The 110,983-nt window shown below is 65.6% G+C and carries 87 protein-coding genes and 4 tRNA genes (1 of these 91 running past the window's edge); 75 read left to right on the plus strand and 16 right to left on the minus strand.

Annotated elements, in window-relative coordinates:
* The 10 genes from rpmH to FS885_RS03595 all read left to right on the plus strand — a co-directional run.
* A protein-coding gene (gene rpmH / locus FS885_RS03550; RefSeq protein WP_019127408.1) for a 50S ribosomal protein L34 crosses the window boundary here: on the plus strand, positions 1-8 show its 3' portion. 127 nt of this gene lie to the left of the window's left edge; the window shows 8 of its 135 coding nt (coding positions 128-135); its start codon lies beyond the left edge, outside the window; the stop codon is at positions 6-8.
* 18 nt (positions 9-26) lie between these two features.
* Positions 27-356, plus strand: coding sequence for a ribonuclease P protein component (gene rnpA / locus FS885_RS03555; RefSeq protein ID WP_144743635.1), 330 nt, complete (start codon positions 27-29; stop codon positions 354-356).
* Positions 349-579: a membrane protein insertion efficiency factor YidD gene (gene yidD, locus FS885_RS03560; protein ID WP_144743636.1), complete on the plus strand. Its 231-nt coding sequence runs from the start codon at positions 349-351 to the stop codon at positions 577-579. The genes rnpA and yidD overlap by 8 nt, the downstream gene beginning before the upstream one ends.
* Positions 580-603: 24 nt before the next feature.
* Positions 604-1,374: a YidC/Oxa1 family membrane protein insertase gene (locus FS885_RS03565; RefSeq protein WP_144743637.1), complete on the plus strand. Its 771-nt coding sequence runs from the start codon at positions 604-606 to the stop codon at positions 1,372-1,374.
* Between the two features lie 45 nt (positions 1,375-1,419).
* A complete protein-coding gene (locus FS885_RS03570; RefSeq protein ID WP_144743638.1) occupies positions 1,420-2,010 on the plus strand; it encodes a Jag family protein in 591 nt (196 codons plus the stop codon).
* A gap of 95 nt (positions 2,011-2,105) precedes the next feature.
* Complete coding sequence (rsmG, locus tag FS885_RS03575) at positions 2,106-2,849, plus strand: 16S rRNA (guanine(527)-N(7))-methyltransferase RsmG (protein WP_144743639.1); 744 nt, start codon at positions 2,106-2,108, stop codon at positions 2,847-2,849.
* A gap of 162 nt (positions 2,850-3,011) precedes the next feature.
* A complete protein-coding gene (locus FS885_RS03580) occupies positions 3,012-3,800 on the plus strand; it encodes a ParA family protein (RefSeq protein ID WP_144743640.1) in 789 nt (262 codons plus the stop codon).
* A gap of 43 nt (positions 3,801-3,843) precedes the next feature.
* On the plus strand, positions 3,844-4,656 hold the full coding sequence (locus FS885_RS03585) for a ParB/RepB/Spo0J family partition protein (RefSeq protein WP_144743708.1): 813 nt from the start codon (positions 3,844-3,846) through the stop codon (positions 4,654-4,656).
* A gap of 3 nt (positions 4,657-4,659) precedes the next feature.
* Positions 4,660-4,920: a hypothetical protein gene (locus FS885_RS03590; protein ID WP_144743641.1), complete on the plus strand. Its 261-nt coding sequence runs from the start codon at positions 4,660-4,662 to the stop codon at positions 4,918-4,920.
* Between the two features lie 142 nt (positions 4,921-5,062).
* Positions 5,063-5,377, plus strand: coding sequence for a hypothetical protein (locus FS885_RS03595; RefSeq protein ID WP_144743642.1), 315 nt, complete (start codon positions 5,063-5,065; stop codon positions 5,375-5,377).
* A gap of 80 nt (positions 5,378-5,457) precedes the next feature.
* Here FS885_RS03595 and rlmN read toward each other — a convergent pair whose 3' ends face one another.
* Positions 5,458-6,507 (minus strand): dual-specificity RNA methyltransferase RlmN, encoded by a 1,050-nt coding sequence (rlmN, locus tag FS885_RS03600; RefSeq protein ID WP_144743643.1) that lies wholly within the window; start codon positions 6,505-6,507, stop codon positions 5,458-5,460.
* 112 nt (positions 6,508-6,619) lie between these two features.
* Between rlmN and FS885_RS03605 the strand changes: the two genes are divergently transcribed.
* The gene (locus FS885_RS03605; RefSeq protein WP_144743644.1) at positions 6,620-7,573 is read left to right on the plus strand and encodes a D-alanine--D-alanine ligase family protein; all 954 of its coding nucleotides are present in this window, start codon (positions 6,620-6,622) and stop codon (positions 7,571-7,573) included.
* On the plus strand, positions 7,574-10,492 hold the full coding sequence (locus FS885_RS03610; protein WP_144743645.1) for a helicase C-terminal domain-containing protein: 2,919 nt from the start codon (positions 7,574-7,576) through the stop codon (positions 10,490-10,492).
* Here the strand turns inward: FS885_RS03610 and FS885_RS03615 are convergent.
* On the minus strand, positions 10,474-11,409 hold the full coding sequence (locus FS885_RS03615) for a helix-turn-helix transcriptional regulator (protein ID WP_144743646.1): 936 nt from the start codon (positions 11,407-11,409) through the stop codon (positions 10,474-10,476). The genes FS885_RS03610 and FS885_RS03615 overlap by 19 nt on opposite strands.
* Positions 11,399-12,409: a helix-turn-helix transcriptional regulator gene (locus FS885_RS03620; protein ID WP_144743647.1), complete on the minus strand. Its 1,011-nt coding sequence runs from the start codon at positions 12,407-12,409 to the stop codon at positions 11,399-11,401. The genes FS885_RS03615 and FS885_RS03620 overlap by 11 nt, the downstream gene beginning before the upstream one ends.
* Positions 12,410-12,683: 274 nt before the next feature.
* Between FS885_RS03620 and FS885_RS03625 the strand changes: the two genes are divergently transcribed.
* Positions 12,684-15,818: a M28 family peptidase gene (locus tag FS885_RS03625; protein ID WP_144743648.1), complete on the plus strand. Its 3,135-nt coding sequence runs from the start codon at positions 12,684-12,686 to the stop codon at positions 15,816-15,818.
* Between the two features lie 10 nt (positions 15,819-15,828).
* Positions 15,829-15,978 carry a hypothetical protein gene (locus FS885_RS09905; RefSeq protein ID WP_186365767.1) on the plus strand — a complete coding sequence of 50 codons (150 nt, stop codon included), beginning with the start codon at positions 15,829-15,831 and terminating at the stop codon, positions 15,976-15,978.
* Here the strand turns inward: FS885_RS09905 and FS885_RS03630 are convergent.
* Both FS885_RS03630 and FS885_RS03635 read right to left on the minus strand, forming a co-directional pair.
* A complete protein-coding gene (locus FS885_RS03630; RefSeq protein WP_144743649.1) occupies positions 15,927-16,745 on the minus strand; it encodes a class B sortase in 819 nt (272 codons plus the stop codon). The genes FS885_RS09905 and FS885_RS03630 overlap by 52 nt on opposite strands.
* Positions 16,733-20,614 carry a SpaA isopeptide-forming pilin-related protein gene (locus FS885_RS03635; RefSeq protein WP_144743650.1) on the minus strand — a complete coding sequence of 1,294 codons (3,882 nt, stop codon included), beginning with the start codon at positions 20,612-20,614 and terminating at the stop codon, positions 16,733-16,735. Before FS885_RS03635 ends, FS885_RS03630 begins: the two co-directional genes overlap by 13 nt.
* Positions 20,615-20,890: 276 nt before the next feature.
* On the opposite strand from FS885_RS03635, the gene FS885_RS03640 reads away from it, so the two are divergent.
* The 6 genes from FS885_RS03640 to FS885_RS03665 all read left to right on the plus strand — a co-directional run bounded on the left by FS885_RS03640 (position 20,891) and on the right by FS885_RS03665 (position 25,115).
* Positions 20,891-20,967, plus strand: a tRNA-Ile gene (locus FS885_RS03640).
* 62 nt (positions 20,968-21,029) lie between these two features.
* Positions 21,030-21,105 (plus strand) — tRNA-Ala (locus FS885_RS03645).
* 85 nt (positions 21,106-21,190) lie between these two features.
* Positions 21,191-21,661, plus strand: a complete 471-nt coding sequence (locus tag FS885_RS03650) for a PTS sugar transporter subunit IIA (RefSeq protein WP_144743651.1) — start codon at positions 21,191-21,193, stop codon at positions 21,659-21,661.
* A gap of 138 nt (positions 21,662-21,799) precedes the next feature.
* Positions 21,800-22,270 carry a 5-(carboxyamino)imidazole ribonucleotide mutase gene (gene purE / locus FS885_RS03655; RefSeq protein ID WP_144743652.1) on the plus strand — a complete coding sequence of 157 codons (471 nt, stop codon included), beginning with the start codon at positions 21,800-21,802 and terminating at the stop codon, positions 22,268-22,270.
* Positions 22,271-22,334: 64 nt separating this feature from the next.
* Positions 22,335-23,705, plus strand: coding sequence for a class B sortase (locus tag FS885_RS03660; RefSeq protein WP_246060752.1), 1,371 nt, complete (start codon positions 22,335-22,337; stop codon positions 23,703-23,705).
* A 111-nt stretch (positions 23,706-23,816) separates the two neighbouring features.
* Positions 23,817-25,115 (plus strand): putative ABC transporter permease, encoded by a 1,299-nt coding sequence (locus tag FS885_RS03665; RefSeq protein WP_144743653.1) that lies wholly within the window; start codon positions 23,817-23,819, stop codon positions 25,113-25,115.
* Positions 25,116-25,148: 33 nt separating this feature from the next.
* On the opposite strand, the gene FS885_RS03670 is transcribed toward FS885_RS03665, so the two are convergent.
* Positions 25,149-25,223 (minus strand) — tRNA-Gly (locus FS885_RS03670).
* Between the two features lie 478 nt (positions 25,224-25,701).
* On the opposite strand from FS885_RS03670, the gene FS885_RS03675 reads away from it, so the two are divergent.
* The 9 genes from FS885_RS03675 (at position 25,702) to FS885_RS03715 (ending at position 37,945) form a co-directional block, all read left to right on the plus strand.
* Positions 25,702-27,165 (plus strand): DUF2252 domain-containing protein, encoded by a 1,464-nt coding sequence (locus FS885_RS03675; RefSeq protein WP_144743654.1) that lies wholly within the window; start codon positions 25,702-25,704, stop codon positions 27,163-27,165.
* Between the two features lie 56 nt (positions 27,166-27,221).
* Positions 27,222-28,568 (plus strand): adenylosuccinate lyase, encoded by a 1,347-nt coding sequence (purB, locus tag FS885_RS03680; protein WP_144743655.1) that lies wholly within the window; start codon positions 27,222-27,224, stop codon positions 28,566-28,568.
* Between the two features lie 136 nt (positions 28,569-28,704).
* A complete protein-coding gene (locus FS885_RS03685; protein WP_144743656.1) occupies positions 28,705-31,146 on the plus strand; it encodes an InlB B-repeat-containing protein in 2,442 nt (813 codons plus the stop codon).
* A 282-nt stretch (positions 31,147-31,428) separates the two neighbouring features.
* A complete protein-coding gene (locus FS885_RS03690) occupies positions 31,429-31,695 on the plus strand; it encodes a TIGR03905 family TSCPD domain-containing protein (protein WP_144743657.1) in 267 nt (88 codons plus the stop codon).
* 559 nt (positions 31,696-32,254) lie between these two features.
* Positions 32,255-32,956 (plus strand): RraA family protein, encoded by a 702-nt coding sequence (locus tag FS885_RS03695; RefSeq protein WP_144743658.1) that lies wholly within the window; start codon positions 32,255-32,257, stop codon positions 32,954-32,956.
* Between the two features lie 57 nt (positions 32,957-33,013).
* Entirely contained in the window at positions 33,014-34,264 is a 1,251-nt protein-coding gene (locus FS885_RS03700) for a dicarboxylate/amino acid:cation symporter (protein ID WP_144743659.1), read from the plus strand.
* A 69-nt stretch (positions 34,265-34,333) separates the two neighbouring features.
* Positions 34,334-35,527 (plus strand): pyridoxal phosphate-dependent aminotransferase, encoded by a 1,194-nt coding sequence (locus tag FS885_RS03705; RefSeq protein ID WP_144743660.1) that lies wholly within the window; start codon positions 34,334-34,336, stop codon positions 35,525-35,527.
* Between the two features lie 272 nt (positions 35,528-35,799).
* Complete coding sequence (locus tag FS885_RS03710; protein WP_186365768.1) at positions 35,800-36,669, plus strand: MurR/RpiR family transcriptional regulator; 870 nt, start codon at positions 35,800-35,802, stop codon at positions 36,667-36,669.
* A gap of 19 nt (positions 36,670-36,688) precedes the next feature.
* A complete protein-coding gene (locus FS885_RS03715) occupies positions 36,689-37,945 on the plus strand; it encodes a hypothetical protein (protein ID WP_246060754.1) in 1,257 nt (418 codons plus the stop codon).
* 2 nt (positions 37,946-37,947) lie between these two features.
* Here the strand turns inward: FS885_RS03715 and FS885_RS03720 are convergent, their stop codons facing one another.
* Positions 37,948-38,595 (minus strand): GNAT family N-acetyltransferase, encoded by a 648-nt coding sequence (locus FS885_RS03720; RefSeq protein ID WP_144743662.1) that lies wholly within the window; start codon positions 38,593-38,595, stop codon positions 37,948-37,950.
* 158 nt (positions 38,596-38,753) lie between these two features.
* Here FS885_RS03720 and FS885_RS03725 point away from each other — a divergent pair, with 158 nt between their 5' ends.
* From FS885_RS03725 to FS885_RS03745, 5 genes are all read left to right on the plus strand, one after another.
* Positions 38,754-39,482: a response regulator transcription factor gene (locus FS885_RS03725; protein WP_144743663.1), complete on the plus strand. Its 729-nt coding sequence runs from the start codon at positions 38,754-38,756 to the stop codon at positions 39,480-39,482.
* Between the two features lie 11 nt (positions 39,483-39,493).
* Complete coding sequence (locus FS885_RS03730) at positions 39,494-41,188, plus strand: sensor histidine kinase (RefSeq protein WP_144743664.1); 1,695 nt, start codon at positions 39,494-39,496, stop codon at positions 41,186-41,188.
* A gap of 94 nt (positions 41,189-41,282) precedes the next feature.
* On the plus strand, positions 41,283-42,161 hold the full coding sequence (locus FS885_RS03735) for a phosphoribosylaminoimidazolesuccinocarboxamide synthase (RefSeq protein ID WP_144743711.1): 879 nt from the start codon (positions 41,283-41,285) through the stop codon (positions 42,159-42,161).
* The gene (locus tag FS885_RS03740; RefSeq protein WP_186365770.1) at positions 42,162-42,818 is read left to right on the plus strand and encodes a hypothetical protein; all 657 of its coding nucleotides are present in this window, start codon (positions 42,162-42,164) and stop codon (positions 42,816-42,818) included.
* Between the two features lie 9 nt (positions 42,819-42,827).
* Entirely contained in the window at positions 42,828-44,108 is a 1,281-nt protein-coding gene (locus tag FS885_RS03745; protein ID WP_144743665.1) for an aminopeptidase, read from the plus strand.
* A 113-nt stretch (positions 44,109-44,221) separates the two neighbouring features.
* Here FS885_RS03745 and FS885_RS03750 read toward each other — a convergent pair.
* Both FS885_RS03750 and FS885_RS03755 read right to left on the minus strand, forming a co-directional pair.
* Positions 44,222-44,294: transfer RNA gene (locus FS885_RS03750), tRNA-Lys, on the minus strand.
* A 117-nt stretch (positions 44,295-44,411) separates the two neighbouring features.
* Positions 44,412-45,611, minus strand: a complete 1,200-nt coding sequence (locus tag FS885_RS03755) for a PucR family transcriptional regulator (protein ID WP_186365771.1) — start codon at positions 45,609-45,611, stop codon at positions 44,412-44,414.
* Between the two features lie 145 nt (positions 45,612-45,756).
* On the opposite strand from FS885_RS03755, the gene FS885_RS03760 reads away from it, so the two are divergent.
* The 5 genes from FS885_RS03760 to FS885_RS03780 all read left to right on the plus strand — a co-directional run bounded on the left by FS885_RS03760 (position 45,757) and on the right by FS885_RS03780 (position 51,030).
* Complete coding sequence (locus tag FS885_RS03760; RefSeq protein ID WP_144743667.1) at positions 45,757-46,821, plus strand: SIS domain-containing protein; 1,065 nt, start codon at positions 45,757-45,759, stop codon at positions 46,819-46,821.
* Positions 46,822-46,901: 80 nt separating this feature from the next.
* Positions 46,902-47,390, plus strand: coding sequence for a PTS sugar transporter subunit IIB (locus FS885_RS03765; RefSeq protein WP_144743668.1), 489 nt, complete (start codon positions 46,902-46,904; stop codon positions 47,388-47,390).
* A gap of 27 nt (positions 47,391-47,417) precedes the next feature.
* Positions 47,418-48,197 carry a PTS mannose/fructose/sorbose/N-acetylgalactosamine transporter subunit IIC gene (locus FS885_RS03770; RefSeq protein WP_144743669.1) on the plus strand — a complete coding sequence of 260 codons (780 nt, stop codon included), beginning with the start codon at positions 47,418-47,420 and terminating at the stop codon, positions 48,195-48,197.
* Positions 48,190-49,011, plus strand: coding sequence for a PTS system mannose/fructose/sorbose family transporter subunit IID (locus tag FS885_RS03775; RefSeq protein ID WP_144743670.1), 822 nt, complete (start codon positions 48,190-48,192; stop codon positions 49,009-49,011). The genes FS885_RS03770 and FS885_RS03775 overlap by 8 nt, the downstream gene beginning before the upstream one ends.
* 324 nt (positions 49,012-49,335) lie before the next feature.
* On the plus strand, positions 49,336-51,030 hold the full coding sequence (locus FS885_RS03780) for a phospho-sugar mutase (protein ID WP_144743671.1): 1,695 nt from the start codon (positions 49,336-49,338) through the stop codon (positions 51,028-51,030).
* A gap of 79 nt (positions 51,031-51,109) precedes the next feature.
* Here the strand turns inward: FS885_RS03780 and FS885_RS03785 are convergent, their stop codons facing one another.
* The 3 genes from FS885_RS03785 to FS885_RS03795 all read right to left on the minus strand — a co-directional run bounded on the left by FS885_RS03785 (position 51,110) and on the right by FS885_RS03795 (position 53,328).
* On the minus strand, positions 51,110-51,988 hold the full coding sequence (locus tag FS885_RS03785; RefSeq protein ID WP_144743672.1) for an SDR family oxidoreductase: 879 nt from the start codon (positions 51,986-51,988) through the stop codon (positions 51,110-51,112).
* Between the two features lie 12 nt (positions 51,989-52,000).
* The gene (deoC, locus tag FS885_RS03790) at positions 52,001-52,732 is read right to left on the minus strand and encodes a deoxyribose-phosphate aldolase (protein ID WP_144743673.1); all 732 of its coding nucleotides are present in this window, start codon (positions 52,730-52,732) and stop codon (positions 52,001-52,003) included.
* A gap of 134 nt (positions 52,733-52,866) precedes the next feature.
* The gene (locus tag FS885_RS03795; RefSeq protein WP_144743674.1) at positions 52,867-53,328 is read right to left on the minus strand and encodes a hypothetical protein; all 462 of its coding nucleotides are present in this window, start codon (positions 53,326-53,328) and stop codon (positions 52,867-52,869) included.
* 335 nt (positions 53,329-53,663) lie between these two features.
* Here FS885_RS03795 and FS885_RS03800 point away from each other — a divergent pair, with 335 nt between their 5' ends.
* Positions 53,664-54,095 carry an Hsp20/alpha crystallin family protein gene (locus FS885_RS03800; protein ID WP_144743675.1) on the plus strand — a complete coding sequence of 144 codons (432 nt, stop codon included), beginning with the start codon at positions 53,664-53,666 and terminating at the stop codon, positions 54,093-54,095.
* Positions 54,096-54,226: 131 nt separating this feature from the next.
* Here the strand turns inward: FS885_RS03800 and FS885_RS03805 are convergent, their stop codons facing one another.
* On the minus strand, positions 54,227-55,075 hold the full coding sequence (locus tag FS885_RS03805; RefSeq protein WP_144743712.1) for an MBL fold metallo-hydrolase: 849 nt from the start codon (positions 55,073-55,075) through the stop codon (positions 54,227-54,229).
* 57 nt (positions 55,076-55,132) lie between these two features.
* On the opposite strand from FS885_RS03805, the gene tilS reads away from it, so the two are divergent.
* From tilS to FS885_RS03840, 7 genes are all read left to right on the plus strand, one after another.
* Positions 55,133-56,680: a tRNA lysidine(34) synthetase TilS gene (gene tilS / locus FS885_RS03810; protein ID WP_246060757.1), complete on the plus strand. Its 1,548-nt coding sequence runs from the start codon at positions 55,133-55,135 to the stop codon at positions 56,678-56,680.
* A gap of 48 nt (positions 56,681-56,728) precedes the next feature.
* Positions 56,729-57,286, plus strand: coding sequence for a hypoxanthine phosphoribosyltransferase (hpt, locus tag FS885_RS03815; RefSeq protein WP_144743676.1), 558 nt, complete (start codon positions 56,729-56,731; stop codon positions 57,284-57,286).
* A 288-nt stretch (positions 57,287-57,574) separates the two neighbouring features.
* Positions 57,575-59,599 (plus strand): ATP-dependent zinc metalloprotease FtsH, encoded by a 2,025-nt coding sequence (gene ftsH / locus FS885_RS03820; RefSeq protein ID WP_144743714.1) that lies wholly within the window; start codon positions 57,575-57,577, stop codon positions 59,597-59,599.
* The gene (locus tag FS885_RS03825; protein WP_144743677.1) at positions 59,596-60,795 is read left to right on the plus strand and encodes a pyridoxal phosphate-dependent aminotransferase; all 1,200 of its coding nucleotides are present in this window, start codon (positions 59,596-59,598) and stop codon (positions 60,793-60,795) included. Before ftsH ends, FS885_RS03825 begins: the two co-directional genes overlap by 4 nt.
* Positions 60,795-61,631 (plus strand): PHP domain-containing protein, encoded by an 837-nt coding sequence (locus FS885_RS03830; protein ID WP_144743678.1) that lies wholly within the window; start codon positions 60,795-60,797, stop codon positions 61,629-61,631. The genes FS885_RS03825 and FS885_RS03830 overlap by 1 nt, the downstream gene beginning before the upstream one ends.
* A gap of 45 nt (positions 61,632-61,676) precedes the next feature.
* Positions 61,677-62,495, plus strand: coding sequence for a hypothetical protein (locus FS885_RS03835; RefSeq protein WP_144743679.1), 819 nt, complete (start codon positions 61,677-61,679; stop codon positions 62,493-62,495).
* 120 nt (positions 62,496-62,615) lie between these two features.
* The gene (locus FS885_RS03840) at positions 62,616-63,200 is read left to right on the plus strand and encodes a lipase family protein (RefSeq protein WP_144743680.1); all 585 of its coding nucleotides are present in this window, start codon (positions 62,616-62,618) and stop codon (positions 63,198-63,200) included.
* Here FS885_RS03840 and rlmD read toward each other — a convergent pair.
* Positions 63,197-64,501: a 23S rRNA (uracil(1939)-C(5))-methyltransferase RlmD gene (gene rlmD / locus FS885_RS03845; RefSeq protein WP_144743681.1), complete on the minus strand. Its 1,305-nt coding sequence runs from the start codon at positions 64,499-64,501 to the stop codon at positions 63,197-63,199. The two genes, FS885_RS03840 and rlmD, sit on opposite strands and share 4 nt — an antisense overlap.
* 630 nt (positions 64,502-65,131) lie before the next feature.
* Between rlmD and FS885_RS03850 the strand changes: the two genes are divergently transcribed.
* From FS885_RS03850 to FS885_RS03990, 28 genes are all read left to right on the plus strand, one after another.
* Entirely contained in the window at positions 65,132-72,979 is a 7,848-nt protein-coding gene (locus tag FS885_RS03850) for a Cna B-type domain-containing protein (protein ID WP_144743682.1), read from the plus strand.
* A gap of 21 nt (positions 72,980-73,000) precedes the next feature.
* Positions 73,001-77,152 carry a SpaA isopeptide-forming pilin-related protein gene (locus FS885_RS03855; protein ID WP_144743683.1) on the plus strand — a complete coding sequence of 1,384 codons (4,152 nt, stop codon included), beginning with the start codon at positions 73,001-73,003 and terminating at the stop codon, positions 77,150-77,152.
* Between the two features lie 903 nt (positions 77,153-78,055).
* Entirely contained in the window at positions 78,056-78,565 is a 510-nt protein-coding gene (locus tag FS885_RS09910; RefSeq protein ID WP_186365772.1) for an HTH domain-containing protein, read from the plus strand.
* A 173-nt stretch (positions 78,566-78,738) separates the two neighbouring features.
* The gene (locus FS885_RS03865; RefSeq protein WP_144743684.1) at positions 78,739-81,411 is read left to right on the plus strand and encodes an ABC transporter ATP-binding protein/permease; all 2,673 of its coding nucleotides are present in this window, start codon (positions 78,739-78,741) and stop codon (positions 81,409-81,411) included.
* A 271-nt stretch (positions 81,412-81,682) separates the two neighbouring features.
* On the plus strand, positions 81,683-83,749 hold the full coding sequence (locus FS885_RS03870; RefSeq protein ID WP_144743685.1) for an elongation factor G: 2,067 nt from the start codon (positions 81,683-81,685) through the stop codon (positions 83,747-83,749).
* Between the two features lie 480 nt (positions 83,750-84,229).
* Positions 84,230-85,549: a VanZ family protein gene (locus FS885_RS03875; RefSeq protein ID WP_144743686.1), complete on the plus strand. Its 1,320-nt coding sequence runs from the start codon at positions 84,230-84,232 to the stop codon at positions 85,547-85,549.
* Positions 85,550-85,665: 116 nt separating this feature from the next.
* Complete coding sequence (purF, locus tag FS885_RS03880; protein WP_425458922.1) at positions 85,666-87,324, plus strand: amidophosphoribosyltransferase; 1,659 nt, start codon at positions 85,666-85,668, stop codon at positions 87,322-87,324.
* Between the two features lie 117 nt (positions 87,325-87,441).
* A complete protein-coding gene (locus FS885_RS03885; RefSeq protein WP_144743687.1) occupies positions 87,442-88,209 on the plus strand; it encodes a GntR family transcriptional regulator in 768 nt (255 codons plus the stop codon).
* On the plus strand, positions 88,194-88,955 hold the full coding sequence (locus FS885_RS03890) for a GntR family transcriptional regulator (protein ID WP_144743688.1): 762 nt from the start codon (positions 88,194-88,196) through the stop codon (positions 88,953-88,955). The genes FS885_RS03885 and FS885_RS03890 overlap by 16 nt, the downstream gene beginning before the upstream one ends.
* Positions 88,956-89,187: 232 nt before the next feature.
* Complete coding sequence (locus FS885_RS03895) at positions 89,188-90,249, plus strand: SIS domain-containing protein (RefSeq protein WP_144743689.1); 1,062 nt, start codon at positions 89,188-89,190, stop codon at positions 90,247-90,249.
* Between the two features lie 9 nt (positions 90,250-90,258).
* A complete protein-coding gene (locus tag FS885_RS03900; RefSeq protein ID WP_144743690.1) occupies positions 90,259-90,732 on the plus strand; it encodes a PTS sugar transporter subunit IIB in 474 nt (157 codons plus the stop codon).
* 11 nt (positions 90,733-90,743) lie between these two features.
* Positions 90,744-91,517 (plus strand): PTS mannose/fructose/sorbose/N-acetylgalactosamine transporter subunit IIC, encoded by a 774-nt coding sequence (locus FS885_RS03905; RefSeq protein WP_144743691.1) that lies wholly within the window; start codon positions 90,744-90,746, stop codon positions 91,515-91,517.
* Positions 91,507-92,334 (plus strand): PTS system mannose/fructose/sorbose family transporter subunit IID, encoded by an 828-nt coding sequence (locus FS885_RS03910; protein ID WP_144743692.1) that lies wholly within the window; start codon positions 91,507-91,509, stop codon positions 92,332-92,334. Before FS885_RS03905 ends, FS885_RS03910 begins: the two co-directional genes overlap by 11 nt.
* Positions 92,335-92,533: 199 nt before the next feature.
* On the plus strand, positions 92,534-93,394 hold the full coding sequence (locus tag FS885_RS03915) for an amidohydrolase family protein (RefSeq protein ID WP_222419872.1): 861 nt from the start codon (positions 92,534-92,536) through the stop codon (positions 93,392-93,394).
* A complete protein-coding gene (locus tag FS885_RS03920; protein WP_144743693.1) occupies positions 93,387-93,815 on the plus strand; it encodes a secondary thiamine-phosphate synthase enzyme YjbQ in 429 nt (142 codons plus the stop codon). The genes FS885_RS03915 and FS885_RS03920 overlap by 8 nt, the downstream gene beginning before the upstream one ends.
* 243 nt (positions 93,816-94,058) lie before the next feature.
* A complete protein-coding gene (gene purM, locus FS885_RS03925) occupies positions 94,059-95,162 on the plus strand; it encodes a phosphoribosylformylglycinamidine cyclo-ligase (RefSeq protein WP_144743694.1) in 1,104 nt (367 codons plus the stop codon).
* Positions 95,152-95,973, plus strand: a complete 822-nt coding sequence (gene purN / locus FS885_RS03930; protein ID WP_425458923.1) for a phosphoribosylglycinamide formyltransferase — start codon at positions 95,152-95,154, stop codon at positions 95,971-95,973. Before purM ends, purN begins: the two co-directional genes overlap by 11 nt.
* Positions 95,974-96,809: 836 nt before the next feature.
* On the plus strand, positions 96,810-97,544 hold the full coding sequence (locus tag FS885_RS03935) for a hypothetical protein (protein WP_144743695.1): 735 nt from the start codon (positions 96,810-96,812) through the stop codon (positions 97,542-97,544).
* A 141-nt stretch (positions 97,545-97,685) separates the two neighbouring features.
* The gene (locus tag FS885_RS03940; protein ID WP_144743696.1) at positions 97,686-98,963 is read left to right on the plus strand and encodes a peptidylprolyl isomerase; all 1,278 of its coding nucleotides are present in this window, start codon (positions 97,686-97,688) and stop codon (positions 98,961-98,963) included.
* 87 nt (positions 98,964-99,050) lie between these two features.
* The gene (locus tag FS885_RS03945) at positions 99,051-99,494 is read left to right on the plus strand and encodes a GatB/YqeY domain-containing protein (protein WP_102372959.1); all 444 of its coding nucleotides are present in this window, start codon (positions 99,051-99,053) and stop codon (positions 99,492-99,494) included.
* A 194-nt stretch (positions 99,495-99,688) separates the two neighbouring features.
* Positions 99,689-100,342: a recombinase family protein gene (locus tag FS885_RS03950; RefSeq protein ID WP_222419873.1), complete on the plus strand. Its 654-nt coding sequence runs from the start codon at positions 99,689-99,691 to the stop codon at positions 100,340-100,342.
* A gap of 272 nt (positions 100,343-100,614) precedes the next feature.
* On the plus strand, positions 100,615-103,380 hold the full coding sequence (locus tag FS885_RS03955) for a right-handed parallel beta-helix repeat-containing protein (RefSeq protein ID WP_144743697.1): 2,766 nt from the start codon (positions 100,615-100,617) through the stop codon (positions 103,378-103,380).
* A gap of 3 nt (positions 103,381-103,383) precedes the next feature.
* Positions 103,384-103,737, plus strand: coding sequence for a MarR family transcriptional regulator (locus FS885_RS03960; RefSeq protein ID WP_245859639.1), 354 nt, complete (start codon positions 103,384-103,386; stop codon positions 103,735-103,737).
* Positions 103,738-104,187: 450 nt separating this feature from the next.
* Complete coding sequence (locus tag FS885_RS03970) at positions 104,188-104,919, plus strand: amino acid ABC transporter ATP-binding protein (protein ID WP_144743698.1); 732 nt, start codon at positions 104,188-104,190, stop codon at positions 104,917-104,919.
* A gap of 74 nt (positions 104,920-104,993) precedes the next feature.
* Entirely contained in the window at positions 104,994-105,848 is an 855-nt protein-coding gene (locus tag FS885_RS03975) for a transporter substrate-binding domain-containing protein (protein WP_144743699.1), read from the plus strand.
* A gap of 169 nt (positions 105,849-106,017) precedes the next feature.
* Positions 106,018-106,764, plus strand: a complete 747-nt coding sequence (locus FS885_RS03980; RefSeq protein ID WP_144743700.1) for an amino acid ABC transporter permease — start codon at positions 106,018-106,020, stop codon at positions 106,762-106,764.
* 4 nt (positions 106,765-106,768) lie between these two features.
* Complete coding sequence (locus FS885_RS03985; protein ID WP_144743701.1) at positions 106,769-107,416, plus strand: amino acid ABC transporter permease; 648 nt, start codon at positions 106,769-106,771, stop codon at positions 107,414-107,416.
* A gap of 13 nt (positions 107,417-107,429) precedes the next feature.
* A complete protein-coding gene (locus FS885_RS03990; RefSeq protein ID WP_144743702.1) occupies positions 107,430-108,182 on the plus strand; it encodes a cytidylate kinase-like family protein in 753 nt (250 codons plus the stop codon).
* 250 nt (positions 108,183-108,432) lie between these two features.
* Here the strand turns inward: FS885_RS03990 and gltA are convergent, their stop codons facing one another.
* Together gltA and FS885_RS04000 are read right to left on the minus strand one after the other, a co-directional pair.
* Positions 108,433-109,842, minus strand: coding sequence for an NADPH-dependent glutamate synthase (gene gltA / locus FS885_RS03995; protein WP_144743703.1), 1,410 nt, complete (start codon positions 109,840-109,842; stop codon positions 108,433-108,435).
* Positions 109,830-110,666 (minus strand): sulfide/dihydroorotate dehydrogenase-like FAD/NAD-binding protein, encoded by an 837-nt coding sequence (locus FS885_RS04000; protein WP_144743704.1) that lies wholly within the window; start codon positions 110,664-110,666, stop codon positions 109,830-109,832. Before FS885_RS04000 ends, gltA begins: the two co-directional genes overlap by 13 nt.
* Between the last annotated feature and the right edge of the window lie 317 nt (positions 110,667-110,983).

The following is a 110,983-nucleotide window of genomic DNA, read 5'->3' on the forward strand; positions in this document are numbered from 1 at the left end:
CCGTCTAGGATTTTTGTGCCCCGCGCATGAGAACCCTAAAATCCCGGTCGGATTTCGAGCGTGTCTTCACGCAGGGGAAGCGCTACAACCATCCCCTGATCCGCTTGGTAATATGTGATGCAGAGAGCGAAGGCGATCCTGGTCGGGTCGCCTTCGCTGCACCTAAGCGGCTCGGCAACGCCGTCGTCCGCAACAGGTCCAAGCGGGTATTGCGTGAAGCCGCCCGCGCCTGCGCGATTCCGTATCCCGGGAAAGACCTGATCCTCTTCGCCACGGCCGCCACGCGCACCGCCTCTCCCGTCGAGATGCGCACCGCGCTCATGGGGCTCTGCAAGCGGGCTGGTCTCGATGGGTAGCCTGCGCGGAATCGTGCGACGGGTTCTCGTCGCACCCATCAGGTTCTACCAGCGCTGCATTTCGCCCTTGCTTCCCGCTGCATGCATCTACCGGCCCACCTGCTCGCAATATGCCATCCAGGCGATCGAGCGGTACGGTGCGGTGAAGGGGCTGCTGCTGGCGGCGAGGCGCATTCTGCGTTGTAATCCATTTCATAGCGGCGGGTATGACCCGGTGCCGTAACGACACATACGGAGGACTGTATATATGTGGGATTGGATCGTTAACATTCTCTACCAGATCCTGGCGTTCATCCAGGGATTCGCCGTCGACTGGGGTCTGTCGATCATCATTCTGACGGTGATCGTGCGTCTCGTGCTCACGCCCCTGCTGCTCAAGTCGACTAAGTCGACCGCCCGCATGCAGGTGCTCCAGCCCAAGATGATGGAGATCCAGCAGCGCTATGCGGACGATCCGCAGCGCCAGGCTGAGGAGATGCAGAAGTTCTACTCCGAGAACAAGTTCAACCCGCTCGGTGGCTGCCTGCCGCTCCTCATCCAGATGCCGATCCTTCTGGCGCTCTTCACGCTCCTGCGTACCCTGCCCGAGCGTTTCCCCGGCACGGACTTCATGTTCTACAACATCCTGCCGGACCTCACCACCACGCCCGCCGCTGAGTGGGCCGCGGGTATCGCCACGGCGGTCCCGTATCTCATTTCCCTCGTCCTGTTCGCGGTGCTCACGCTGATCCCGACGCTCTACCAGTCCATGAACCAGACGGGCCAGCAGGCGTCCTCCATGCGCACCATGTCCGTCGTCATGGCGCTCATGATGCTCTGGATCGGTTGGAGCCTGCCCGCCGGCGTGCTGCTCTATTATGATGTGTCCACGCTGTGGCAGGTCATCCAGCAGCTCTTCGTCACGCGCCGCGTGATCGAGAAGGCCAAGGCCGAGGAGGAGGAGCGTCTCGCGAACGCCCCCGTCGAGGTCGACGTCGTCCGCCGCGAGCGCAAGGCTCGCCCGCACAAGAAGAACTAGCGATAGCGCAACTAATTAGGTACCTAAATAATTAGGAGCAAGCCAATGTCTGAGCAGGAACTTTCTGATATGGAGCATGAAGCCGTCGAGGCGGATATCGCTGAGGAGGCTTCCTACGAAGGGCAGTATCCTGAGCTCGCCGCTCACTATAAGTCCGGCGAGGAGCTGACCGACAGCGAGCTCGATACCATCGCTGACATCGCCATCAACGTCCTCAGGGATATCCTTGGCTACTATGGTGTCGACAGCGCGCCTATCGATGAGTATGTCGGTGACGAGGGTGAGCTTATCCTCGATGTCACCGCCGGCGATCTTGCGGTCCTTATCGGCCGCCATGGTAAGACGCTTGAGTCGCTGCAGACGATGTTCTCGCTTATCGTCAGCCGCAAGCTCGGCTTCCGTTATCCTGTCGTCGTCGATATCGAGGGGTACAAGAGCCGCCGCAACGACAAGGTCGTCTCTATGGCCAAGTCCGCTGCATCGCGCGCGGCGCGCCAGCATGGTTCCGTTACGCTTCCTCCTATGACGGCTTATGAGCGCCGTCTTGTTCACATCGCCCTCAGGGATAACGCCTCCGTGGAAACCCACTCCGAAGGTGTCGATCCTGAACGTCGTGTTGTCATCACGGCTCTATAGTCGAAGTGCAACAGGTACTATCAAAGGGCACGGGATTCCGTGCCCTTTTTTGTCAAAAGTTCCCGTCTCGTTAGTTTCTGTCATTAGGACTCAAGATGAACGCTTCCCTTATAGCTGAACTCGATAGAGATTCATGTCTGGATCGGTTGCAGTCATATTGCGATGAGTTCCAGATTAACCTGAGCAATGAGCAGATCGGTCGTTGTCTCGATCACCTCTCTCTTGTCATCCAGGCGAACGAGAAGATGAATCTCACGCGCATCCTCAATGTAGACGATGCCCTGGTTCTGCACATTCTCGATTCGCTCCTGCTCCTTGAACCTCTTGAGGCTTCTCCTGAAGGGAGATTCCTCGATATGGGTACCGGTGCCGGCTTCCCAGGGATTCCGCTTGCTATCGCCTCGGGCAGGCCTGGGATTCTTCTCGATTCTGTTGGCAAGAAGGTCAATGCCGTTCAATCGTTTGTCGACGCTCTTGGTATAGACGGTGTTGATGCGGTTCATGACCGAATCGAGCACTATGCCCTTTCTAATGGCGGATCGTTCTCCTGTGTCGTTGCGCGCGCCTTGGCTTCTCTCCCGGTCCTAGTCGAGTATGCGTCTCCCTATTTGGAACTCGGTGGACTCTTTGTTGTGACCAAAGGGAGACCTGATGAGGATGAGTTGGTCTCAGGTTATTCTGCAGCTGAAGTATGCGGACTGGATCTCATCGACACAATGAGTATCGAGCTCCCCCACGCTCTCGGCCATCGTGAAATTCTGGTGTTCGAGAAGATCGAGAGGCCTCACGTCAAGCTTCCTCGCGCGGTAGGTTTAGCTAAGAAGTCACCTATCAGGTAGTGCCTGCTCGACCCTATGTTTCACGTGAAACATAGGGTCTTTTCAATTCTGCTTGCAACATTGTTTCACGTGAAACATAATAGATTCAGATCGTGATAGGTTTCACGTGAAACAATCGATAGCCACGTAGTCGGAACAGCCCAAACGTACAAAGGAGGCAACGTGGATAATCAAGCGCAAGAATCTCGTAATCCACGCATCATATCGATTATCAACCAAAAGGGCGGAGTCGGTAAGTCGACAACAGCAGTCAATCTGGCCGCGGCACTCGGAAATCTCGGCAAGAATGTTCTCATTGTCGACTTCGATCCTCAGGGGAATAGCACCAGTGGATTTGGAATCGAGAAAGAGGAACTTGAGCAATGTGTATATGATGCATTGCTCAACGATGTTCCGGCGGAAGACTTACTGATTGAGACGAATAGTAAGAATGTATCGGTCATTCCTGCGACGATTCAACTTGCAGGTGCCGAAATCGAACTCGTTTCAGCAATGGCACGCGAGACTCGACTTAAAGAGCTTCTCGAGCCGATTGAGCAGAACTATGATTTCGTATTGATTGACTGCCCGCCGTCTCTCGGGTTGCTGACGATCAATGCATTGACCGCAGCGGACAGCGTGCTGATCCCGATCCAGTGTGAATACTATGCCCTCGAGGGCGTCACTAAGCTACTTGAGTCCATGCGCATGGTGAAAAGCAGGATCAACAAGGGTCTCGATGTCTACGGTGTCCTGCTGACAATGTACGACTCCCGTACCTCGCTCGCGAATCAAGTCGTCGATGAGGTAAAGGGGTACTTCGGCGACAAGGTCTTTGAAACGCTCATCCCACGTACTGTAAAGATTTCGGAAGCGCCTTCGTTCGGTATGCCGGTTATCGACTATGCCCCCCAGAACAAGGGTGCTCAGGCATATATGGAACTCGCAAACGAGGTGATCGATCGTGCCTAGCCAGAAGAAGAGGGCGGGACTTGGAAAAGGTCTCAATGCCTTGATGCAGGAAGCTCAGTACGAAACCGGAAATCACGGATCAGAAACAAAGCTCCCGATCGAAGAGATTCATCCCAATCCGAACCAACCCCGAGTGCATTTCGACGAGAAGGAGCTGAACGAACTTAGCGAGTCAATCAGACAGCACGGCGTCCTGCAGCCCCTTCTCGTAAGGAAAGACGAGAAGGGATATCAGATCATCGCTGGCGAGCGGCGGTATCAAGCTTCGAAGATCGCTGAACTGACTGAGCTACCGGTGATCATCAAAGATGTGAGCGATGAGGAGGTTCTCGCCCTTGCTTTGATCGAGAACCTGCAGAGGTCGGACCTCAATCCGATCGAAGAGGCTAAAGGGTACAGGCAGCTCATCGACCAGAGTGGGATGACCCAGGAGGCACTTGCGAAGGCAGTTTCGAAATCACGTTCCGCAATCACGAATGCCTTAAGGCTTCTCGATCTCCCACAGGAAGTCCAAGAGATGATCTTCAACGGAAGCCTGACTGCGGGACACGCGCGTGCGATTCTTGCAGTCCCCTATGAAGAGGCACGGGTGAAACTTGCACAGAAGGTTGTGGAAGAAGGACTGTCGGTTCGTGCGACAGAAAAGCTCGCCCCGCTGTTTTCTGTCAATGAGCCGGTAAAGACACCGCGCCCCGTCACACCTCAGTCCTATAAGAGGGCGGCTAAGGTGTTGAGGCAGACACTGAACACCAACGTCCGCGTGAAGAACACGAGGGGAAAGAACAAGATCGAGATCGAGTTCAGGGATGAAGAGCAGCTGGCAGATATTCTCAACCACTTCATAGGTGAGGACTAGATTATGAATGCGATGCAGAAGATCACGAGTCTGGTTCTGACAGGTGTCGGAATAGCCGCCGGAGCATATTTCGGTTACAGGATTCTCAGCGATTCGGAACGACGTGATCGGATCGTGAGAAGTGTGACTGATGTTTTCGAGACCTCGCGCAAGAAGGCAAAGGTGATGTCTGAGGATATCGCCTTGAGGACGGCGCAGATGACGAAGAACCCAAAAGTGAACCAGGACTGGGTTGCACAGCAATGGGAAAGCGTGGGATATTAGTCGATTAGGTACCTAACTAACTAGTGTTTCACGTGAATCGTTGGGAAATCACCTGGCTGTGAATGGAAGTTGAAGCTTCCGCGACGCTGAACGCGCAGGTATAGTCAACAGGCGCTGACCGCTTCCTCATGAAAGGACGAACATGGATATCAAGGCGATTATCGATCAGGTGACCGAGCACCTTGGCAACAGCCCTGAGGCTCTCAAGGACTTCATCGCGGACCCCGCGTCGGCGATCGAGGGCATCACCGGTCATCAACTCGAGGGGGACGATCTCTCCGGCGTCGTGGATGGTATCAAGGAGGGCGTCATGGGCGGCGGTTTCCACCTCCCCGAGGGTATCGATCAGGGGGGCCTCGACCTGTCCGGTATCGCCGGCGGTCTGACCGACGCGCTCGGCGACTCGCCGCTCTCCGGCATCGCGGAGGGTCTGGGCGGTCTGTTTGGCAAGAAGTAGTCCCGAGGGCAAAAGAAAACCGGCGCCCCGTGAGAAGGCGCCGGAATAACCGAAAGGGGTGTCGGGTGACCGCGCCCCTTTTATTTGTGGAAGCCGACCTTACGCTGCTTGAGCTGGCCGCATGCGGCGTCGATATCGGCTCCGCGCGAGTTGCGGATGGTCGCCTCGACACCGCGCTGCTGCAGGAGCCGCTGCAGGAGCTCGACCTTCTTCTCAGGTGAGGGCCTGAACGGGCTGTCGGGAATCTCGTTGAGCTGGATGAGGTTGACGTGGCAGAGGGTACCCTCGCAGAAGCTGCAGAGCGCCTCCATCTCAGGGCGCGTGTCGTTGATCCCCTCGATCATAGCGAACTCATAGGTGGGCCTGCGACCGGTCTTCTCGGTATATACCTGCAGCGCCTCATGGAGCCGCGGAAGCGTGTACTTCTTGACGCCGGGCATCAGCTGGTTGCGTGTGCTCTGGATGGCGGAGTGGAGCGAGACCGCCAAGGTGAACTGCTCGGGAAGCTGCGCGAAAGAGCGAATACGGGGGATGATGCCGCAGGTCGAGACCGTCAGGTGCCTGGCGCCGATATTGAGCCCGTCCTCGGAGTTGAGGATGCGCAGTGCACGTACCGTCTCATCGTAGTTGGCGAACGGCTCGCCCTGGCCCATGAACACCACGCTCGTGACGCGCTCGCCGAAATCGCGCGAGACGTGGGACACCTGGTCGACCATCTCCTGGGCGGTAAGTGACCTGGTGAGGCCCGCGATGCCTGTCGCGCAGAAGGCGCATCCCATGTTGCACCCGGCCTGCGTGGAGATGCATACGGCGAGGCGGTTGCGCGAGGGCATACCGACCGTCTCGACTGAGACGCCGTCAGGGAACTGCAACAGATATTTGCGCGAACCGTCCCGAGAGACCTGCTTCACCAGCTCGGTGGGGGTGCCGAAGCTGTACCGCTCGGCAAGGGACTCGCGCAGGGTCTTTGGAACGTTGGTCATCTCATCAAACGAACATATGTTCTTAGAGAAGATCCACTCGTGAACCTGCTTGTAGCGAAACGCGGGTTGACCGAGCTCGGCTATGGTCTCCTGAAGCTCCCGGCTGTCGATGCTTCTGATGTCGGGTAGGCGGCGCGTGGGTTCCATTGCATACCTTTCGTGCGAAATCACGATGATGGACGGCACATATCTATACAATAAGGGAACCTGAATCGGAAACTGGCATGGCGATGAAAAACCACCGCTGAGAGGAGAGGACATGTCGGACGTGCGTCGAGAGGATCTACGTGTCGTAGTGCTCGCCGGAGGCATCTCGGATGAGCGCGAGATTTCCTTCTCATCAGGCAAGAACGTCGTGGAGGCCCTTGAGGAGTCGGGTTACGGCGACGTCGTCATGCTCGACCCCGCATCCGATGGGTTCCTCGCCTCCCTCGAGGCTGGCAACTTCGACATCGCCTTCATCGCGCTCCACGGGCGCGGAGGCGAGGACGGCATGATGCAGAGCATCCTCGAGTTCCTCGGTATCCCCTACACGGGGTCCGGCGTGATCGCGAGCGCGTGCGCCGCCGACAAGGACGTGTCCAAGGCGCTCTACGAGCGCGCCGGGATCCCCGTCGCAAAGGGTATGACGCTCACGAGCGATGACGACATCTGCGTGGCGGACATCGTCGAACGCGTCGGCGAGGAATGCTTCGTCAAGCCGGCGGTCAACGGGTCGAGCTTCGGCGTGACCATGGTGAAGAGCGCCGATGAGCTTCCGCATGCGCTCGAGACGGTGTTCGACCACGATGACAAGGCCCTTATCGAGGAGCGCCTCGTGGGGACCGAGATCACCGTCGGCGTGTTCGGTGACCCGGCCCGCGCGCTGCCGATCGTCGAGATTCTGCCCCAGGAGGGCTCGGATTTCTACGATCTCGACGTCAAGTACATCGACCCGGCCCTCGTCCATCGCATCCCCGCTCAGATTCCGCTCGAGGACTACCGGACGGCGGAGGAGCTCGCCGTCCGCGCCCACGAGGCCCTCGGCTGTACCGGTTTCTCCCGCAGTGACTTCATCGTGACCGACCGCGGCCCGGTGATCCTGGAGACGAACACCATCCCCGGCATGACCTCCACGTCGCTGTTCCCCGACGAGGCGCGCCATGCCGACATCCCGTTCACCAAGGTCTGCGACGAGCTCATCCGCATCGCCCTGAAGCGCCGGGAGCACTAGATGGCCTCCTGCGCTGGCGCTTCCCCTATAGACGAGGCGCTCCTTCCCGCGACGCCGCGCTTCGTCGCGGACGCCTACTACACGCTCGCCGAACGGGCGAAGACGATGCGCTTCGGGCTCATCGAGGAGGACGTGGTCATTCTCGATACCGAGACGACGGGCCTCTCCGTGCAGGACAACGAGCTCATCGAGATCTCCGCGGCGCTGCTTTCAGGCGACAGGATCGTCGAGCGCTTCGACACCTTCGTGCATCCGACGGGGCTCATCCCCGCCGAGATCACGAAGCTCACCGGCATCACGCAGGCGGATGTCGCCCACGCGCCCACGGCGCGCGAGGCGGTGGCCGAGCTCGCCACATTCGTCGGGGGAAGGCCGGTCGTCGCCCATAACGCCACATTCGACCGCTCCTTCATCGAGTCGGTCAAGGGCGGCGTTGAGGTGAGCGACATCTGGATCGACTCTCTCGCGCTCTCGCGTATCGCGCTGCCGCGCCTGAGCTCGCACAAGCTGTCGTTTCTCGCCGAGGTATTCGGCTGCGCGTCGGTCTCGCATCGCGCGACGGACGACGTCGATGCGCTCGCGGGCGTGTGGAGGGTCATCCTCACCGCGCTGTCCGACCTGCCTGGCGGCCTGCTCCGCCTGCTCGCGGACACGCATCCGGATGTCCCATGGGTCTACCGGCCCATCTTCTCCTATCTCGCGCAAGCCCATATGGGGACACCGTTCTCCCTCGCCGAGGAGCGCGATCGGGTCCTCGGCGACGTGCAGGAGGATGAGCGGATTGACGCCGACGAGCTGCTATCGCTCAGGTTGCCCACGGAGGAGGAGATCGTCTCCTGCTTTGGGGAAGGCGGCCTGGTGAGCCGTATGTATCCCGAGTACGAGCCACGTCGCGAGCAGGTCGAGATGGCCTGCGAGGTCCGCGACGCCCTGGCCACCTCCACGCACCGCGCCATCGAGGCCGGCACCGGGGTGGGTAAGTCCATCGCCTATCTGGTGCCCTTCGCCGCCGCGGCCCGGGCGAACCGCATCACCGTGGGTATCGCGACCAAGTCGAACAACCTTGCCGACCAGCTCATGTACCACGAGCTGCCCAAGCTCGCCGATTCGCTCGACGGCGGCCTCACCTACTGCGCCCTCAAGGGCTTCGACCATTACCCCTGCCTGCGCAAGATGGAGCGGCTCGTGCGCAGCACGGCGGAGATCCAGACGAAGAAGGACCCCGCCGACACCCTGACGGCGCTCGCGGTGCTCTACGCCTTCGTGTGCCAAAGCCCCGACGGCGACCTCGACGCGCTCGGCATCAGGTGGAAGAGCGTCAACCGCGCGGAACTCACCACCGGTTCCAGGGAGTGCGCGCGCAGGCTCTGCCCGTTTTTCCCCAACCGCTGTCTCGTCCACGGCGCGCGCCGCCGCGCGGCCCAGGCGGATGTCGTGGTGACCAACCATTCGCTGCTCTTCCGCAACGTCGCCGCCGAGGGGAAGATCCTGCCGCCCATACGCCATTGGGTCATCGACGAGGCCCACGCGATCGAGCGCGAGGCGCGCCGGCAGTGGGCGATCGGCATCACGGCTGAAAACTCCCGTGCCCTGTTCGAGCACCTCGGCGACGGCACGACAGGTGTCTTGGGCGCGCTCTCCCATGCGGCTGCCCCGGCCGAGGCGACGACGCTCTACCAGGGACTCGTCGCCCGCGCCGTGAGCACGGTGAACCGCGCCTCCGCGGCCATGGCCGAGCTGTTCGCGGCCGTGCGGGACGCCGCCGGCCATACGCGCTCTGGTGGATACGACCAGATGACCGTGTGGATCGGGCCCGAGATGCGGCAGAGCGGCGCGTGGGAGGTGCTCGCGCTCACGGGCCAGAGCGCCATCGACGCGCTCGAGCAGGCGGACAAGGCGCTCGCTGCCGTGGTGGAGACCTTCGCCTCCGAGATGCCGGAGCAGATGGCCGAGGTCGCCGACCCTGCGCGCCGCCTCCACGAGACGCTCGCGGGCCTTCGTCTGATCATCGAGGGGACCGATACCGCCTACGTTTACGCCCTGCAGGTGAATAGGCGCCTGCGCGCCGGTGGCGAGGCGCTCACCGCCGAGCGGCTGGACATCGGCGAGGCGCTCGCCGCGGATTGGCTGCCCGAGGTCAAGACGGCGGTTTTCGCGTCGGCGACCATGTCGGTTTCGGGCGGGTTCGAGCATTTCGAGCACGCCATCGGTCTCGACCGCCTGCCCGCGGGCTCGTCGCGTTCGCTCCATCTGGACTCGAGCTACGACTTCGACGCCAACATGGCCGTCGTGGTCGCCTCGGACCTGCCCGATCCGCGGAACCGCCCCGCCTACCTCTCCGCTCTGGAGGACCTGCTGGTGGACATCCATATCGCGATGGGCGGCTCGGTGCTCACGCTCTTCACCAACCGGCGCGACATGGAGGAGCTGTTCGATGCCGTGCAGCCGCGCGTCGCGGCGGCGGGGCTCACGCTCGCCTGCCAGCAGCGCATGAGCTCGACGCGGCGCCTGCGCGACCGCTTCGTGAGCGAGCGCACGTCCTCGCTCTTCGCACTCAAGGCGTTCTGGGAGGGTTTCGACGCCTCGGGGGAGACCCTGCGGTGCGTGGTCATCCCCAAGCTGCCCTTCGCGAGCCCCACGGACCCGCTCTCCTGCGAGCGCGCGCTGCGCGAGGACCGCGCCTGGGCGCGCTACGCGCTGCCCGATGCGGTGCTCGAGGTCAAGCAGGCGGCAGGCAGGCTCATCAGGTCATCGACCGATACGGGCGTGCTCGTGCTGGCGGACTCGCGCCTGGTCAGCAAGGGTTACGGCAAGAAGTTCCTGAACTCGCTGCCCACGACGACCTATCAGCGCATCGAGGCGCATCGTATCGGCCAGTACCTCGAGCTGTGGAGGAAGGCTCACGACCGCCGCTCGTGAGGATCATCTGCGCCGGTGAGCGAGCGGGCATACGCGACGAGTGCTTCCACGCCCGCCGCGGGCTCGACGATGCGCATGGCGCCGCCTGCGGAGAGCACCTGGTCGAAGAGCCAGCGCGGCGAGCTCACGTCGACCTGGACGCGGACCGTGCCGTCATCGTGCCCGTCATCGATCGAGCGCACGCCCGCCCAGGTGAGGCGCTCCGCCTCGTCGCGGGACATCTCGAGCGTCACGCGCTCAGTCCCCCGGGCGAGGCTCTCCGCTATCGATGACGAGGTGCGGGCGTGGGCGACCACGGAATCGTCGGTGAAGGCGACGGACTCGATGCGCTCGAGGCGGTAGCGCCGCTCAGCGTCTTGCTCCACATCCCAGGCGATGAGGTAGGCGGCACCGGGTGCGGTCTCGAGCTCGAGTGGGTCGACCGTGCGCACGCGGGCCTCGAGCTCGTCGTGGGAACGGTAGCCGATCCGGCAGCGCACGCCGTCCGCGATGGCCTCGGAGAGCTTGGGGTACCAGGAGCCGAACGAGACATCGCGGCCGATCAGGTGCTGGCGCGCCGTGTCGTGCAGCAGCTCTGGCACCAGGGCCGCGCGCAGCCGCGCGCACACGTCGTCGTCGAGCTCGAGGGACTCGAGGACGCTCTCCAGGGCGATGCTCTCGCCGAGCGTGAGGCGCAGCGGGCTCATCCGCGCGGCGTCGCCGAGGAGCACCACGTCGTCACCTTCGCGGAAGATCACCGCGCGGCTGCCGCTCTGGCGGTCCGCGAGCATGGAGATGAGGTCGAGGTAGCCGTCGAGTTCGTCCTCGCTGCAGGAGAGCTCGGCGCAGGCGGCGGCCGAGGGGATCCTGTTCTCATCGGTCGCCGAGACCAGCTCGAGCAGATGGATGGAGCACCTCAAGCGCTCGTCATGAGACATGCTCGGCCACCGCCTTCCAGACAAGGGCGTTCCAGTGCGCGACGAGCTCGGCCGGAGCTGCCGGTCTCATGCCGTCGCGTGCGTGGCTGAGGCCGAACGACGCCGCCCGCCCGACATCCTTGACCGTGACGGTCCAGCACCACTCGCCCGTGACCGTGCCATCCGGGGCGCAGAGGGTTCCCCGGCCGAGCGTCAGCGCCTCGAGTTCGTCGGCCGTCCGCGACGGCGGGAAGGAGAACGTGACCTCGGTACCCTCGCCAGACGCGAGGTCGAACGCGAAGAACAGCTGGTCGCGAACATCGAACGACGCGGGTATGGTGTAGCCCCCCTGGGGTCGCCAGGCGCGCTCGACCCGGTCGATGCGGAAGGTCCTGATCGACGAGCTGCGGTCGTCCATGCCGGTGAAGTACGAGGCGCCCTCGCGCGAGAAGATGCCGTAGATGGCGACGGTCCTCTTGGATGCGTCGCCCGAGGCGTTGCGGTAGGTGAAGGTGAGGCGCCGGCGCAGCGCGAAGGCGATCCAGACCGCGTCGAGGAGCGGGTCGCCGAGGGCTTGCGTTCTCACCGCCGTGCGCGGCGTCCCCGCCGCGGCGACCTCGAAGGCCTTCTCCTCGACGGAGCGCAGCGGCCGGGCGAGGGGAGAGGGCCCCTTGCCCAGGTAGCCGTCGATCGCGTCGGCGAGCAGCTGGGCGTCGTCGGCATCGAGTGCGTTGAGGGACGCGAAGGTGAGGCTGCGGTCGAGCCGCCATGAGCTCTCGTCTACCACCGAGCCGCCGGCGGGCTTGATCTCCTCGATGAAGATGCCCTGCTCGGCGAGTTTGGCGCGGTCCCGGCGGAACTTCCTCAAGTCGGAATCGCGCATGTCCGACCCGTATCCCAGGTCGGAATCGCCGACGATCTCCTCGGTCGTGATGGGCCGGGTGGTGGCGTTGAATATAAACAGGAGGTTGAGAAGGCGCGCCGCCGTCGCGTCACGGGCGATTGCCTCGCCTTTCGCCATGCGATCACGCTCCCTCCGGAAAGTGCACCTCGCCTCATTCTACACGAGCTGCGCCGCCGCGGTGCCCGCTCGCCCGGCGCGGCGCGCCCGCGCCGCGCCCGCGGTTGTCCCCGGCTTGTGGAGATTGAAGGCGCAACCCATGCGGATACGCGTGCAACCTGCGGCGATGATGCAGCTTTGCTCAACTAGCGCTATACTTTGCAGGATATGCACATAGTCCCCGGGGCCTGTCCGGGGTAGTTTGAACACGACGATACAGGGACAGGGAGCGCTCATGGCCACCACCCGCAAATACCTTGCCCATCTGCTGCAGAACACCGGCATCACGCCCGCGTGCAGCGAGGAGGAGCACGCCGCCGCCGAGGACCTGGCCGCCATCTTCTCCGACCACGGCTTCGAGCCCGAGATCCAGGAGTTCAACGCGTCCGGGTCCCGCAAGATGGTGCTCGCGGCGCTGGGTATCGTCACGTTCGTCGGCGCGGTCCTTATGGGCATCGGCGGCGCGGTGGGCATCGTCGGGCTGCTGCTGCTCGTCGCCGCGGCCGCGCTCTTCATGCTCGAGCGCCTGGGGAAGGTCTCGTTCACCGGGATCGGCGCCAGCGGTCTCTCGCAGAACGTGATCGCCTACCACAAGGCGTCCGGCCCGCTCGCCTCCCCGCGAAACCGTCCGGTCGTGGTGGTCGCCCATTACGACTCGCCGCGCGCCGACCTGCTCGCGCAGCTCCCCTACAGCACCTATCGCCCGATGCTCGCGAAGTTCCTGCCCGCGGCCATGCTCGCGCCGGCCGTCATCGCGGTCATGCGCCTGCTCCCGCTGCCGGGTGCGGCAAAGCTCGTGCTCTGGCTGCTCGCCATCGTCGTGGCGCTCGTGCCCCTGGCAAACGCCATCGCCACGATCATGAACCGCATGGTTCTGCCCTACACGTCGGGCGCCGTCTGCAACAAGTCCTCGGTCGCCGCGCTGCTCGGGGTCATGGACGCCGTGGCGCCCTGCAAGCGCGAGACCGAGTTCCCGAACGACATCCCCTTCGACGAGTACTTCGCCGAGCAGCAGCGCCTGGCCGAGGAGGCCGAGCTCGCCGCTGCCGTCGCCGCCGGCGACCTTCCCGAGGAGGCGCTCGAGGAAGAGGGCGAGGGCGCCGAGGAGCCGGCCGCCGAGGAGGAGGCCGTCGAGGATGCCGACGCGACCATGGCCGGTACCGCGAGCATCCCCGTCGCGGCGCTCACCGGGGCCACGGCCGCCATGGAGGTCATCGATGGCGCCGCGGGCGCCACGCAGGAGGCCGCGGCGGTCGATCCCGATGCGACCCAGGCCATGCCGCCGCTCACCGATGACGAGGGCGTCCCCGCCGACGAGGCCGATGGGGAAGACGCCGCTCCCGCCGAGGACGAGACCCATGCCGCCGACGATGTGGCCGAGCAGGACGACGCCGATGCGGCTGAGGACGATGTCGATGCCGAGGAAGAGCCGGCCGTCGGCGCCGATGATGGCGCTGTGGAAGATGAGCCCGAGCCCGAGCCGAGCATCATAAACAAGGCCGGCAACTACCGCTACGGTGCCGACGCCATCCATGCCATCGGTATGGTTCCCGAGAGCTGCGTGCTCGTGTACGAGGCCCCGGTCGAGGAGGAGTCCGCTCCCATGACCGAGGCGACGGATGTCGAGCCCGATACGGAGGAGCCCGAGGACGTCGACGTAGAGCAGCGTGCCGACGACGACGAGGCCGCCGTCGAGGAAGAGTCCTATGACGGGGAGTACGACGAGTACGACGAATACGGCGAGTACGACGAGGACTACGACGACTACGCCTACGACGACGGGGCGGATATGCACCCCGCCGCCCGCGCGGCAGGTATCGCCGGGGCGTTCTCCGCTGCCGGCGCCGGCGCGGCGCGCCTGTTCGACGGCGTGCTGAAGCGCGGCAAGAACCTCGTGGAGCAGGCCAAGGAGCGCGCCGCGAACCTCGAGGCCCCGCATGTCGCAGGCGATGCCGACGAGGTTGCCGAGGTCGACGAGGACGTTCAGGCCGATGTCGTCGACGAGGCCTCGGCTGCCGACGGCGCGGCCGATATCTCGCTCGACGCCACCGTCGAGGTGCCGGCGTCCCTCTTCACCGACGCCGACGAGGCCGCTCCCGCCGCCGAGGAGGAGCCCGTCGAGCCTGTGGTCACCGACGAGGCCGCCGATGCCGCCGAGGAGGAGCCCGTCGTCGACGCCGAGGCGACCCAACAGTGGACGCCTGCCGATATGCCCCAGCCTGTGAGCGCCGCCGACCCCGCGGCGACCGTCGCCCAGGAGCCCCTGGACGTGATCGCTCCCGCCGCCGCGCCCGCTCCCGTGCACCCGCAGCCTGAGACCGTCGATTCCCTCATGGCGCAGATTTCGCGCCCCCAGGTCCAGGCCCAGAACCCGCTGCAGGCCTCTGCCCAGCGCTTCAGCGCGGTTCCCGACCCGTCGCTGCCCTCGGTCAACCAGGGCACGACGGTGAACCGCGCCTCGCTCTTCGACCTGCCGGACCCCTCCGCCGCCCCGGTCGACCCCTTCGCGCCGATGCAGCCCGCCGTCCCGGCGGCCCCTGCGGCCCAGGTGCCTGCGGCCCCCGCGGCTCCGGCGTCGAACGGCTTCAGCGTCATCAGCGCACCCGATGCGGCTCCGCAGGCGCCTGCCGCCCCCGTTGCGGGGGAGGGCGCGTTCGAGACCATCTCGGCCTCGGCCCCCGCGCCGGTCGCGCCCCACGCCCCGTCCAAGCGCGGTATCGGCGGGCTCTTCCGTCGCAAGAAGCGCGAGCAGGAGAGCATGAGCGACTGGCTCGGCATCGACGAGGACTTCGATGCCAAGCGCTCCGGCCGCGACATCGGCTCGTGGGACAACTTCGAGGGCGACAACTGGAAGGGCGGCGCCACGGGCGCCGAGGGCGTCACGGAGGAGGAGCTCCGCGATGCCATCACCTCGATGGGCGACGACGAGCTTCTGGGTCACGACATCTGGTTCGTCGCGACCGGAGCCTCCGAGTACGACCACGCCGGCATCCAGGCGTTCCTGAACACGCACCGCGACCGCCTGCGCGGCGTCTTCCTCATCAACCTCGAGAGCGTCGGCGCCGGTGAGCTGTGCACGGTTGCCACCGAGGGCGACACGCGCGTGCTCAAGGGCGACAAGCGCATCAAGAACCTGGTGCACAAGGTGTCCGGTGCGTTCCACCATGAGTTCGGCTCGGTGGAGATGCCCTACGTCTCGACCGACGCGTACGCCGCGATGGACATGAGCCTGCGCGCGCTCACCATCGCCGGCGTCGAGGGCACAGGCTTCGCCTGCTCCCATACCGTGGACGATGTCCCGCACAACGTCGTCGCCAAGAACGTCGACCGCGTCGCCGATGTCGTCACCGAGGTGATCAGGCGCTCCTAGGGAGGGTACCGTGCAGGATCTCATCGAGTTCATCAAGCTGCACCGTAACGTGTACATCGTCATCGCGCTCGTCGCGGTGCTGCTCGGCTTCACCGCGGCGTACGTGGTCTATACCTTCGGGTCCACCCCGCCCGAGGTGGCGGCGGAGGCCGCCGAGTAGCCGGCAGCCTCCTGCGATCGAGGCGCATCCGCATCCCCGTGCACGAACAGGACGAGGGTCCTCGTCCCGCTGTGCCCGTTCCCCTCGGAGCAGGTGACGAGCGTCAGGACCCGCACCGCGCGCTCGATGAGCGCGTCCGCCTGCTCTGAGACCGCGCTCGCCATGAGCGCCATGCTCTCAAGCCAGAAGCCGAGGTCCTCGGCATCCTCGAAGGAGAACCGCTGGATAGGTGCGAAGGAGCCTGGGACGCGCACGGCGAGCAGCGGCGTGAAGCGCACGCTGCCCGCGACCGGGCTCTCCAGCAGGGCGTCGCCGAGCTCGTCGAACGACTCCTGCCGGTAGCGATCCCACAGCCCGCTGAACATCGTGTCTGAATCCCCGATGCGGTGCCCATAGACGATCAGGTGCGTGCCGTCGAGCTCGCAGCGCTCGTCGAGGTATGGGCAGCCCGCGGCGCGCGGCGTGCCGTCGATGTCATGATCGAGGTAGTAGCCCTGAGGGGTGTCGGGCCCGGGGAGGGCGACGGGGTAGTCGATCGGGGTGCCCTCCACGGTGAGCCATGCCGTGCCATCGCCGCCGGCCCGCCTGCCATCCTGGCGCACCTCCCCGGCGCCGTGCTCCCGCGCGAGACGGGTGTAGATCGCCTCGCCCGCCTGCTCGTGTGCGAACAGACTCCCCGCGAGCCCCGAGGACCCGAGCGCGACCCCCAAGAAGGCGCGCCTGGTCAGGAGGAGCCCGCCGCCGCGTGCCCGCTCTACCGTCTCCATGGGAACCTCCTCAGGACCCTTCTGCCCACGAGCAGGTAGCCGGCCGCGCCCACCCCGGCGGTGGCGGTCACCGCGGGCACCAGGGACGTTCCGTCGGTCTGGGCGAGCGGCCGCGCCGGGCGCTCAGACCGGGAGGGCGGCGTGGGCTCCTCCTCCGTCTTGGGCGCCTGGAGCACCTCGTCCCCATCGTGGTCCTCGAGCGGCTCGTCGCCGCCGAGCGCGCCGCCGTTGCGGTACAGGTCGACCGTCGCGCCGTTCACGAGCACCGTCTCGCCGGTGTAGTCGTCCGTCACGCGCAGGTGGAGCACGAGTGGCGCCGTCCCCTCCTCCTCATGGGGCGTCACCACCTCCTCGACGTCGTCATGGGGGTCCTTGATGTCATCCCGGTCCCAGTCTCCCGCGCGCGTGGTGAAACCGGCCTCGACGCGGCCGTACTCGAGCCTGACGGCGATGACCTGCTCGCCTTCCGCGAGGGCGAGGTCGTCGACGGAAAGCGTCGTCGCAGTGGTGCTGTCGACGTCGGCGGCCCAGAGGCGCCAGCCGCTATAGGAGACCACGCGGCCGTCATCCCCCAGCGCCTCGGCGGTCGACTCGTGCGCAAGCCAGGGATTCTCGTGCCCATCGGAAAGGGTCGCGTTCGCGCCCGAGGGATCCTCGAAGTCCGTGGGCGTCATGTTGGTGCGGTACCAGACGTTGAGCCTCCCGTCGAAGTCCCCGATCGCCTCGGGGGTCGTGATGCCCTTAAGCACGGCGAGCCCGCCCGAGACCGCGGTGAGCTCGTCGGTCACGGTGAACTCGTCGACCCAGGTGCTCGAGGTCGACCGTGCGTCGACGCTGTAGCTGTACGACCCGTCCTCGGACAGGTGCACCGGCGCGCGGTTCTCTCCGTCGCCGTTCTCGACGGTACCGGGGGCCGTGGGATCGGCGATCTCTTGGCGTTTGTCGAGCTCGCCCGACACCTCGATCGGCTCGTCGTACATGACGACGCGCTGCACCTCGCCGGTCTCCTCGACGGTGAACTCCACCGCGGTGGCCTGGTCGTAGGTGTGCGGGGCCATCTCCTCGACGAGCGTGTAGCTGCCGGGCGGCAAGGCATCGATGCGGTGGTCCTCCTCGGTCGAGACCCAACTCGCGATCGGGTTCCCCTCGGCATCGAGGATGGTGAGCGTCGCCCCGGGCACCTCGGACTCATCGGTGATGTCGCGCTTGGAGAAGTCGACCTTCGTGTAGTCGTCCTCGGCCTCGATCGCGAATGCGGCAGCCCCATCGATGAGGCCGTGCTCATCCACGGTGAACTCGTGGACGGTGCCGTCGATGAGATAGCCCGCCGGCGCCTCGACCTCCTGGATGCGGTAGATACCCGCATCGAGATGGGAGAGGGTGATGGTGCCCGCCTCATCGGTCTCGAGACGTTGGCGTGTGCCCTCGTCCACCTGCTCCTGGCCCGCCTCGTCGAAGGTGACGCGCCAGATCTCGAAGGCGGCACCGGCCAAGGGCTCGTCCGTGCCCTCGATGCGCTTGTAGAGTACGAGCTCGGTCGGCGCGTCGGCGACCTCGACGGCGCCCTGCACGAGCGCGACCTCGGGCTGCTCGTAGGTGAGGGTGAACTCGCGCGGCGTCGCGTCGAGGGCGTGGCCTTGGGGCGCACGGGTCTCGACGAAGGCGTAGGTGGCGCTGCCGGCTCCCAGGTAGAGCTCACCGGTCATGGCCGTTCCGTCCTCGCCGGTGACCACGTGGTCGACGACCTGGCCCGCCACGGCGCGCACGGTCCCGTCGGGCGAGACGATGTCCTCGCGCGCCACCACGTCGAACTCCGCTCCGGCGAGCAACGTGCCGTCGCCATCGCACCGCTTGGTCACCGTCGCCCGCCCGCGCGCCTGCTCGTCCGGGAACGCGACCACGGTCACGGGCGGCGTCTCGGCGGAGGCGGGGATCTCGAAGGCGACCTCCTCGCCGGGGATCAGGTAGGGAGGCGCGGCCGCGGTCTCGCGCAGGTAGTAGGTCCCGGGGCGCAGCGGCTCGGGCAGCGTCACGCTTCCCGTCGCGTCGGTGGTGAATGATGAGAGCTCGACATGGTTGGGATACCAGGCCTCCTGGCTCACGGGGTTGCGCTCGGCATCGAGCAGCTCAAAGGTGAACCCGGTCAGGGGCACGGTCATGCCGGTCTCGGCATCGGTCTTCACGATCTGGAGCCGGCTCTCGACGAGGTCGTTGTCGACGATGTAGTGGAGGGTGGCCCCATCGGCCATCTGGGAGGCGTCGATGGTCCAGTCGCCCGCCGGCCGGTACCCCTCGGGCACGGTGTCGGCCTTCTCGCGGACGGTGTAGCCCGCACGGTCGTAGGGGAGGGCGCCGCCTACGCCCTCCGGCGCCGTGCCGTAGCCGAACCACGACCCCTCGGTCGTGGCATGGCCGTCCTCGTCGGTCACGATGGTCCCCACGACGTTTCCCGTCGTGTTCGACACGATCTCGAACGAGACCCCCGCGGCGGGCGCCTGCAGGCCGGAGTCCTCGGAACCGGTGTCCGCGTACTTCACGATGTCGATGTTAAAGGCGCGGACGGTCTCGAGCACGGGGTCCTCGGGCGCGACCGCGATGTCCTCGTGTACCTCGCCGCCGCCCAGCTCGAACTCATGCACGGCGGTATCGAGCAGGTAGCCTTCCGGCGGGTCGACCTCGATGAGGGTCGCATGGCCCAAGGGAAGGCCCGTGAAGCTCAAGGCCCCCTCGTCGTCCGAGGTCGCCAGATGGGTGTCGCCGTTAGAATCGGTAAGCTGGTAGGTCGCGCCCACGAGCGTGGCGTCGGGCTGCGCCTCGCCACCGGTCGCGGAGTCCGCCTTGCGGAGGGTGAGGCTCGCCCGCGCCGGGTTGTCCGAGGTGTGCACCTCGGTGGTACCGCTTGCGGTCGTGAAGTAGTGGCGCTCGGTATCCTGCTTGAAGCCGGCCGGTGCCACGGTCTCGATGGCGTAGTAGCGCTCGTTGGGGGCGAGCGCGAACTGCGCCGTGCCCGCACCGTCGGTGGTGACGGTCGCGACGAGGCCATCATCGGAGGCGCGCCTGATCTCGTAGGTCGCGCCGGTGAGGGAGTACGAGCCGTTGCCCGCGGTGAGCTCGACATCGGAGGACGTCTTGCGCAGCGTGACGTCCACCGACCACGACCACGACAGGACCACCTGCGTGGAGGCGCCGGTGCTCATCTGGTACACATGGAAGTCGGCGGGCACCTCCGCGACCCTCCCGTGGATCTGCTGGAGCGGCGCCGCCTCGTTCACGACGCGGCCGCCCTCATCCATGCCGAAGATGTTCTGGAGGAACCACTCACGTCGGTGCTGCCAGCTCCCGTCCACCCCGGTGAGCGCGGTCTGGATCGACCCGGTCCAGGCGTAGGCGGCGAGCAGGTGCGTCTCGGTCCAGATCTTCTGCTGCTCGGTCTGGCCCGAGCTGCCCACGAACGTCGGCCACGAGACGCTGCCCTGACCCGGTCCCTCGGCACCGAAGTAGAGCACCGCGCGCACGAGGTCGTTCCAGCCGCTCGGCGCGGCGAGACCCGATTGCCGGTAGGAGCCCCCGCGGGGCACCGACATGTTCGGTTGAGCGCAGAAGGCGGGGTAGCCGTTCGCGCGCATGAGCCAGGTGGTGTGCCCGCCGTAGGCCACCTCGCGCTCGACGTCGAGCGTCACCTCGCCCGCCTCGGCCTCGGCCGCCCGCGGGAAGAGCATCGCGGCAACCGGCATGAGCAGCACCGCCGTGATCAGCGCCGCGGCGCCCAAGCGCGTGAGAACCCTGCGCAACCTCGAGGGCATGACCGTGCGCCCGCTCGCGCCGCCCCCGCGCCGCCGTCCCTTTTTGGAAGGACCCCTCGCCTCCATATGCCGCTCCCTTCTCTCGATGGTGCGGCAAGCGTATGCGGCGCTTCTGCCCGGAACCTTCCCGATAGCTCGCACCGAACAGACCGAAATCCAACGGCGATGCACCCGCAATCCAACACGGGGCTCCTAGCGGCTCAAACGCCGCGCGGCGATACGTCGCGGTGCGCAAGTTCACGCCGCGCGGCGGCGAATCGACACGGTATCCGCATAATTGGGAATGCCGAAAAAAGTTGTTGACGTGCCGCCGGGGAGCGGGGTATTATCTCCTAGTGCGATGGACCTGTAGCTCAGTTGGTTAGAGCGTCCGGCTGATAACCGGGAGGTCACAAGTTCGAATCTTGTCAGGTCCACCATCTTCTTTCGCAATAAACACCCCAGCGAGAGCGAGTCGCCGCTGGGGTGTTTATTCCTAGATGGGGGTATAGCTCAGCTGGGAGAGCGCGGGCTTTGCAAGCCTGAGGCCAGGGGTTCGAACCCCCTTACCTCCACCAACGATTCCAAGACCCCCGCGCGGGGTCTTTCTTTTGCGCTGCCATCCGCTAGGATGATGGGCGAGAGCCATCAGGGGAGGTAGTCATGACCGCCGTCGACACCGCGCTGTTCAAGCCCGAACTCACCTTCATCGACTTCGAGGCACGCGACCGCTTCGACCTCTTCGCCCGGCTGGGCGAGAGGCTCGCGCCGGCGGGCTACATCCGCGACACCTGGCTCGACGCCATCCTGGAGCGCGAGCGCCGGTACCCGACCGGTCTGGACTGCGGGTCCATCCGGGTGGCCATCCCCCATGTCGAGCCCCAGCACATCGTGCGGCCCTATATCGCCGTCATCAGGCCCGCGCGCCCCATCGAGTTCGAGGGCATGGCCGGCCTCCCCGCCGTGCAGGCTGAGCTCATCGTGAACCTGGGCCTTCAGGGGCACGAGGACAGCCAGGTCAAGGTGCTGCAGGCGCTCATGGGGCTCTTCGCCGATACCGCCGCGGTCCGTGACATCTCCCGCCAGACCACGCCCGACGGCCTACTGAGCGCGCTCTTGCGTCGCATCGGGTAGGCCGCGGCACCCGCCAGGATGAGCTCTTGCTGTGCGCGGGCCATCGCCCGCGCCGCAGCGGCCATCGCGCGGGCGGGGTGGGGTACTATAACAGGATGCCCTAGGCAGCCAATCGGCAATCGAGAGCTTGGAGGAAGCATGGCAGAGCAGGAGCGCACCCCGTTGGTCGGTATCATCATGGGTTCCAAGTCGGACCTCCCGGTCATGGAGGGTTGCACCGCGGAGCTTGAGAAGCTCGGCGTGCCCTATGAGCTCGTGATCGCGAGCGCGCACCGCAACCCGCAGAAGGTCCACGAGTGGGCGGAGTCCGCCGCCGACCGCGGCCTGCGCGTGATCATCGCCGCGGCGGGCAAGGCCGCGCACCTGGGCGGCGTCGTGGCGGCGTTCACCCCGCTGCCGGTGATCGGCGTGCCCATGAAGACGAGCGACCTGGGCGGTCTCGACTCCCTGCTCTCCATGGTCCAGATGCCCTCCGGCGTGCCGGTGGCCTGCGTCGCGATCAACGGCGCCAAGAACGCCGCCATCTTCGCCACGCAGATCCTGGGCGCCGGGATGCCCGAGTACCGTGATGCCATCAAGGACATGAAGCAGGAGATGGCCGAGGCTTAAGCGCCCGCGGGCCTCGTTGCGGGCCGCGCGCAGGGTGCGATGCCCTTCGGCTGAGAGGATAGGTATGACTGAGTATCAGGGGAAGCGCTTCCGCGCGAGCGGGAACGGGCAGGTGGGCCCGCAGCCCCAGTCACGTGCCGACGGGCAGACGGCGGCCGGACGGGCAGGCGCCCACCGCGCAGCTGCGGGCCAGGATCCCGTGGCGAGCGCGGGCTCCCGTCCTCTGGGCAACCACGCCGCCCCTGCCGGCGCGGCGCGCCCCGGAGTGTCCCCGCAGGCACCGAGCCCTCGGGCGCGCGGCAACCACATGCGCGGCCAGCAGGCGCAGCCCGCGACGGGAACGGCCCGCCCAGCTACGGGAGCGGGGCGGCCGTCGGGGGCGGCGGGACAGAGCTCGCCAAGCGCCGGCCGCACCACCCGGCAGCCGGTCTCCGGCGCACGGCCCACGGCAACGTCTCGCGCCGCCGCTACCCCGCGGCCCGCTTCCTCGGCACAAGCCCCCCGCCCCGTCGGAACGAAACCGGCGCAGTCGGCCTCGCCTCACGCCTACCGGCCCTCGTCGTACGGCGCCCGCGCCGGCGCGGCGGGCAACTCCAGCCGTCCGGGCTCGCGCAGACCTGCCGGCTCGCGCAAGGAGACCGACCCGCGCAAGGGTAGCGGGCGCGACATCGTCTCGCGCATCCTCATCGGCGTGGGCATCGTGCTCCTCCTGGTCGCTGCCGGCATCTTCATCTTCGCCCAGCTGGGCTACCGGCAGGCGGCGGACACCTACCGCGACCTTTCGTCCTACGTCACCCTCGACGATTCTGAGGGGCAGGGCATCCCCGAGGTCGACTGGGATGCGCTCGCCCAGGTGAGCGAGGACATCGTCGCGTGGATCTACATCCCCGGCACCGACATCAGCTACCCCGTGGTCCAAGGTGAGACCAACGACCAGTACCTGCGGGCCCTGCCCGACGGAACCTGGAACAACTCCGGCAGCATCATGCTCGACAGCGACCAGACGGCGCCCGGCATGGTGGGCCAGCAGACGACGGTCTACGGGCACCACATGAGCGACGGGTCGATGTTCGACCCGATCGAGGACACGCTCGACCAGGACCTCTTCGACGGCATGCCGACGGTCTACTACCTCACGCCCGAGGTGACCTACCGCCTGTCGCCGCTCTTCACGGCACGCGTCGACGACACCTACGTCGCCGCCCGCCAGGAGACGTTCGGCGATGCGGCGGCGCTCCGCAGCTACCTCGACGCGCTGCGCGAGTACGCCCGCGCCGAGGCGGACGACGTCGACGAACGCCTGGCATCCGTCGACCAGGTGCTGGCGCTGGTGACCTGCAGCGGTGTCGCCCCGGCGAACCACCGCGCGGTCATGATCTGCACGATCGCCGAGGAGATGCCCGCGCAGCAGGCGGGCGATGCCGGCGAATCATAACCTCTCGACACCATCTCAAGAATGGCTTAAGGAGGGCGTTCCCGCACGGCGGCGCCCTCCGTTCGTCTACACTTGAGCCGCTACCGAACGCGACCGATGAGGAGCCTTCCCATGAGCGCACCCGCATCCGAGGCCACCGCGACCTCGATGGTCTCCCCCGGGGACAACGGGCTCGACCCGAAGACGACCACCCCTGAGGAGCAGCGTAAGATCCCGCTCTTCATCAAGGTCTACGGCTTTCTCTGCCTGATCGACGGCGTGGTGACGGCTCCGCTCGTCGCGCTGTTCATCGGCCTTGTCGCCCTCGCGGTCCTGAGCGATCCGGCGTCGTTCGCTGTCGGCGCCGACCCCACGATCCCGGTTGTGGTCACGATCTTGAACATCGTGATCTCCCTCGTAAACGGCATCGGGCTTATCGTGTTCGGTCGTTCCCTCATCCGCAACCGCCGCCGGCACGCGGCCCTCTGGTCGTACGTGCTCATCGGCACGACCTTCATCCAGCTGCTCTGCAACGTGATGCTCCAGGGCATCGGGCCGCACCTCACGAGCGGCACCGTCCAGCTCGTCATCCTGCTCACGCTCTCCGTCACGATCGACCCCTCGCTCCACCAGGAGCGCGAGCTCCAGCGGCGCCTGCGCGACCTCGCCGACCAGGAGGCCGCCGAGGAGGGAATGCTCGGCCGCGACCTCGAGGGCAAGGGGTACATCCAGCTGAACTTCTTCAACCTCTTCTGGGTCTTCTTCGTCTGCAGCATCCTGGGGCTCGCCATCGAGGTCGTCTACCACATGGTCGTCGTGGACCCGGGTGTGTACCAGGACCGCGCAGGGCTCCTCTTCGGGCCCTTCTCGCCGATCTACGGGGTGGGCGCGGCCCTGCTCACCATCGCGCTCAACCGCTTCTATCGCGCGAACCCGCTCGTGATCTTTTTGGTCTCCGCCGTCATCGGCGGCGTGTTCGAGGCGTTCGTCAGCTGGTTCATGCAGACGTCGTTCGGCGCCGTCGCCTGGGACTACACCGGCATGACCATCTTCGGCTTTCCCGACCCGGTGGCGATCCTGTTCCACGGGCGCACGAGCACGCCGTTCATGTGCATGTGGGGCGCCCTCGGCTTCGTGTGGATCAAGGTCTGCCTGCCGTGGCTGCTCAAGCTCATCAACATGATCCCCTGGAAGATCAGGTATTCGCTGACCTCGCTCGTCTCCGTGCTCATGCTGGTCAACGCGGTCATGACGCTGCAGGCGCTCGACTGCTGGTTCGAGCGGGTCTCGGGCACCGCGTCGACGACGCCGGTGGAGGAGTTCTACGCGGAGCACTTCGATAACGCCTACATGGCCGACCGCTTCCAGAGCATGACGATCCACCCGGAGGATACGAGCCGCGTCGACGAGGGCGCGATCGCGGGGCAATGAAAAACGGCACCGTTTCCGGTGCCGTGAACGTTCTGGAGCGGGCAACGGGACTCGAACCCGCGAGTGTCAGCTTGGGAAGCTGATGCCTTACCACTTGGCGATGCCCGCGTATGCGCGCCGCTTCGGCGCAGGGGATAGTATACCGTGCCCGTTTTCGCCGGACAAGGCGTCGATGCGGAAACGGGCACGATCCGCACGAAATCGGCTCAGGTGGCGTCCGCCGCTCGGGCGAGGTGCGGCAGCCTTGGCCCGATAGCCCTGTTGCGGGCAACGAATCGTGAAGCCGCGGCGCAGCGAAAGGTCCATCCGGGGCCCAGCGCACGCTCGTTGCGGAATTCGGTGTGAAGAATCGAGAGCGTGCCAGTAGCGGCGAAAACAGGATTCATCACCAAGCGATGTACCTGCGGTTTCTTTATCTCGCTTGGGACCTTGCGGGAGCAGCGCCCAAAACTCACACCGAATTCCGCAACGAGCGATCCAGAACACGCGAGTCGGCGGGAACTGCTGGATTTCGGGGTTCCCCACGCCCGACAAGGTAGACTGGTATGCGGCACAGCTGGTCTGCACATATTTGGTTGGGGGCATCATGGGTGGAAGCGAATCGGCATACGGGAAGCGGCCGGTCGAGGCGGGCGCGCCTTCCGCCTACGCGTACGACAGGCTGGGGGAGACCCTGCGCGCGGCGGAGCTCCCCTCGGTGGACGAGCGCCGCGCCTTCGGCGAGGCCCTGCGCGACCGGTGCCCGCTCGAGACCCTAGGCACCTGGGAGGTTGCGGAAGGTCGCGGGGAGGTCATCGACCTCATCGAGGAGCAGTCCGCCACGCGCGTGCCCGAGCTCGTGCCGCTTCGCTACGAGCGCATGGGGGTCTCGCCCTTCACGTTCTTCCGGGGCTCGGCGATCGTGATGGCGCACGACCTCGCGCAGATGCCCGCGACCGGCATCGAGGTCCAGTGCGTCGGCGATGCGCACATCGCCAACTTCGGTCTGTTCTTGAGCCCCACGCGCCACCTCGTCTTCGACATCAACGATTTCGACGAGACGGCACCGGGTCCATGGGAGTGGGATATCCTGCGCCTGGTCGCGAGCGTCGAGATCTGCGGGCGCGACCGGGGTTTCTCGAAGGAAGACCGTCGCGACGCCGTGCGCGCCTGCGCCAAGCAGTACCGCCACGCCATGAGGGACTTCGCCGCCATGGGTGCGCTCGACGTATGGCATGCGCACCTCGACGTGGAGCAGGCGCTCGAGGGCTTCGAGCTCGATGGCAAGCGGGGCAGGACGATCCGGCGGGCCGTCGAGCGCGCACGATCGAAGGACAGCGCTCGGGCCGCCGACCACCTTGCGCACGAGGAGGAGGGCGGCCTCAGGTTCGACATGCGTCCCCCGGAGCTCGTGCCGCTCGCGCAGCTTGCGGAGACCCAGGGCTACCGTGACGCGGGCGAGCTCATGGCCGCCCTCGAGACCATGCTCGGCCGGTACTTCGAGAGCCTTCCGCTCGATAGGCGCCTGCTGCTCAGCCGCTACCGCATCCAGGACGGTGCCCGCAAGGTCGTGGGCGTGGGGAGCGTGGGCACGCGCGCGTGGGTGGCGCTGCTCACCGGCAAGGGCGCGGACGACCCCTTGGTCATGCAGGTCAAGGAGGCCGGCCAGTCGGTGGTCGAGCACTTCTACAAGCCGTCTTCCTTCGCGCACAGTGGCGAGCGCGTGGTGCAGGGTCAGCGGCTCATCCAGTCGACCGCGGACATCCTCCTGGGATGGACGGGCGTCACGGCGCCGGACGGCACGCGGCGCGCGTACTACGTGCGGCAGCTCTGGAACGGCAAGGGGTCCATCGACCTCGAGGAGATCGGCCCGGAGAGTCTCGAGAACACCGCGAGGCTCTGCGCCTGGGCGCTCGCGCACGCACACGCCCGCACCGGGGACGACGTCGCCATCGCGGCCTACCTCGACCGGAAGCACGACTTCGAGGACGCGCTCTGGGACTTCGCGCGTGCCTACGCCGACCAGAACGAGGGCGACTACGCGGTCTTCATGGAACGTCATGGCAGATGAATGACCTGCGGTAGAATCGGAGAGACCATTAACGCGCGACCGCCGGAGGGACCCGCATGATCGATCGCTATACCCGCCCGGAGATGGGCCACATCTTCTCGCTCGAGAACAAGTACGCCATCTGGCAGGAGATCGAGGTGCTCGCCTGCGAGGCTCACGCCGAGATGGGCAAGATCGGCATCACCAAGGAGGAGGCCGGCTACATCCGCGAGCACGCCTCCTTCAACAAGGAAGAGGTCGACGCCATCGAGGCCGTCACCAACCACGACGTCATCGCCTTCCTCACCAACATGGGCGAGTACATCGACAAGGACGTCCCCGAAGGCGAGCCCAAGCCCAGTCGCTGGGTGCACTACGGCATGACCTCGTCCGACCTGGGCGACACCGCGCTTTGCTACCAGCTCGTCCAGGCGACCGACATCCTCATCGAGGACTGCCGCAAGCTCGGCGAGATCTGCCGCCGCCGCGCCTTCGAGGAGCGCAACACCCTTTGCGTGGGCCGCACCCACGGCATCCACGCCGAGCCCATGACCTTCGGTATGAAGTTCGGCAGCTGGGCGTGGGAGCTCAGGCGCGACCTCGACCGCCTCATCGATGCCCGCAAGAACGTTGCCTTCGGCGCCATCTCCGGTGCGGTGGGTACCTACAGCTCCATCGATCCCTTCGTGGAGGAGTACGTCTGCGAGCATCTGGGCCTCGTGCACGACCCGCTGTCCACCCAGGTCATCAGCCGCGACCACCATGCCTACCTGGCGGGCGTCCTCGCCACTACCGCCGCCACCTGCGAGCGCATCGCCACGGAGATCCGTAACCTCCAGAAGACCGATACCCTCGAGGCCGAGGAGCCGTTCAAGAAGGGTCAGAAGGGCAGCTCCGCCATGCCGCACAAGCGCAACCCCATCACGCTCGAGAAGGTCTGCGGCCTCTCGCGCGTGGTGAAGGCCAATGCGCAGGTGGCTTTCGACAACGTCGCGCTCTGGCACGAGCGCGACATCAGCCACAGCTCCGCCGAGCGCGTGGCCCAGGCCGACAGCTTCATCGCGCTGGACCACATGTTCCAGTGCCTCATCCGCATCGTGGACGGGCTCATCCTGTACCCCGAGCAGATGAAGGCCAACCTCTACAAGACCCGCGGCCTCATCTTCTCCTCAAAGGTGCTGCTCGCGCTCGTGGACACGGGCATCACGCGCGAGGATGCCTACGCCATCGTGCAGGAGAACGCCATGGCCACGTGGCGCGAGGTGCAGCAGTGCGAGCAGGGCACCACATTCCGCGAGAAGCTCGAAGCCGACCCGCGCTGCACCGTGACGGCCGAGAAGCTCGACGAGATCTTCGATCCGTGGGACTTCCTCACACGCATCGATCGCGTCTTCGACCGTCTCGAGGAGCTGAGCTTCGCGTAAGGCTTGCCTGACAACGTGAACGATTGTGTGTGGGGGCTCTCATTCTTATGATGCGGAGCCCCCACGTTATGTTCCTCGGTATACTTTGTACGACCGAGATTCGTATCTGTCAGTTTTGAGATGGAAGAGGGTACCCATGGTTGCGCTGGGTCATGCAGACGTAAATCGGAAAGGAAGGCGTAGCTGCTGGTTGGCCTCCGCCGTGATAGCCTGTGCGACTGCGCTGCTAATCTTCATGGCGGCACCCTCCACAATCTATGCCGATACGCTGGCATCCAATGAGACCCGCCAGTTCGGTGACTTCAAGGTGAAGACGGGGGCGGGCGAGACCGCTGACGTGAGCTGGGACGGGGGTAACCGACGCCTCACGGTGACGAGCGGGTCGCTCACGGTTTCCAACACCAACCCGTCGACCGCGACCAACGATGTGATCTACATCTGCGGGACCGATGGAAGCGTTCCCATCGAGCTGACGCTCGATGGCGTGAACATCGCCACGACGGAGCGGAATCGCTCGCCCATCGAGATCGACAACCATGCCACGTCCAACGTGGTGATTAGGCTTGCGGGCGAGAACACTCTGAGCGCTTCGGGCGATATCGCTGCGGGAATCGAAAAGAGCAATGGGCAGAGGGGCGATGACCCCAATGTTGCGAGGCTCAAGATCACGAGCGCCTCGGGCGACGGTTCGACCGAAGGCGTGCTTCGGGTGACGACGAGCGGTAGGTGGGCGTCTGCCATCGGTGCCGCTGACACCAACACCGTTGATGGTAAGAACGGAGACTGCAAGGGCATCACCATCGCAGGCGGTACAGTGCATGCGAGTGCAACGGGAGGGATGTCGTCGGGAATCGGTGCAAGCGGACACGGATCTGCGTGGGATATCTCCATAACAGGCGGGGTGGTGTATGCCTCCTCGATCGGGGATGCGGGGATATATTACACCTGGAATTCGACCATCACCGGTGGATACGTTGTCACCGGTGCTTGGGAGGGGAACGCGCCCACAGGTGGCATGGTGAGCGTGGACAAGGGTGCCAACTTCGTTGTGTACGGCAACACGAGCATGCCTTTTAATGTGACCGTTCCCAGCAACGGGACGCTCACGGTGAACGACGGCGCGACGCTCACGATTCCCCAAGGGACCACGTTGACCAACGACGGGATCATCTACAACAACGGGGGCATCGTCGTCGAGGGCCAGCTGATCAACAAGGGCACGATCTGGAACGGCGGCTCACTTGGCGAGGTAGACGGATCGGGTGCGATTCTCAGCCAATTTGTAGAGGTGACGAGCGGTAGCGGCACCGGTGCCTATGAGGCGGGCGACACGGTGACCATCAAGGCGGATGAGTTCGATGACGGCCGTGTGTTCGATCATTGGGAGGTTACCCACGGCAGCGACGTGACGTTCGAAGATGCCTGCAGCGCAACCACTACGTTCACCATGCCGGACGGCTACGTCAGGATCCGCGCGGTGTACGTATACGTTCAGGCGACCGTGACATACGAAGATGGCACCGAGGGCAGGATCACGGTGTCGGAACCTGGCCGTCCCCTAAATCCTGATGGTTACAGCAACTGCACCATCACGCTTTCCGAGACGTATCCCTACGGAGACAACTGGGCCATCTACGTTTACCGCGCGAGCGATGTGGTTCTCGACCTGTCGGGGCGGTCGGTGCGCTTGAATGAAGGGCCGGGAGGAACATCGACCATACGAAACGGTGCGATATCAGTACGAGATATGATTCTCTACAGACAGACACTTACGCTCGAGCACGTCGATGTGACTGGTGAGGATTACTCGGAGATAGCTCTCTCTAGTAATTCTGTGCTCATTGTCGGCGAGGGTGTGACATTCTCAAACGGTGTGAACTTCTACAACAATGGCGTTATCCGCAAGCTCTGCACCGACGAGCGGGCGTACGACGGCACGGTCGAGCTAATGCACGATGTCGGTTCCGATGCGCGCATCGAGAACGACAACTTGGTCTACACCTGCGAGCGGTGCGGGCAGGCGGTGAGCGAGGCATGCAATGAGGTGCGCGATCCTTCGCTGGCCCTCGAGCTCGAGCAAGATCCTGTGTACGACGGCGAGCCCATCTCCGCGACGGTTGCAGCCAAGCGCGGGGAGGAAGACGTGGCGGATGAGGTGATCTTGTCCTACCGTGCCGCCGACGCGGCGGGAAGCGTCCCGTTCACGGATGGCCTGCCCTCAGCACCCGGCACGTACGTGGTCCGCGCCGTTTTGCCCGCTGCGTTGGTCCGGGCAAAGGACGGTACCGTCGTGGGTTACAACAGCATGGAGGTTGAGCGCGAGGTGGCCATCGCCGCTGAGGGCCAGGGCGGATCCAGCGACGAAGGGGGCACGGGAAGCGGCTCTCACGGTGATTCTGTTCACGGAGACCAAAGCAATCAGCCCGGTGACGGGCAGCCCGAGGGTACTGGGGACTTGCTTGCCTCCACGGGAGATCCGCTTTCTGCGGTCGTCGCTGCATGCATGGGGTTTGGCGGAATATCGGTGGGTCTGGGTGCTGTGCTCCTGAGGAGCCGCCGTATGTCGAATAGGGTATAGAGAGCATTCGCGGCCAAGGAGGCACGCGTCCGTGGCTGAAAGGCGAGCCGGGCCGGCTGGTGCAGCCGGGCGCGTCAACGCCCCGCGCCGGCTATTCGTGCGATTCAATCTGCTTTTTGGCTGGTCCGCGCCCCGTGGCCTTGCATCGGGCTGTGCAGCGGGTAGCATGGTTGCAGCACCGAGCCATAGGGGCGGGACGTGAGCGTGCACAGGGCTGGGCGCCGGCGTCCCTGCGCCTCGCCAAGATAGCCGCTTCTTGTTCGCAGGCATAAGGAGAAACCAATGGTAGAGATCGACTTCACGCCTCGCGGCGTATGCTCCAAACGTATCCACGTCGCGCTTGATGATTCGGGCGAGACCATCGAGCGGGTTTCCTTCACGGGCGGCTGCAACGGCAACCTCAAGGCCATCTCCAAGCTCGTCGCCGGCAGGCCCGTCGACGAGGTGCGCTCGCTTCTGCGCGGCAACACCTGCGGCCCGCGGCGCACGTCGTGCGCGGACCAGCTGTGCTGCGCTCTCGATGCCGCGCAGGAGGAGGCGCGGGCCTAGGGGCCGGCTGCTGGCGAGGGCTGTGCGCGCCGAGGCGCGATGGCTCTTCGTCGAAAACCAGGCGACGGCAGCTGCCCAAGCTGGCTGCGCGAGCCGTCGACCCGGCATCGAAACACACGACCCGCGTTCTTCAGCCTTCGAGGTGTGGGGAGCGCGGGTCTTTCGGTTCAGGGATATGCCTCCGTTTCGCGCATAGAGGCGGGAGGCCTTGCTGTCTGTGAAGCCCGAGTTTCATTGCCGCTGCCTTTTGAAGTCCGCTGACCGCCATGACCGGAGCGCTCGAGCTCATACCGATTTAGAGCATCTAGCACGATAAATGCCAGGCGCCTCCTTTGAGCGCACCGCTTGCGGATAGCAGGCTACCGTTCACCAAAAGTTTCTTCATATCAAAGCAAGAAGAAAATCCTTCAACTAAACTAACTACGAAGTTTTTTCTCCGGCAGGTTAGTGATTCGCGCCAGCCGAGGGAAAGATGGAGCCGACGTCTGACGGGCCCATAGGGCGTCGGCTCGCGAGGTCTTTCCCACACCGGGGGAAACGAGGGAATTGGAGGTTCCTTATGCCCGTAGGCAACCGCGTGTATCAGCAGAGGAAGATGCCCGATCCCGCTCTGGTCGAGGCCTTCGCGAAGCTCCCGACCGCGAACATCGCCGACACCATGAACCGCTCCTGCGCCTGCAACCCGCGCATCAGGCTCATGTCCGATCCCGCCCAGCCCATCACGGCGGGCCCGGCCATAACCGTCAAGACCCGCGCCGGCGATAACCTCATGATCCATGCCGCGCTCGAGATGGTCCAGCCCGGCGACGTCCTGATCGTGAGCAACGAGGGCGACTCCACCCGCTCGCTCATGGGCGAGATCATGTTCACCCTGGCACGCTACCGCAAGGTGGCGGCCATCGTGCTCGACGGTCCGATCCGCGATGCCGACGCCGTGGCCGAGATGGACTACCCGATCTACGCCACCGGCTCCACCCCGGGCGGCCCCTACAAGGAGGGCCCGGGCGAGGTCAACGTCCCGATCTCCTGCGGCAACCTCGAGGTCAACCCGGGCGACATCATCGTCTGCGACGGTGACGGCGTGATCTGCGTCCCGCGCCAGGACGCCGCCGAGATCCTCGAGAAGGCCCAGGCGCTCTCCGCGAACGACCACAAGAAGGTCGAGGCCGCGGCGACCGGCACCTCGAAGCGCCAGTGGGTCCCCGACACGCTCGAGAAGAAGGGCGTCGAGTTCATCGACGCGTGCTACGGCGAGGCGTAGGCGACGCGTCCTCTCGCATCGTACGACCCACCGATCTGATTTCTGAAAGGAACGCGCATGCTGAAAGCTATCTTCAACAGCAAGCGGCTGCCATGGTACACCACGGCCGCCCTCTTCCTGGGCATCGGCTACGGCCTGATCGCCCCCGACATGGCGCTGGCGAGCAAGTGGCTCGGCGACATCTTCATGAACCTCATCAACATGGTCGTCGTCCCCATGGTGCTCTTCAGCATCATCTCCGGCATCGCCGGCATGAAGAACATCCAGCGCCTCGCCTCCATCGGCGGCCGCGTCATCATCGTCTTCATCGTCGTCGTGTTCATCGGCTGCCTTCTGGCATGGCCCATCACCGAGCTCATCAGCCCGGGCGTCGGCCTGAACTTCACGCCGACCGAGGAATATGACGCGTCCGGCCTCGGCGAGGTCTCGATGCTCGACTTCTTCGCGAACATCGTGCCGTCCAACATCATCCAGGCCATGGCCGATGCTGACTTCATGCAGGTCATCTTCTTCGCGGTCGTGTTCGGCATCGCGCTCGTGCTCCTCGGCGAGATGGGCGAGCCGCTCGCCAACATCTGCGACCTCGTCGCCCAGACCATCTACAAGGTGCTCGGCATCGTGCTGTGGTACATGCCCATCGGCGTCTTCTGCCTCATCGGCTGGACCGTCGCCGAGTACGGCCAGGTGCTCTTCCAGGGCCTCGCGATGTTCGTGCTCACCGACGTCACGTGCTGCCTGTCCGCCTTCGTGGTCCTCATGGCGATCACCTGTGCCTACACGCGCATCAACCCCTTCAAGCTCATCAAGAGCATGGTGCCCATCATCCTGAACACCGTCTCCACCAACTCCTCCGCGGCCACCATCCCCATCACGATGAACGTGACCACCGAGGACCTGCGCGTGCCCAAGACCATCGCGAGCTTCTCGATCTCGCTCGGCCCCACCATCTGCAAGGCCGGTGCCGGTCTCTACAAGGTCGTCCTCCCGCTGTTCGTCGCCCAGATGTACGGCATCGACCTCGGCTTCGGCCAGGTGTTCACCTGCGTGCTCATCTCGACCTTCATGTCGATCGCCACGCCCGGCATCCCCGGCGGCGGTGTCGCCACCGGTGCCGTCATCCTCGGCATGATGGGTCTCCCGCTCGACATCATGGGCGCCATCGCCGGCCTCTACCGCCTCATCGACATGGGCCACACCACGCTCAACGTCGCCGGCGGCCTCTTCGGCACCCTCATCGTCGCCAAGGAGACCAAGATGTGGGACGCGAGCGAGGCGTTCAAGCCCGCCCTCGAGGGCGAGACCGAGTAGCGGCCGCCGTCCGCACCCCCGAATACCCAGATATCGCTTCGATCCAGTGCTTCGTTGAAAGGACATCCTATGGCAACCAGACTAGCCAGGCGCATGGAGCAGATCAGCGGTTCCCCCAGCTCCGCCCTCATCGCTCGCGTCGCCGAGCTGCGCCGTCAGGGTGAGAACATCGTCGGCCTCAACATCGGCGAGCCCGATTTCGGCACCCCGCCCGCGGCGAAGGTCGCCGGCATCAAGGCCATCTGCGAGAACTTCACCAAGTACACACCCGGCGCCGGCATCGCCGAGCTGCGCGAGGAGATCATCAAGAAGCTCAAGCGCGACAACGGCCTCACCTACGACATGAACGAGATCGCCGTCACCGTGGGCGCCAAGCAGGCGATCGCGAACGCCCTGCTCGCGCTCGTCGACGAGGGCGACGAGGTGCTGCTGCCCGTGCCGTGCTGGGTGAGCTACACCGAGATGGTCAAGCTCGCCAACGCCACCCCGGTCTTCGTGCCCGTGCACGACGACTACACGCTCGACCTCGACGCCATCGAGGCGGCCATCACCCCCAACACCCGCGCCATCGTGATCTGCACGCCCAACAACCCCACGGGTGCCGTGTACAGCCGCGAGAGCCTGCAGAAGCTCGCCGACCTCGCCATCGAGCACGACTTCATGGTCATCGCCGACGAGATCTACGAGCGCCTGATCTACGACGGCTACGAGCACGTGAGCATCGCCTCGCTCTCGCAGGAGGCCTGGGAGCACACCATCACGGTGAACGGCATGTCCAAGGCCTTCGCCATGACCGGCTGGCGCATCGGTTACGCGGCCGGCAACAAGACGGTCCTGAAGGCCATGAAGGCGCTGCAGACCCAGCAGACCTCGGCCACGAGCGCCATCTCGCAGAAGGCCGCCGTCGACGCGCTGAAGTACGCCGAGCCCGACGTCGAGGCCATGGTGGCCGAGTTCGCGAAGCGCCGCGACCACATCATGGAGCTCATCGAGGGCACCGAGGGCTTCTCGTGCCCGACCCCGCACGGCGCGTTCTACGCGTACGTGGACGTGACCCCGCTCTTCGGCAAGAAGGCCGGCGACCAGGAGATCGCAAGCTCCATGGACCTCGCGGCCTACCTGCTCGATGACGCCAAGGTGGCGCTGCTCCCCGGCGAGAACTTCGGCTTGGGCGGCAGGATCCGCATGTCGTACGCCACCTCGATGGAGAACCTGGACGAGGCGTTCAAGCGCATGCGCGCCTCCCTCGCCAAACTCTCCTAGGACCTTGTGTTTCCGGTCCGCGCCATCCCCTCCTGCGGACCTTCCTGTGGTGGGCGCGAGCGGGAGCTGATTCCCAATCGTGTGGAAACGGGGGAGCTGGTCTCTACCGGCTCCCCATTCTTGTGCGAAAATTTTTCTTCAGGTACATTTCATGGCGCTACCTGTAACTGCATCGTGTAGCCTCCCGTTACGGTGCCAGCGCGGCGCCGGCGGATGTCGCAGCCAAGATGTTGCAGGCATTGCGTCGTGTCGCATCGCGGGAAGGGGACCTTTTGACATCGGCTGTACTCACGGACATCAAATCCAAGGTCAAGGACCTTAACCTCACCCAGACCGAGAAGGCGATCGCCGATTTCCTCTTCGACAACTATGACAACCTCGCCTTCTTGACGATCTCGGACTTCGCGACGCGCAGCAAGACGAGCGAGGCCTCGGTCATCCGCTTCCTGCGCCGTCTGGGGTTCTCCGGGTACTCGGAGTTCAAGCAGGTGCTCCAGGGTGACTTCATCGGCCGCAACGCGGAGGCGCTCACCCCGGGCCAGAAGTACCGCAGCGAGAACGGTAACCTGCGCCTGAGCGACCTCGCCAACCGTGTCGTCCTCCAGGCGATCGAGAACCTCTACCACACGTTCGAGCAGATGGACTCGGAGGGCACCTCGATCAAGGAGGTCTCCCACCTGTTCGCCAGCTCCAACCGTGTGTACGTCGGCGGATTCCGCGGCCCCCATTGCTGCGCGAGCTACCTGGCTCAGCGCCTCAACCTCCTGCGCGGCAACGTCGTGCTTCTGGAGAACTCGAGTGCCGACGCCATCGAGCGGATCGCGGACTGCACTGAGGGCGATTGCGTGGTCGTCTTCACGTTCCCGCGGTACTCGACCATAGGCGGCTCGATGCTTGAGATAGCGAAAGGTAAGGGCGCCACGACCGTGCTCGTGACGGATAGCGTTTCCTGCCCGTTTTCTCGCCATGCGGACCACCTGTTCTCGGTTGCGGTCGAGAGTGCGGGCTTCAGCAATTCGTACGTCGCGCCCATGGCGCTCGCCGATGCGCTCATCATGAGCGTCCAGAAGCAGACCGCCGGCGCGAGCGAGCAGCGCCTCGACCTCATCGAGCGCTATCTGGCCGAGCACGATTGCTACTAACGATAGGGTTACGACGTCTATGAGCATCTTCGGCAACAAATTGCGCGGTGACGCGCCCGCGGGGGCACCTGCTCCGCGCGGCGGCATCTCACGGCGAGCGTTCACGGCGGGAAGCCTCGCGGCGGGCGCCGGGCTCGCGGCGATCTCGCTCGTGGGCTGCTCGTCCGAGGAGTCGGCTCCCGCGACGGGCGACCCGCAGGTGGTGACCGACGACTCGCAGATCATCGCCGTGATGGACGGCGACTACGAGAGCGTCGACGCCACGCCGGCGGTGTCCTACGCCTGGACGCTCCCCTTGGGCACCATGCTCTTCCATACCGGCGGGGGCTCCTGGGCGGCGGCGCTCTTCACGCCCGCCTCGGCCGGCAACGCCAACACGCTCGGCATCGTGAGCCTCGCCACGGGCAACCCCAGCACCCTCATGGAGACGCCCACGCAGGGCGCCCGGTACGATTTCTTCGACGTGCGCTGTTCGAGCGGCGTCTACGCGTGGGTCGAGATCAACTACACCGACCGCAGCTGGCTGCTCCTCGCGCAGGAGCTTTCCAACGGCTCGCTCGTGGGCAAGGCCGTGAAGCTCGACGAGGGCGACGCCGATTGGGAGCCGCCGCGCTTCACCACGTGGGAGTCGAGCGTCATCTGGCAGAAGATGCCGCTCGCGACCGGCTCGAAGTCGTCCTCCTACTCGCATTGCTACCGCTGGACCGTCGGCTCCGACCAGGGCGTGGAGATCCGCGAGTCGCACGGGCGCTTCGCGACCGCGCCGCGAGTCGCCGATGGCATCCTCACCATCACGCCGCGCGTGCACGAGGACGAGGGCACCTACTACGGCATGACGGCGATCGACCTTTCCGACGAGTCGTTCACCCAGATCGACCAGCTGGTGCTACCGCGCTCGGTGTCGCCGTTCGACGCCGTCTACGTGAACGAGGTCTTCGCCTTCTCGATCGAGGCCTCGTACAACGGCGTGGGGAGCCTCGGCAACATGGGGACCTACATCGGCCGCGAGGGCGGGCCGTACATCTACCTGCGCCGCGAGCCGCTCGCACAGGTGACGGCCCGGGGCTCGCGCTACCTCGTCAAGTCACAGGCGTCGAACATCCTGGTGGATACCGAGGAGCAGACCTTCGCCGTCATCACCGCGCCCGACCGCTCGCTCGATTTCGGCGACTGGCCCGCGACGGAGGGCGTCTCGGACCGCTTCGTGACGTATGCGACCGTGCGCGACGAGACCGGCGTGCCCGCGAGCGTGTCGGTGCGCGTGTTCGGGCTGTAGGCCTAGCCGGAGCGTCCGGCGAGCTCGGCGTTCGCCGCGGCGATGATGCGCTCCGCCGCGCCCGCGTCGAGCGGGCGGATGGGGGAGGGGAGCGCCGGCGCCTCGCCGAGGCACTTCTCCAACCAGACGATACCGAGCCAGCGGCCGAGCTTGTGGGCGCACGAGGGGAACAGGGCGCGCTGTATGTAGCCGTGCCGCTCGTGGAACGCGATGGAGCCGGCGTTCTCGGCACAGATGCAGGCCTCGGCGTTCACGATGCCCTGGGCGGCCATGAGGCGCTCGAGCGCGTCGATGAGGACGGCGCCCAGGCCCCGCCCGCAGAGCTCGGGCGCAAGGTAGATCGAGGTCTCCGCCGACCACTGGTAGGCCGCGCGGTGGCCGAAGGCGCCGTAGTAGGCGAAGCCCACGATGCGCGCGCCCAGGGCAGCGGCGCCGGGGGCCGTGGGGTCGCAGCCGTCGCGGCCACCGGGCAGCTCCTCGAGCAAGAGGTAGGCGTAGCGGCCGAGCGTCTCGGCGATGCGCCCGGTGAACTCATCCACCGTGGGCACCGCGAGCTCGAAGCTCACCGTGGTGCGCTCGATATAGGGGGCGTACACCTCAAGGATGCCCGCGGCATCACCGGGCGTGGCGGTGCGGATTTGGTATGGCATGGAGCCCTCCGGAAGAAAAGGGCGCGTTAGGGGAATAATGTCCCAAACCGCGCCGCCGAGACGTGCGCGCGGCCCGCCCGCGCGCTTGCATGACCAGTCTAGCGCCGCGTGCGGTACAATGTGGATGTTCTTTCGAGATGAGACAAGGAGGCCTGGTTATGGCTTCGGACGCAAAGAAAATCCTGCTCGTCGAGGACGAGAAGGCCATTCGCGACGCCGTCGCGGCGTACCTCGAGCGCGAGGGCTACTGGGTCGTCGGCGTCGGCGACGGTCAATCGGCCGTTGAAGAGTTCGAGAAGCATCAGTTCGACCTCATCGTGCTCGACCTCATGCTCCCGAAGCTCTCGGGCGAGCGCGTCTGCCGCGCCATCCGCGACACCTCCGATGTACCCATCATCATGCTGACCGCCAAGGGCGAGGTCGAGGACCGCATCATCGGCCTCGAGCTCGGCGCGGACGACTATCTCATCAAGCCCTTCTCGCCCCGTGAGCTGGTGGCCCGCGTGCGCGCCCTGTTCCGCCGCGCACACCAGAGCGATGAGCCGCAGATCGAGGTGCTCGACTTCGGCGACCTGGTGATCGACATCTCCGGCCACAAGATCCTGGTCGAGGGCAAGGAGGTCGACCTCACCGCCTCCGAGTTCAAGCTGCTCACCACCCTCGCCCGCCATCCCGGCCGCGTGTACAACCGCATGGAGCTCGTCGAGAAGGTGCTCGGCTACGATTTCGAGGGCTACGAGCGCACCATCGACAGCCACGTCAAGAACCTGCGCGCCAAGCTGGGCGACGACCCCAAGCATCCCAAGTGGCTCTACACCGTGCATGGCGTGGGCTACCGTTTCGAGGCCCCGGCCCAGAACGCAGACGACAAGGCTGCCGCTAAGTAGAGAGGGCGCCCATGCTGCCCGCGCGCGTGGAGATCGGACAGAGGCATAAGCAGAGCGACGAGGCGAATTCCCCGGCACGGTGGAATACGCCTCGTTCCGATGGACGCACCGGCATGAGCTACACCTCGCGCATGGCAGCCTCGTTCGCCCTCACTTCGGTGATGACGGTCGCGGTGCTCGTGACCGTGGTCACGGTGGTGTGGAGCGGCGTGTTCACCGACTACACGCGCGAGAACATCACCGAGATCGCGCAGCTCACCGCCCAACGCCTGGCGGAGTCCTATGAGGAAGACGGCGTGTGGAGCACGGAGTTCCTCGCGTCGGTCGCCGAGTCGAGTCTGGTCTCGGACGATATCGGCATGCAGGTCGCCGACACGGACGGCACGATCCTCTACGATGACTCGTGGCCCGCAGCCGCGATCGCCGCCGAGGTGCGGCGCAGCCAGGATGCCGCCGAGGCTGAGGCCGCCGCCGAGGCCGCTGCGGAAGCGGGCGCCGGCGCGGGCGAAGGCGCCGACACGGCGGGCGACGCGACGGCAGACGGCGACGCCGCGCCCGAGCTCACGGAGGGGACCGCATCCGAGGAAGAGGATGACGAGGAGGTCGACCTCCACGGCCTCACCTCGAGCGCCCCGACCGACGCCGCGGCTTCCGTCACGCGCGACATCGTGCTATCCGATGGCGAGCCGGTCGGTCAGGTGCGCCTGTGGGTGCTCGGCTCCGACGCGCTGCTCAGCCGTGCCGACACCGCCTTCCGCGAGCGCACCTTCAACGCCATGTTCCTCGCCGCGGTCATCGCGGTGGCGATCTCGCTCATCATCGGCTTACTCGTCTCGCGGATGCTCACCAACCCGCTGCGCCGCATCACCGGCACCGCCAAGCAGATCCGCGACGGCGACCTCTCGGCCCGCACGGGCCTGCGCGGCGACGACGAGATCGACCGGCTCGGCGAGACCTTCGACGAGATGGCGACCTCGCTCGAGAAGGACCTCAAGCACGAGCGCCGCATCACCTCCGACGTCGCGCACGAGCTGCGCACCCCGCTCATGGCCATGCTCGCGACCGTGGAGGCCATGCAGGACGGCGTGCTGCCTGCAGACGACGAGCACCTGGAGACCGTCGCCTCCGAGACGCGCCGCCTCTCCCGCCTGGTCCAGCAGATGCTCGACCTCTCGCGCATGGAGAACCGCACGGCCCCGCTCAAGCTCGAGCCGGTGGACATCGTCCCCTTCGTGCAGCGCATCGTCGACAGCCAGCAGCAGCTCTTCCAGGCGCGCGATCTGCGCCTGCGCTTCGCCGACGAGATGCAGGGGCGCCCCGCCACCATCGAGGTCGACCCGGACATGATCACCCAGGCCGTCATCAACCTGCTGAGCAACGCCATGCGCTACACGCCCGAGGGCGGCTGGGTCGTGGCGTCTGTCGCGGGCGACCGCCGCTACATCATGATCTCGGTCAAGGACACCGGCATCGGCATCGCCAAGGAGGACCTGTCGCGCATCTTCGGCCGCTTCTGGCGCGCCGACGCGAGCCGCGCGCGCGAGGCGGGCGGCCTCGGCGTGGGCCTCTCGGTGACCAAGCAGATCGTCGAGCGCCATCACGGGTTCATCTCGGTCGAGTCGGAACTTGAAAAAGGTACGACCTTTACGATTCATCTCCCGCGTGAGGCCACGCCGGAAGCTTCATCCTCTACAATAGAGCATTAGGTTGCCGCACCTGCCGCCCGCATCCGCGCCAGGGCGCCCGGTGCCGGCCCGCGTACACCACTATCGGATAGAGGAGTTGACTCTCGTGGCCCACATGGAACGCCGCCCCGACTCGCACGGCAAGGTTCGCGATATCTACCAGGCAGGCGACAACCTGCTCATGGTCGCGACCGACCGCATCTCCGCGTTCGACTACATCCTGCCCGACGAGATCCCGTTCAAGGGCGAGGTACTCAACCGCATCTCGGCCTTCTGGTTCGAGAAGTTCGCCGACCTGGTGCCAAACCACCTTGTGAGCATCGACGTTGCCGACTTCCCCGCGGAGTTCGCCGAGTACCGCGACTACCTCGCCGGCCGCTCCATGCTCGTGCGCCGCGCCGAGCCCATCATGATCGAGTGCATCGTACGCGGGTACCTCACCGGCTCGGGCAAGAAGACCTACGACGCTGACGGCACCGTGTGCGGCATCAAGCTGCCCGCCGGCCTCGTCGAGGCCTCGAAGCTCCCCGAGCCCATCTTCACGCCGTCCACCAAGGCCGCGATCGGCGACCATGACGAGAACATCTCGTTCGACCGCACGGTCGAGCTCGTGGGCGCCGACGTGGCCGAGCAGATCCGCGACCTCTCGCTCAAGATCTACACCGCCGCGAGCGACTACGCGGCGACCCGCGGCATCATCATCGCCGACACCAAGTTCGAGTTCGGCATCATCGACGGCAAGGTCACCCTCATCGACGAGTGCCTGACCCCCGACTCGAGCCGCTTCTGGCCCGCCGACTCCTACGAGGAGGGCAAGGTCCAGCCGAGCTACGACAAACAGTATGTTCGCGACTGGCTGCGCGCCAACTGGGACATGACCGGCGACGCGCCGCACCTGCCGGCTGAGGTCGTCGAGGGCACGTCCGCGCGCTACCGCGAGGCGTACCAGATCATCACCGGCACCGAGTTCGCAAGCATGAAGGAGAACGCATAAGTGAGCATCCGTAGCGCCAACAACAAGCGTACGCAGAACCATGAGTACACCGGGGCGGCCCGCAGGTCCGCCTCGTCCGCCAAGCCGGCCCGCGCCGCGGCCAGCTCGGTGCGCGTGGTGCCCGCCACGTCGAAGGAGCGCCGCCGCGAGCTGCAGCAGGGCGAGTCGCTCGAGGGCTTGTCCAAGGAGGAGAAGAAGGCCCGCAAGCAGGAGATGCGCCTGCGCGAGGACCGCATGATGTCCGCGGCCAACATCCTCATGAAGCGCGACGACGAGTACAACAAGAAGCGCTACATCTTCTGGGCGCTCGTCATCGTGGGCATGGTCGTCGCCCTCGCTGTGTGGCTGCTCATGTCCTTCTCTCCCACGATCGGCCAGAGCCCGGTCGTCCAGTTCGGTGGCATCATCATCGCCTACGCCGCGGTGATCGGCGGCTTCATCTACGACCTCGTGGCGATCCGCCCCATCCGCAACTACTACAAGGCGACCGTCGCCGGCATGACCGATCGCAAGGTCCTCGACGTGCTGGAGGAGTCCGCCAAGGAGGACGAGCGCAAGCGCGCGGAGAAGAAGGCCGCCAAGGACGAGGCTCCCGCCGAGGAGGCCGAGGCGCCCCGCAAGCGCGGCCCCAAGAAGAACCATCGCTCGCGCCACTAGGGAGCAGCTATGATCAAGGCGGCCCTGACCGTTGAGGACGCACAGGCCGGCATGCAGGCCATAGCGCCCGCCATCGAGCGCTACGCCCAGCTCATCGTCCGCAAGGGCGTGAACGTCAAGCCGGGGCAGGAGGTCGCGATCCAGGCCCCGGTCGAGTCGGCGGCGTTCGTGCGCACGCTGGTCGCCGAGGCCTACCGCGCCGGCGCCGGGCACGTGACCGTCATCTGGGGCGACGACGCCGTCTCGCGCCTGACCTACGAGAACGTCGACGTGTCATGGTTCGAGGAGACGCCTGCCTGGCAGCGCCTGCAGCTCGACTCGCTCGCCGAGGCCGGGGCCTGCTTCATCTTCCTTGAGGGCGCCGACCCCGAGGCGCTTGCCGGTATCGACCCGGCCAAGCCCGCCGCCGCCTCGAAGGCGCGCAACACCCAATGCGCCGTCTTCCGCCGCGGGCTCGACTTCAACCTCAACCCCTGGTGCATCGCCGGCGCGCCGGTTGCCGCCTGGGCGCGCCAGGTGTTCCCGCGCGTGCCCGACGAGGTCGCCGTCTACAAGCTCTGGTGCGAGATTCTCGCGGCCGCCCGTGCCGACGGCACCGACCCCGAGAGCGACTGGGAGCTCCATGACGCGACGTTCGAGAAGAACCTGCGCTTTCTGAACGAGCGCCACTTCGACGCGCTGCGCTACGAGTCGGCGAACGGCACCGAGCTCACCGTCGGCCTCGCCGACCGGCACATCTGGGCGGGCGGCAAGTGCGAGACGCCCGACGGCCACGAGTTCTTCCCCAACATCCCCACGGAGGAGGTCTTCACCTCACCGGACCGCCTGCGCGCCGAGGGCATCGTGTACTCGACGATGCCGCTCATCCACCACGGCAACAAGGTGAACCGGTTCTGGCTGCGCTTCGAGGGCGGTCGCGTGGTCGACTACGGTGCCGAGCAGGGGCTCGAGACACTCCGCAGCATCATCGAGACCGATGAGGGGGCGCGCCGCCTAGGCGAGGTCGCGCTCATCTCCAAGAACACCCCCATCCGCGAGAGCGAGACGCTGTTCTTCGACACCCTCTACGACGAGAACGCGAGCTGCCACCTGGCGCTCGGCATCGGGTTCCCGGAGTGCTACGATGGCGGCTACGACCTCTCGCCCGAGGAGCTGCGCGAGCGCGGCGTGAACACGTCGAGCACGCACGTCGACTTCATGATCGGGGCGGACGACCTTACCGTGACCGGCATCATGGCCGACGGCACCGAGGTCCCGGTGTTCGTGAACGGCCAGTGGAGCTGGGAGTAGGGATAGGGGCCCCTGTGCCGCGTCCATGATGCGCGGGCGTTGGCCATCGTAACGTTTCTGCATTGCAAAACGGGCCGGCACCTTGCGTGCACGGCCCGCGGGCGTCTTCGGGGTGGGCCGTTAGGGGTTCGAACCCTAGACCTTGGGATTAAAAGTCCCCTGCTCTGCCAGCTGAGCTAACGGCCCGTGAGCGCTATTGTAACACGGTGGCGTAGATGCCGGGGCGCGGCACCCGTGCGCGCTCGCCCTGCGCCTAGGCGACAAATGCGAATTGTCGGGCGGCGGCGTCGAGATTTTCACCCGCTACGATTCGAGCAGGGCGGGATCCGCGTGCGCGCGGAGTATGTCGCGCACGTGGAAGGCGAGGCTCAGTTCCTCGCGGGATGTGAAGTCGGACAGGTCGCGCCCCAGGATGCGCTCGATATGCTCGATGCGGTAGCCGACGGTGTTGCGGTGCACGTAGAGCTCCTCGGCAACCGCTTTGATGCTGCCGCCATGGGCGAGGTAGAGGCGCAAGAGCTCGGTGAACTCGGTGCCCTCATGGCGGTCGTGCTCCTCGAGGGGTTTGAGCGTCGAGGCGTGATAATCGGCCAGTACCCCCATGTCGTCGAGACCGAGAAGCAGGCGAAACGCCCCCATGGTGTCGTAGTCCGCGACGGGCACGGCGGCGCTGTGCGAGCCTTGCAGCAGGGAGATGTCCAGCGCCTGCCTGAAGCTCTTCGAGAGGTCGGTCAGGCGCTCGACGCGGCCACCCAAAGCGCAGCAGATGGTCGCGCTGTTGAACAGGAGCGTGTTGCAGGATGTCACGATCCGCTCGAGCATCTCGTGCGCGGCGCTGGTGCCCTCTTGAGGAAAGACGAGCGCGTAGCGCCCCGAGATCTCGAGCGGGATGGCCTTCCACTCGTTGGCGGCCAGTTCGTTTTCGACCATGCGCCGGACGGCCCGCATCTGATCATCGCGTGCCGAGCCCGGAAGGATGCCCTCAAGGTGGAAGACCGCGACCCGATAGGGACCTCCGTACGTGACCCCCTCCTGTCGGAGTGTGTGGGCGTGCAGCTCTGCCTGGTCGGGATATTGGATGATGCCTCGAAGCGAGGTGGCCACCTGCGATGCCCATCGTTCGTGATCGATGATCTCGCGGCTGAAGGTGTACATGATATCGGGGATGTGGACCGACCAGGGGATTTGGAAGAGGGGAAAGTCGTGGGTATCGCAGAATGCCACGACGTCCTCGGGAACCCGGGAGATGTAGGGGCCGGTGTTGACCACGACGGCGCTCGCGAACTCGTCGTAGATGGACTCTACGAGTGGGGCGAGCTGATCGGGGCCCCCGATGCCGGATCCGGTGATGAAGACGAGCTCCTGGCCCCTCAGGAAGCTGGCGACCTCCTCGGTCTCCACCGTGTGCATCCAGCGGACGGGAGTGTTGGGGACACCGTCCGCGCCGGCGAGAAGCTCGAGGTCGGGACAGAGCTCGCAGAGGCGCTTGAGGCTGACGGCCATGGTTCCTCCCGATGGACGAGGTAGACATTTTAGGCTGAAGCACAAAGAGGTTCGGGATATGTTCACCATATCATAAGGTTTACAGCGCAGGATTTGTGGCCGTTATCGCTCAAGCGAGCACGGTGCACAAGGGAGAGGGGAACACATGGGAACCATGCTCGATACCATCGCGCGGATACCCGAGGCGACCCGCGCCATGGCGTGCCGGCGCGAAGACCGCACGGCACCGCTTTCGCGGCTGCTGGCATCCCTGGGCACCGAGCGCTGCCCCGAGCGCATCGTGTTCGTGGGCAGCGGTTCCTCATACAACAGTGCGCTCGCGGCGCTGCCGTTCTGTGACCGCGTGGGCATCGAGGCCTCGGCGCTCTATCCCAACCAGCTCTCGTACCGGACGACCATCAACGACCGCGACCTCTATGTGTTCATCAGCCAGGGCGGGTCGACCAAGCTCGTGTTCAAGGGCTTGGAGAAGGTTCGCGCCGCAGGATGCCCGACGTGCTCGATCACCGCGAAGCTCGGTGCGCCGATTGCGCGTGCCGCCGACGCCGCCATCGAGATGGGCTGCGGGGATGAGGAATACGTCTATCGCACCATCGGCGTCTCCACCTCGATCGTGAGCTGCTGGCAGGTGGCCATGGCGCTCGCCGCCGCCCGGGGCAGCCTCGATGAGCGGGAGCTCGCCGCCCTCGACGGCCAGCTCGTGGACGCCGCCGGTACCCTCGATGATATCCGCGAGCGGGCGTGCATGTGGTTCGAGGACCATCGCTTCTCGCTGCTTCGCAAGAGCTACCTCATGTTCGCGGGCGCCAACGACCTCTATGCCGTCGCGCGCGAGGCCGACATCAAGGCCATGGAGATGGTCCCCATCATCACGCGCAGCTACGAGCTCGAGGAGATCATCCACGGCCCGCAGAACGAGTTCGACGCGAACGGGGCCTTCTTCATCTTCGCGCGGGGTGCGGAAGATGCCGACAAGGCCCGGGCCATCGCGGCGTTCCTCGACCACGAGATCGGGTTCTGCGCGCTCGTGGGCGACATCGCGGAAGGCCGTCGAGACTTCGCGCTCACCGAGGCGAACGGCACCTTCGGTGCGCTCGCATACCTGACCTTCGGCCAGGTGCTTGCATACTGCTATGCGACGGCGCGGGGCCGCGACCTCAAGCGCCGCGTGAACGCGACGATGGACGGCTATATCAAAAAGACGCTCTAGCGTAGCGCCCGGTACCGGATGTGCCGGGTGCCCCTTCAAGTCATATCGGTCGAATCGGAAAGGAAGAGGGAGGGACAAGCATGATCCAGAAGATCCGTATCGACGACCGCCTGCTTCACGGCCAGGTCGCGTTCAGCTGGAAGTCCGCATTGGGCTTCGACGCGATCGTGATCGCGAGCGATGCGGCGGCAAACGATCCCATGCGCAAGCAGGTGATCAAGATGTGCTGCCCGGAGGGGGTGCGCCTGGCGGTGCGCACGGTGGAGGGCGCAGCGGAGCTGCTGCGCAACCCGCGCCTCGAGGCCATGAAGGTCTTCGTAATCTGCCCGGACCCGGCGACGGTTTCGAGCCTGCTCACGATGATCGACGAGAAGCCGGCCGTCAACCTGGGCGGCATGCAGTCCGCCGAGGGTCGCACGATGTTCTCGCGCAACGTCTACGTCAACGCGGACGACATCGCGGCGCTCGACGACATCGCCGACCGCGGCTACACCATCGAGGTGCAGGAGGTGCCCTCGACCGCCGCGCACGACTACGCGCAGCTGCGTTCCAAGTTCACGGCTGCCTAGCGCAAGGCAAAGAAAGGAGAGCTGAAGATGTACGAAGCGTTAGTCGTCGGCCTTATCATGGGGCTGACCTGGTTCGTCGAGAAGGTGGGCGGCACCTGCATGGTGATGCGTCCGCTGGTCGTGGCGCCGCTTATCGGCATCGCGCTCGGCGACCTCAACACGGGCCTGCTCACGGGCGCCTCGCTCGAGCTCGTGTTCATGGGCGCCATGCAGATCGGTGCCGCCGTCCCGCCCGATGTCATCGTGGGTGCCGGCCTCGGCACGGCGTTCGCCATCCTCGCCGGCGAGGGTGCCGAGACCGCACTTGCCCTCGCGCTGCCGATCTCGATCCTCGCCCAGTCGATTAAGGTCGCGATCTTCATCGTCCGCAGCTGGTTCATGGATTTCGCTATGCAGCTCGCCAAGGACGCCAACATCCGCGGGCTCATCCTGCTCAACTGGGGTGGCCTCCTGCTGCAGTGCCTGATGTACTTCGCGGTGGGCTTCGTCGCCATCCTCGTGGGCGCGCCCGCTGTCTCCGCGTTCGTCGACAGCATCCCCGACGTGATCATGAACGGCCTCACGCTCGCCGGCAACATGATCCCCGCCGTGGGCTTCGCGCTGCTGCTGCAGCCCATGATGGGAACGCGCAACTGCATCTACTTCATCTTGGGCTTCGTGCTCGCCGCCTATCTGGGCCTGCCCACCATGGCCATCACGATCATCGGTGTCGTGTTCGCCTTCGTAGCCGTCTATGAGCGCGGAAGCGCGGCTCCCGTCGCTGCCGCCGCCTCGAGCACCGAGGAGGATGATCTGTTCGATGACTGAGAAGACTGCTCTCGCCGCGGACGAGAAGAAGCTTATCCGCGAACTGTTCTGGAACTCGTTCACCCTCGAGAACTGCTATAACTACGAGCGACAGCAGGCGCTCGGCTACGCCATCGCCATGTGGCCCGCCATCAAGCGGTTCTACAAGACCAAAGAGGAGCAGGCCGACGCTCTCGTGCGCCACATGGCCATCTTCAACACCACGCCGCACGTGGTGACCGCCATCACCGGCATCTCCGCGGCGATGGAGAAGGAGGCCAGCGAGAACCCCGACTTCGACCGCTCGATCATCAACAACGTGAAGGTCGGCCTCATGGGTCCGTTCGCGGGCATCGGCGACTCGCTGTTCCAGGGCACCTTCCGCATCATCGCGAGCGGCATCGGCATCTCGCTCGCCCAGCAGGGCAGCATCATGGGCCCGATCCTGTTCCTCGTGATCTTCAACGTGGTCCATCTCGTCGTGCGCTACGTGCTCACCTCGCTCGGCTACCGTTCCGGCGCGAGCCTGCTCGAGGGCGCCCGCGCGAGCTCCACGCTGCAGATGATCAGCAAGGGCGCCACCATCGTGGGCCTTACGGTCATCGGCGGCATGAGCGCGAGCATGGTCTCGTTCTCCACGCCGCTCGCCGTGACGCTCGGCGAGACGACGTTCGCGATCCAGGACTACATCGACCAGATCTTCCCGTCGCTGCTGCCGCTGCTCTACGTGCTCGCCATGTTCGGCTGCCTCAAGAAGGGCATGAGCTCGACCGCCATCCTGCTCATCACGATCGCCGTGGCGCTTCTGGGCGTGTGGACGGGCCTTCTGGCGTAGGCCTACCGGAAGGGGGTTTCTCGTTTGCTCTCACATTCGGCACCTTTGTTTCGGCGATCCTGCGGAAACGCGGTGCAAACGACCCGATAGTGAGAACCAATGGCGTGACGGCTCGGCATAACCGGCATTTGGGGGCGGCCTTCGGGTCGCCCCTTTTCCATGCGCCTGCGCCGCCGCCCTGCAATCCTGCGCGTTCGCCGGCGCGTAGGGTTGCGCCAAGGCATCTTGCCGTATGATTTTGCTAAATAGGCGCGTCTGCGTCCGATGGCTGCTGCCGTTTCGCTAGACGGTGCGGCCTGCACGGCTCGAAAGGAAGGCATTGCTATGGCAGATGTACATGAGCTCCTCGACCTCTGGATCGAGAACGTCAAGGATGACGAGCTGCTCGCAGAGCTCAAGGCCCTGAAGGAGTCCGGCGACGAGAACGCCATCACCGATGCGTTCTTCCAGGATCTCGCCTTCGGCACCGCCGGTCTGCGCGGCACCATCGGGGCGGGCACCAACCGGATGAACATCTACACGGTCGGCCGTGCCACCCAGGGCTTCGCGAACTACCTCAACGCCACGTTCGAGAACCCTACGGTCGCCATCGCGCGCGACTCGCGCAACAAGGGCGAGCTCTTCGTCAAGACGACGGCAGCGATCCTCGCCGCGAACGGCGTGGTCGCCTACGTGTACCCCAAGATCTCGCCGGTGCCCACCCTGTCCTGGGCCACGCGCTACCTCAAGTGCTCGGGCGGCATCTGCATGACCGCCTCGCACAACCCGGCGCCCTATAACGGCTACAAGGCCTACGGCCCGGACGGCTGCCAGATCACCTCCGAGGCCGCCGACGCCATCGGCGCCGCCATGGTCGCAACCGACCCGTTCCACGACATCAAGACCATGGACTTCGACGAGGCCGTGGCGCAGGGCCTCATCAAGTGGATCGACGACGAGGTGCTCGACGCCTACTACGAGGCCGTCCTCAAGTGCTCGGTCTCCAACCTCACCGATGACGAGGTCGCCGGCGCCCCGCTCAAGCTCGTGTACACCCCGCTCAACGGTACCGGCCTCATCCCGGTGACCACGGTCTTGAATAAGGCCGGCATCACCGACATCACCGTCGTGCCCGAGCAGAAGGACCCGGACGGCGACTTCCCCACCTGCCCGTATCCCAACCCCGAGATCCGCGAGGCTATGCAGAAGGGTATCGACCTGTGCCAGGAGGTCCAGCCCGACCTGCTCCTCGCCACGGACCCGGACGCCGACCGCGTGGGCGTCGCCTGCCAGGACGGCGACGACTACACGCTGCTCACCGGCAACGAGATGGGCGTGCTTCTGCTCGACTACATCTGCAAGATGCGCGCCGCGCGCGGCGAGGACCTCTCGAACAAGGTCGCCGTCACCACGATCGTGTCATCCGCGATGGTCGACGCGCTCGCCGATGAGTACGGCTTCGAGCTGCGTCGCTGCCTCACGGGCTTCAAGTACATCGGTGACATCATCACCGGGCTCTCCGACGCCGGCGAGGTCGACCGCTTCATCTTCGGCTTCGAGGAATCCTACGGCTACCTCTCGGGCGATCACGTGCGCGACAAGGACGCCGTCAACGCGTCGCTGCTCATCTGCCAGATGGCGCAGTACTACAAGCTGCAGGGGCTGAACCTCGTCCAGGCCATGCGCGCGCTGTACGAGAAGTACGGCTACTACCACAACAAGACCGTCTCGCTGAGCTACCCCGGGGCCGATGGCGCCGCCAAGATGGCCGGCATCATGGCCGGCCTGCGCGAGACTGCGCCCGCGGAGATCGCGGGCAGCAAGGTCGAGGCCGTGGTGGACTACCAGGGCGGCGTGAACGGCCTGCCCAAGGCCAACGTCATCGAGTTCGACCTCGAGGGCGGCAACAAGGCCATCGTGCGCCCCTCGGGCACCGAGCCCAAGATCAAGCTCTACATCTTCGCCAAGGGCGCGGACGCCGCGGCGGCCGATGCGCTCATCGCCGCCATCGAGGAGGACGGCCGCAAGCTGCTGAGCTAAGCGCGCGACTATAGTCTCGGAAACGGACCGGCTCCCGTGTCGACGACATGGGAGCCGGTTTTTCGCTCTATGGAGCGCGCTACCTCCAGCCGAAGTCGGCGAGGCAGCGGTCGACATCCTCCTCGAGCGTGCCGAGCTCGATGCCCGCCGCGCGGATCTTCGCCGCGTCCAGGCGGAAGTCGCGGAAGCGGTCGGCGTAGCGCTCGGTGTTGGGGAGGATGTAGCGCTCGACCCGCTCGGGCGTGGCGATGCCCGCCTCCACGAGCTTGCCCGCGACGAGGCGCGCGGCGTCGTAGGTCGTGAGGTCGTTGTCGCTCGCGAAGTGGTAGACGCCGCTCGGCAGCTCGGCAATGGCGCCGAACTGGTCGGCGAGGTGCTGGGCGTAGGTCATGCAGCGCTTCTCGTTCACGGTGAAGAGCGCCGGCGTGTCGGTGGCAAGGGCGCGGAGGACGTTGCCCACGATGCCGGGCGAGGGCTTCACGTGCGGCAGCGCCATGCCGAACATCCAGGAGAAGCGCAGGACCAGGTAGTCATCCATGTTCTTTTGCATCCAGGTGTCGACCTCGGCCTTCTGGATGCCGTAGTTGGTGACGCTCACCGGCTCGGCGTCCTCCGCGAAGGGGCCGGGCTCGGTCTTGCCGTTGAAGATCTGCTCGGTCGAAATGAAGATCATGCGCCGTCCGCGCTCGCGGCAGATGCGGGCGATCTCGATGGCGGCCTCGGTGTTCACGCGGCGCGTTCCTGCGGGGTCGTTCTCGCAGTCGGCGGTCGTCGCGTTCGCGGCGGTGTGGAACATGATGTCGAAGTCGAGGGCGCCGAAGTAGGCGCGCACGGCTTCGAGGTCGGTGTAGTCGACGTCGCGGCGGCTCACGCGCACGAACTCGAACCGGTCCTTGTTGTAGAGCTGGACGAGGCTCGCGAGATACCCGTTCGCCCCGGTTACGGCGATGCGACGCATGCCCTCGGACGCCTACAGCTCGATGGAGTCGACGCCGTCCGCCTCGAAGCGGCGGCGGAGCTCCTCGATGATGGGGATGCCGGCGCTGCAGCCGATGCGCGTGGCACCGGCACGGACCATGTCGAGGAAGGTGTCGGCGGTGCGGATGCCGCCGGCGGCCTTGACCTGGATCTCGGGCACGACGTGCTCGCGCATGAGCTTGACGTCCTCGACGGTGGCGCCGCCCGTGGAGAAGCCGGTGCTCGTCTTCACGAACGTGGGCTTGACCTTGTTGGCGACCTCGCAGAGCTTGATCTTCTCGTCATCGGTGAGCAGGCAGTTCTCGAAGATGACCTTGGAGGGGATCTCCTCGTCGCGGCCCTCGCTCGCAGCACGGCACACCTCGACGATCTGGCGCATCTCGTCCTCGATGTAGTCCCAGTTGCCGGCCTTCACCTCGGTGAGGTTCACGACGTAGTCGATCTCGGTCGCGCCGTTCTCGATGGCGTCGCGGGTCTCGAAGACCTTTACCGCGATGGACTGCTGCCCCAGCGGGAAGCCGATCGCGGCGCCGGTGTGGATGTCGGTCCCGGCGAGGAACTCAGAGCAGCGGGCGGACTGGACGGAGTTGATGGCGACCATCTTGAAGTGGCAGCGCTTCGCCTCGTCGCAGAGCTTCTCCATGTCAGCCACGGTGGCGTCGGCGTGGAGGTTGGTGTGGTCGACAAGGCGGGCGAGGTCGTCGAGGGTGTAGGTCTTGCTCATGGCGTTCCTTTCGCTAGAAAGTGGATACTGCAAGTATAGGACAGCGATAGGACCTCATAAGACAGGTCACAAAACTTAAGAATCGGTTATGGGGGAGGCGGTTTTCTTCGAGCTCGGGCAGTTCCGGAGCGGGCCTAGCTCAGGAAGAAAAGCCAGACGGCGAGTGCGACGAGCAAGACAATGAACAGCACGACCAGGATGTGCACGCGCCGGCGCTCGCGTTCCTGGCGCGAGATGAAGATCGACTTGTGCCCCGAGGGGGTCTGCAGGTAGCGCTCGTAGTGGAGCTGCGGCCGCTCGCCCTCCTCGCCGGGCTGGGGCTGGCGCCTGGGGTGCGCGGGGCCCGTGGGCGGGAGGTACTGCGGGTCGGCCGTCGCCACGCCCATGTGGCGCCTGCCCGGGCGCGGCGCCGTCTGCTGGGGGACCTGCCCCGGCTGCTCCGTGGCGGGGTACGAGCCGGGATGCACGCGCTGGCGGTAGCGCAGGGCGTCGTCGGTGATGGGCTCCTGGGTGATATGGGGGGTGCTCCGGTGGTAGGGCGTGCGGGACACGCGCTCGGGTCGCGTGCTATAGGGCGTCCGGCCGTCCTCGTCCATCAGGTTCTCCACTCGAAGTCATACGGTGCGCAAGTATGCTTATTTTACTGTTAAAACTGGATGCCGCGCAGGTTGCAGCCGGGTTCATCTTCTGGATGAGTCAGATTTCCACGGCTGTTGCACAGATGTGAGGGGGAGGGCGCCATCTTGAGGCGTCAGACGCGTTGCCAACGCCAAATCTAAGTCTCAAGAACTTAGATTTGATGATAATGTGACGCTTAGGAAATATCCATTCGGCTGAATAGATGCCTGCACCGCGGGAATAACTGAGAGCGAACAACGAAGTCCGCGACCCGCAGGGTACGGGGCGCGGCAATCACGAAGGAGTGATTCATATGGCAAGCCTGATTCCTTACCGTTCGGTCTTCGGTATCCGTCCCAGCACGAGTGCCCTGCTCGATGCGTTCGATGACATGATGGACTTCGCCTCCTCGCCGCTCTCCTCGAGCGCGTTCCCCATGGACGTCGAGGACAAGGGCGACGGCTACGAGATCAAGGCGTACCTCACCGGCGCCACCAAGGACGACATCGACGTCGAGCTCAACGAGGGCCGTCTCTCCATCGCCGTCAAGGTCGAGGAGAGCGAGGAGAACAAGGACAAGAACTTCCTCCAGAAGGAGTTCGCCTCCTACAGCGCGACCCGCGGCGTCTACCTCAAGGACGCCTCGAGCGAGGGCCTGTCCGCCCGCTTCGCCGACGGCGTGCTGACCGTCACGGTTCCCAAGATGGTCGAGAAGAAGAACGTCACCAAGGTCGCCATCGACTAGGTGCGCCCGCAACCGACTCGCAAACAGCGCGGCATGTGACCGAAGGGGTCGCCGGCTCAGGCCGGCGGCCCCTTTTTCGTCATGCAGATGAAGCCGCGGGCGGACGCTTGGCGCCGGCTGCCGGCGGCCGCCTACCAGATCGTGATGGGGCGGTTCTGGCCGGCGGCGCGGATGTGCACGGCAGGGGCGCCGTCGCGGGCGAGCGTCGCCGAGGACCCGAGCTCGTCGTCGAGCTGGGCGCCGAGCGCCTCGGCCCAGGCCCGCACGGCGAGGCTCGGCCGGTTGTTCTCCTGCGAGATGTGCATCGCGACGAGCTGCTCGGTGCGCTCGGTCACCAGCTCCGGGAGCGCCTCGGCGGCCTGCGCGTTCGAGAGGTGGCCGCGCTCCGAGATGATGCGGTCCTGCAGGTAGCGCGGATAGGACCCGGTGCGGAGCATGGGTACGTCGTGGTTGCTCTCGAGCGCGAGGATGCGCGCGTCGCGCAGGTAGCGCAGGGCGCCCGGCGTCAGCGCGCCGGTATCGGTGGCAAATCCGATGGCGTCCCCGCCGCAGTCGAAACGGAACCCCACCGGATTCAGCACGTCGTGCAGGGTGGGAAACGTCTGCACCCGCACGCCGGCGACCTCGATCGCGGCCCCGGGCGGGAACTCCTCGAAGGGCAGCTCGGCGAGGGCGTCGCGCGTGGCCGGCGTGCCCAGGCTCGCATGGAGCGTCCCGTCGAAGCGCTTGCACCAGACGCTCGCGCCCTTCACATGGTCGCCGTGCTCGTGCGTGATGAGGAGGGCGACGACGCGGCCCTCGTCGAGGTCGAGCTCGTGCATGCGGCGCAGCGTCTCGCGGCGCGAGAAGCCGGCGTCGATCATGATGAGGCCGCAGGGTCCCTCGACCAGCGCGCAGTTGCCCTTGGAACCGCTGCCTAGGATATGCAGGTGGAGCTGGGTACAATGGGGGAGTGCCGCGCGAGGCTCCTCGCGCCGCATGGTCTTGTCTGCTTCCACCTACATCGCCTCTCGCTCGGTCCCGGTAAGGAGGTCCACGTGCCTACGGTAGCACAGCGCTATACCCTGAGCCGGGCGGCCGCCCGCGCGCAGCGGCCGGAAGCGCCGGCCGGCCCGGTCGTGCTCATGGTATCCGGCGGCGCGGACTCGACGGCCCTGCTCGTCATGGCGTGCACCTCGAAGCTCGACATCGGCGACGGGATGGGGCTCGCGCGCATCGCTCGGGAGCGGATCTGCGTGCTCCACGTGAACCACCATCTCCGCGGAGCGGAGTCAGATGGGGACGAGCGCTTCGTCCGCGAGCTCTGCGTGCGCTTCGGCGTGCCGGTCTGCGTGGTCCATGCCTCGTTCACCGACCTGGGCGGGCAGAACCTCGAGGCTGCCGCCCGTGAGGCCCGCTACGCCGCGGCCCGGCGCTATGTGCGCGAGCTCTGCGCGGAGCGCGGCTGCCCGCGGTCGGCGGCGCGCATCGCGACGGCGCACACGGCGAGCGACCGCACCGAGACCTTCTTCATGAACGCCATCAAGGGCTCGGGGCTCGCGGGCCTCTCGAGCATCCCGCGCCGCCGCAACATCATCGTCCGCCCGCTCATCGACCGGACGCATGAGGAGCTCTGCCGCTACCTCGAGGTCGCCGGCGTGGGCTGGCGCGAGGACGCGACGAACGGCGACACGGCCTACCTCAGGAACTTCGTACGGCACCGGGTGGTGCCGGTCGCCGCCGAGCGCAACGCGAACCTCGCGCACGTGGTCTCGGCCTCCTGCGACATCCTGGGCGACGAGGACGCCTTCATGTCGCAGCTCGCCGCTACGGCCCTGCGCGCCTGCACGCGCCGCAGCGCCGAGGGGCTCATGGTGCTCGACGGCGCCCGTCTCGCCGCGGCCGAGGTCGCCATCGCGCGCCGCATGGTCAGGCTCGCCGTGAAGCAGCTCGACCCCGAGGCGCGCCTCGAGATGAGGCACGTCGAGGCGGTGCTCGCCTGCGTGGCCGCGGGCTCGGGGTCGCTCACCCTGCCGGCGGGGATCGACGCGCGCATGGAGTTCGGCGCGCTCTCGCTGCGCACCGCCGTGGCGCGCGAGGAGCTCGTGGCGGGATGGCTCACGGTGCCCGGCCGCATGCCGCTCGCCAACGGGGCGGTGCTCGAGGCGTCGCTCGAGCGGGTCCCTGCAGGCGGCGACGCGGTGGCGCTGGCCCGCTCGCTTGCCGCCGCGGACGATGCGGTGACGCGGACCGTGCTCGTGGACGCGGCGGCCCTCGGCTACGCGGACGCGGACGCCGTGCGCCTCAAGGAGGGCGGGTCCGGCGTGCCGGCCGAGGCCCTCGGCGCGCGCCTGTGGGTCGACGCCCCCGCGCCCGGCGACCTCATGTGCCCCCTAGGGATGCACGGCCGCACCAAGAAGGTCTCGGACATCCTGGGCGAGGAGCAGGTCCCCGTGGCGGAGCGCGCCCAGGTCCCGGTGGTGCGCACGGCACCCGGCGCATCCGTTGTGTGGGTTGGCGGAATTCGCCTCGACGACCGCTTTAAGTGCACGGCCGCAAGCAGGGTGCTGGTAAAATTGGTTATTCGCCGCGTCGATGCCGTCTAGGCCACAGGCGCGGTGCAGGGCACAAGCGAACGAGCAGGAAGGTCAGCTATGAGCGAAACGAGCGCGCTACATCCGGATGTCGAGACCGTATTGTTCGACCAGGAGGCCATCGCCTCCATCGTGAAGCGCATGGGCGAGGAGATCTCCCGCGACTACCAGGGCAAGGACCTGGTGCTCATCGCCGTCCTGCGCGGTGCTGTCGTGTTCATGGGCGACCTCATGCGCGCCATCGACGTGCCGCTCGCCATCGACTTCATGGCCGTCTCGAGCTACGGCGACAAGGCCAAGAGCTCGGGCGTGGTGCGCATCGTCAAGGACCTCGATATGGACATCAAGGGTCGCGACGTGCTCATCGTCGAGGACATCCTCGACTCGGGCCTCACCCTCAAGTACCTCATGAAGAACCTGAGCAGCCGCAAGCCCGCCTCCATCGAGGTGGCGACCTTCCTGTGGAAGGACATCGAGGGCAAGCAGGCCGCCATCAACCCGAAGTATGTGGGAACCCATTGCCCCGATGCGTTCGTGGTGGGCTACGGGCTCGATTTCGCCGAGCGCTACCGCAACCTCCCCTACGTGGGCATTCTCAAGCCGGAGGTTTACTCGTAAATGCCACGTTCATCTGAAGTGCCGGTTCGGGAGGCCGCCAGGCCCCCGCGCCCCATCCTGCTTGCCGCCGACGGGCGCGGGGAGGAGCCCCGTCCCGAGGCCGGTCCCGTGCCCGAGGAGGCGGCCGGCTCCGACGCCGCGAGGGGGCCCGAGGGCGACGGCGCTCCGCAAGGCACCCAGCCTGCGGAGCCCGAGGGCGCCGGGGAGCATCCCCGCCAGCCCGAGGAGCCCGAGCGGCCGCAGCCGTCGCGCTCGCCCGAGGAGGGCTTCTTCGACCGCATCGACGACATGGTCGCCGACCGGCGCGCCGGCGGCCCGGGCAACGGCGGGCGCCGGGGCCCCTCGCGGACGTCGCTGCTCTACATGCTCCTCGCCTGCGCGCTCATCGCCTACCTGGCGTTCAACATGGGCGGCGGCTGGGGGGCGCAGGAGCAGGCCCAGGCGCTCGCCACCAACGAGTTCGTCTCGGCCGTGAAGCACGGCACCGTCGACTCCGTGGTCTACACCGTCGCCACCGGCGAGGTGCGCGGCACCTACTGGCCCGACGCCGACGACAAGGGCGACGAGGCCGCGCTCGTGCCCTTCACCTCCACCTATGTGGGCTCCGACTCGCTCTCCGAGCTCATGGCCCGCTACCCCAAGGTGACCTACGAGGTCGACACGGACAACCCCAACGCCCTCACCGACTTCCTCATCAACGCGGTGCCCACGATCATCATGGTCATCGCGGTCTTCTACCTCATGCGCCAGATGATGGGCGCCAACAGCAAGACGATGCAGTTCGGCAAGACCAACGCCAAGACCGACGAGGCCATGCGCCCCAAGGTCAAGTTCAAGGACGTCGCCGGCATCGACGAGGCGGTCGAGGAGCTCGAGGAGGTCCGCGACTTTCTGGCCGACCCCGAGCGCTACCGCAAGCTCGGCGCGAAGATCCCGCGCGGCGTGCTGCTGGTGGGCCCTCCGGGCACCGGCAAGACCCTGCTCGCCAAGGCGGTCGCCGGCGAGGCGGGCGTGCCGTTCTTCTCGATCTCGGGTTCCGACTTCGTCGAGATGTTCGTCGGCGTGGGCGCGAGCCGCGTGCGCGACCTCTTCTCCAAGGCCAAGGAGCTCGCCCCCTCGATCATCTTCATCGACGAGATCGACGCGGTCGGCCGCCAGCGCGGCGCCGGCCTGGGCGGCGGCCACGACGAGCGCGAGCAGACGCTCAACCAGCTGCTCGTCGAGATGGACGGCTTCGAGGAGAGCGAGAGCGTGATCCTCATCGCCGCCACGAACCGCCCGGACATCCTCGACCCGGCGCTGCTGCGCCCCGGCCGCTTCGACCGCCAGATCACGGTCGACCGCCCGGACGTGCGCGGCCGCGAGCAGATCCTGCGCGTGCACGCGGCGAACAAGCCGCTCGCCGACGACGTGCACTTCGACAAGCTCGCCCAGCTCACCGTGGGCTTCACCGGCGCGGACCTGGCGAACCTCATGAACGAGGCGGCGCTGCTCACCGCGCGCCGGCGCGAGCGCCGCATCACCATGGCCGAGATCGAGGAGTCCATGGAGCGCGTCATCGCCGGCCCCGAGCGCAAGGCGCGCGTCATGACCGAGACGGAGCGCACCACGATCGCCTTCCACGAGAGCGGCCACGCGCTGGTGGGCCACGTGCTGGAGCACTCCTACCCCGTGCACAAGATCACGATCATCCCGCGCGGGCAGGCGCTCGGCTACACGATGCAGCTGCCCACCGAGGACCACTTCCTGAAGACCAGAAACGAGATGCTCGACGAGCTCGCCGTCTTTTTGGGCGGGCGCGTGGCCGAGGAGCTCATGTGCGCCGACATCACGAGCGGCGCGTCGAACGACCTCGAGCGCGCGACCAAGATGGCCCGCGAGATGGTGACGCGCCTGGGCATGAGCGAGGAGCTCGGGACGCAGGTCTTCGGCGAGGCGCAGCACCAGGTGTTCCTAGGCCGCGACTACGCCGACCACCAGGATTACTCCGAGGAGACCGCGCGCCGCATCGACGCCGAGGTCCAGCGCATCATGCGCGAGGCGCACCAGCGTGCCGAGGACATCCTCACCGAGCGCCGCGACCAGCTGAAGGTCATGGCCGAGGTGCTGCTCGAGCGCGAGACCGTCGAGGGCGAGGCCGTCGAGGCTCTGCTTGACGGCACCTGGGACGAGTACCTGGCGAAAGAGCAGGGCGCGCTCGACGCCCCGGCCGGCTCCGCGCGCAGCCGCAAGCCGCGCCAGAGCGACGAGGAGATCGCCGAGGAGGCGGCCCGCTTCGCCGAGGAGGCCATGGCATCCGAGGGGGACGCATGATCAACGAGACGATGTACGAGCGCGGGGCCGAGAGCTCGGTCATCCGTGAGATCTTCAGCTACGCCAACGAGCGCAAGGCGCAGATCGGCGCCGACAAGGTGTTCGACTTCAGCCTGGGCAACCCGAGCGTGCCGGCGCCCGATGCCGTGCGCGCGAGCATCGAGCGCTCGCTTTCCGAGCTGAGCCCGGCCGAGCTGCACGGCTACACGCCCGCGCCGGGTCTCCCCGCCGCGCGCCAGGCGGTCGCGGACTCGCTGAACCGCCGCTTCGGCACCTCCTATGACGCGGCCGACGTGTTCATGACCGTGGGCGCCGCGGCGTCCGTGTCCTGCACGCTCAAGGCTGTCGCCTGCCCGGGCGAGGAGGTCATCGTCATCGCCCCGTACTTCCCGGAGTACCGCGTGTGGATCGAGACCGCGGGGGCGACCTGCGTCGAGGTCCCGGCGGACCCCGAGACCTTCCTCATCGACGTCGACGCCGTCGAGGCGGCCGTGACGGAGCGCACCGCCGCCGTCATCATCGATTCGCCCAACAACCCCACCGGCGTGGTCTACCCGCGCGCGAACCTCGAGGCGCTCGCCGCCGCCCTCGAGCGCGCCAACGCCGCGCGCGCCGAGCGCCTGGGCCACCCGCAGCCGATCGTCCTCATCTCCGACGAGCCGTACCGCGAGATCACCTACGGCGCCGAGGTCCCGTGGGTGCCTAGCCTCTACGAGCACACCATCGTGTGCTACTCCTACAGCAAGTCGCTCTCGCTTCCCGGCGAGCGCGTGGGCTGGGTGCTCGTGCCCCAGGTGAGCGAGGGTGCGCGTCGGGTGATGTGCGCTGTGGCGGGTGCCGCGCGGGCGCTGGGGTTCGTGTGCGCGCCGGCGCTTTTCCAGCGCGTGGTCGCCGATTGCGTCGACGAGCCGTCGGACGTTGCCGCCTATGCGCGCAACCGCGACCTGCTCTGCGGGGCACTGCGCGAGGCGGGCTACACGTTCGTCGAGCCAGATGGTGCCTTCTACCTATGGGCTCGTGCTCTCGAGCCGGACGCGGAGGCATTCTGCGAGCGCGCACGCGCCTATGAGCTGCTCCCCGTGCCGTCGAACAGCTTTGGTGTGGAGGGCTGGGTGCGCGTGGGCTACTGCGTGGCGCCCGAGGTCATCGAGCGCTCGCTGCCCGCATGGCGCGCCCTCGCGGAGGAGTATCGCTGATGTATTCCATCAAATCCGACATCCACACGCACACGCTGTTCTCGCGCCACGCCTACTCGACCATATCCGAGAACGTCGCCGCGGCGCGCGCCGCCGGCCTCGAGGTCCTGGGCTCGGCCGACCACTTCAGCCCGATGCTCTTCACCGAGCAGCACCTGCGCAACTTCCAGTTCTTCCGCAACCTGCACATCTGGCCGCGCGACTGGGACGGCGTCACGGTGCTGCGCGCTGCGGAGGTCGACATCCTGGGGCTCGACGGCCGCCTGTTCGCGCAGGACATCCCCTGCCCCGAGACGATCACGGCCTCGCCCTACAAGCGCGAGCTGAGCCTCTTCGAGCGCGTGACCGAGGACCTCGACTACCTGGTCGCGAGCGTGCACAACGCGGACTTCGCCAAGGACGCCACGACCGGCCAGGCCACGGCGATGTACACCGCCGTGCTCGAGCACCCGCGCGTGCTCGTGCTGGGGCACACCGGCCGCTCGGGGGTGCCCTTCGATGTGGACGAGCTGCTCACGGTCGCCAAGGAGCGTCACAAGCTCATCGAGATCAACGAGCACAGCCTCGAGCACAGCTCAAAGAACAAGATCGTCCGCACGTGCCGGCACATCGCCGAGCGCTGCGCCGAGCTCGGCGTGTCGATCGCGGTGTCGAGCGACGCGCACCTGGCGCGCTACATCGGCCGCTACCCCCGCACGCAGGCCCTGCTCGAGGAGATCCACTTCCCCGAGGAGCTCATCGCCAACCGCGACCGCGCGTCGCTCGTGGCCGCGATGGCCGCGGCCGGCGTCTGCGACCTCACCGGTCTCGCCGGCGCCGACGGCCTCGCCGGTTAGCGCCGGGGTTGCCATGCGGGCGCGCCGCCGAGGGGGCGGGGAGTGATGAGCCGGGGCGCCGTGGCGATTCTGCGCGCCGCCGTGCGGCGGGTGCCGCTCGCCATCTTGGCCATCGCGGGCGTCGTCGAGCTCGCCTGCGCCATCGTGCTCGCGTGCCGCTACTACCAGACGCGCACCTCCGGCCTCGCGCGCCGCGAGCCGCCGCAGCAGCTTGCGGCCACGGGTGACGCGTCGGCGCACGGCCGCTTCGAGGCGACGGTCTCCTACACCTGCATGGCCTCGCCCACAAGCGAGGCGACCTCGACGATAACCTGGGACGATTCCTGGTTCACGGGCGACGCTACGGCCTACAACCACGAGCTCGCCCGCGCCGCGGCCGTGCTCTCGGCCCTCGCGTACGCGGAGTCCAACTACTACCAGGCGTCCTACGACTGCCCGCCCTACATGGAGGACGCGCTCGCCGCGCTCGGCTTCGACGAGGTCGCGACCGATTCCTACCGCTACCGGAGCGAGATCGTCGACCAGGTGCTCAACGTCTTCATCCAGGAGGAGGACTCGGTTGCCTACACGATCGCCCGCAAGCGCGTCGATGGCGGCGACGGGGCCGCGCGCTCGCTCATCCTCGTTTCGGTGCGCGGCAGCTACGGCGCGGAATGGGTGAGCAACCTCTACGTGGGCGAGCAGGGCGGCGCGCGGGCGCACGACGAGCTCGCGGCCCGTGCCCGCGAGGCGCTCGCGGACGAGGCGGAGCGCGTGCTCGAGTACGGCGACGCCACGGCGCCCGCCGATGGTGCGGCGCCGGGTGCCGACGGTGCGACTGCCGAGGGCGCCGGCCGGGAGCCCGCCGACACCGAGGAGCGCTAGCGGGCCGTCGCGGCGGCGCTCGCGGAGCGCGGGGACCATACCGGCTACACGGACGCCTCGGCCGAGATCATCGAGGCCGTGCGCCCCTGGATCGCGGGGAGCCATCGCCGCGGATAGGAGGTGACGCTCCTCGTGGTCGGCCATAGCAGGGGCGGCGCCATCGCGAACATCGTGGCGGCCCAGGCGGACGATGAGCTCGCGGGCGAGGCGGCCGGCTCCCTGGGGCTCGCCGCGGGCGACGCCGTCGCCTGCTACACCTTTGCCGCGCCGGCGACCACGCTCGGCGGCCAGGCGCACGCGGAGCGCTACACCAATATATATAACGTGGTGAACCCCTCGGACATCGTGCCGTACCTGCCGCTCGCGTCCTGGGGGTACGCGCGCTACGGCGAGGACCTCTACCTGCCCGCCTTCGACGACGCGGGCTTCGAGGCAGCCTACCGGGAGATGGACGAGCTCTTCGAGCGCGCGGTGGGCGCGCCCTGCCCGTACGACCCGGCGGACGCGCACACGGTGCGCGACGTGGTGGGTGCGGTCTCCGAGCAGGTGGTCTCTGCCGACGCGTTCCTCACGCCCCAGGGCGTGGCGTCCGTGATCAGCACCTGCGCGACGCGCATGGATCCCATCCGCATCCTCTACGGCCACTACCCGAGCACCTATATCGCCTGGATGCAGGCGCTCGACGAAGACGGCCTGCGGCGCTAGGCGAGGCGCTCCAGCACGGCGACCGTCTCGACGTGCGGGGTGTGCGGGAACAGGTCCACGGGCGTGAGCCGCGTGAGCGCGTAGCCGCCCGCCCCCAGAAGCTCGAGGTCGCGCACCTGCGTGGCAGGGTTGCAGCTGATGTAGACGATCGTGCGCGGGCCCATGGCCGCGGCGGCCGCGAGGAAGGCGGGTGTGGAGCCCGCACGCGGCGGGTCGAGCACGACGACGTCGGCGTGCCCGCCGGTGGCAGCGGCGCGCTCGAGGTAGGCGGTGGCGTCCTCGGCGATGAAGCGCGCGCGGTCCGAAAGGCCGTTGAGCTCGGCGTTGCGCACCGCGTCGGCGATGCCCGCCTCGTTGCGCTCGACGCCCACGAGCTCAATCTCGATACCGGTGTCCGCCGCCGCGCGTGCCGCGGTGAGCCCGATCGTGCCGCTGCCGCAGTAGGCGTCGACGAGCACGTCGCCCGCGCGAAGCCCCATGCCGTCGATGGCGAGCCGGTAGAGCACCTCGGTCTGCTGGGGGTTCGTCTGGTAGAAGGCCGTGGGCGAGATCTCGAACGTGCAGCCGAGCAACCGGTCGTGCATACAGGGCGCCCCGGCGACGATATGGGTCACGGGGCCCAGCACCGCGTTGCCCGGCAGGGTGTTGACGTTGTGCGCCACGCAGGCGATGCGCGGGTCGAAGTCCATGAGGGTGCGGGCGAACGCGTCGGCATGCGGGAGGTCGCGCTTCGCGGTGACGAGCGTGAGCAGCGCCTCCTCGGTGCGCCAACCCATGCGCAGCACCGCATAGCGCAGGATGCCGTGGCGCGTGTCCTCGTCGAAGGCGGGGATGCCGAGCCGTTCGGCGGTGCGCGCCACCTCGTTCAGGATGCGGCGCGCGCCCGGGGCCTCCACCGGGCAGTCCGGCACGGCGACGATGTCGTGGGTGCCGCGGGCGTAGAGGCCGCAGCGCACCGTGCCCCCGGGGCCGGGCGCGAAGGGCGTCTGGGCTTTGTGCCTGAAGGCGCGCGGGGCGCTCGCCTTGCCGGTCGCGCCGGCGTCGGCGCCCATGCCGCGCACCGGGTCTAGCGCGACGTCCCAGCCCATGCGGTCGAGCAGGGGCACGAACAGCTCCTCCATCGCCTGCTGCTTGCGGGCGAGCTGCTTGCGGTAGGGCATGCCGATCCAGGTGCAGCCGCCGCAGGCATGCATGATCGGGCAGGGACCGCTCGCGGCCTTGGCCTGCTTGCGCAGGGCGGAATTCGAGACCTTGCGGCGCGGGGCCGACGGTGTGGTGCGTTTCTTGCCGGTGGATGACATGGGACTCCGATGGTCGTCGCGGCGGCGCGCGGCGCGCTGCCGCATGAGATGCGGTCCCCCTGAGTATAGATGGTCGCCGCCGCTCGGTTCGCGATGCAGGCAAAACGCGTAGGCGCACGACCGCGTTATTCCACTTATGGAGAATGAATGGAGAATTCTTAAGGCCGGACGTGGTGCTCCGAGGCCTTGTAGGAGGGGGTGCATTTGTATGAATTAAAGCGAGGTGAACCATTTCGAATAATGCGGTAGGGGGTACAGATTCGCTCTCATCGGGAGGGGCGAAAACTCACACCGAATACCGAAGCGAGTAAAGACGGAATCCTGCCCATTCGCGAAACCTCGTTGCGGAATTCAGTGTAGGGGGAGCCACATATTCCATGCGGGCGAAAAATGTGTCCCCCACCGCAAAACGTGACGGTCCGAGCGGTAAATCGGCGACATAACCGCTGCTTAACCCATAAAAAACGAAATCTTAACCATCCTTAAAGTAATCCGTATCTATGCGTCGCGCGCGTGCGCGCGGTGCGTGGGCCCTCCGGTGCGCGACGCCCGCAGGGGCGGCATCCTCCACCACTGCGCGCCGGGGCGGCGATGCGGCGTCGGTTACAGAGCGGCTGGAAGGAAGATCAAATGAAGCCAAGCAGTCGGCATGCTCACGAGCGGGATGCGCAGTCCCTGGTTTTCCATATCGAGCGGGGCGCCCGCCGCGCGCTCGGTGTCGCCCGGCGCGAGTGGCGCGGGGCGCTGGCGACCCTCGTGATCGTCGCGTTCCTGTGGCAGACGTTCGCGTCGAGCGGCGTGGCCTTCGCCATCTCGGAGACCGCGGGCGACGTGGCCCATACCGTTATGGTGAACGCGGAAAACGGCTCCGCCGACGGTGCGGGCGACGTGACCGAGCCCGCAGGCAGGACCGAGGCGCCGGGCGACGGCCAGCAGCCGTCCACCCCGAGCGAGCCCGCCGAGCCCGCCGGCAGCAGCGACGATCCTGAGCCCGGCACGCCCGATACGACGACCGTGCCGACGGGGACCGAGAGTGATTCCGCCACCACGCAGCAGGGTGGCAGCACCTTGACCTCCCAGAACACCACCCCGGCGACCGAGGCCGAGGAGGGCGCGCCCGAGGGCGAGCCCACCGGCACCGTGACGCCCGCCGACGACGAGTCCACCGACGAGCCCCGCGCCGTCGAGGCATGGGACTGGACCGGCCGCGCCCAGAACCTCGAGCTCTCCAGCCCCGATGGCCTCGCGATCGATGAGGAGGAGGTCCGCGCCCACGTCGCCGAGCAGCTCGCCGCTCTCGCCGCCGACGACGCCGAGGATGCCCCTGCCGCCGAGGCCGAGGACAGCCAGGATGGAACCGAGCCCGCTGCGGGCGAGGACGGCGAGGAGGCCGTCGATACCGCAGAGGCAGCCGACGAACCCGTGCCCGCCGAGGGCGTCATCACCGAGGATGACGTCCGCGCCCTCCTGCCAGCCCAGCTCCCTGCGACGCTCGACCTCGCCGCAGTGCTCGACCCGGCTGCCAACGCCGAGACGGGCGACCACACCGTGATCATGCCCGGCGACACCTTCACCGTGAACCTTCCCGCGGGCATCGTGCTCGCGAGCACCGATACCTTCGATATCTACCAGCGCGATGCGAACGGTGATGAGACCGGCATCCGCATCGCGACCGCCGAGCCTGCAGCCGATGGCTCCGCGCTCACCATCACCTTCGTCACCGCGACCGATGCGGCCGGCACCACCTACACCATCGGCGCCCCCACCGAGGGCACCGAGCCCGCCGAGGAGGCGGCGGCCACCGAGGCGCTCGCGACCGCGAAGATCCGCCTTGCGCTCGAGGTCGAGGTCGATACCGCTCTTATGACCATGGGCGAGGCCCAGATCGAGTGGACCCTCCAGATAGCGACCGATGGCGGTGCCAACCAGACCGCGGCCCTCACCCTCCCTGCGCTCGACGCCTTCGCGGCGGCGATGGGCATCGAGGGCGAGATCCAGGCGACAGGCTCCGTGGAGACCGAGGAGCCCATCGAGGAGGACCCGGCCACCGAGTCGACCACCGAGGAGGACGCCCTCTCCTCGGGCCTTGACGTGCTCAACGCCATGAGCGACCTCATGCTCCTTGCGGACGAGAACAAGCCCGCGGACGAGTACCGGCTCAGCAACTTCAACGGGTCCGAGAGCATCACCACGCAATGGGCCGATAACAACAGCGCGAACCGTCCCAAGGCGGATACCATCAAGGGCAACAGCAAGCTCTACTTCACGGTGAACAGCATGCAGCACGAGTTCACGCCGGCGAACGCGCAGACGTACCTCGGCATGGACGAGGCCGCCTACAACGAGCTGCTCGCGCACCTCACCGTCGAGACGACCGGCGTGAACACCGTCGAGATCTCAGCAACGGGCCTGCCCACGCAGCTCACGGTCACCACCTACGAGCAGAGGCTCGATGGCGAGGGCTTCCCGGTGGTAGACGGCGAGGGCAACCCCGTGTACGACGGCACGGACACCGAGTATACCGTCACCTGGCTGTTGAGCCATGATGCCGAGAGCGAGGATTACAGCGCCTATTTCCATGGCAACAGCACGGATGACACCCAGATCTTCCAGCTCGAGTCCGACAAGTACTTCAACATCATCATGAAGGTCGGCGACGAGGACCCGGGCGCGCTGATCGGTGCCACCGACGCCCGCGTATGGCTCGAGATGTTCGTGGACAACCAGCCCTACGGGACGAGCTACTCGCTTGCCGCCCTCTATGCGATGAGCGCTGAGGATCGGGCGCAGATCGGCATCGAGATATCGTCGGACGATTGGGACGAGCACAACCAGCTCGTCATCACGCTCACCTCCCCGCAATACACGCCCGATGGCAAGCCCATCGAGTACCGTATCCGCTACGAGCGCGACCAAACCCAGACGACGGACTACTACGGGGCGACCTACGACAACACCGCCGTGCCCAACCGCGGCAGCGACGTGACCGCTGCCTACGGCGGCACCTCGCAGGAGACGGCCGGCTCGATGATCCTCACGCACGTGGGCGTGACCGACTTCACGGCCAACAAGGCGTGGCTCGACGGCAGCAACCCCACGAAGCGCGGCGCGGTCACGTTCAGCCTCTGGCGTTACTCCAACGACGGCTCCGCTGCCACGGCGTCTCAGGTTCGCGGTACGGACGGATCCTTCGTGACCATCACGGTCGACCCGACCGATTCGCGGGCTTCCACGCGGGTGGCAGACGGCGGTTGGCTCAACGAAGACGGCACCATAAACCTGGGCGCCGTACTCGAAGACCAGCATCCGAACCTGGTCCTCGGCAAGTACGACACCGACGGGTACCCCTTCCTGTACGGCGTTCGCGAGGACACGCAGCTCGCCGACTACGAGATCGTGCTCGGCAGCGTTGCCGATGACGGCACTGTGACCGACACCGCGCCGAATTACGAGAACCGCGGCGGCGGGAGCACCGCCATTGAGGACTATAGCCGCCCGTCGACCGACCGCCTCACCTACAACGGCGGCACGGTGAGCAACCGCCTGACGGGCCAGACCACGGTCACCGCGACCAAGACCTGGGCCATGGACGCCTTCGCCGACCAGGTGAAGGGGATCACCTGCGAGTTCACCCTGCAGGAGTGGGTCGCTGACGACAGCGAGGCCGGCGGCCATTGGGCCGACGTGCTCGGCGACGACGGCAACGCCGTGACCCAGGACCTCGACGGCTTCAACGCCGAGCAGCTCACGCTCGACATCAGCGGGCGCTTCGACCGCTATGACGAGGAGGGCGAGGAGATCCGCTACCGCTGGGTCGAGTCCGGCGTGACGCAGGACGGCTACACCGCCGACGACGTGGACTTCCAGCGCAACGAGGACGGCTCGGCGAGCTTCACGCTGCACCTGCACACCACCGAGGGCGACGGCGACTCCGTCGAGGCGGTGCACTTCACCTCCACGATCGACGAGACCGGCGAGTCCCCCGTCATCACCAACACGTTCGACAACACGGTCGACGAGTACGTGGACAAGACCTGGCAGCAGGCCGACGGCGAGTTCTACCACGAGCAGGTCGACTTCCCCGACAAGGCGAGCGCCTGCACGGTCAACGTCTACCGGGGCACGACGCTCATCGGCACGTTCGTGCTCGACGGCACTGTCGATACCGAGCCCCAGGACGGGTTCGTGGCCGAGGGCTTCGAGGGCGCGACGGTACTCGAGACGAGCGCCTACTACCTCGACATCAGCGATCTTCCGCTCTACAACGAGACGGGCGGCCGCTACGTGTACCGCGTGGTGGAGGAGGAACCCGCCGGTTGGTCGAGCGAGCGCACCTATGACCCGGAAACGCACACCACCTACATCAAGAACTCGTTCGGCCCCGGTGAGGCGACCGACTTCCACCTCACCAAGGAATGGGTCGACGGCGAGGACTCCGCCCATCGCCTCACGAGCCTGGTCAGCGTCAGGGCGATAGCGGATATCTACAGCTCCGAGGGCGTCCTCGTGATTCCGCAGGGAACGCTGCTCTTCGGTGTGGAGGCAGATGGCACCGTGAGGGGCGGGGGCTATCTCGAGCTCTCGGAGGAGAACGGCTGGTTCTACGAGTTCAGGGTAGGCGGCTCGAGCATGGTCCGGTGGGAGCAGCTCGAGATTGAGGAGGTCGCGCTCCGCGATGAGGTCACCGGAGTGGAGTACCTCGTGGTGGCAAACCGCGACGATGCGCTCGCAGCCTATGGAGACGATGCCGCGTACTGGGCGAACCAGGGTTGGGATAACCAGTATCCCGAGAACCAGAGCTGCCCGCGCGTGGCGACCGAGAACCATGTCTACGAGGTGACCTACTCCGGTAAGGACGCCGGGGCAGAGGGCACCTTGGGCGAGCAGATGCTCACGGTCCAGAACCGCCGCATCGGCTTGGTCGACCTCACGGTCGTGAAGGACTGGAAGGACGAGGGCGCAGACCCCGATGCCCGCCCTGATGCCCAGCTCCAGCTCACGGTGGACGATCCCAGGGCGACCTTCATAGCGTACAACGGTCTCATCTACATCCGCTTGACCGAGGGCAACTACCTGCCCGTCTTCAAGAGCGAGGGCGGCACGTCGATCGACAAGCAGCAATACACCACGTCGGATGCACAGGTCATGGACGGCGGAAGCACGCTCGTCGTACCGGTGAGCACGGCGGCCGATGCGACCTACTACTTCTCCGGCCTGCCCAAGTACACGGGCGAGGGCGTGGTCGTGCACTATACGGTGGCCGAGGTGTGGGCACCCGGCGAGAATCCGGGGGATTATCGCATAGGGGTCGCGAGCGAACCCTACCAAGTGGGCGATCTCCACTTCCACGATAGCCAGACCTGGACCGCCACCAACCGCCGCCAGGGCACCACGACGGCCAGCTTCAACAAGGAGTGGAACGACTACTACGTCAACGAGGGCTCGGCGCAGAACCGGCCGGACATCTACCTCACGCTTTATCGCGTGACGAGCGAGAACGGCTACGTGCCGGAGCAGGTCGATGAGTACGTGAACTGGCTCTGGCGCGCCAACGAGGATGACTCCGGTTCGTCGAGCCTCGCGGCATCGCAGTATTCGCAGACATGCTCCATCGACAACCTGCTCAAGTACGACGCGAACGGCTTCGAAATCATCTACTACGCCACCGAGCAGATGGCGAGTGACGGCGCGAGCCTGGACTACGCCGATGTGACGTTCACCGTCGACGGCGTGGACGATGACGACTACGGCAAGCTCATCGACACGCAGACCCAGGGCAGCGCTGAATCGGGCGTCCCCGGCAGCAGCGCCGTGCCCGACGGCGACATCGCGACGGCATCCGGCTCGCAGTACGCCGTGCGGTCCGGCGGCACGTTCCATAACGCGCTTACGGGCACCGTGGTCGCGAACGGAACCAAGCTCTGGGAGGACGTCCCCGGCATCGTCGACGGCGACGATCTGCCCGAGGTGCTCATCATCATCCAGCGCCGCCCGGTGCGCGCTGCGGGTCAGGAGGTCGCGTGGCCTTCGGTGCACCTCCAGCACAACACTGACGGAACCTGGACGCCGGTAGCGGGAGAGGAGACCGCCGACGGTGCGAACAGCGCCATCGCGTGGACGCAGGAACTCGAGTCCGTGGGCGGCAACGCCTATTCGTTCACGATCGACCACAAGGGGCTCAACACCTCGGATAGCACCGACACGGGCGAGGCGCTCGAGCGCTACAACGAGGCGGGCGAGCTCTACGAGTATCGCGCGGTCGAGGTCATCGTGGGCCTCATCGGCACCGACGCGCTCGAGGGCACCGACTGGAACGACCCCGAAAAGGTCGAGCAGATCGACCTCTCCGACGTCTACACCAACCTCGAAAACAACGTCTACATCGTCCAGCACGGTGAGACCGGCTCCTTCATGCTCCGCAACGTCTACCAGCCCACCGATGGCAGCCTCACGGTGAAGAAGCTCTTCAGCGGCGAGCGCGTCGATGGCGACGTCTACCCGGACGTGACCTATACGCTCTACCGCACGTTCACGCATGAGAACGGCGACACCAGCGACCCCGAGCTCGTGGCGACCCATACCGTGACGGGCGAGCAGTTCACCGCGGCGGCGTCGGGCACCGGTGACACTGGCGGGCTCGCCTACACCGCGGACGCCGGCTTCGCCTACACGTTCGAGGGGCTCGACATCTACGCGCCCGACGGCGAGTACTGGCACTACTACGTGGTCGAGAGCTCGATCGACGGCTACACCACCACGGTGGGCCTGGGCGATCTGAGCTTGGGCAGCCCTGACCTCGCGGAGGGCGAAACCGTCGAGCTTGCAGACGGCACCCAGGGCATGCGCTCCGAGGACCTCATGAACGGCGACGAGACGCGCGTGGTCGCGGCGACTGAGACCACGGGCGATGACGGCACCACCACCAAGACCTACGACCAGACGGTCGACGTGACCTTCGCCAACAGCTACCACCGCGATACGCTCGAGCTCACGGGTACGAAGCGCTGGGAGGATTACGGCGGCTACTACGGCCCGCGCCCGGATTCCGTCATCCTCACGCTCTCGCGCTATACCGAGAACATCGCAGAGCACACCGTCCAGCTCAACTACGTGAACAGCGATGCTGAGGCATACCTCACCTGGACGCAGATCGATGACAGCTCAAACCAGCACGACACCTGGACGTATACCATCTCCAACCTCGAGCAGTGGGCGCCGGATGGCAACGCTTGGACCTACAAGGTGACCGAGCGGCTTCCTGACGGCACCGTCTCGTACCGCGTCATCGACGGCACGGGCGAGGGCCAGGGCACGCAGCCGGTCGACGGCCAAGATGGCAACTACACCGGCGTGATTTCCGACCTGGTGAACGGCCTTGACGGCAGCGTGACCGTGACCAAGGTCTGGCAGGAGGACGAGGGCAACCAGTGGAACCTGCGCCCCGTCTCCATCGAGGTGACGCTCCAGGCGCGCTATCAGGTGGTCGGCTCGACCGATTGGTCCGCATGGGCGGACGCCGACGTGGCGTTCGGCGCGAGCGGCATGAACAGGCCCCTGCCGAACACGCAGCAGCCGATCGAGACGCAGACGCTCGACGCGGCCAACAACTGGACCTACACCTGGGAGAGCGTGCCCACCGTGGTCACGAACGTTGAGGGCAAGAGCTACAACGTGCAGTACCGCGTGGTCGAGTCCTCGATGACCCAGACGGAGGGGTCGCAGGCCGTGAACGTGGACATCGCCGAGAACGGCGATACGACCCAGAGCAACGGCAACTGCGAGATCACCTACGACAAGACGCTCTCGTACAACGGCGTGGGCGTGACCGAGCAGACGGAGAACGTTCTCGGTCCCGGCCAGGGCAACGAGATCGAGAGCGCGACGACCATCACCAATACGCTCGAGTCCACGCAGCTCTCCATCAAGAAGGTGTGGGACGACGAGTCCAACATGTGGGGCCTGCGCGATGAGGTGCAGAACGCCGACGGCTCTACCTACTGGACGGTGACCTACCGCCTGCAGCAGCGGGTCGAAGGCGGTCAGTGGGCGTATGCCACCGACGTCAACGGCAACCAGATCGAGGCGACCGTCCGCTCCGCCATGGTCGGCACCGACGGCAACGTGATCGACGAGGCGACGGCGACCTTTACCGGCCTGCCCATGTACGACGCCGCGGGCAAGCCGTATGAGTATCGTGCGGTTGAGGTCGTGCCCGATGCGTACGATGTCAAGAATCCGCTAACCGGGGAGAACCTGGGCGACGGCATGGCCACGGTCGGCGGTTCCAGCGCGACGCCGGTCACCGAGGGGGAGCCGCAGCAGACCTTTACCAACGCGACCGATCTGATCGACTTCAGCGGCACCAAGACGTGGAAGGACTACGGAGCTGGTCTCGTTCCCGTGGATGATAACGGTGACGGCATACCCGATGTGGGCGAGACGCCTGAGCTGACGCTGCAATCGACCACGGACAATTAGCTCGCGAACGGTTGGACGAACGTGACCTATGAGTACGGCGAGGATGCGACCCATGCGCCCGAGGCGACGTGGACGATCAAGAGCGGCACATGGACCTGGGCGTACAGCAGCCTGCCTAGGCTCGACGCCGATGGCAACCAGCTCTATTACCGCGCCGTCGAAACCGACGGTTCGGTTGCGGGCTACTATGCCGTGAGCGACGGCACCACCACCGGCGCGGGCGATGCGGACACCGGCGACCAGACCGCCGGCGCGATCGAGAACGTCGCGACCCGCTTCACAATCGACAAGATCGGCGACAACGATGAGCCCATCGTTCAGAACGGTGTGCCGCTCGAGCTCGCTATCATGCAGGGCGGCAAGGTCTACGGCGTATGGCAGAAGGACTCGGACGGCACGGTGTCCAGCTGGGTGTGGCCCGGCGGCGCCGAGCAGAGGGCGGTGTGGCCTAACGGGACCGGCAACGGCAACGCCGTCACGAGCGGCAACGGCGCGGTCCAGATGACGGGCGATAACGCCGGCTGGTTCGTGGGCATCCCCACCGGTATCTACACCGTGGTCGAGACGGGCGCGGTGCCCGACGGCTATGCGCGTATGGACGACGTGACGTTCACCATCGCCGCGAACGGTGAGGACGGCACCCTGCTCACGCTTGACACGGGCGAGCAGGGAAGCGTCTCGGACGACCGCCTGACGCTCACCGTCGAGGACCCCATCTTCCGCGGATACTTCAGCTTCATGAAGCGTCTCGGCGGGGCGAGCGGCACTGTCATCAGTGGCGCGACCTTCAATCTGTATCGCCAAACGGGCGACGAACCCGATCTGAGCGAGGACTCGCAGGATGTCCTCATGGTCGAGGGCATTACGACCGGCGCGAACGGTGCGTACAATTCCGGGGATGAAAACGTTGAGGACAAGCAGTACACAAGCGAAGGTCGGGATTCAGAACACGACAGTATTCGTGACGGACTGCTGCCCGGTAATTACTACTTGGTAGAGACCTCTACGAGTGATGGCGCCTATTTACCGGAAGGCGAGAATGCAGCCAATGGCGTGTTCGAGTTCGAGATTTCCGAACATGGCACGGTCGTACGCGTTGGAGATAACAACGGAGTGATTGTCAACGAGCGGTTCGGCGCGACGGTGACGCTTCATAAGTACGACGAGGACGATCCGGAGGATCCGGAGCACAGCGGCATCTCGGGCGCGACGTTCAAGCTCGAGTATCAGGCACCAACCGACGGTAACTGGTCGACCGTAGCATCCGCTCTCACGACCGACGCGAACGGCGACCTCATCATTTCGGAGGCGCGGCTCAACCGCAAGGGCACCTATCGCCTGACTGAGACGGCCAACCCCGGCTATGCAGTCAACACGCAAAACCCGCTGACCATTACGTTCACGCTTGGGAACGAGGACCATGGCAAGACGTTCGACCTCACCGACGCCGGTGCGCAAGCGGCGCTGAATGCGCAGGTTGATAACGGCACGCTCGATTCGGCCGGTGTGGCAAACACGCGCCTACCAGGCTCGGTCACCCTCACCAAGATCGACGCGAATACGCGCGTTCAGCTCAACGGTGCGGTCTTCACCCTTCAGCGTCAGGATCCGGCCAGCGGGAACTGGGAGGACGTCATCACCAATCTGGTGACCGGCAACCGTTACACGGTCAACGTGGCCCAGGATGGCAGCCTGAGCGCTGGTACGCCCGAGTCGCTCGGCGACACGAGCGGCGTGCTCACCCTCGAGAATCTGCCGTGGGGCACCTACCGCTTTGTCGAGACCCAGGCGGCTCCGGGCTATGAGCATGTTGCCCCCGATGGCACCACGGGTGCCGGCGGCATGGTAACCACCCAGGCGTTCACCATTGGGCGCCTGGCAAATGGTACGGCCAACCTTAACGTGAACCTCGGCAACGTGGTGAACACTCAGACGGGTCTCACGCTCCGCAAGGTCGACGAGGCGGGCGGTGCGCTTACGGGCGCAACCTTCCGTGTGACTCCGGTTGGCAACAGCACCTTCGCCGATGGCACAACGGAGTCCAAGGACTACTCGACGGGTAACGTTGAGTTCGTGAACATCACGGGCGATCTTGTCGATGGCGGCACGTACCGCATCGAAGAGGTCGCAGCGCCGGTGGGCTATGTCTGCGCGCAGGGCGGCATCACGGTGACCATGCATCATGACGGCACGGTCACGGTCGACGACACCGCGGAGAACGATCCGCTCTTTAAGCTCGAGGACAGCCAGGTAACCATCACCGCGACCAACCGCCCAGTGACGGTGCAGCTGCAGAAGAACGGCAGCGATGGCGCGCAGAACCTGGCAGACGCGCGCTTCGTCGTGACTCCGGTCGACGGCACGACGTTTGCCGACGGCTCGACCGAGAACAAGCGCCCGGTGACGACCGCGGTCGGCCCGCTCACGCTCGAGGGCCTCATGGCGGGTGGCACCTATACCATCCGCGAGGACGTCTACCCCGAGGGCTATGAGGACATGACGGCCCAGCTCACCTTCACGGTGGGCGACCACGGCGAGATCATCCCGCAGGGTGAGTATGACCAGTCCATCTACGCCATCGCGTTCGACGGCGACACGGCGGTGGCCACCATCACGGTGACCGACCCTGCCACGCACGTGCAGATCCTTAAGACCGACGCCGCGGGCAACGCGCTTCCGGGCGCCGTGTTCGAGGTCGTACCGGCCGATACCTCAACGTGGGCAGGCGGCGGCCAGGAGGTCCGCAGCTTCACCGCGGACGCTAACGGCATCGTGAACCTGGAAGCCGTGCTCGATACGGGCGGCACCTACCGCCTGACCGAGGTCACCGCGCCGGAGGGCTTCGAGCTCGCCGGGACCGTGACGTTCACGGTTGGCGCTGACGGCACCGTGGAGATCGCGAGTGCCGAGGGCGGCGTGCTCGCGCCGGCGAATGGCTCGGGCACCTTCACCGCCACGCACGACGACGCAACGGGCATCGCGCTCATCACGGTCGCGGATACCCCGGCCGAGCTCACGGTCGTGAAGGCCGCGGGCGCCGGCGGCGGCAAGGTTTACCTCGCGGGCGCCGAGTTCACCCTCACCGAGGTGCTGCCCCAGGGCGCTACCGGCGAGCCGCAGGTCATCACCGGCACGACGGGCGACGACAGCTCCGTGGTGTTCACGGGCCTCAAGGCCGGTAGCCGCTACGAGCTCGCCGAGACCGTGGCGCCCGAGGGCTACGAGCTTCTGACCGAGACCCTCACGGTCGACGTGGCCGCGGACGGCACGGTGACCGTCGTGGGCGAGACCCCCGACGGCTTCACGGTGGGTGCCGCGGGCGATTCGGTCGAGGTGCTCGACCGGGCGCTCGGCATCTCGCTCGTGAAGACCGATGAGGGCGGCCAAGTGCTCGCGGGGGCCGAGTTCACGCTCGAGCCGGTGGAGGGCACCTTCCCGGACGGCTCGGCCGTGAAGACCTTCACGTCCGACGAGTTCGGCGCCGTATTCACGGATCTCCAGCTCGCGGGCTCGCCCGAGGGCCGCGCCTACGTGCTCACCGAGGCGGTGCCGCCCGTGGGCTACCGCGCGATGGAGCCGGTGACCATCCTCGTCTACGAGGACGGCACGGTGGCGCTTGACGGCGAGACGCCTGAGGACGCGGCGGCGCTCGTGCAGATCGACAACGCGGGCGAGACGCCTGTGGTGTCCGTGGCCGACGAGCTCGTGCAGGTGGACCTCACCAAGGTGGGCACCGGCGGCGGCGCGCTCGCGGGCGCGGAGTTCCGCATCGCGGGCACCTTCGCCGACGGCACGGCCGAGCGCACGGTCGCGGTGGGCGCGGACGGCACGGCGGCGCTCGAGGGCCTCGTGGCCGGGGAGACCTACACCCTGACCGAGACCGCGGCGCCGGAGGGCTATGAGCTCATCGAGGGCGACTTCGCCTTCACGGTCGCGCTCGACGGCACCGTGAGCGGCGAGGCGACCTCGGCGGCCGGGCTCCTCGGCCAGCGCTCCGCGGGCTACTACGTGGCCGATGACGGTCTTACCGTCACCGCGGTGGACGAGCCGACGCCGCTTCTCGACCGGCTCACCTCCACCGGCGATTTGCTCCCCATGGCGGGCTACCTGCTCGCAAGCGGCGCGCTCCTGATCGTCGCCGGCGAGCTGCGCCGTCGCCGCAAGGCGCGCTAGCCGCGGCACCGCGGGCATAGGCTGACGCCCCGGGTGCGCGGGGCCAAGGCGCACGATGATGCACGGCGGGGCATCCGTTCCTAGAACGGGTGCCCCGTTTCTCATCATCGAACTTCGACGCGCGTCGACCCGCTCCCGTCTCTCGCGGCGGCTGTATCCATACTCAACCTGCGATTATGGAGGTTTTGTGTGCCGGCCCGAAGGGGGTCAAGAGGTGATACAAGGCCATGCCCCCTCAAGACCGTACATGCCGCTCTGTGCTCAGCCGGGCGAGGTCGGTTGTCGGGTACCCCTCGTGGGGGTGACCCGATGATATAAGGGGGTCATCACTCAACTTTCACGCGATCTCAATCGTAACGACCTCAAAACATAACAGATATCGCTGTCAGATAAAGCGTGTCTCCCCTGATAATACCGATAAGCTCGGGTAACGCCTCCAAACCATGGATGCGCTGCCCGCGGTTCGTGCTCGGTGGGGACGGTGCGCTGGGAGCGTCGATGCAGATTCCGATATGGTCGGTTCTACCTGCAGAGATGGGAGCCTGCTGCTGCATTGTCCCGCTCGCGGACCAAAGCGAGCCGAATAGCGCCCGCCATGCCGGCGAAACGCTCGGCGAAGTGAAAAAAACATGGGGGGGGGGTCACAAGATTTAACTCTTCCGGTCCCATTTCAGATAGCGATGGGGTGCGCGGAGTATGGCGCTCGCGTAACCCCTAGGCTGCTTGGCCCTGCCAAGCGCGCATTCCCTCCGTTGCTGCCAAGGGGGTTGGACGGCAATCGTGCGGATGAGCGTCGTGCGCCGAGGGGAGACCTCGGACGTACGCATGCCGAACCCGTGCTTCCTCGCGAAGTGCGCGCGCCTGTTTTATCTGCCCGATGCAAGCGTGTAAGAGAGGCATCCCATGGCTAACCGTACGTTCACATCCGAAGAGCGCGCCTACCTTGAGTCGCTGCCCGCCGTGGCCGCGGTGACCGACGACGCGATCTCGTATTCCCCTGAATTCCGCAACCAGTGCATGGAGCGCTACTATGCCGGCGAGTCGCCCGCCGCGATCTTCCGCGAGGCGGGGCTCGACCCGGCGTTCATCGGCTACAAGCGCATCGAGCGCTGCATCGCCCGCTGGCGCAAGCCCATGCGCCCCTCCTCGCCCGTGCCCGTGGTTGAGGTAGCCGCCGAGCAGCGCGACATCCGCCAGCAGAACCGCGAGCTCAAGACCCGCTTGGCCGCCCTCGAGGGCCTGGTCGAGCTCGCCGACGCCCGCAGCACTCGGGTGGTGCGCAAGTCGCGTCGCTTCGAGCTCATCGACCGCCTGCGCGCGGAGGACCCGCACTTCGCCGTGTCGACGGCGTGCGAGGCGCTCGGCGTCTCGGTGGGCGGTTACTACCGCTGGCGCAGCATGCAGGAGGAGTAAGCCGCACGCTGCCCGGCCCTCAAACGTCCATTCTCCTGTAGCCCGGTCCTGTTGCCTGCCGGGCGCTCCCCCGATGGAAATCCGCCGCCGAGGACGGTTTTCCGTGGGAAGTTGGGGTACAACGTTACAATGCGTCAATCGGCCACCGCGGCATGCTGCTAGGAAGGCTTCCCGTGCTCGAACTCAAAGGCATCACCAAGGACTACCCCTCGGGCGACACGGTCGTCCACGCGCTCAAGGGCATCTCGGTCACGTTCCGCGACCGCGAGTTCGTGAGCATCCTCGGGCAGTCGGGCTGCGGCAAGACGACGCTTCTGAACATCATCGGCGGGCTCGACCAGTACACCAGAGGCGACCTCGTCATCAACGGGCGCTCGACCAAGAGCTACCTCGACCGCGACTGGGACACCTACCGCAACCACTCCGTGGGCTTCGTGTTCCAGAGCTACAACCTCATCCCGCACCAGACGGTGCTCGCCAACGTCGAGATGGCGCTCGTGCTCTCGGGCACGCCCAAGGCCGAGCGCCGCCGCCGCGCGGAGGAGGCGCTCCGTCGCGTGGGCCTGGGCGAGCAGCTCAAGAAGAAGCCCAACCAGCTCTCCGGCGGCCAGATGCAGCGCGTCGCCATCGCCCGCGCGCTCGTGAACGACCCCGAGATCATCCTCGCGGACGAGCCCACGGGCGCCCTCGACACCGACACCTCGGTCGAGGTCATGGAGATCCTGCACGAGCTCTCGCGCGACCGGCTCGTCATCATGGTCACGCACAACCCGCAGCTTGCCGAGGAGTACTCCGACCGCATCGTCCGCATCAAGGACGGCCTCATCACCGACGACTCGCGCCCGGTCGACCCCGTGCGCGAGCGGCTCACGCCCGAGCAGGTCCAGGCGCACGCGGTGGCGGACGCCCGCAAGGGCAAGCGCTCGATGAGCTTCCGCTCGGCGCTGGCGCTCTCGTTCACCAACCTCATGACCAAGAAGGGGCGCACGTTCCTCACGGCGTTCGCGGGGTCGATCGGCATCATCGGCATCGCGCTCATCCTCTCGCTCTCGGACGGCGCGCAGAACTATATCGCCGACACCGAGGAGTCCACGATGGGGAGCTACCCGCTCACCATCAACGCCACGAGCATGGACATGGCGAGCATGATGACCTCGATGATGGGCGCGAGCGACGAGGTGAGCTCGCCGAACACGTCGGGCGCCGTCGAGTCGAAGGACCTCGTGACCGATATGGTCACGGGCGTGGCCAACGGCGCGACCGAGAACGACATGGAGGCCATCAAGGCGTGGCTCGAGACGAACCCCGGCGACATCCAGAGCCTCGTGACCGCCATCGAGTACTCCTACGCCACGCCGCTGAACGTCTACCGCGCGGACACGAGCGAGGGGGTCGAGCAGGTCAACCCCGCCACGGTGCTCGACGCGCTCGGCATCTCGATGGGCACGACCCAGACCGAGATGCTCACGAGCATGTCGGGCGGCAGCGGGACCTCCTACGACGTGTGGACCGAGCTGCTGCCCAACCGCGAGACCTGGGAGCGCGACTACGACGTGGTGGCCGGCCGCATGCCCGAGGCGTGGAACGAGGTCGTGATCTACGTCGACGAGAACGACCGCATCTCGGACTACACGCTGTACGCGCTCGGCCTGCTCGACCAGACGGACCTGCGCGGCATGATGGCCGATGTCATAGCCGGCGAGCGCGTCGAGGCGACCGAGACCACGACCTACACCTACGACGAGCTCTTGGCGCTCACGTTCAGGCTGCTGCCCGAGAGCGCGAAGTACGCCGAGCAGGCGGACGGCACCTGGGCGGACATGAGCGAGGACGACGCCTACATGCGCGACGCCGTGGACGCCGCGGAGGAGGTGCGCGTGGTGGGCATCGTGCGCCCCACGGAGGACAACGCCACGGGCAGCAACTGGGGCGCGGTGCTCTACACGCCCGAGCTTATGGAGCACCTCATCGAGCAGGTGGACGAGAGCCCCGCGGTCAGGGCCCAGGAGGCCGACCGCACGACGGACATCTTCACCGGGCTGACGTTCTCCGATGACGTGAACGTGAACCTCACGATGGACGAGATCGAGGCGATGATCGCCCAGATGCCCGGCAGCCAGGGAGCCCAGCTCAAGGAGTACGTGGACGGCCTGCGTGCGGACGGCATGAGCGACGAGGACATCGCGGCCGCCTTCTCGGAGCAGATGGCCGCCCAGACCGATAACGCCACCTACGAGGGGAACCTCGAGATCCTGGGCAAGGCCGACCTCGACGACCCGTCGGGCATCAACATCTACCCGGTGGACTTCGAGGCCAAGGAGCGCATCGACGAGCTCATCGACGAGTACAACGAGCAGATCCGCGCCGACGGCGAGGGGACCGAGATCCAGTACACCGATATCGTGGGCATGCTCATGTCGAGCGTGACCGACATCGTGAACGCGCTCACCTACATCCTCGTCGCGTTCGTGGCGATCTCGCTCGTGGTGAGCTCGATCATGATCGGCATCATCACCTACATCTCGGTGCTCGAGCGCACCAAGGAGATCGGCATCCTGCGCGCGATCGGCGCGAGCAAGCGCGACGTGAGCCGGATCTTCACCGCGGAGACGTTCATCATCGGGCTCGTGTCCGGCGTCTTGGGCGTCGGGATCACCGTGGCGCTCGACATCCCGGTGAACATGATCATCTACCAGGTCGCTGGCGTCGAGAACCTCGCGGCCGTGCCGGTGGGGCCCGGCATCGCGCTCGTGGTGATCTCGGTCGTGCTGTCGCTTGCGGCCGGCCTCGCGCCGTCGCGCATGGCCGCCAAGAAGGACCCGGTGACGGCGCTGCGCACCGAGTAGGGGAGGGCCGCCCGCGCGGTGGCGCGGCACGGCCCGCTTGACGCCGGCACACGGCTTGCCCAGCAGCGCGGTCGGGCCCCGTCTGTCATCCACCGCGCGACCGCGCGCGCTGGGCGAAATGTGCGCAAGACGCCCCCGCGCCCGGGGTAGGCTAGTCCATAACGTATGAGTTCGGTGCGCGTGTGGCGCGCCTGCCACGCGACCAGAGCGCGACCTTGCGCACCGTTTGCCCCGGCAACCGCCACGCGCCCCTTGGACGAAGGAGGCTGCCATGGGTGCGCCCAAAACCGGTGATGTGAGGAACGTGGTTCTCGTAGGCCAAGGCGGGGTGGGCAAGACCTCGCTCGCCGAGGCCATGCTCCACCTTTCCGGCAAGACCGCTCGCCTGGGCGGCCACGCGGGCACCAAGCCCACGCTCGACTACGACGCCGAAGAGGTCAAGCGCGAGTTCTCGATCTCGACCTCCGTGGCGCCGATCGACTGGAAGGGCGTCCGCATCAACGTGCTCGACGCGCCGTGCTACCCCGACTTCATCGGCGACGCCTACGCGGCCATGAGCGTCTGCGAGACGGCGCTGTTCGTGGTCGACGCCGCCGAGGGCCCGCAGCCCACGACGGTCAAGCTCTGGTACGCCGCCGAGGACCTGCGCCTGGCGCGCGCCGTCTTCATCAACCGCATCGACAAGGAGAACGCCGACTACGACACCTGCATGAAGGAGCTGCGCGAGCGCTTCGGCATGCGCCTGGGCGCCGTGACCCTGCCGTGGGGCACCGGTGACGACTTCGAGGGCGTCATCGACATCGTGCGCATGAAGGCCCGCCACTGCGAGGGCGCCACGCAGACCGAGTACGACATCCCCGAGGAGTACCGCGCCGCCGCCGATGAGGCCCGCGAGCAGCTGTGCGAGGCCGTCGCCGAGGCCGACGACGAGCTCATGATGAAGTTCCTCGATGGCGAGCCGCTCACCCAGGACGAGATCGAGAGCCTGCTCTCCGAGGCCATCGCCAAGCGCCTGTTCGTCCCCGTCTTCGTTGGTTCCTGCACCAAGGAGCTTGGCATCCATTCCGTGATGGACGACATCGCGACCTACTTCCCGAGCCCCACCGACTACGGCGAGATGCCGCTCGTCGACGGCGACGCGCTCAAGATCTCCGCTGAGGACGACCGCCCCGTCGTCTTCGTCTTCAAGACCCTGAACGACCCGCAGCAGGGCCGCATCAGCTTCCTCAAGGTGCTCACCGGCACGCTCACGCCCGGCATCGAGCTCACCAACGCCCGCACCCGCAAGGGCGAGCGCCTCGCGCACCTCTACGTGATGTGCGGCCGCGACCAGACCGAGGTCGGCAAGGCCGAGGCCGGCGACATCATCGTCACGACCAAGATCTCCGCGGACACCGGCGACACGCTTTCCGTCTCCGGCAAGATCGAGGCCGCGGCCTTCCAGTTCCCCAACAGCCAGTACCGCATCGCCATCGAGGCCGAGAACCGCTCCGACGAGGACAAGCTCTTCACCTTCATCGACCGCGCCTGCGAGGCCGACCCGACAATGAAGATCGAGCGCGACGAGGAGACCGGCCAGACCATCATCTCCGCCGTGGGCGAGGCGCAGGTCTCGGTCCTGCTCAACCGCCTTGAGGAGCGCACGAAGGTCGCCGCGCACATCGTGCCCATCCGCATCCCGTACCGCGAGACCATCCGCCGCGTGGCGAGCGCCCAGGGCCGCCACAAGAAGCAGACCGGTGGCGCCGGCCAGTTCGGCGACTGCTACCTGCGCGTCGAGCCGCTGCTCGACGGCACGGACTACGAGTTCGTGGACGAGGTCGTGGGCGGGCGCATCCCGCGCGCGCTCATCCCGGCCGTGGACAAGGGCGTGCAGGAGACCATGAAGGAAGGCGTCATCGCCGGCTATCCGCTGACGGGCATCCGCGTGGCCTGCTACGACGGCTCGTACCACCCGGTCGACTCCAACGAGATGGCGTTCCGCGCCGCCGCACGCATCGCGCTCAAGAAGGCGTGCGCCGAGGCGGACCCCGTGGTGCTCGAGCCCATGGAGAACATCACGGTCACCATTCCCGAGAGCTACGCCGGCGCCGTGATGGGCGACGTCTCCGGTTCGCGCGGCCGCGTGACCGGCATGGACACCGATGAGCGCGGCAACACCGTGGTCACCGCCACCGTGCCGTACGCCGAGCTCGTGGACTACGCCACCCGCCTGCGCTCGATCACGCGCGGCACGGGCGATTTCACCATGGAGCCCGCCGGCTACGAGCAGGTTCCCTACGACGTGCAGAAGCACCTCGTCGAGTTCTATGAGGAGTCCCGCTCGCAGGGGCGTTAGCGCCGGCTGGGCCTGCGCGGACGAGGGCACCTGCTTCGTCCAGCCCCGTGGCCCGCGCATGAGTGCGAGGACATAACGGCTCCCCAAGCGCCGCAGGCAGCGACTCGCCTGCGGCGCTTCCTCGTTTGCGTTGCTACGATGCCGCATCGATTGCGGTTTCGAGCCTCGAGATGCCCCCTCACCGCGCCTGAGAGACAGTTTTTTCGATATTGTACGATTGGGGGTTGAAACAGGCGTACGGGCGCGGCGCTCAACTGGCCTTTTATGGGTCCGTTTCGCCCGGGTGGAGCAATCGCACTGGTAAATGCCCAGATACGGTCGTGCAATATCGATAAAAGTGTCTAGATTGAGCGCCGAACGGGCCGATACGGTATGCTGGTGCGCTATGAAACGCCGTGGCACGGCGTGTTCCCGCTTTTCGAAAGGCAGAGATGCCGCTCCCGGCCATCAGGCCCGCTTGCCGTCCCTGAAAGGTGCTGCATGAGTTCCTATGTGAACAACATCCGCGTCGCGGTGTTCCTCTTCCCGTTGCTGTCCGCGCTGCTCTCGCTGCCGTATGCCATCTACCAGTACCGCAAGTACGGAAGCATCTCGCTGTGGAAGACGTTTTTGGTGTTCTCCTTCATCTTCTACCTCATGTGCGCTTACTTCATGGTGATCCTACCGCTGCCTGCCGACCGCAGCATCCTCATCCCGAGCGCGCAGCATCCGCAGCTCCACCCGCTGAGCTTCCTCGACAACTTCACGATGGCCGACCTCCGCAGCCTGTCGACGTTCAGGGGCCTCATCGCCTTCCTGCGCCGTCCCGACGTCTACACGGTCTATTTCAACGTGCTGCTCACCGTGCCGTTCGGCCTGTACCTGCGCTATCTTTTCCACCGCAGCTGGTGGCAGACGCTCATCATGGGTTCCTGCTTCTCGCTGTTCTTCGAGATCTCCCAGCTGAGCGGGCTCTTCGGCATCTACGAGCACCCGTACCGTCTGTTCGACGTCGACGACCTCATCACCAACACGACCGGCGCCATGCTCGGGTTCTGGGCGTCGATCCCGCTCTGCCACTTCCTGCCCGACCTGCGCGAGGTCGACGAGCGCTCCATCGTGCGCGGCTCCGAGCACACCTCGTTCACCCGCCGGCTCATCGCGTTCGCGATCGACATGGTCGTGACCGCGGCCGTCCTGTGGGCGTGGCGGCACTTCATCGCCGGCGGCTCGACGGGCCGCTACGACACGCTGGCCGGCCTGCTCGTCTCGACCGGCGTCGCGTTCATGCTGATCCCGTGCCTCACCCGCGGCCAGACGATCGGCCACATGGTGCTCAGGCTGCGCGTCGTCAGGCCCGACGGCGACTCCGCGACCTGCCTGTCCTACATCGCCCGCTATGGCCTGCTGTTCTGGGTGTTCCTGCTGCTTCCCGTCTGGGTGGGCGCGCTCTACCCCACGCAGGGGATCACGGTTCGCATGTGGGTCGACGAGTACGCGGTGGGCGCGGACACCGTCGAGGCGATCCTCTCGTCCGTCTACCTCACGTGGCTCGTCACCATCGTGCTGCGCGCGGTGATCTCGGCCTTCAAGCACCCGTTCGTGATGCTCAACGGCGTCATGAGCGACACGCGCGTGATGTCCGAGGCGCAGGTCGAGCGGCTGCGCGCCGCCCGGAACGCGCAGAGCCTCGAGGACGAGCTCGCCGAGAACGACCTGGGCGCCTCGAGCGTGGACGATGCGTTCGATGCGTCGTTCGACAGCGTGTACTCCGATGAGCTGGACGCCGAGATCGACGAGGCGCGTGCCGAGGACGAGTAGCTGCCTCGAGGTGCGCGGCGGCACGATATCGCGCCCGTCTGCGCCATCCCCGGCCCAATCGTGCCATAATGGCAAAATCGTGCATACGGCATCGTGAACGCGGAGAGGGGCCGGCAATGACGAGTGGTACCGACGGGTGCATGGATCGCGTCCGGGCACAGCATATCGACGCCGCCGAGGGCGACACCCTGCATGAGGAGTGCGGCGTCTTCGGCGTGTGGGCGCCGGGGCGCGACGTGGCGCGGCTCACGTACTTCGGGCTCAAGGCCTTGCAGCACCGCGGCCAGGAATCCGCCGGCATCGCGGTGGGCGACGGCGGCACCGTCATGGTCCGCAAGGACCTCGGCCTCATCGACCAGGTGTTCACCGACGCCGACCTCTCCACGCTCACCGGCCAGCTCGCCGTGGGCCACGTGCGCTACGGCACGGCGGGCGCCAAGAGCTGGGAGGCCGCACAGCCGCACCTCTCGACCATCAACGACGTCATCATCGCGCTCGCGCACAACGGCACGCTCGTGAACACCGACGAGCTGCGCCGGCAGCTCATCGAGCTGGGCGTGCCGTTTCTTTCCAACTCCGACTCCGAGGTCGCGACCAAGCTCATCGGCTACTTCACGCAGCGGACCAACCACCTGCGCGAGGGCATCCGCAAGACGATGGAGCTCATCCGCGGCGGCTATGCGATGACGCTTATCAACGAGCAGGCGCTCTACGCCTTCCGCGACCCGCACGGCATCCGCCCGCTCGTGCTGGGCAAGCTGCCCGTCGCAGAGGGGGCCGAGGGCGCAGGCGTCCCGTCGGCCGGCGGCGCCGCCTCGGCTGCCGGGGACGCCGCCGGCTGGGTCGTCGCCTCCGAGACCTGCGCTCTCGACATCGTGGGCGCCGAGTACGTGCGCGACATCCGTCCCGGCGAGATCCTGCGCATCTCCGCGGCGGGCCTCGTCTCCGAGCAGGGCGTGCCCGCGGCCGCCGAGTCCGCCGAGTGCATCTTCGAGCAGGTGTACTTCGCGCGGCCAGACTCGATCATGGGCGGCAAGTCCGTCTACGCCTGCCGCTACGACATGGGGCGCCGGCTCGCAGCCGAGGCACCCGTCGAGGCTGACATGGTCATCGGCGTGCCCGACTCGGGCCTGCCGCCCGCGGAGGGCTACGCGCGCGAGAGCGGCATCCCCTTCGGCGAGGGCCTCATCAAGAACCGCTACGTCGCCCGCACGTTCATCCAGCCCACGCAGGAGCTCCGCGCCATGGGCGTGCGCATGAAGCTGAACCCGCTGCGCGACAACATCGCCGGAAAGCGCCTTGTGGTGATCGACGACTCCATCGTGCGCGGCACCACCATGGTGCAGCTCGTGCGGATGCTCCGCCAGGCGGGCGCGGCCGAGGTGCACGTGCGCATCAACAGCCCCGAGGTGGTGTGGCCATGCTTCTACGGCATCGACACCGACGTGCAGGCGCAGCTCATCAGCGCCAACAAGTCGGTGGAGGAGATCTGTGCCTACATCGGCGCCGACTCGCTCGCGTTCCTCTCGGTCGAGGGGCTGCTCGCCTGCGTGCCCGCGATCGGCGAGGTCCAGCCCGGCGGCGGCGTGCGCGGCTACTGCACGGCGTGCTTCACGGGCGTCTACCCCGTGGCCATCCCCGACAGCTTTGGCCGCGACAAGTTCATGCCCGGCTACGACCCGCTCAACTTCACGAAGCCCGAGCCGGTGAGCGGCCATTGCGTCACCGACAAGGAGCTCGACCGCAGCTGGGAGGCCGCCCACGGCGAGGCGTAGGCGCGCTGCGGACCGCCGATCGGGGACATGAGATCATAATTGGTGCTATATTCCTGTTAGTTATCTATTGATGAGCCACGAGCTCGATGAAATAGGACGGGGAGGAGACGAATCGATATGCGTGTCGAAGCCTCGAATATTCCCCCGAAAGATCGAGCCGTCGAAGGAATTCTCTGGTACATCCAGGAACATGGCCTCAAGGGCGGCGACAGGCTCCCTCCCGAGCGAGAGCTCTGCGAGCTCATCGGCGTGTCGCGCACCGCGCTGCGCTCTGCGATCGCATTGCTGATTTCCCGCGATACCCTCGAAAGCCGCCGAGGATCCGGGACGTACGTGTGTCGGCCCAAGCCGTTGAACGTGTTCCAGGAGGTCTATAACTATTCATCTGCCGTCCGCGAGGTGGGACTCACGCCCGGCGCGCACGTTTTGGCGTCGGGCACGCTGCACGCCGACGAAACGCTGTCGCACAAGGCCAACGTTTCCATCGACACCCCAATGTTCCTGCTGAAACGCCTGCGTACCGTCAATGGAAAACCGGCGGCGATCGAGACGGCTTACGTGAACATGGAGTCCTGCACCGGTATCGAGAAGCACGATTTCGCGGTCGAGAGCCTGTACGATGTGCTGGGGGCCGAGTACGGCATCAGCGTCGAGCACGGTGTCGAGCACATCACGATCACCAAGCTCACCGCCGATGAGGCCGAGATCCTCCAGGCGCCGGAGGCATCGCCGGCCTACTACGAGGAATCGCTTGAGAAGGATCGCGACGGACGCACGGTTGAGTATGTCAAGGCGGTGATCCTCCCTCATCGGTACCGGTTCGCCAACAACGGGGAGGCTCCCGGCGTCAAGACGAAGGTCGGTGCAGCATGGCTGAAGTCGTAGAGGGTCGAACGACCCGGCCCGATGGAGGCATCCAAGAAATCGGCTCAGCTCAAGATCCGATTTACCTCGTCATCCGCCGTTGCATCTCCCAGCGCATCGAGCGAGGCGAGTATCCGTCCGGCAGCGCCTTGCCGTCTGAGCATGATCTTGCCGAGGAGTTCGGGGTCGCGCGTCTTACGATACGCAAGGCGATCGATGATCTCGTGGATCGCGGTCTTATCCGCCGCGTCCAGGGCAAGGGGGCGTTCGTGACGCTGCGCCTGCCCATGCTCGGCGAGGTTCTGAGCGGCTTCCGCGAGGTGGCGAGACGCCAAGACGCCTGCCCGTCCGTACGCGTGCTGGCTGCGACGCGGCGAGATGCCGGGCAGTACTACGCGCATCTCTTCGGCATCGACCCTGATGAGGAACTCTATGTGATCCGTCGCCTGAACAGCGTGAACGGAAGTCCGTATTCGATTGATAACACCTTCATACCGCTTCGGTTCTTCGAGGGTATCGATGAGGTGGACATCACGGTGTTCAGCCTGTTCGAGACGTATGCGTCCTATGGCCACAAGGTGGCGCTCGCGCAGGAGAAGCTCGGCATCGAGACCCTGAGCGCCCGTGACGCCGGACTGCTCCAGGTGAAGCCCGGCTCCCCGGCCCTTGTTCTCGAAAGCCTGAGCTACGACGAAAACTATCAGGTTGTCGAGTACACGCGCTCGATTAACAGCGGCGAGCAGGGTGGCTATATCTACCAGTACTAGTGCTGGCCATGCGCATGGCGGCCATTCCCGCTGCGCCTAAATACTAAACGCTTAGCACTAAACACTAAACAACTCATAAGTAATAGATACCACTTAACACGAATTATCGACCGTTCGGCGAAATCAAGCTCGATAAAGCAGATGTGGTATCAAAAAGAACTATCCTGTTCACGAATTGGTATGAAAAACCAATTTGTTGTACTAGAACTGCATTAGAGAAAGGGAGTGTGGGATGGACGTGAAGGAGAAGATCGAGCTCATGCATTTTGACGAGGACGCCTATCTGGCGAACGGCAAACGCCTCGTCGAGCTCGGAAAGCAGATGTCCGCCTTTGCAGACGACGTGGCGGAAGAGGGGTTCGACGCCGTGTTCCTCTTGGGTGTGGGAGGCACCTGGGACGAGCTCATGCAGCTCGAGTACCTGATGAAGAAGTTCGGCGATCGCGATCTGGAGGTGTACCTCATCCACGCCGCCGAATGGAACGCCGTCGGGCACAAGCGCATGACCGACCGCTCGGTGGTGCTCACCGCATCTGAATCCGGTACGACCCCCGAGGTGCTCGAGGCCGTTAAGAAGATGCGCGAGATGGGGGTGCGCGTCTATGCCATGACCAAGAAGGAAGGCCCCATCGGCCAAGTCGTCGGTGCCGACAACTGCGTCGAGATGGCGTCGGCGCATGGTGCGAGCGGATGCGAGGGCAGCTATTACCTTGCCGATTGCTTTGGCCTGCGCCTCCTGTATCACCGCGGATGCTTCCCGCGCTTCGACGATTTCATCACTCAGACCGAGGGGATCTGGTCGTCGCTCCTCGATATCCGCAAACGCTTCGAGCCCCGTGCCGAGAAGATCGCCCGCGCCTATGCGCTGGCTCCGTACACGATGTTCATCGGTAGCGGTGCCCTGTGGGGCGAGACGATCCTCTTCTCGATGTGCGTTCTCGAGGAGATGCAGTGGAAGCGCACGCGCTATGTGACCTCCGCGGACTTCTTCCACGGGACACTCGAGCTCGTGGAGCCGGGCGTGCCGGTCATCCTTTTCAAGGGCGAGGACGAGTTCCGTGCGCACGACAACCGCGTCGAGGCGTTCCTGCGCAGCGGCGTGACGGGCGATCAGGATTACGTGATCGTCGATACCGCCGAGTTCGCGACCCCTGGCCTCGATGACGAGTTCCGCGTCATCGTGAGCCCCTGGATCTTGAGCTCGATCATCACGGACCGCCTTGCCGCCTACTACGAGTTGGTGACGAAGCACAACCTCGATTACCGCCGCTACTACCACCAGTTCGACTACTAAGGAGCGGTCATGATCCTCAACACACGCGTAGACCATCGCCTCCTGCACGGGCAGGTCGCTTTCTCGTGGACGACTCAGCTCGGGGCCGACTGCATCCTCATCGCGAACGACGACGTCATGCAGAACCCCACGCGGAAAAGCGTCATCAAGCTCGCCAAGCCCGCTGGCGTGAAGCTCGTCATCAAGAGCATCGAGGGTGCCATCGAGGCCATCAACAGCGGGGTGACGGATAAGTACCGGCTGTTCGTGGTTGTCGAGTCCATCGGCGACGCCCATGCCCTGGCGACCTCATGCGACCGGATCAAGGCCATCAACCTCGGGGGGACCAAGCCCCGGGACAACACGCGCAACATCGCCAAGGCGATTTATGTGACCCCCGAGGAGGAGGACCAGCTGAGGGACCTGTTCGATCGCGGCGTCGAAGTCGAGATCCGCATGGTGCCGGTCGATCCCTCGGTCGATGCGCGAACCGTACTTCAGTAAGGAGGTAAACAATGCTGCAAGCGCTGCTGCTCGGCCTCATCGCCTTCGTCGCGAACTGCGACTACGCCCTCGGCACGAGCCTGATCAAGAACCCCATCGTCACCGGGCCCTTCGTCGGCCTCGTGCTCGGCGATGTCCAGCAGGGAATCATCATCGGCGGTGTCCTCGAGCTCGCCTTCATCGGCGCCCAGTCCGTCGGCGCGTTCGTCCCGCCCAACGTGGTGGTCGGAGGCGTGCTCGGCACGGCGTTCGCCATCGTCACCGGCAGCGGTGCCGAGGTCGCCGTCACGCTCGCCTATCCCATCGCCCTGCTCGCAAGCCTGCTCGAGAACCTGTTCATGTCGGTCATCTACCCGCTGACCGGTACCTGGGCCGATAGGTACGCCGCGGAAGGGAACTACCGCGCGGTCGAGACGATCCATATCGTCGACGGCATCGTGGGAAGCCTCGCGTTCGGCGGGCTCGTGGTCCTGGGCTACTCCCTTGGTAGCGCGCAGGTCGAGGCGCTCGTCAACTCCATCCCATCGGTGATCAACGACGGCCTCACGGTCGCCACTGGTCTTCTGCCCGCCATGGGCTTCGCCATGCTCGCGCAGATGACCGTTAACAAGAAGGTCGTCGTCTTCTTCTTCCTGGGCTTCATCCTGTCGTCCTACATGGGCGTTCCGGTGCTCGGCATCGCGATGCTCGGCGTGATCGCGGCCGTACTCAAGACCGGCCTGCTCGATGGCGCCCTGACCCAGACCGCTGTTTCCGTCGACGGAGGTGACGACGATGACTTCTAAGGCACAGACCGGCGAGCTCACCAAGAAAGACCTGCGCTCGATCTTCTGGCGCTCGCTTCCAATGGAGTTCTCTTGGCACTATGAACGCCAGATGCACATGGGCTTCGAGTTCATGATGATCCCGGTGCTCCGCAAGATCTACCGCAACGACCCTGAAAAACTCAAGAGCGCCCTCGTGCGTCATCTCGAGTTCTTCAACTGCTCCATGTACCTCATCCCGTTCATCGGCGGCATCGTCGCGGCGATGGAGGAGATGAACGCCAAGGACGACGACTTCGACGAGTCGAGCATCAGCACGATGAAGGTGGCGCTCATGGGCCCGCTCGCGGGCATCGGCGACTCGCTGTTCTTCGGGACGCTGCGCATCCTGGCGATCGGCATCGGCACGTCGTTCGCCGCGCAGGGCAGAATCCTCGGCATGCTTCTGTTCCTCGCCATCTTCAACGTCCCGCAGTACATCATCCGCTGGGTCTGCACGTTCAAGGGATACGAGCTCGGTGCGAACTACCTCGAGTCCGTCCAGGAATCCGGCCTCATGGACAAGTTTATGATGGCCGCCTCCATCGTGGGCGTCATGGTGATCGGCGGCATGACCAACGAGCTCATCTGGGTGAACTCGCCCATCTCCTTCGGCTCGGGCGACGCCGCCACCGCGCTCATCGACGTCATCAACGGCATCATGCCCGGCATGTTGAGCCTCGCCGCGCTCGGTATCTACTACTGGCTGCTCAAGAAGAAGGTCAACGTGGTCGCCCTGCTCGTGGGGACCATCATCGTCGGCATTCTGGGCGTTTGGGCCGGCGTGCTCTGCGCCTAGCCTTCAAGATGCCTAAACGGTCGGGACGGCCCGGCGCCGCTTGCGAATCCCTCTTTCCCTCCGAGGGCGAATCCGGCTCGCTTGCACCGGGGCGTCCCGTACCGAGGTCCATAGCCAATCGGCCTGCGACCTCTTTCGCTGGGCGTTTTGTCCATAACGGGAACATCGCACAATCGTTTTCAATGCAATGGAGGTTTGCATGGTCATCGACATGAACGTCCTTCCCGCGTTCATCGAGGAGCTCGGCTCCAGCGAGGAACAGCTCGAGTACTGCCGTCAGCAGACGGGGCTCTATAAGACCGGAGCGGAGTCGGTTGCGTCGCTGCGCACGCTTGCCGCTGCGTCGGGGATCGACATGCTCTGCCTTATGCCGCTCGACCTGAGCACCGTATCAGGCGGGTATCTCGGCACAAATGAGCAGGTGGCGAAACTCGTCGAGGATAATCCCGATTTCTTCATCGGGTTCGCGAGCGTCGACCCCGCGCGGGAGGATGCCCTCGATGTCGTCGAGCGTGCCTTCGACGAGCTCGATCTCGCGGGTTTGATGCTCCATCCGGCCCAGCAGCGGTTCAGCCCCGACGATGAGTCGCTCTTTCCGATCTACGAGGCCTGCGAGGCGCACGGCAAGCCCATCGTATTCCAGGCGGGCATGTCCGCCCGCCCGCGCCTGTCCAGCTCGAACAGCCATCCCATGCTGTTCGAGGACGTCGCCCTGGCGTTTCCGGGGCTGCGCATGTGCCTCCAGCATTTCGGGTGGCCGTGGACACGCGAGGTCGCGATGATCATGCTCAAGTGCAAGAACGTCTACACGGACCTCTCGTGCCTGTACTTTGACAACGCCCCCGAGTTCTACGGGCACATCTTCAGCCAGGAGCTCGGTGAGCATTGGATCGACCGCAGCCTGCGTCACCAGGTGATGTTCGCGTCCGAGGAGCCCCGTCTTGAGATGCGCCGCATGGCGGAGGCCGTCCGCGCTATGCCCTGGAGGGATTCCACGAAGGCCATGGTGATGGGCGACAACGCCCTCGAGTTCCTTAAGGGAGGTCCCCACTATGATTAAGCACGGGGAGTTTGTCGTGGAAACGGATCGCTACAACGTGCTCGTTCCGCTGGGCGATCGGGTTGAGGAGATCGTTAGGCAATGTGGGGTTCACGACGGCGTCGTCTATGTGATCAGCGGTCACACGACGTGCGGGATCACGGTCAACGAACGCCTCGAGTGCCTTGAGGATGACATCATGAAGTGCCTTGCCGAGCAGTACCCCGAGGATGGCGACTACTATCATGCGCGCTTCCTCGAGAGCTACGGCGCGATGGCGGGCAACCCCACCGGCCACCTCAAGGCGATGGTGACCGGCAACCATGCCGTGTTCACCATCGCGGAAGGCCATATGCGCAAAGGCCATGCGCAGGAGATCTATCTTGCGGAATTCGACGGTCCCCAGGAGCGGACCGTATACGTCACGGTTATCGGAGAATAACCCCTAAGCGAACCGGGTTTTGGGACGCCGGCGCGTGGCGGCCGATCAGAAGACGGTCCTCCGCGTTGGCGTCCCCTCATCTCAAGCGACCTCTTACGCTTCCTCAGGCCCGCCCGCGACAGAGGGCCGGCCCGCACCCGCCGCATCCATGAAAGCCCTATGCCCGCCTCGACAGTCGCGCTCATCCCGCTGTTTACCTGCTATGATGGCTCCATGGCACAACCACTTGCGAAAGGACCGCGCATGAGCGAGACGAAGCACGTAACCTACGAGGACGCGGGCGTTGACACCGCTGAGGGCGGTCGCGCCGTCGACGCGATCAAGCAGATGGTCGCCGCGACCAACCGTCCCGAGGTCATCGGCGGTATCGGCGGCTTCGGCGGCCTGTTCTCCGCTGCGGCGCTCAAAGACATGGAGGATCCCATCCTCATCTCGGGCACCGACGGCGTGGGCACCAAGCTCGTGCTCGCCCAGATCCTCGACCGTCACGAGACCGTGGGTCAGGACCTCGTCGCCATGTGCGTGAACGACATCCTCGCCTCGGGCGCGGAGCCGCTCTTCTTCCTCGACTACATCGCCATCGGCCACATCGAGGCCTCTCACATGGCCAAGATCGTGAAGGGCGTGGCCGACGGCTGCAAGCTCGCCGGCTGCGCGCTCGTGGGCGGCGAGATGGCCGAGCACCCCGGCGTGATGCGCCCCGACGACTACGACCTCGCGGGCTTCACCGTGGGTGTGGTCGACCGGCCCAAGATGCTCGACCCGGCGAACGTCCGCCCCGGCGACGTGATCATCGGCCTGCCCTCGACCGGCGTGCACTCCAACGGCTACTCGCTCGTGCGCAAGGTCATCGGCGTCGACGGCATGGTCCCCGGCACGCCCGAGGCCGTGGCGAAGCGCGCCGAGCTCGAGCGTCCGCTCGAGGAGCTCGGCGGCGTCTCGCTCGCCGACGCCCTGCTCGAGCCCACGCGCATCTACGTGAAGCCCGTGCTCGAGCTTCTGCGCGGCGGCGCGAAGGTCCACGCGATCGCGCACATCACGGGCGGCGGCATCACCGAGAACCTCAACCGCGCGCTCGCGTCGGACGTCGACGCCGTGGTCACGCGCGACGGCACCGCGATGGGCTGGGACGTCCCGCCCGTCATCACCTACATTTCCGAGCAGGCCGGCCTCACGCCCGCCGAGGCGTGCAAGACCTTCAACATGGGCGTGGGCCTCATGATCATCTGCGCGCCCGAGGAGGAGGCGGCCGTCACCTCGGCCCTCGAGGCGCTCGGCGAGCACCCCTTCCGCGTCGGTGCGTGCGTGCCCGGCTCCGGCGAGGTGAGGTATTTCGATGAGCAGTAGCGAGGAGTACCGCAAGCTGGTCGAGGAGGCGGGGCTCCCGCCGGAGGCCCTCCCGAGCGACTTCTTCTTCTCGAGTGACGTGGACGGCGAGCTCGCCCGCGCCCTGGCCGATGCGCAGGGCAAGGCCGCGCGGTCCCCGCTCGCCCCGGGCAACAACGACATCCAGGCGGCCCGCGCCGCCGCCCGCGAGGCCGGTGAGCTCACGCCGCTCAAGATCGGCGTGCTCATCTCCGGTTCGGGCACCAACCTCCAGGCCCTCATCGACCGCATCGCGGACGGCTCGCTCAACGCCGAGATCGTGCTCGTGGTATCGAGCAGGCCGAGCGCGGCCGGTCTCAAGCGCGCCGCCGATGCCGGCATCCAGACGCTCGCGCTCTCGAAGGACATCTACGCCGACCCGTGGGACGCCGACGAGGTCATCGCCACGGAGCTCAAGCGCGCCGGCGCCGAGTACATCGTCATGGCCGGCTACATGCGCAAGGTGCACGAGCCGCTGCTCGCGCTCTGGCCGGATTGCGTGGTGAACCTCCATCCCGCGCTGCTGCCGAGCTTCCAGGGCGCCCATGGCATCCAGGACGCGTACGAGCGCGGCGTGAAGGTGACCGGCGTGACCGTGCACTTCGCCAACGCCGTGTACGACCAGGGCCCCATCATCGCCCAGGAGCCGGTGCGCGTGGAGGAGGGCTGGTCGGTCGACGAGCTGGAGACCGCGATCCACGCCGTCGAGCACCGGCTGTACCCGCAGGTGGTCCAGCTACTCGCCGAGGGCCGCGTCCACGTGAACGACGACCGCACGGTCTCGATCGCGTAGGCGGGCAGCGGGCTATTTTGGGCCCCCGCGTTCATACACGCCCTTAACGGGTTGGTAAGCCGGAAATGCCCATCGGTTGGGTCGGGGACGTCCATCTTTATGTACTTCGATGAAAATAATCGAAGTACGACGTATCGTGATACACGGATATGGACGGAATTCGCTTCTGAGAACGAAAATCCGTCCATATCTATGTATCTCGATTTTTGCTAACTGACTGAGGTCCATGGATATGGACATTCGGACCATATAGGATTGTCGCCCTGCGGTCGCACAGCGTTTCCAATACGGAGCGCGCGGATATGGCTACCCTCCCATCGAAGAATGCCGGCCTTCGAGGCACACGACTCGTAAGGTGGTTTTCAACAGAATCCACTGTTTGAAGGCGACGGAGATTTCGACGACCGTTTGTGGCCCGTTTCCTGCCGTCTGCCGAGTGCGTTTTCCACACGACAGTCGTGTCGGAACCTTGACCTGCGCGGTAAGGTCTCGGGTGGAGCACGGAAAGATGTTGATAACAAAATCGCAGCTATAATGCCATATCCATTTCCCATCCAACACAATTGGAGGTGTGGCAGATGCCGGGGGCGGCGGAATCAAGACTCGCTGGCATGTTCGACCGGGCGGAGCGCTCCTCACGCTGTCTGGTGCTGAAGTCGCAGGCGGACGAGCGGGCCGCTCGGAGAAGGAGCGACAGAATCATCTTCCTCGCGCATCGGATATGCGTGCGCGCTGCGTATTGGAGCCATCTGGGGCCGAAGGAGCGTCTTGTCCATCTGGCAAGGTCGCTTCCTGAGGTTCATCCGAAGTGGGTATTCGCGTATACGACCGCTGCTGTGCTCCACGGACTCTATGTCTCATTTGCCGACATCCAGCAGGATGGGTCTCCAGTGCTCTACGTGCGGGGGAAGACGAGGGAGATCGAGTACACGGGTTTTACGGTGAGGTTCAGGCCGTTCGCGCCGAATCCTGGAAGCCTCACGCGCGTCCTCGGCGTGCCGGTAATCGACCTGTTCACAACAGCGCTCGAATGCGCGTGCATGCTGCCGTTTCCGCGGGCGCTCGCCGTTGCGGACTCGACGATGCGCTTCTATGGCCTCGATCGCAACGACATGCTCGGGTTCGCCGACTCCCATCCCAGGGGCATCTGCGGTATCAAGACGGCGCGCCGGGCGTTCGCGCACGCCAACGGGCTGAGCGAGAACGGGGGAGAGTCCATCGCGCGCGGCGTGATGATCGAGGAGGGGTTCCTGGAACCGCTGCTCCAGGTCGCGGAGGTGGATCCCGTCGACGGCGAGGAGTACCGCCCCGACTACACGTGGACGGACGGCGTCCGCACGATCGCCTACGGCGAGCACGATGGCGAGGAGAAGCTGCGGGACGAGGACATGCGGGGCGGCAGGAGCGTCGCCCATGCGGCGCGGGCCGAGCGTCTGCGCGAGTCGCGCCTCACCGTGGGCGGGGTGAAGGTCGTCCGGTTCACCCCGGAGCTGGTCGAGGACCGGCAGACCTTCGCCCGCCTGCTCGACGCGTACGGCATCCCGCGCGTGGATGGTGGGGACGGCCGCTGATGGCCGCATGCGCAAGGCCGTCGTGCACGTGGAGGGATGAGGGGGTTGCATATGCGCCGCAGGCGCAGGGCCGTCGCGAGATGCGGCGTAGTATCATATCGCCTAGTCATGATCTGAGCTTGAACCATGGGAGGTAGACCTATGGCATTCGATAACAAGGCGGGCAAGGGGGCCCCGGCGGCCAAGCACGGCGCGCGCAACGCGCACGGCAACGCCTCGGCGCACCTCACGAAGGCCGACTTCAAGCGCGAGCAAAAGCGCAAGATGGGAACGGGCGTCAAGTACGTGCTCGTCGTCATCGGCGTGCTCGCCATGCTGCTCTCGGTCACCGGCGTGGCATGCTCCGGCATCCTGAACCAGGTGCAGTCCGGCGAGTCCTACCACCTTACGGGCGGCGTGGCGGCGACCGTCAACGGCGTGAACATCACGGAGGACACGGTCACGAACCAGATCATGAGCACGCGCTCCTCGCTCGGCTGCGACGCGGACGAGGACTGGGCGGCCTACCTCGCCTCCAACGACCAGACGCCCGAGAGCTACCGCGAGAGCGTCATCCGCAGCATTGCCGAGGACTACCTGGCAACCGCTGCGGTGCGCGACAACGACATCACGGTGAGCGATGACGAGATCGAGGCCGCGTGGCAGGAGGCCGTCGCCGGCTACGAGTCTGAGGACGCCTTCGTCTCCATGCTCGCGCAGATCGGCTATACCGAGGACTCCTACAAGCAGATGATCGCGAGCCAGCTCGAGCAGCAGGCACTCCGCGACAAGGTCGCCCCGGTCGAGGAGCCCACCGACGACGAGGTCATCGCCTACGCGAACGAGAACCTGGGCACCTACAACGACGCCCGTCGCTCGTCGCATATCCTCATCAAGGTTTCCGAGGACGCCGATGACGCCACGCGCGAGGAGGCCCGTCAGAAGGCGCAGGATATCCTGGACCAGATCAACGCCGGCGAGATCTCGTTCGCGGATGCCGCCAAGGAGTACTCCGAGGACACCTCGGCCGAGAACGGCGGCGACGTGGGCTGGGATAAGGAGACCACCTTCGTCGATGCCTACCAGGAGGCGCTCTCCGCGCTCGATACCGGCCAGGTGAGCGGCGTGGTGGAGACCGAGTACGGCTTCCACATCATCACGTGTACGGATCACTTCTACGTGGACGGCGAGGTGACCTCGATCGATCAGATTCCAGAGGACCTGCGCACCACGTTCAGCGATGCCATCAAGTCCGAGAAGCAGGGCACCGCTTATACCGAGTGGCTCCAGAACTACGTCGACTCCGCAGATCTGCAGATCAACGAGATGCCTGCCGACGTGCCGTACAACGTGGACATGAGCCTTGCAACGAGCGCCTCGACCGACGAGGGCGATGCAAGCGGAGACGCCTCATCTACCGGGGATGCCGCCGCGGAGTAACTGCCGGAACGAATTGCACCACAAGGTTGTGAGCCGGCGGGTGAATGTCGCCGCTGGCAGCGCGCCAGCTTTAGGAGGAGAACGCGTATGACAAACGAAGAGCTGCACAACGAAATGGTTGCCGCCATGAAAGCGAAGGACAAGGTCCGCCTTTCCATCGTCCGCCAGGTTATGGGCGAGGTGAAGAACATCGAGGTCAACGAGCGCCGTGATGCCACCGAGGAAGACGTCAACAACATGATCAAGCGCCTCATCAAGCAGACGAACGAGACGCTTGAGATGTCCCGTAAGGCTGCGAACGATCAGGAGCGCACCGACACGCTCGCGCAGCAGGTCGAGATTCTGGAGAGCCTGCTGCCCGCGCAGCTCTCCGGCGACGCCTTGGTGGAGCTCATCGAAAAGACCATAGCCGAGGTGGGCGCCACCACGCGCAAGGATATGGGTCGTGTGATGGGAGCGCTCAACAAGGCCACCGGCGGCAACTTCGATAAGGCTGCCGCAGCCAAGGAGGTCGGCGCGCGCTTGGCGTAGAGATTCGCGCTTTGAATGCGTTTATAGGGCGTTCCTCTTGTTCGCGAGGGACGCCCTATTTGTGTCTCAGACGGCAGTTTCTATTTCTGAATCGATAAGCTACGCCACATTCCCTGCAGTGCTGCCCGCAAACCCTCCTACAACCCGCACGCTACGCTGTGCCTCATCTAGTCGGCCCGATGAAAAGAGGCAGTATGCAGCGGAATAAGCCAAATGCGAAGAAGATGGGTCAGGAGGCGTGCGAGCGGGCGATCTATGGGTATGCGCGCGTTTCATCTCGAGATCAAAACCTCGCTCGTCAGCTTGACGCGCTGAGCGAGTATTGCGTAGATGAGCGGCGCATCTATGCCGACCAGGCGAGCGGAAAGAACTTTCAGCGCCCAGCATATCGCAGGCTCATGCGTCAGCTCCGCCCAGGCGATACGCTCGTAATCAAGAGCATCGATAGACTGGGCCGCAACTATAACGAAATTCTGGAGGAGTGGCGGCGCATCTCAAAGGAGCGCCAGGTGGGAATCGTGGTGCTCGACATGCCGTTGTTGGACACCACGCGCGAGCTCGACGGTATCACAGGTGCGTTCATCGCCGACATGATGCTGCAACTACTGTCGTATGTAGCGCAGATAGAGCGTGAAAACATTCGGCAACGACAGGCGGAGGGGATCGCCGCCGCGCGAGCTCGCGGCGTGCGCTTTGGAAGGCCGCGCCGTGAGCGTCCTGCGGCTTTCGAGGAGATGCGTCAGGCGTATCTTTCCGGCCGCGTCGCAGGTGCGAGGGCCGCAGAGCTCTGCGGCATACCCCGATCTACATTTTTTCGATGGGTCCGCGAGGATGCGCCCAAGGAATGAGATGCGAGCACAGAACGTTCAGCGATGTCATGGCACCATCTGCGGCCAAAATGTAGACGTTTTGGACAGGATGCAGCGCGATTCTGCCCGCAGCAACGCTCCTGCTCAGCATGCCGACATGCATATATTGTGAATTAAAGCACCCCTCTCTAAAAATGTCTGCTTTTTGAACAGCGCGCCGCATGCATCCGCCGTCTTCGCCGGCGCTCAATGCAATCGAAGGCGGTTCTTGCGCGGAGGGAAACGAGAAAGAAATGAAGGGGTGACCTGCGTTGAGAAGAAAAGGCCTGGGGGTGCTCGCGGCGTTCGGCATGCTGTTCGCGCTGCTCCTCACATGGACAACACCGGCGTATGCTGTAGATTACGCTGCTCGTATTGGCGACACGTCTTATGAGACGCTTGGGGCGGCGGTAGACGAGGCGAACAAGGACACTTCGGGCGAGCCTGTTACCATCGAGCTCCTGAAAAGCGTCAATCTGGATAAACGCATCGCGATTTCCGCAAATGTAAATGTAGAAATCATTGCGGCGGAGGGCGCGGGCGATATCAGCGTGACCGACACATCACGGTATGGCATTACGCCGTCAACAAGTTCTCAGCTGAGGGTTGAGGGTATCACGTTCATAACGAACGGACAGATGTATCTCAACGGTCTCCACGGCTACCTTGAGTTTAAGGACTGCTCAGTAGCGATGGACGGGGAGAACTATCAGTTTAATGGAGACGGGTATTATTGCAGCGCTATTGCAGCCGAGCAGCCCTCGACGTTTGTGATCGACGGAACGACGCTGACGGTGATGAATTATCCATCTACGGGCAGCGCGATTCGCTGGAATGGTACGACGGGCGACACCGGTTACGGCATCGACATCGTAAACGAATCGATAGTTGAGCTGAGCGCGTGCTACTCGGGTTTCACTGGAACGAATGACATTGCGATTGATAACAGCACCGTAAAAGTGTTCAACAATCGCGGTAACGGTTCTAACGGATCGAATTTCGACATCACTTCTGGATCGACCGTGGAGTTTTACGGGAACGGCTCGCATGGCCTGTCCGCGGGATACCTAAACGTCGATGCTTCGAACGTCTCTTCTCACGATAACGGCTATATTGGCATTGCAGTCATAAGCGACATGACAATCACCAATCGATCGGTTGTTACGGTTGCCGGCAATTGTAAGGATAGTTTGGGCTATGCAGCCGTTCGTCTCTACGAAGAGGGCGAGCGCACGATTGACGGTACGAGTGAGCTTACGATCAAGGACAATTTCAATACCGGTTTGTATATTAGGAAAGGAAGCCTCAACGTTAGCGATGGGGCGACTTTTGTCATTACGGGCAATACCGTAACTAATGACCTGCTGGATGGTTATGGTGGCGGACTGTATATCGGATATGGAGAGAACTACAATCCGACTGTGTCGCTTCCCGATGATGCGGTCATATGCAACAATCATGCGACCGTGGCGGGCGACGATATCTATATTTCCAAAGGGATCGATGCGGGCCCGGCGTTAACGTTCTTCCCCGTCGGCTCCGGTTGGGTGCTTGATGGCACCCCCGACTGCACCGATCCCATCACGGGTTGGTATGACGACAGCGAGGGAGCCCGCTGGGCTGCCCATAGCGCTGACTACTCCGGTATCCATGTCGTGGAGCAGGAAGTCAACGGAACGGTCACGCTCAACGGCCTCCACGCCCTCAAGGCCGCCCATGGCCTTGGCTCCGTGGCGGTCGACCCTGCCGACATCACCGTCTACATGGGTGGTGACCAGGGCTACGAGGGCGTCATCACCGATGAGGACGATGGCAGATACGACGCGAGCAACTCGCTCCCTGAGCCGGGCTTCTACTTCGTCCTTCCCGATGAGATCAACCAGGCATTTGACGACGCCGGCATCGCCGAGGTGGGCGAAGCTGCCGACCTTTCGAACTACATGACCATCTACACCCATGGTTACAACGGCGCGACCGGCGAGCTCCATTGGAAGCTTGTGAAGTACGGCGCAACCAATTCCAGCGCGTACGGTCAGTTCATCTACCGCATCGTGCCCAATCCTACCCCGGGTCAGGAACCCGTGCCCGTGCGTCTGCAGTTCACATCCGAGGACGGCAGCACGACCTTCACCAACGACACCTTCGATCCCGCCCAGGCAGGCGCTCTGCATCAGCAGTACACGATGAGGCTCTACACCGAGCTCGTCGATGCGAACCAGGTCGTCTTCGAGGTGAATATCAACGGCACGAAGTACTACAACACGATGGAGCTCCAGGAGGGCGTACTCGACGTCCGCTATGTCACGGGCGACCAGGACGACGTGGTGACCGATGTGGTCAACTCCGAGGAAGAGCTCGCTGCGGCCCGCGTCGATAACCCCGACAAGGCATATGCGGTCATGCCGGATGGTACGACCTACTACATCAACGAGAGCCAGGTTGACGTGACCGACTCCGCCGCACCGTCGCTTCTGTTCGACGACCTTGCGGACAGCGATGACACCGGTGTTGCGGTCGATCATCCTCAGCAGCTCGCCAACCGCGCGCTCGACGTGATCACCGAGACAGGCGCCAGCTTCGAGCATCCGTGGTACCAGGCCAAGTATCTCGATTTGGTGGACGCCAACAACGGTAACGTGTACCTCACGGCTAACCATCCCGTGACCGTGTATTGGCCGTACCCCGCGGGCACCGACCAGAACACCGAGTTCCATCTGGTGCATTTCGCCGACCTCGACCGCGACATGAACAACGGCGAGCTTTCCGGCCAGATCGAGAGCTCGTCCGCTGCATACGTCGAGGTAGAGAATACCGAGCATGGTATCCGCTTCACTACCGACGGCTTCTCGCCGTTCGTGCTCATGTGGGAAGGCGAGGGCGATGGCCCGGCTGAGCCTCCGGTGAATGCGGAGCCCCCGGCGTCCGGCACACTGACTGCGACGGGAGATAACTCGCGCATCGTCATGGCAGCGCTTGCCGCTGCTGGCGGTAGCTGCATCGCGGCTGCCTACGTGCTGCGCAAGAGGAAGGCCCAGTAGCCTATGGCAAGGACGGGCGCGGATATCTCTCTCGAGGGCGTGAGCTCGCGCATCAACGGCCGCCATGCTTTCGTGCATGAGCGCGTCCTGGAGCTCATCGTGCGGGAGACCGAGCAGAACGGTTCGGTGAACTTCCGCAAGAGCGAGCTCGTGGAGCGGCTGGGCTGCTGCGAGCGGACGATCGACCGGTCGCTCACGCGCCTTCGCCGCGAGGGCTTGGTGACCTCCACGCCCGCCTTCAACGAGAACGGGGCGCAGCTGGGTAATACCTACAGCGCCACCGAGGCCGGGAAGGTCCATGCTCGGTGTTTCACGGCCGAGAAGGCACCGCGGCGCGCAAAGAGCGCCAACGTCTGAGTTGCCAATCTGGCACAGCGGAAACGCAGCAATCGGGCGGCGGGCATCCATCGCGGGTGCTCGCCGCCCGTTCTTGTGTCGCGAAGTCTCATAGATTATTCAGTCATATCATGCGCGTGAGCGAGCTCGTCCTCGTTTTGATTGATAGGGGGGCGAGTCCGATGGCTGTTGCTCTGATCGACCCTTGTTAACAATTATGGCTTAAAACTGTCCAAACGGCGCCTTATAGGGTATACTGCCATCCAACCAACTGGGGTTTCTTTGGCTAGCAGTGAGAACTCCTGGGTAAACGGTTTGTATCGCTTGGGTTTCGGGTTCGTTGCATCTTCAGAGCCAAAGCGTTCACGGCAGGGTGAAACCGTACAATTGTGCTAATCGTATAGCGCGTTTACACACGGGCTCAGGTCCATGCCGCTTACGTGCATGTAAAGAAGGAAGGGGACCTCGCGCATGGCGAATATGATCGAGATCCGCAATCTCAATAAGTATTTCGGTGACCTTCACGTGCTGAAGGACATCAATCTTACCGTTGAAGCGGGCGAGAAGCTTGTGATCATCGGACCGTCCGGCTCGGGCAAGTCCACGCTTATCCGCTGCGTCGACTGGCTGGAAGAGCCCACCACGGGCGAGGTCCTCATCGACGGCCAGCTCGTCACCAAGAAGAACCACCTCGAGATGGCGCGCAAGTACTCATCGATGGTGTTCCAGCAGTTCAACCTGTATCCCAACATGACGGTGCTCGGCAACCTCACGCTGGCCCCCATCAAGCTGCAGAAGAAGTCCAAGGAAGAGGCTACCAAGGCAGCCATGGCGGCGCTCAAGCGCGTTGGGCTGGAGCAAAAGGCCGGCGAATACCCGCAGAACCTCTCCGGCGGTCAGCAGCAGCGCGTGGCCATCGCTCGCGCTATGTGTACCAAGCAGCCCATCATCCTCTTCGACGAGCCCACCTCGGCGCTCGATCCCGAGATGATCCAGGAAGTGCTCGACGTCATGATCGAGCTCGCGCATGAGAACATCACCATGATCTGCGTGACGCACGAGATGAACTTCGCCAAGCAAGTGGCAGACCGCGTGATCTTCATGGATGACGGCCAGATCCTGGAAGAGGGCACGCCGGAGCACTTCTTCACCAACCCGCAGAACCCGCGCTGCAAAGACTTCCTCAACAAGATCTTGCACTAGTTCGTTTTCTTGACGCGCAAGCGTCTGGACGGCGGCCCGCCCGGCGGGCGCCCGAGCCTGAAAGGGGTTTCATCATGTCCATCTCACGTCGCAACTTCATCAAGATGTTCGGTGCCTCCGCCGCCGTGGCCGGCCTCGGCCTCGCGGGCTGCGGTGGCGACGCGGGCTCGGGCTCCGCGGCGAGCGCCTCCAAGCTACAGACCATCCGCGACCGCGGCGTGCTCAACTGCGGCGTCAAGGCCGACGTCGTGGGCTACGGCTACATGGACACGGCCACGCAGGAGTACGAGGGCCTCGAGATCGACCTGTGCTACCAGATCGCGGCCGCCGTATTCGACATCAGCTACGATGAGGCCAAGGAGCAGGACAAGTGCGCGTTCACCACGGTGACGCCGAGCACCCGCGGCACGCTCATCGACTCCGGCCAGCTCGACATCGTGGCGGCTACCTACACCATCACGCCCGAGCGCGAGGAGGACTGGGACTTCTCGACGCCGTACCGCACCGACTCGGTGGGCATCATGGTCAAGAAGGCCAACGGCTGGACCTCGATGGAGGACCTCGACGGCGTGACCATCGGCGTCTCCACCGGCTCCACCACCCAGCAGCTCGTCGAGCAGATGATCGCCGACGAGGGCTTCTCCTGCACGCCCGCCTTCCAGGAGTACCAGTCCTACCCCGAGATCAAGGACGCGCTCGACGCCGGGATGGTCGGCGCGTTCGCTATGGACCGCTCCACGCTCAACACCTACATGGACGATAGCGTCGAGCTGCTGCAGCCCGAGATCGAGTTCGGCACGCAGGACTACGGCGTGGCGACCGAGAAGGGCTCCGACCTCTCCGAGCTCGTCGACGAGACGGTGAACGAGCTGCTCGACAGCGGCTGGATGGACGAGGAGATCGAGCTCTGGCTGGGCGACAACGCCTAACGGGCTCACGGCATGATTCGCTGCGGGCGCCGTATCCGGTGCCCGCAGCCTCGATGTCTCAAGGGGAGGGGATATGCCCTGATGTCCCGGCGCGGCCGGGCGTCACCGGCGCATCCTCCCCCGTTGCGACATCGTACGGTTTTGAGTTGTTGTAGGGGAAAGGACCGCCATGCTTGAGAGCATCCTCGACCCCAGGCGCTGGCAGATCACCTTCGATTCGATCGACGCGTTCTGGGACGGCTTCTCGGTCACCTTGCAGGTGGTCGTCTGCGGCCTGGTGCTGGCGCTCGTGCTGGGCACGGTGCTCGGCATCTTCTCGACCACGCGCTCGCGCGTGCTGCGCGCCATCAGCCGCGTGTACGTCGAGTTCTACCAGAACACGCCGCTACCGGTGCAGGTCATCTTCATGTACCTCATGGGGCCGCAGCTGCTGCAGATCGTGACGGGCGCGCCCGCGCCGGTGGCGATCCCGCCGGTCGTGCTCGGCTTCGTGGGCGTGGGGCTCTACCACGCCGCCTACGTGTCCGAGGTCATCCGTACGGGCATCGAGAGCGTGCCGCGCGGCCAGATGGAGGCAGCCAAGAGCCAGGGCTTCACCACGGTGCAGGCGTATGCCTACATCATCCTGCCGCAGACCTTCAAGGTGATCTTGCCGCCTTTGTGCAACCAGGCGCTCAACTTGGTCAAGAACAGCTCGGTGCTCGCGCTCGTGGCGGGCGGCGACATAATGTACCGCTCCAACAGCTTCGTGGGCACCTACGGGTACCTGCAGGGCTATTTCGTGGCGTGTGCGATGTACTTCGTGATCTGCTTCCCGCTGGCGCTGCTCGTCCAGTATCTCGAGAAGCGCTCCAAGCGCGTGCCCAAGGCCAAGAAGCTCCGCATGCCGGTAGCCGAGACCGCGAAGGAGGCTTAGAGCCATGGATGCATTCAACGCCGCGAACCTGTCGTTCATCATGAGCGGATTCTGGCTCACCATCCGCATCTCGGTGCTCGCCATCATCTTCTCCATCATCTTCGGCACGATCCTCGCCATGGTGAAGCAGTACTGCCACGGCAAGCTGTCGATCTTCCGCTGGATCGTGACCGCCTACATCGAGCTCTTCCGCTGCACGCCAAACCTGCTGTGGATCCTGTTCATCTACTTCACGATGCGCGCGTCGAACTTCGTGGTGTCGGTCGTGGCGTTCACGGTGTTCACCTCGGCGGTCATGGCCGAGATCGTGCGCGGCGGCTTCAACTCGATCCCCAAGAGCCAGTTCGAGGCCGCGCAGAGCCAGGGCTTCGGCTTCTTCTCGACCATGCGGCTCATCATCCTGCCGCAGACCTTCAAGGCCATCATTCCGGCGCTCTTCAGCCAGTGCACGACGGTCATCAAGGACTCCTCGTACCTCGCGAGCATCAGCGTGATGGAGCTCATGTTCAACGCGCGCGTGGTCATGGCGCAGATTCCCAGCCTTGAGTCCAAGCTCCTCATGTACGGGCTGGTCTTCGCGCTATACTTCGTGTTGAACTTCGGCATCTCGCTGATCGTGCGCGCCTACCAGCGCCGCGTGGTCGCCGCCTAAGGGAGGGTCGCACATGCGTATCATCAGCATCCCCAAGATCAAGCAGCGCGTGGAGCAGCGCGTGGCCGCCAAGGACATGGGCCGCGCCGGCCAGCCGGTCGTGATCACCATCGCGCGCGATTTCGGTGCCGAGGGGCACGAGATCGGCAAGATGCTCTCCAACGAGCTAGGTATCCCGCTCTACGACAACGAGATCCTGGCGCGCTCGAGCCTGCGCACGGATGAGCCGGTCGACCGCATCGCCGCCTACGACGAGCGCCTCGCCGCCGAGACCGCTGCGTTTCTGCCCGACCGCGTCGACGCGCGCACGCTCTCAGACAAGCTCTTCCAGAAGATGAGCCAGGTCATCCTCGATCTGGGTTCGACCGAGAGCTGCATCATCGAGGGGCGTCTCTCCGACTACCTGCTGCGCTCGAACCCCAACATGATCGCCGTGCTCGTGACCGCGCCTTTGGACGTGCGCATCGAGATCGTGCGCAAGAAGCGCGGGCTCGACCGGCGCGCGGGCGCCAAGCTCGTGAAGGAGCAGCAGCGTGCTCGCGAGCAGTTCTACAAGCGCTATTCCGCGGGCAAGTGGCGCATGGACACGGGCAAGGACATCGTGGTCAACCGCGCCAAGCTGGGGCGCCAGGGCTGCGTCGACGTGATCGCCGCCGCGTACCGGGCGAAGCTCCGCGAGCTGGGCATTTACGAGGAGGAGGCCGCCCGCGCCGTCGAGGAGGCCGCGGCGAACGCGCCCCTCAAGGCCCGCGCCACGGTGGAGTAGCTTCTGTCGCTAACGACAGGTTGTTGTCGTTAGCCGCCCCCCAAAAAACTTCTAACGACAAGTTAAGCGCTTAAAGTGTCGTTAGCATGCCGTGATCCACCCTAACGACGGTAACCTGTCGTTAGGGTGGCCGCTCATGTGAAATATGAGAGAGTACCTGCAAGAGCGCTAAAGAAAGCGGCTCCGAGCGCATTTGCTCGGAGCCGCTTGGCACGTGCCTTGGAAAGGTCCTGCTGAGCCGGGTTAGGCTTTAGGCCTCCTCGCCCAGGAGCTTCGTCTTGATGTCGGCTGCAGCCTTCTTGCCGGCGCCCATGGCCAGGATGACCGTGGCGGCGCCGGTCACGATGTCGCCGCCGGCCCAGACCTTGGGGTTCGAGGTGCGGCCGTTCTCATCGGTCTCGATGAGGCCCCAACGGTTGAGCTCGACGTCGGCGCAGAGCTTCGCGAAGGGGTTCGCGCGCGTGCCGATGGCCGTGACCGCGACGTCGCAGGGGATGGCGAACTCGGAATCCTGGATGGGGATCGGACGACGGCGGCCGGAGGCGTCGGGCTCGCCGAGCTCCATGCGCTGGAGCTCGATCGTGGACACGAAGCCGTCCGGGCCGGGCAGGAAGCGCAGCGGGTTGCAGAGCTCGAGGATCTCGACGCCCTCCTCCTTGGCGTGATGGACCTCGGCCTTACGGGCGGGCATCTCGGCCTCGGTGCGGCGGTAGGCGAGCGTGACGTGCTCGGCGCCCAGGCGAAGCGCCGTGCGCGCGGCGTCCATGGCCACGTTGCCGCCGCCGAAGACGACGACGTTCTTGCCGTGGCGGATGGGCGTGTCGTACTCGGGGAACTCGTACGCCTTCATGAGGTTCGTACGGGTGAGGTACTCGTTCGCGCAGTACACGCCGGGCAGGTTCTCGCCGTCGACGTGCAGGAAGCGCGGCAGGCCGGCGCCGACGGCGAGGTAGAGCGCGTCGAAGCCGTCCTCGTTGAAGAGCTCCTCGGCGTCGAAGAGACGGCCGGCCACCGAGTTGTACTCGAAGTGGACGCCCAGCTCCTCCAGGCCCTTGATCTCGCGCTTGACGATGGCCTTGGGCAGACGGAACTCGGGGATGCCGTAGGTGAGCACGCCGCCGCCGGTGAAGAACGCCTCGAAGACGGTGACCTCGAAGCCCTCGCGCGCGAGCTCGCCGGCGCAGGCGATGCCGGAGGGGCCGGAACCCACGATGGCGACCTTCTTGCCGTTGGACGGCTTGCACTCGGGCGCCTCGCCGACCTCGTCGGCCATGTCGCCGAGCATGCGCTCGAGCTGGCCGATGGCGACGGGCTCGCCCTTCTTGCCGAGGATGCACTTGCCCTCGCACTGGTTCTCCTGCGGGCAGACGCGGCCGCAGACGGAGGGGAGCAGGTTGTCGCCCTTGATGGTCTTGAGGGCGCCGGCCCAGTCCTCCTCGCGGATCTTCTCGATGAACTGCGGGATGTGCACGCCGACCGGGCAGCCCTCCATGCAGAGCGGCTTCTTGCAGTCGAGGCAGCGGTTGGCCTCGGCGATGGCGTCGGCCTTGGTGTAGCCGGTGTCGACCGGGCGGAAATCGCGGGCGCGCTCAGCAGCGGGCTCCTCGTTCGCAGGGGTACGGGGCGCGCCGATGTTGGGGCGATACTTTACTTCTGGCATGCGCAATCCTCCTCATGGCGCTTGATGGATTCGGCTTCCTCGGCCTTGTAGCTGGCCTGGCGATGCGCGAGGTCATCCCAGTCGACGAGGTTCGCATCGAAGTCGGGGCCGTCGACGCAGGCGAACTTGGTCTCGCCGCCCACCTCGACGCGGCAGCAGCCGCACATGCCGGTGCCGTCGACCATGATGGGGTTCAGGCTCGCCACGATGGGGATCTTGAACTCGCGGCAGGTGAGGGTCGAGAACTTCATCATGGGCACGGGGCCGACGCAGAAGCAGGAGTCGATGGCGTCCGTTTCGCACAGGCGGCGCAGCGGCAGCGTCACGACGCCCTTCTCGCCCATGGAGCCGTCGTCCGTGGTGACGAAGAGGTTCTCGAGGGGCAGCGCGGCGAACTGCTCGAAGAGGATGAGCAGGTCCTTGGTGCGGGCGCCCATGATGACGGAGACCTTCTTGCCCTGCTCGCAGAGGGTGCGGGCAACGGGGTAGGCGATGGCGAGGCCCACGCCGCCGCCGATGACGGCCACGCGGTCGCCCTCAACCTCGGTGGGGCAGCCGAGCGGGCCGGTGATGTCGCGGATCTCGTCGCCCTCGTTGAGCTCGGAGAGGCACTGGGTGGTCTTGCCGACGACCATGAAGATGAACTCGACCCAGCCCTCCTCCGGGTTCCAGTTGGCGAACGTGAACGGCACGCGCTCGCCCGTCTCGTCGATGCGCACCATGAGGAACTGGCCGGCATGCGCATGCTTGGCCATCCTGGGCGCGTGGACGCGGAACTCGAAGACCTTCTCCGAGAACTGCGTCTTCTTCAGGATCTTGAACATAGAACCCCTCTCTTACCACGGGGTGCGCGGCCGTGGGCTCGCCTCGCGGCGACGCGGCGCGCGGCGGCCGGCATCCCAAATTGCAACCGTGCTGCAGGTATACGCGAATGCGCATACACCAACCGATTATACCGCTCAGAGGGGCATATCAGGCATCGTATCGGGGACGGTATTGGACGATTCGGCAAAGGCCTTGATTATCAACTTTATCCGAACACCTCCCACATTCATCCGCACATGTGCGGATGAATGTGGGAACCCGATACCCTGAGGGCCGGATCGGCCGGCCCCGGGAGATCGGAGGACGGCATGTCCGG

Source organism: Enorma burkinafasonensis (assembly GCF_902150035.1).
In the GTDB taxonomy this organism is placed as follows: Bacteria; Actinomycetota; Coriobacteriia; order Coriobacteriales; family Coriobacteriaceae; genus Enorma; species Enorma burkinafasonensis.

Bases quoted from the DNA above. Each gene is read 5' to 3' on its own strand.
- FS885_RS03805 (WP_144743712.1), bottom strand. From the start codon at position 55,075: ATGCGGCGCGAGGAGCCTCGCGCGGCACTCCCCCATTGTACCCAGCTC.
- purF (WP_425458922.1), top strand. From the start codon at position 85,666: ATGACGAGTGGTACCGACGGGTGCATGGATCGCGTCCGGGCACAGCAT.
- FS885_RS03715 (WP_246060754.1), top strand. From the start codon at position 36,689: ATGAGCATCTTCGGCAACAAATTGCGCGGTGACGCGCCCGCGGGGGCA.
- FS885_RS03835 (WP_144743679.1), top strand. From the start codon at position 61,677: ATGAGCCGGGGCGCCGTGGCGATTCTGCGCGCCGCCGTGCGGCGGGTG.
- FS885_RS03780 (WP_144743671.1), top strand. From the start codon at position 49,336: ATGGCAGATGTACATGAGCTCCTCGACCTCTGGATCGAGAACGTCAAG.
- FS885_RS03795 (WP_144743674.1), bottom strand. From the start codon at position 53,328: ATGGACGAGGACGGCCGGACGCCCTATAGCACGCGACCCGAGCGCGTG.
- FS885_RS03990 (WP_144743702.1), top strand. From the start codon at position 107,430: ATGCGTATCATCAGCATCCCCAAGATCAAGCAGCGCGTGGAGCAGCGC.
- FS885_RS03915 (WP_222419872.1), top strand. From the start codon at position 92,534: ATGGTCATCGACATGAACGTCCTTCCCGCGTTCATCGAGGAGCTCGGC.
- ftsH (WP_144743714.1), top strand. From the start codon at position 57,575: ATGGTCGCCGACCGGCGCGCCGGCGGCCCGGGCAACGGCGGGCGCCGG.
- purB (WP_144743655.1), top strand. From the start codon at position 27,222: ATGATCGATCGCTATACCCGCCCGGAGATGGGCCACATCTTCTCGCTC.
- FS885_RS03910 (WP_144743692.1), top strand. From the start codon at position 91,507: ATGACTTCTAAGGCACAGACCGGCGAGCTCACCAAGAAAGACCTGCGC.
- FS885_RS03885 (WP_144743687.1), top strand. From the start codon at position 87,442: ATGCGTGTCGAAGCCTCGAATATTCCCCCGAAAGATCGAGCCGTCGAA.
- FS885_RS03570 (WP_144743638.1), top strand. From the start codon at position 1,420: ATGTCTGAGCAGGAACTTTCTGATATGGAGCATGAAGCCGTCGAGGCG.
- FS885_RS03945 (WP_102372959.1), top strand. From the start codon at position 99,051: ATGACAAACGAAGAGCTGCACAACGAAATGGTTGCCGCCATGAAAGCG.
- purM (WP_144743694.1), top strand. From the start codon at position 94,059: ATGAGCGAGACGAAGCACGTAACCTACGAGGACGCGGGCGTTGACACC.
- FS885_RS03745 (WP_144743665.1), top strand. From the start codon at position 42,828: ATGATCAAGGCGGCCCTGACCGTTGAGGACGCACAGGCCGGCATGCAG.
- FS885_RS03890 (WP_144743688.1), top strand. From the start codon at position 88,194: ATGGCTGAAGTCGTAGAGGGTCGAACGACCCGGCCCGATGGAGGCATC.
- FS885_RS03940 (WP_144743696.1), top strand. From the start codon at position 97,686: ATGGCATTCGATAACAAGGCGGGCAAGGGGGCCCCGGCGGCCAAGCAC.
- FS885_RS03605 (WP_144743644.1), top strand. From the start codon at position 6,620: ATGTCGGACGTGCGTCGAGAGGATCTACGTGTCGTAGTGCTCGCCGGA.
- FS885_RS03700 (WP_144743659.1), top strand. From the start codon at position 33,014: ATGCTGAAAGCTATCTTCAACAGCAAGCGGCTGCCATGGTACACCACG.
- yidD (WP_144743636.1), top strand. From the start codon at position 349: ATGGGTAGCCTGCGCGGAATCGTGCGACGGGTTCTCGTCGCACCCATC.
- rnpA (WP_144743635.1), top strand. From the start codon at position 27: ATGAGAACCCTAAAATCCCGGTCGGATTTCGAGCGTGTCTTCACGCAG.
- FS885_RS03565 (WP_144743637.1), top strand. From the start codon at position 604: ATGTGGGATTGGATCGTTAACATTCTCTACCAGATCCTGGCGTTCATC.
- FS885_RS03900 (WP_144743690.1), top strand. From the start codon at position 90,259: ATGATCCTCAACACACGCGTAGACCATCGCCTCCTGCACGGGCAGGTC.
- FS885_RS03825 (WP_144743677.1), top strand. From the start codon at position 59,596: ATGATCAACGAGACGATGTACGAGCGCGGGGCCGAGAGCTCGGTCATC.
- FS885_RS03615 (WP_144743646.1), bottom strand. From the start codon at position 11,409: ATGTCTCATGACGAGCGCTTGAGGTGCTCCATCCATCTGCTCGAGCTG.
- FS885_RS03675 (WP_144743654.1), top strand. From the start codon at position 25,702: ATGGGTGGAAGCGAATCGGCATACGGGAAGCGGCCGGTCGAGGCGGGC.
- FS885_RS03630 (WP_144743649.1), bottom strand. From the start codon at position 16,745: ATGGAGACGGTAGAGCGGGCACGCGGCGGCGGGCTCCTCCTGACCAGG.
- FS885_RS03705 (WP_144743660.1), top strand. From the start codon at position 34,334: ATGGCAACCAGACTAGCCAGGCGCATGGAGCAGATCAGCGGTTCCCCC.
- rlmN (WP_144743643.1), bottom strand. From the start codon at position 6,507: ATGGAACCCACGCGCCGCCTACCCGACATCAGAAGCATCGACAGCCGG.
- FS885_RS03920 (WP_144743693.1), top strand. From the start codon at position 93,387: ATGATTAAGCACGGGGAGTTTGTCGTGGAAACGGATCGCTACAACGTG.
- rsmG (WP_144743639.1), top strand. From the start codon at position 2,106: ATGAACGCTTCCCTTATAGCTGAACTCGATAGAGATTCATGTCTGGAT.
- FS885_RS03975 (WP_144743699.1), top strand. From the start codon at position 104,994: ATGTCCATCTCACGTCGCAACTTCATCAAGATGTTCGGTGCCTCCGCC.
- FS885_RS03650 (WP_144743651.1), top strand. From the start codon at position 21,191: ATGACCGCCGTCGACACCGCGCTGTTCAAGCCCGAACTCACCTTCATC.
- FS885_RS03760 (WP_144743667.1), top strand. From the start codon at position 45,757: ATGGGAACCATGCTCGATACCATCGCGCGGATACCCGAGGCGACCCGC.
- FS885_RS03950 (WP_222419873.1), top strand. From the start codon at position 99,689: ATGCAGCGGAATAAGCCAAATGCGAAGAAGATGGGTCAGGAGGCGTGC.
- FS885_RS03905 (WP_144743691.1), top strand. From the start codon at position 90,744: ATGCTGCAAGCGCTGCTGCTCGGCCTCATCGCCTTCGTCGCGAACTGC.
- FS885_RS03590 (WP_144743641.1), top strand. From the start codon at position 4,660: ATGAATGCGATGCAGAAGATCACGAGTCTGGTTCTGACAGGTGTCGGA.
- FS885_RS03775 (WP_144743670.1), top strand. From the start codon at position 48,190: ATGACTGAGAAGACTGCTCTCGCCGCGGACGAGAAGAAGCTTATCCGC.
- FS885_RS03625 (WP_144743648.1), top strand. From the start codon at position 12,684: ATGGCCACCACCCGCAAATACCTTGCCCATCTGCTGCAGAACACCGGC.
- rlmD (WP_144743681.1), bottom strand. From the start codon at position 64,501: ATGTCATCCACCGGCAAGAAACGCACCACACCGTCGGCCCCGCGCCGC.
- hpt (WP_144743676.1), top strand. From the start codon at position 56,729: ATGAGCGAAACGAGCGCGCTACATCCGGATGTCGAGACCGTATTGTTC.
- FS885_RS04000 (WP_144743704.1), bottom strand. From the start codon at position 110,666: ATGTTCAAGATCCTGAAGAAGACGCAGTTCTCGGAGAAGGTCTTCGAG.
- FS885_RS03985 (WP_144743701.1), top strand. From the start codon at position 106,769: ATGGATGCATTCAACGCCGCGAACCTGTCGTTCATCATGAGCGGATTC.
- FS885_RS03685 (WP_144743656.1), top strand. From the start codon at position 28,705: ATGGTTGCGCTGGGTCATGCAGACGTAAATCGGAAAGGAAGGCGTAGC.
- FS885_RS03785 (WP_144743672.1), bottom strand. From the start codon at position 51,988: ATGCGTCGCATCGCCGTAACCGGGGCGAACGGGTATCTCGCGAGCCTC.
- FS885_RS03720 (WP_144743662.1), bottom strand. From the start codon at position 38,595: ATGCCATACCAAATCCGCACCGCCACGCCCGGTGATGCCGCGGGCATC.
- FS885_RS03895 (WP_144743689.1), top strand. From the start codon at position 89,188: ATGGACGTGAAGGAGAAGATCGAGCTCATGCATTTTGACGAGGACGCC.
- FS885_RS03830 (WP_144743678.1), top strand. From the start codon at position 60,795: ATGTATTCCATCAAATCCGACATCCACACGCACACGCTGTTCTCGCGC.
- FS885_RS03970 (WP_144743698.1), top strand. From the start codon at position 104,188: ATGGCGAATATGATCGAGATCCGCAATCTCAATAAGTATTTCGGTGAC.
- FS885_RS03665 (WP_144743653.1), top strand. From the start codon at position 23,817: ATGAGCGCACCCGCATCCGAGGCCACCGCGACCTCGATGGTCTCCCCC.
- FS885_RS03875 (WP_144743686.1), top strand. From the start codon at position 84,230: ATGAGTTCCTATGTGAACAACATCCGCGTCGCGGTGTTCCTCTTCCCG.
- FS885_RS03595 (WP_144743642.1), top strand. From the start codon at position 5,063: ATGGATATCAAGGCGATTATCGATCAGGTGACCGAGCACCTTGGCAAC.
- FS885_RS03770 (WP_144743669.1), top strand. From the start codon at position 47,418: ATGTACGAAGCGTTAGTCGTCGGCCTTATCATGGGGCTGACCTGGTTC.
- purE (WP_144743652.1), top strand. From the start codon at position 21,800: ATGGCAGAGCAGGAGCGCACCCCGTTGGTCGGTATCATCATGGGTTCC.
- FS885_RS03765 (WP_144743668.1), top strand. From the start codon at position 46,902: ATGATCCAGAAGATCCGTATCGACGACCGCCTGCTTCACGGCCAGGTC.
- FS885_RS03850 (WP_144743682.1), top strand. From the start codon at position 65,132: ATGAAGCCAAGCAGTCGGCATGCTCACGAGCGGGATGCGCAGTCCCTG.
- FS885_RS03690 (WP_144743657.1), top strand. From the start codon at position 31,429: ATGGTAGAGATCGACTTCACGCCTCGCGGCGTATGCTCCAAACGTATC.
- FS885_RS03725 (WP_144743663.1), top strand. From the start codon at position 38,754: ATGGCTTCGGACGCAAAGAAAATCCTGCTCGTCGAGGACGAGAAGGCC.
- FS885_RS03960 (WP_245859639.1), top strand. From the start codon at position 103,384: ATGGCAAGGACGGGCGCGGATATCTCTCTCGAGGGCGTGAGCTCGCGC.
- FS885_RS09910 (WP_186365772.1), top strand. From the start codon at position 78,056: ATGGCTAACCGTACGTTCACATCCGAAGAGCGCGCCTACCTTGAGTCG.
- FS885_RS03585 (WP_144743708.1), top strand. From the start codon at position 3,844: ATGCAGGAAGCTCAGTACGAAACCGGAAATCACGGATCAGAAACAAAG.
- FS885_RS03980 (WP_144743700.1), top strand. From the start codon at position 106,018: ATGCTTGAGAGCATCCTCGACCCCAGGCGCTGGCAGATCACCTTCGAT.
- FS885_RS03755 (WP_186365771.1), bottom strand. From the start codon at position 45,611: ATGGCCGTCAGCCTCAAGCGCCTCTGCGAGCTCTGTCCCGACCTCGAG.
- FS885_RS03800 (WP_144743675.1), top strand. From the start codon at position 53,664: ATGGCAAGCCTGATTCCTTACCGTTCGGTCTTCGGTATCCGTCCCAGC.
- FS885_RS03660 (WP_246060752.1), top strand. From the start codon at position 22,335: ATGACTGAGTATCAGGGGAAGCGCTTCCGCGCGAGCGGGAACGGGCAG.
- purN (WP_425458923.1), top strand. From the start codon at position 95,152: ATGAGCAGTAGCGAGGAGTACCGCAAGCTGGTCGAGGAGGCGGGGCTC.
- FS885_RS03730 (WP_144743664.1), top strand. From the start codon at position 39,494: ATGCTGCCCGCGCGCGTGGAGATCGGACAGAGGCATAAGCAGAGCGAC.
- FS885_RS03635 (WP_144743650.1), bottom strand. From the start codon at position 20,614: ATGGAGGCGAGGGGTCCTTCCAAAAAGGGACGGCGGCGCGGGGGCGGC.
- FS885_RS03870 (WP_144743685.1), top strand. From the start codon at position 81,683: ATGGGTGCGCCCAAAACCGGTGATGTGAGGAACGTGGTTCTCGTAGGC.
- FS885_RS03735 (WP_144743711.1), top strand. From the start codon at position 41,283: ATGGAACGCCGCCCCGACTCGCACGGCAAGGTTCGCGATATCTACCAG.
- gltA (WP_144743703.1), bottom strand. From the start codon at position 109,842: ATGCCAGAAGTAAAGTATCGCCCCAACATCGGCGCGCCCCGTACCCCT.
- FS885_RS03620 (WP_144743647.1), bottom strand. From the start codon at position 12,409: ATGGCGAAAGGCGAGGCAATCGCCCGTGACGCGACGGCGGCGCGCCTT.
- FS885_RS03610 (WP_144743645.1), top strand. From the start codon at position 7,574: ATGGCCTCCTGCGCTGGCGCTTCCCCTATAGACGAGGCGCTCCTTCCC.
- FS885_RS03695 (WP_144743658.1), top strand. From the start codon at position 32,255: ATGCCCGTAGGCAACCGCGTGTATCAGCAGAGGAAGATGCCCGATCCC.
- deoC (WP_144743673.1), bottom strand. From the start codon at position 52,732: ATGAGCAAGACCTACACCCTCGACGACCTCGCCCGCCTTGTCGACCAC.